This is a genomic window from Micromonospora sp. NPDC049048, from assembly GCF_043197615.1.
GTDB lineage: Bacteria > Actinomycetota > Actinomycetes > Mycobacteriales > Micromonosporaceae > Micromonospora.
In genome coordinates, this window is record NZ_JBICTM010000008.1 from 115,344 (window position 1) to 230,686 (window position 115,343).

99 protein-coding genes and 1 pseudogene (2 of these 100 cut by a window edge) are annotated in these 115,343 nt (G+C 71.5%); 61 read left to right on the forward strand and 39 right to left on the reverse strand.

Annotated elements, in window-relative coordinates; all coding sequences use genetic code 11:
* From ACGFIG_RS24275 to ACGFIG_RS24300, 6 genes are all read left to right on the forward strand, one after another.
* On the forward strand, window positions 1-220 hold the final stretch of the coding sequence (locus ACGFIG_RS24275) for an aldehyde dehydrogenase family protein (RefSeq protein WP_393006485.1). The gene continues 1,250 nt to the left of window position 1, outside the view; the window shows 220 of its 1,470 coding nt (coding positions 1,251-1,470); its start codon lies off the left edge, out of view; the stop codon is at window positions 218-220.
* Window positions 221-542: 322 nt separating this feature from the next.
* On the forward strand, window positions 543-1,625 hold the full coding sequence (locus tag ACGFIG_RS24280) for a BMP family protein (RefSeq protein WP_393006487.1): 1,083 nt from the start codon (window positions 543-545) through the stop codon (window positions 1,623-1,625).
* A gap of 31 nt (window positions 1,626-1,656) precedes the next feature.
* A complete protein-coding gene (locus ACGFIG_RS24285) occupies window positions 1,657-3,279 on the forward strand; it encodes an ABC transporter ATP-binding protein (RefSeq protein WP_393006489.1) in 1,623 nt (540 codons plus the stop codon).
* Window positions 3,279-4,550 carry an ABC transporter permease gene (locus tag ACGFIG_RS24290; protein WP_393006490.1) on the forward strand — a complete coding sequence of 424 codons (1,272 nt, stop codon included), beginning with the start codon at window positions 3,279-3,281 and terminating at the stop codon, window positions 4,548-4,550. The genes ACGFIG_RS24285 and ACGFIG_RS24290 overlap by 1 nt, the downstream gene beginning before the upstream one ends.
* The gene (locus ACGFIG_RS24295; RefSeq protein WP_393006492.1) at window positions 4,547-5,461 is read left to right on the forward strand and encodes an ABC transporter permease; all 915 of its coding nucleotides are present in this window, start codon (window positions 4,547-4,549) and stop codon (window positions 5,459-5,461) included. Before ACGFIG_RS24290 ends, ACGFIG_RS24295 begins: the two co-directional genes overlap by 4 nt.
* Before the next feature lie 151 nt (window positions 5,462-5,612).
* The gene (locus ACGFIG_RS24300) at window positions 5,613-6,374 is read left to right on the forward strand and encodes an IclR family transcriptional regulator (protein WP_393006494.1); all 762 of its coding nucleotides are present in this window, start codon (window positions 5,613-5,615) and stop codon (window positions 6,372-6,374) included.
* 36 nt (window positions 6,375-6,410) lie between these two features.
* Here the strand turns inward: ACGFIG_RS24300 and ACGFIG_RS24305 are convergent, their stop codons facing one another.
* Together ACGFIG_RS24305 and ACGFIG_RS24310 are read right to left on the reverse strand one after the other, a co-directional pair.
* On the reverse strand, window positions 6,411-7,205 hold the full coding sequence (locus ACGFIG_RS24305) for an IclR family transcriptional regulator (protein WP_393006496.1): 795 nt from the start codon (window positions 7,203-7,205) through the stop codon (window positions 6,411-6,413).
* Between the two features lie 49 nt (window positions 7,206-7,254).
* Entirely contained in the window at window positions 7,255-8,571 is a 1,317-nt protein-coding gene (locus ACGFIG_RS24310; protein ID WP_393006498.1) for a hypothetical protein, read from the reverse strand.
* A 179-nt stretch (window positions 8,572-8,750) separates the two neighbouring features.
* Between ACGFIG_RS24310 and fdxA the strand changes: the two genes are divergently transcribed.
* The 15 genes from fdxA (at window position 8,751) to ACGFIG_RS24385 (ending at window position 20,382) form a co-directional block, all read left to right on the forward strand.
* Window positions 8,751-9,062: a ferredoxin gene (gene fdxA / locus ACGFIG_RS24315; RefSeq protein ID WP_393006500.1), complete on the forward strand. Its 312-nt coding sequence runs from the start codon at window positions 8,751-8,753 to the stop codon at window positions 9,060-9,062.
* A complete protein-coding gene (locus tag ACGFIG_RS24320) occupies window positions 9,062-10,042 on the forward strand; it encodes an NAD(P)/FAD-dependent oxidoreductase (protein WP_393006502.1) in 981 nt (326 codons plus the stop codon). Before fdxA ends, ACGFIG_RS24320 begins: the two co-directional genes overlap by 1 nt.
* Window positions 10,039-10,959, forward strand: coding sequence for a fumarylacetoacetate hydrolase family protein (locus ACGFIG_RS24325; protein ID WP_393006504.1), 921 nt, complete (start codon window positions 10,039-10,041; stop codon window positions 10,957-10,959). The genes ACGFIG_RS24320 and ACGFIG_RS24325 overlap by 4 nt, the downstream gene beginning before the upstream one ends.
* 33 nt (window positions 10,960-10,992) lie before the next feature.
* Window positions 10,993-12,159, forward strand: coding sequence for an amidohydrolase (locus tag ACGFIG_RS24330; RefSeq protein ID WP_393006506.1), 1,167 nt, complete (start codon window positions 10,993-10,995; stop codon window positions 12,157-12,159).
* Window positions 12,160-12,166: 7 nt separating this feature from the next.
* Window positions 12,167-12,958: an HpcH/HpaI aldolase/citrate lyase family protein gene (locus ACGFIG_RS24335; RefSeq protein ID WP_393006508.1), complete on the forward strand. Its 792-nt coding sequence runs from the start codon at window positions 12,167-12,169 to the stop codon at window positions 12,956-12,958.
* Between the two features lie 20 nt (window positions 12,959-12,978).
* Window positions 12,979-13,353 carry an AraC family ligand binding domain-containing protein gene (locus ACGFIG_RS24340; protein WP_393006510.1) on the forward strand — a complete coding sequence of 125 codons (375 nt, stop codon included), beginning with the start codon at window positions 12,979-12,981 and terminating at the stop codon, window positions 13,351-13,353.
* A gap of 281 nt (window positions 13,354-13,634) precedes the next feature.
* Window positions 13,635-15,035, forward strand: coding sequence for a Rieske 2Fe-2S domain-containing protein (locus ACGFIG_RS24345; RefSeq protein ID WP_393006512.1), 1,401 nt, complete (start codon window positions 13,635-13,637; stop codon window positions 15,033-15,035).
* A 44-nt stretch (window positions 15,036-15,079) separates the two neighbouring features.
* Window positions 15,080-15,568 carry an aromatic-ring-hydroxylating dioxygenase subunit beta gene (locus ACGFIG_RS24350; RefSeq protein WP_393006514.1) on the forward strand — a complete coding sequence of 163 codons (489 nt, stop codon included), beginning with the start codon at window positions 15,080-15,082 and terminating at the stop codon, window positions 15,566-15,568.
* Window positions 15,569-15,585: 17 nt separating this feature from the next.
* Window positions 15,586-15,912, forward strand: a complete 327-nt coding sequence (locus ACGFIG_RS24355; protein WP_393006516.1) for a Dabb family protein — start codon at window positions 15,586-15,588, stop codon at window positions 15,910-15,912.
* Window positions 15,912-16,805 (forward strand): VOC family protein, encoded by an 894-nt coding sequence (locus ACGFIG_RS24360; RefSeq protein ID WP_393006518.1) that lies wholly within the window; start codon window positions 15,912-15,914, stop codon window positions 16,803-16,805. Before ACGFIG_RS24355 ends, ACGFIG_RS24360 begins: the two co-directional genes overlap by 1 nt.
* 358 nt (window positions 16,806-17,163) lie before the next feature.
* Window positions 17,164-17,922: a CoA transferase subunit A gene (locus ACGFIG_RS24365; protein WP_393006520.1), complete on the forward strand. Its 759-nt coding sequence runs from the start codon at window positions 17,164-17,166 to the stop codon at window positions 17,920-17,922.
* Window positions 17,923-18,004: 82 nt separating this feature from the next.
* The gene (locus ACGFIG_RS24370; RefSeq protein ID WP_393006522.1) at window positions 18,005-18,664 is read left to right on the forward strand and encodes a CoA transferase subunit B; all 660 of its coding nucleotides are present in this window, start codon (window positions 18,005-18,007) and stop codon (window positions 18,662-18,664) included.
* 43 nt (window positions 18,665-18,707) lie between these two features.
* Window positions 18,708-19,688: a helix-turn-helix domain-containing protein gene (locus tag ACGFIG_RS24375; protein ID WP_393006524.1), complete on the forward strand. Its 981-nt coding sequence runs from the start codon at window positions 18,708-18,710 to the stop codon at window positions 19,686-19,688.
* A 104-nt stretch (window positions 19,689-19,792) separates the two neighbouring features.
* A complete protein-coding gene (locus ACGFIG_RS24380) occupies window positions 19,793-19,978 on the forward strand; it encodes a hypothetical protein (protein WP_393006526.1) in 186 nt (61 codons plus the stop codon).
* A gap of 56 nt (window positions 19,979-20,034) precedes the next feature.
* Entirely contained in the window at window positions 20,035-20,382 is a 348-nt protein-coding gene (locus ACGFIG_RS24385; RefSeq protein WP_393006528.1) for a hypothetical protein, read from the forward strand.
* Window positions 20,383-20,559: 177 nt separating this feature from the next.
* On the opposite strand, the gene ACGFIG_RS24390 is transcribed toward ACGFIG_RS24385, so the two are convergent.
* Complete coding sequence (locus tag ACGFIG_RS24390) at window positions 20,560-20,982, reverse strand: DUF6069 family protein (protein ID WP_393006529.1); 423 nt, start codon at window positions 20,980-20,982, stop codon at window positions 20,560-20,562.
* A 130-nt stretch (window positions 20,983-21,112) separates the two neighbouring features.
* On the opposite strand from ACGFIG_RS24390, the gene ACGFIG_RS24395 reads away from it, so the two are divergent.
* Complete coding sequence (locus tag ACGFIG_RS24395) at window positions 21,113-22,282, forward strand: sensor histidine kinase (RefSeq protein ID WP_393006531.1); 1,170 nt, start codon at window positions 21,113-21,115, stop codon at window positions 22,280-22,282.
* Entirely contained in the window at window positions 22,270-22,932 is a 663-nt protein-coding gene (locus ACGFIG_RS24400) for a response regulator (protein WP_393006533.1), read from the forward strand. Before ACGFIG_RS24395 ends, ACGFIG_RS24400 begins: the two co-directional genes overlap by 13 nt.
* Window positions 22,933-23,068: 136 nt before the next feature.
* Here ACGFIG_RS24400 and ACGFIG_RS24405 read toward each other — a convergent pair whose 3' ends face one another.
* Together ACGFIG_RS24405 and eccB are read right to left on the reverse strand one after the other, a co-directional pair.
* Window positions 23,069-23,719 carry a LuxR C-terminal-related transcriptional regulator gene (locus ACGFIG_RS24405; protein WP_393006534.1) on the reverse strand — a complete coding sequence of 217 codons (651 nt, stop codon included), beginning with the start codon at window positions 23,717-23,719 and terminating at the stop codon, window positions 23,069-23,071.
* Window positions 23,716-25,155, reverse strand: a complete 1,440-nt coding sequence (eccB, locus tag ACGFIG_RS24410) for a type VII secretion protein EccB (RefSeq protein WP_393006536.1) — start codon at window positions 25,153-25,155, stop codon at window positions 23,716-23,718. Before eccB ends, ACGFIG_RS24405 begins: the two co-directional genes overlap by 4 nt.
* 98 nt (window positions 25,156-25,253) lie before the next feature.
* Here eccB and ACGFIG_RS24415 point away from each other — a divergent pair, with 98 nt between their 5' ends.
* Entirely contained in the window at window positions 25,254-26,360 is a 1,107-nt protein-coding gene (locus ACGFIG_RS24415; protein ID WP_393006538.1) for a type VII secretion protein EccE, read from the forward strand.
* Here the strand turns inward: ACGFIG_RS24415 and eccD are convergent.
* The 5 genes from eccD to ACGFIG_RS24440 are packed head-to-tail and all read right to left on the reverse strand — an operon-like array spanning window position 26,357 to window position 32,401.
* Window positions 26,357-27,730, reverse strand: a complete 1,374-nt coding sequence (gene eccD, locus ACGFIG_RS24420) for a type VII secretion integral membrane protein EccD (protein ID WP_393006540.1) — start codon at window positions 27,728-27,730, stop codon at window positions 26,357-26,359. The genes ACGFIG_RS24415 and eccD overlap by 4 nt on opposite strands.
* The gene (locus tag ACGFIG_RS24425; protein ID WP_393006542.1) at window positions 27,727-28,029 is read right to left on the reverse strand and encodes a YbaB/EbfC family nucleoid-associated protein; all 303 of its coding nucleotides are present in this window, start codon (window positions 28,027-28,029) and stop codon (window positions 27,727-27,729) included. Before ACGFIG_RS24425 ends, eccD begins: the two co-directional genes overlap by 4 nt.
* A gap of 55 nt (window positions 28,030-28,084) precedes the next feature.
* Window positions 28,085-30,493, reverse strand: a complete 2,409-nt coding sequence (locus ACGFIG_RS24430; protein ID WP_393006544.1) for a WXG100 family type VII secretion target — start codon at window positions 30,491-30,493, stop codon at window positions 28,085-28,087.
* 3 nt (window positions 30,494-30,496) lie between these two features.
* The gene (locus tag ACGFIG_RS24435) at window positions 30,497-31,603 is read right to left on the reverse strand and encodes a WXG100 family type VII secretion target (protein ID WP_393006546.1); all 1,107 of its coding nucleotides are present in this window, start codon (window positions 31,601-31,603) and stop codon (window positions 30,497-30,499) included.
* Window positions 31,604-31,636: 33 nt separating this feature from the next.
* The gene (locus ACGFIG_RS24440) at window positions 31,637-32,401 is read right to left on the reverse strand and encodes a WXG100 family type VII secretion target (RefSeq protein WP_393006548.1); all 765 of its coding nucleotides are present in this window, start codon (window positions 32,399-32,401) and stop codon (window positions 31,637-31,639) included.
* A 199-nt stretch (window positions 32,402-32,600) separates the two neighbouring features.
* Between ACGFIG_RS24440 and eccCa the strand changes: the two genes are divergently transcribed.
* The 7 genes from eccCa (at window position 32,601) to ACGFIG_RS24475 (ending at window position 40,892) form a co-directional block, all read left to right on the forward strand.
* On the forward strand, window positions 32,601-36,554 hold the full coding sequence (gene eccCa, locus ACGFIG_RS24445; protein ID WP_393006550.1) for a type VII secretion protein EccCa: 3,954 nt from the start codon (window positions 32,601-32,603) through the stop codon (window positions 36,552-36,554).
* A gap of 200 nt (window positions 36,555-36,754) precedes the next feature.
* On the forward strand, window positions 36,755-37,105 hold the full coding sequence (locus ACGFIG_RS24450; RefSeq protein ID WP_393006552.1) for a WXG100 family type VII secretion target: 351 nt from the start codon (window positions 36,755-36,757) through the stop codon (window positions 37,103-37,105).
* Window positions 37,106-37,133: 28 nt separating this feature from the next.
* Window positions 37,134-37,436, forward strand: a complete 303-nt coding sequence (locus tag ACGFIG_RS24455; RefSeq protein ID WP_393006554.1) for a WXG100 family type VII secretion target — start codon at window positions 37,134-37,136, stop codon at window positions 37,434-37,436.
* A 121-nt stretch (window positions 37,437-37,557) separates the two neighbouring features.
* On the forward strand, window positions 37,558-37,881 hold the full coding sequence (locus tag ACGFIG_RS24460; protein WP_393006556.1) for a hypothetical protein: 324 nt from the start codon (window positions 37,558-37,560) through the stop codon (window positions 37,879-37,881).
* 4 nt (window positions 37,882-37,885) lie between these two features.
* Window positions 37,886-39,181, forward strand: a complete 1,296-nt coding sequence (locus ACGFIG_RS24465) for a WXG100 family type VII secretion target (protein WP_393006558.1) — start codon at window positions 37,886-37,888, stop codon at window positions 39,179-39,181.
* Complete coding sequence (locus ACGFIG_RS24470; protein ID WP_393006560.1) at window positions 39,172-40,491, forward strand: alpha/beta hydrolase; 1,320 nt, start codon at window positions 39,172-39,174, stop codon at window positions 40,489-40,491. The genes ACGFIG_RS24465 and ACGFIG_RS24470 overlap by 10 nt, the downstream gene beginning before the upstream one ends.
* On the forward strand, window positions 40,488-40,892 hold the full coding sequence (locus ACGFIG_RS24475) for a hypothetical protein (RefSeq protein ID WP_393006562.1): 405 nt from the start codon (window positions 40,488-40,490) through the stop codon (window positions 40,890-40,892). The genes ACGFIG_RS24470 and ACGFIG_RS24475 overlap by 4 nt, the downstream gene beginning before the upstream one ends.
* 22 nt (window positions 40,893-40,914) lie before the next feature.
* Here ACGFIG_RS24475 and ACGFIG_RS24480 read toward each other — a convergent pair whose 3' ends face one another.
* The 3 genes from ACGFIG_RS24480 to ACGFIG_RS24490 form a co-directional block, all read right to left on the reverse strand.
* Entirely contained in the window at window positions 40,915-42,138 is a 1,224-nt protein-coding gene (locus ACGFIG_RS24480; RefSeq protein WP_393006564.1) for a S8 family serine peptidase, read from the reverse strand.
* On the reverse strand, window positions 42,135-43,400 hold the full coding sequence (locus ACGFIG_RS24485) for a sensor histidine kinase (protein WP_393006565.1): 1,266 nt from the start codon (window positions 43,398-43,400) through the stop codon (window positions 42,135-42,137). The genes ACGFIG_RS24480 and ACGFIG_RS24485 overlap by 4 nt, the downstream gene beginning before the upstream one ends.
* A 491-nt stretch (window positions 43,401-43,891) precedes the next feature.
* Window positions 43,892-44,581: a hypothetical protein gene (locus ACGFIG_RS24490; RefSeq protein WP_393006567.1), complete on the reverse strand. Its 690-nt coding sequence runs from the start codon at window positions 44,579-44,581 to the stop codon at window positions 43,892-43,894.
* 549 nt (window positions 44,582-45,130) lie between these two features.
* Between ACGFIG_RS24490 and ACGFIG_RS24495 the strand changes: the two genes are divergently transcribed.
* The 4 genes from ACGFIG_RS24495 to ACGFIG_RS24510 all read left to right on the forward strand — a co-directional run bounded on the left by ACGFIG_RS24495 (window position 45,131) and on the right by ACGFIG_RS24510 (window position 50,421).
* Window positions 45,131-47,473 (forward strand): hypothetical protein, encoded by a 2,343-nt coding sequence (locus tag ACGFIG_RS24495; protein ID WP_393006569.1) that lies wholly within the window; start codon window positions 45,131-45,133, stop codon window positions 47,471-47,473.
* 70 nt (window positions 47,474-47,543) lie between these two features.
* Window positions 47,544-48,287, forward strand: coding sequence for a hypothetical protein (locus ACGFIG_RS24500; RefSeq protein ID WP_393006571.1), 744 nt, complete (start codon window positions 47,544-47,546; stop codon window positions 48,285-48,287).
* A gap of 173 nt (window positions 48,288-48,460) precedes the next feature.
* Complete coding sequence (locus ACGFIG_RS24505) at window positions 48,461-48,802, forward strand: hypothetical protein (protein ID WP_393006573.1); 342 nt, start codon at window positions 48,461-48,463, stop codon at window positions 48,800-48,802.
* Window positions 48,803-48,804: 2 nt separating this feature from the next.
* The gene (locus ACGFIG_RS24510) at window positions 48,805-50,421 is read left to right on the forward strand and encodes a hypothetical protein (RefSeq protein WP_393006575.1); all 1,617 of its coding nucleotides are present in this window, start codon (window positions 48,805-48,807) and stop codon (window positions 50,419-50,421) included.
* A 105-nt stretch (window positions 50,422-50,526) separates the two neighbouring features.
* On the opposite strand, the gene ACGFIG_RS24515 is transcribed toward ACGFIG_RS24510, so the two are convergent.
* Both ACGFIG_RS24515 and ACGFIG_RS24520 read right to left on the reverse strand, forming a co-directional pair.
* The gene (locus ACGFIG_RS24515) at window positions 50,527-51,183 is read right to left on the reverse strand and encodes a molybdopterin cofactor-binding domain-containing protein (RefSeq protein ID WP_393006577.1); all 657 of its coding nucleotides are present in this window, start codon (window positions 51,181-51,183) and stop codon (window positions 50,527-50,529) included.
* A 245-nt stretch (window positions 51,184-51,428) separates the two neighbouring features.
* Window positions 51,429-52,646, reverse strand: coding sequence for an oxygenase MpaB family protein (locus ACGFIG_RS24520; protein ID WP_393006579.1), 1,218 nt, complete (start codon window positions 52,644-52,646; stop codon window positions 51,429-51,431).
* 308 nt (window positions 52,647-52,954) lie between these two features.
* Here ACGFIG_RS24520 and ACGFIG_RS24525 point away from each other — a divergent pair, with 308 nt between their 5' ends.
* Both ACGFIG_RS24525 and ACGFIG_RS24530 read left to right on the forward strand, forming a co-directional pair.
* Window positions 52,955-53,722 (forward strand): SDR family NAD(P)-dependent oxidoreductase, encoded by a 768-nt coding sequence (locus ACGFIG_RS24525; protein ID WP_393006581.1) that lies wholly within the window; start codon window positions 52,955-52,957, stop codon window positions 53,720-53,722.
* Window positions 53,723-54,013: 291 nt separating this feature from the next.
* Window positions 54,014-55,882: an AMP-dependent synthetase/ligase gene (locus ACGFIG_RS24530; protein ID WP_393006583.1), complete on the forward strand. Its 1,869-nt coding sequence runs from the start codon at window positions 54,014-54,016 to the stop codon at window positions 55,880-55,882.
* Here ACGFIG_RS24530 and ACGFIG_RS24535 read toward each other — a convergent pair.
* Window positions 55,790-56,761, reverse strand: coding sequence for an oxygenase MpaB family protein (locus ACGFIG_RS24535; protein WP_393006585.1), 972 nt, complete (start codon window positions 56,759-56,761; stop codon window positions 55,790-55,792). The genes ACGFIG_RS24530 and ACGFIG_RS24535 overlap by 93 nt on opposite strands.
* A 221-nt stretch (window positions 56,762-56,982) precedes the next feature.
* Between ACGFIG_RS24535 and ACGFIG_RS24540 the strand changes: the two genes are divergently transcribed.
* From ACGFIG_RS24540 to ACGFIG_RS24550, 3 genes are all read left to right on the forward strand, one after another.
* On the forward strand, window positions 56,983-57,453 hold the full coding sequence (locus ACGFIG_RS24540) for a DUF4334 domain-containing protein (protein ID WP_393006587.1): 471 nt from the start codon (window positions 56,983-56,985) through the stop codon (window positions 57,451-57,453).
* A gap of 25 nt (window positions 57,454-57,478) precedes the next feature.
* Window positions 57,479-58,573 carry an NAD(P)-dependent alcohol dehydrogenase gene (locus tag ACGFIG_RS24545; protein WP_393006588.1) on the forward strand — a complete coding sequence of 365 codons (1,095 nt, stop codon included), beginning with the start codon at window positions 57,479-57,481 and terminating at the stop codon, window positions 58,571-58,573.
* 269 nt (window positions 58,574-58,842) lie between these two features.
* A complete protein-coding gene (locus ACGFIG_RS24550; RefSeq protein ID WP_393006590.1) occupies window positions 58,843-60,060 on the forward strand; it encodes an oxygenase MpaB family protein in 1,218 nt (405 codons plus the stop codon).
* A 12-nt stretch (window positions 60,061-60,072) separates the two neighbouring features.
* Here ACGFIG_RS24550 and ACGFIG_RS24555 read toward each other — a convergent pair whose 3' ends face one another.
* Window positions 60,073-61,239: a TetR/AcrR family transcriptional regulator gene (locus ACGFIG_RS24555; protein WP_393006592.1), complete on the reverse strand. Its 1,167-nt coding sequence runs from the start codon at window positions 61,237-61,239 to the stop codon at window positions 60,073-60,075.
* Between the two features lie 148 nt (window positions 61,240-61,387).
* On the reverse strand, window positions 61,388-62,584 hold the full coding sequence (locus tag ACGFIG_RS24560; RefSeq protein WP_393006594.1) for a TetR/AcrR family transcriptional regulator: 1,197 nt from the start codon (window positions 62,582-62,584) through the stop codon (window positions 61,388-61,390).
* Window positions 62,585-62,768: 184 nt separating this feature from the next.
* Between ACGFIG_RS24560 and ACGFIG_RS24565 the strand changes: the two genes are divergently transcribed.
* Both ACGFIG_RS24565 and ACGFIG_RS24570 read left to right on the forward strand, forming a co-directional pair.
* Window positions 62,769-63,983: an acetyl-CoA C-acetyltransferase gene (locus ACGFIG_RS24565; protein ID WP_393006596.1), complete on the forward strand. Its 1,215-nt coding sequence runs from the start codon at window positions 62,769-62,771 to the stop codon at window positions 63,981-63,983.
* A 12-nt stretch (window positions 63,984-63,995) separates the two neighbouring features.
* A complete protein-coding gene (locus tag ACGFIG_RS24570) occupies window positions 63,996-66,143 on the forward strand; it encodes a 3-hydroxyacyl-CoA dehydrogenase NAD-binding domain-containing protein (RefSeq protein ID WP_393006598.1) in 2,148 nt (715 codons plus the stop codon).
* Window positions 66,144-66,148: 5 nt separating this feature from the next.
* On the opposite strand, the gene ACGFIG_RS24575 is transcribed toward ACGFIG_RS24570, so the two are convergent.
* From ACGFIG_RS24575 to ACGFIG_RS24600, 6 genes are all read right to left on the reverse strand, one after another.
* Window positions 66,149-68,095: a GMC family oxidoreductase N-terminal domain-containing protein gene (locus ACGFIG_RS24575; RefSeq protein ID WP_393006600.1), complete on the reverse strand. Its 1,947-nt coding sequence runs from the start codon at window positions 68,093-68,095 to the stop codon at window positions 66,149-66,151.
* A gap of 12 nt (window positions 68,096-68,107) precedes the next feature.
* On the reverse strand, window positions 68,108-68,848 hold the full coding sequence (locus tag ACGFIG_RS24580) for an ABC transporter ATP-binding protein (RefSeq protein WP_393006602.1): 741 nt from the start codon (window positions 68,846-68,848) through the stop codon (window positions 68,108-68,110).
* The gene (locus ACGFIG_RS24585; protein WP_393006604.1) at window positions 68,845-69,600 is read right to left on the reverse strand and encodes an ABC transporter ATP-binding protein; all 756 of its coding nucleotides are present in this window, start codon (window positions 69,598-69,600) and stop codon (window positions 68,845-68,847) included. Before ACGFIG_RS24585 ends, ACGFIG_RS24580 begins: the two co-directional genes overlap by 4 nt.
* Window positions 69,597-71,537, reverse strand: a complete 1,941-nt coding sequence (locus tag ACGFIG_RS24590) for an ABC transporter permease (protein WP_393006606.1) — start codon at window positions 71,535-71,537, stop codon at window positions 69,597-69,599. The genes ACGFIG_RS24585 and ACGFIG_RS24590 overlap by 4 nt, the downstream gene beginning before the upstream one ends.
* 75 nt (window positions 71,538-71,612) lie before the next feature.
* Window positions 71,613-72,803: an ABC transporter substrate-binding protein gene (locus tag ACGFIG_RS24595; RefSeq protein WP_393006608.1), complete on the reverse strand. Its 1,191-nt coding sequence runs from the start codon at window positions 72,801-72,803 to the stop codon at window positions 71,613-71,615.
* Between the two features lie 622 nt (window positions 72,804-73,425).
* Window positions 73,426-74,577 (reverse strand): acyl-CoA dehydrogenase family protein, encoded by a 1,152-nt coding sequence (locus tag ACGFIG_RS24600; RefSeq protein WP_393006610.1) that lies wholly within the window; start codon window positions 74,575-74,577, stop codon window positions 73,426-73,428.
* 77 nt (window positions 74,578-74,654) lie between these two features.
* Here ACGFIG_RS24600 and ACGFIG_RS24605 point away from each other — a divergent pair, with 77 nt between their 5' ends.
* Window positions 74,655-76,145 carry an aldehyde dehydrogenase family protein gene (locus ACGFIG_RS24605; protein ID WP_393006612.1) on the forward strand — a complete coding sequence of 497 codons (1,491 nt, stop codon included), beginning with the start codon at window positions 74,655-74,657 and terminating at the stop codon, window positions 76,143-76,145.
* A 1-nt stretch (window position 76,146) separates the two neighbouring features.
* Here the strand turns inward: ACGFIG_RS24605 and ACGFIG_RS24610 are convergent, their stop codons facing one another.
* Window positions 76,147-76,785 (reverse strand): GntR family transcriptional regulator, encoded by a 639-nt coding sequence (locus tag ACGFIG_RS24610; RefSeq protein WP_393006614.1) that lies wholly within the window; start codon window positions 76,783-76,785, stop codon window positions 76,147-76,149.
* Between the two features lie 86 nt (window positions 76,786-76,871).
* Here ACGFIG_RS24610 and ACGFIG_RS24615 point away from each other — a divergent pair, with 86 nt between their 5' ends.
* The 4 genes from ACGFIG_RS24615 to ACGFIG_RS24630 are packed head-to-tail and all read left to right on the forward strand — an operon-like array spanning window position 76,872 to window position 81,039.
* Complete coding sequence (locus tag ACGFIG_RS24615; RefSeq protein WP_393006616.1) at window positions 76,872-77,693, forward strand: enoyl-CoA hydratase-related protein; 822 nt, start codon at window positions 76,872-76,874, stop codon at window positions 77,691-77,693.
* Window positions 77,690-78,847 (forward strand): CaiB/BaiF CoA transferase family protein, encoded by a 1,158-nt coding sequence (locus ACGFIG_RS24620; protein WP_393006617.1) that lies wholly within the window; start codon window positions 77,690-77,692, stop codon window positions 78,845-78,847. The genes ACGFIG_RS24615 and ACGFIG_RS24620 overlap by 4 nt, the downstream gene beginning before the upstream one ends.
* Complete coding sequence (locus tag ACGFIG_RS24625; protein WP_393006619.1) at window positions 78,847-79,875, forward strand: LLM class F420-dependent oxidoreductase; 1,029 nt, start codon at window positions 78,847-78,849, stop codon at window positions 79,873-79,875. The genes ACGFIG_RS24620 and ACGFIG_RS24625 overlap by 1 nt, the downstream gene beginning before the upstream one ends.
* A gap of 27 nt (window positions 79,876-79,902) precedes the next feature.
* The gene (locus ACGFIG_RS24630; protein WP_393006621.1) at window positions 79,903-81,039 is read left to right on the forward strand and encodes an acyl-CoA dehydrogenase family protein; all 1,137 of its coding nucleotides are present in this window, start codon (window positions 79,903-79,905) and stop codon (window positions 81,037-81,039) included.
* Here the strand turns inward: ACGFIG_RS24630 and ACGFIG_RS24635 are convergent.
* On the reverse strand, window positions 81,025-81,774 hold the full coding sequence (locus ACGFIG_RS24635) for a TetR/AcrR family transcriptional regulator (RefSeq protein ID WP_393006623.1): 750 nt from the start codon (window positions 81,772-81,774) through the stop codon (window positions 81,025-81,027). The two genes, ACGFIG_RS24630 and ACGFIG_RS24635, sit on opposite strands and share 15 nt — an antisense overlap.
* Window positions 81,775-81,978: 204 nt before the next feature.
* Here ACGFIG_RS24635 and ACGFIG_RS24640 point away from each other — a divergent pair, with 204 nt between their 5' ends.
* The 3 genes from ACGFIG_RS24640 to ACGFIG_RS24650 all read left to right on the forward strand — a co-directional run bounded on the left by ACGFIG_RS24640 (window position 81,979) and on the right by ACGFIG_RS24650 (window position 85,510).
* Window positions 81,979-82,476, forward strand: a complete 498-nt coding sequence (locus ACGFIG_RS24640) for a DinB family protein (protein WP_393006625.1) — start codon at window positions 81,979-81,981, stop codon at window positions 82,474-82,476.
* A gap of 109 nt (window positions 82,477-82,585) precedes the next feature.
* Window positions 82,586-83,227: an SIMPL domain-containing protein gene (locus ACGFIG_RS24645; protein WP_393006627.1), complete on the forward strand. Its 642-nt coding sequence runs from the start codon at window positions 82,586-82,588 to the stop codon at window positions 83,225-83,227.
* A gap of 249 nt (window positions 83,228-83,476) precedes the next feature.
* Window positions 83,477-85,510 (forward strand): hypothetical protein, encoded by a 2,034-nt coding sequence (locus ACGFIG_RS24650; protein ID WP_393006628.1) that lies wholly within the window; start codon window positions 83,477-83,479, stop codon window positions 85,508-85,510.
* A 140-nt stretch (window positions 85,511-85,650) separates the two neighbouring features.
* Here the strand turns inward: ACGFIG_RS24650 and ACGFIG_RS24655 are convergent, their stop codons facing one another.
* Complete coding sequence (locus ACGFIG_RS24655; protein WP_393006843.1) at window positions 85,651-87,642, reverse strand: acyl-CoA dehydrogenase; 1,992 nt, start codon at window positions 87,640-87,642, stop codon at window positions 85,651-85,653.
* Window positions 87,643-87,789: 147 nt separating this feature from the next.
* Window positions 87,790-88,503, reverse strand: a complete 714-nt coding sequence (locus ACGFIG_RS24660) for a hypothetical protein (RefSeq protein ID WP_393006630.1) — start codon at window positions 88,501-88,503, stop codon at window positions 87,790-87,792.
* A gap of 388 nt (window positions 88,504-88,891) precedes the next feature.
* Here ACGFIG_RS24660 and ACGFIG_RS24665 point away from each other — a divergent pair, with 388 nt between their 5' ends.
* From ACGFIG_RS24665 to ACGFIG_RS24710, 10 genes are all read left to right on the forward strand, one after another.
* Complete coding sequence (locus tag ACGFIG_RS24665; protein ID WP_393006632.1) at window positions 88,892-90,427, forward strand: non-reducing end alpha-L-arabinofuranosidase family hydrolase; 1,536 nt, start codon at window positions 88,892-88,894, stop codon at window positions 90,425-90,427.
* Between the two features lie 307 nt (window positions 90,428-90,734).
* Window positions 90,735-92,414: a ribulokinase gene (gene araB / locus ACGFIG_RS24670; RefSeq protein WP_393006634.1), complete on the forward strand. Its 1,680-nt coding sequence runs from the start codon at window positions 90,735-90,737 to the stop codon at window positions 92,412-92,414.
* Window positions 92,411-93,118: an L-ribulose-5-phosphate 4-epimerase gene (locus tag ACGFIG_RS24675; RefSeq protein ID WP_393006636.1), complete on the forward strand. Its 708-nt coding sequence runs from the start codon at window positions 92,411-92,413 to the stop codon at window positions 93,116-93,118. The genes araB and ACGFIG_RS24675 overlap by 4 nt, the downstream gene beginning before the upstream one ends.
* Before the next feature lie 104 nt (window positions 93,119-93,222).
* The gene (locus ACGFIG_RS24680; RefSeq protein WP_393006638.1) at window positions 93,223-94,215 is read left to right on the forward strand and encodes an ABC transporter substrate-binding protein; all 993 of its coding nucleotides are present in this window, start codon (window positions 93,223-93,225) and stop codon (window positions 94,213-94,215) included.
* Between the two features lie 89 nt (window positions 94,216-94,304).
* Window positions 94,305-95,846: a sugar ABC transporter ATP-binding protein gene (locus tag ACGFIG_RS24685; RefSeq protein ID WP_393006640.1), complete on the forward strand. Its 1,542-nt coding sequence runs from the start codon at window positions 94,305-94,307 to the stop codon at window positions 95,844-95,846.
* Complete coding sequence (locus ACGFIG_RS24690; RefSeq protein WP_393006642.1) at window positions 95,843-96,910, forward strand: ABC transporter permease; 1,068 nt, start codon at window positions 95,843-95,845, stop codon at window positions 96,908-96,910. Before ACGFIG_RS24685 ends, ACGFIG_RS24690 begins: the two co-directional genes overlap by 4 nt.
* Entirely contained in the window at window positions 96,907-97,899 is a 993-nt protein-coding gene (yjfF, locus tag ACGFIG_RS24695) for a galactofuranose ABC transporter, permease protein YjfF (RefSeq protein ID WP_393006644.1), read from the forward strand. Before ACGFIG_RS24690 ends, yjfF begins: the two co-directional genes overlap by 4 nt.
* A gap of 23 nt (window positions 97,900-97,922) precedes the next feature.
* Complete coding sequence (gene araA / locus ACGFIG_RS24700; RefSeq protein ID WP_393006646.1) at window positions 97,923-99,425, forward strand: L-arabinose isomerase; 1,503 nt, start codon at window positions 97,923-97,925, stop codon at window positions 99,423-99,425.
* Between the two features lie 213 nt (window positions 99,426-99,638).
* Window positions 99,639-100,631, forward strand: coding sequence for a LacI family DNA-binding transcriptional regulator (locus ACGFIG_RS24705; RefSeq protein WP_393006845.1), 993 nt, complete (start codon window positions 99,639-99,641; stop codon window positions 100,629-100,631).
* A gap of 164 nt (window positions 100,632-100,795) precedes the next feature.
* A complete protein-coding gene (locus ACGFIG_RS24710) occupies window positions 100,796-101,689 on the forward strand; it encodes an SGNH/GDSL hydrolase family protein (protein ID WP_393006648.1) in 894 nt (297 codons plus the stop codon).
* A 196-nt stretch (window positions 101,690-101,885) separates the two neighbouring features.
* Here the strand turns inward: ACGFIG_RS24710 and ACGFIG_RS24715 are convergent, their stop codons facing one another.
* The 7 genes from ACGFIG_RS24715 to ACGFIG_RS24745 form a co-directional block, all read right to left on the reverse strand.
* Entirely contained in the window at window positions 101,886-103,196 is a 1,311-nt protein-coding gene (locus ACGFIG_RS24715; protein ID WP_393006650.1) for a phospholipase D-like domain-containing protein, read from the reverse strand.
* 70 nt (window positions 103,197-103,266) lie between these two features.
* The gene (gene rph, locus ACGFIG_RS24720) at window positions 103,267-105,882 is read right to left on the reverse strand and encodes a rifamycin-inactivating phosphotransferase (protein WP_393006652.1); all 2,616 of its coding nucleotides are present in this window, start codon (window positions 105,880-105,882) and stop codon (window positions 103,267-103,269) included.
* Between the two features lie 183 nt (window positions 105,883-106,065).
* Complete coding sequence (locus ACGFIG_RS24725; protein ID WP_393006654.1) at window positions 106,066-106,575, reverse strand: DUF6301 family protein; 510 nt, start codon at window positions 106,573-106,575, stop codon at window positions 106,066-106,068.
* Window positions 106,576-106,582: 7 nt separating this feature from the next.
* A complete protein-coding gene (locus tag ACGFIG_RS24730; RefSeq protein WP_393006656.1) occupies window positions 106,583-108,199 on the reverse strand; it encodes a hypothetical protein in 1,617 nt (538 codons plus the stop codon).
* Window positions 108,200-108,215: 16 nt separating this feature from the next.
* Window positions 108,216-108,509 carry a WXG100 family type VII secretion target gene (locus tag ACGFIG_RS24735; protein WP_393006658.1) on the reverse strand — a complete coding sequence of 98 codons (294 nt, stop codon included), beginning with the start codon at window positions 108,507-108,509 and terminating at the stop codon, window positions 108,216-108,218.
* Window positions 108,510-108,528: 19 nt separating this feature from the next.
* Window positions 108,529-108,783: a hypothetical protein gene (locus ACGFIG_RS24740; protein WP_393006660.1), complete on the reverse strand. Its 255-nt coding sequence runs from the start codon at window positions 108,781-108,783 to the stop codon at window positions 108,529-108,531.
* Between the two features lie 308 nt (window positions 108,784-109,091).
* Entirely contained in the window at window positions 109,092-109,784 is a 693-nt protein-coding gene (locus ACGFIG_RS24745; RefSeq protein ID WP_393006662.1) for a nitroreductase family protein, read from the reverse strand.
* 150 nt (window positions 109,785-109,934) lie between these two features.
* Here ACGFIG_RS24745 and ACGFIG_RS24750 point away from each other — a divergent pair, with 150 nt between their 5' ends.
* Window positions 109,935-110,375 carry a VOC family protein gene (locus ACGFIG_RS24750; RefSeq protein ID WP_393006664.1) on the forward strand — a complete coding sequence of 147 codons (441 nt, stop codon included), beginning with the start codon at window positions 109,935-109,937 and terminating at the stop codon, window positions 110,373-110,375.
* A 103-nt stretch (window positions 110,376-110,478) separates the two neighbouring features.
* Here the strand turns inward: ACGFIG_RS24750 and ACGFIG_RS24755 are convergent, their stop codons facing one another.
* The 4 genes and pseudogenes from ACGFIG_RS24755 to ACGFIG_RS24770 all read right to left on the reverse strand — a co-directional run.
* Window positions 110,479-112,005 carry a hypothetical protein gene (locus ACGFIG_RS24755; protein WP_393006666.1) on the reverse strand — a complete coding sequence of 509 codons (1,527 nt, stop codon included), beginning with the start codon at window positions 112,003-112,005 and terminating at the stop codon, window positions 110,479-110,481.
* A 785-nt stretch (window positions 112,006-112,790) separates the two neighbouring features.
* A pseudogene (locus ACGFIG_RS24760) lies at window positions 112,791-112,988 on the reverse strand (hypothetical protein); the annotation flags it as partial.
* 206 nt (window positions 112,989-113,194) lie between these two features.
* Window positions 113,195-114,172: a dTDP-glucose 4,6-dehydratase gene (gene rfbB, locus ACGFIG_RS24765; RefSeq protein WP_393006668.1), complete on the reverse strand. Its 978-nt coding sequence runs from the start codon at window positions 114,170-114,172 to the stop codon at window positions 113,195-113,197.
* Between the two features lie 247 nt (window positions 114,173-114,419).
* Window positions 114,420-115,343 carry the 3' portion of a nucleotide disphospho-sugar-binding domain-containing protein gene (locus ACGFIG_RS24770; RefSeq protein WP_393006670.1) on the reverse strand. The gene runs 438 nt beyond the window's last position, so 924 of the gene's 1,362 nt are visible here — the last part of the coding sequence; its start codon lies off the right edge, out of view; the stop codon is at window positions 114,420-114,422.

The following is a 115,343-nucleotide window of genomic DNA, read 5'->3' on the forward strand; positions in this document are numbered from 1 at the left end:
CATCTGGACCAGCGACGTGTCCCGCGCGCTGCGGGTGGCCGGGCAGGCCCGCAGCGGACAGGTGGCGGTGAACCAGTTCCACGACGTCGGGGTGATCGGCTTTCCCTTCAACATGCAGAAGGAGAGCGGCTTCAGCCGCGGCGGCGGATACGCGGCCCTGCGCGAGTACACCCAGGAGAAGGCGGTCGCGGTCCGCCTGCTCGATCGACCCTCGGCGTGACCGGCCGGGAGCGGTTCGCGTAACGCCTGGTGAGGCGTTGACAGAGCGCCGAGCCGCAGGCAAAGTACCTCGCTAATGCGAGACCGATCACAATCCAAGACGGCATATTGGACTGTAACCCAGGCGGGCGGGCCGGGCGGGTGACGGTGCGGACGGGCCCTGACGTCCTGCGCCTGCGCTGTCCGCCCGACCCCGGGTCCGGACCGGCGGAGGTCGTCGAGGTGCCCGCCGCCGCGCTCCACCACCTCGACCTGCTCCAGCGCCGCTCCGCCGTGCCCGCCGGTGTCGGCGCACCACCACCACCAAGGCGAAGGGACCCACCATGCTCACACGTATCGGACGAGGCCGGGCGGCGCTGGCCGCCACCGCCGCCGTCAGCCTTGCCCTGGTCGGTTGCGCCAGCAACGACGCGACCGCCCCGGGCGCCTCGGCGGGCCAGAGCACCACCACCGTGCTCGCCGGCCAGCCCGACGTCAACGGTGACGGCAAGGTCGTCATCGGCGTGCTCAGCCCCGGCGACATCAACGACAAGGGCTACTACGAGAGCTTCGTCGTCGGCGCGGAGACCTTCGCCAAGCAGAAGGGCTGGGAGATCATCAAGCGCGGCAAGGTGCCGCTCAGCGAGGCGCTCAACGCCGCCCGGGCCCTGTGCCAGCAGGGCGTGGACATGGTGGCGCTCGGGGCCTCCGAGCTCAAGGACGCCATCCCCGCCTCCGAGGAGCCGGTCTGCGCGAAGACCGCCTGGTACGTGCCGTCGTCGGAGAACATCGCGCAGACCCCCCGGGTGATGCTCTCCAACGACGATCCGAGTCACGCCGCGTTCGCCGGAGGCTACGCCGCCGGTCTGCTGATGAAGGAGCAGAACGCCACCAAGGCCGGGTTCGTCACCGGGCTCGAGGTCGACTTCGCCATCAACGCGGCCAAGGGGTTCAAGGCCGGCATCCGGATGGCCGTGCCCCAGGCCGACGTGGTCACCACCTACACCGGTGACTTCGACGACTCGGCCAAGGCCCGGGAGGCCGTGCAGGCGCAGATGAGCCAGGGCGCGAAGGTGATCTTCCCGTACCTGGGCGGGGCCACCGACGCCGCCACGAAGTTGGCCAACAGCCGGAACATGGTCACCCTCACCCCGGGCACGGACCGGTGCGCCTCGACCGACCCGCGCTTCGACATCTCGGTCATCTACGACCCGGGCGTGTACTTCACCAGCGCGCTGAACCTCTTCGCCGACGGTCAGCTCACCCTCGGCACCACGAAGAAGTGGCGGCTCGGCGTCGACCCGTACCCGGCGATCAAGTTCTGCGCCGACAAGGCGGAGCTGGCCAAGCAGATGGAGACGTTCGTCGCCGACATCGCCAGCGGAAAGATCAACATCGCGGCGGAAATCGACCGGCTCGGCTCCTGACCCGGCCACGACCTACGAGGTGCTACGGACTGTGGACGTTGACGACCAGGTGACGCCGGCACTCACCCTGCGCGGGGTCAGCAAGCGCTTCGGTCCGGTCGTCGCCTGCGACGCCGTGGATCTCGCCGTACGGCCCGGCGAGATCCACGGCCTGCTCGGCGAGAACGGGGCCGGGAAGTCGACCCTGATGAAGATCCTCCTCGGGCTGGTGCAGCGCGACGCCGGCACCATCCTGCGCGGCAGCGAACCGGTGGAGATCTCCACCCCGCAGGTCGCCGCCGATCTCGGTCTGGGCATGGTGCACCAGCACTTCAGCCTGATCGAGCCCCTCACCGTCTGGGAGAACGTCATCCTGGGCGATGCCGGGCGGGTCCACCGGGCCGCCGCCTGCGCGCAGGTGGCGGAGGTGGCCCGCCGGTACGGGCTGCCGATCGACCCGCACGCCCGGGTCTACCAACTCTCCGCCGGGGAACGGCAACGCGTCGAGCTGATCAAGTGCCTGCGCCGCGACCCGTCCGTGCTGATCCTGGACGAGCCGACCTCGGTGCTCACCCAGGCCGAGTCGGCCGAGCTGTTCACCGTGCTGCGCCGGGTGGTGCAGGCGGAGAACCGCGCGGTGATCCTGATCAGCCACAAGCTCGCGGAGATCATCTCGGCGACCGACCGGGTGACCGTGCTGCGCCGCGGCACCGTGGTGTTCCACGCGGCGACGGCGGAGACCACCCCGCAGCTGCTGGCCCGGCAGATGGTCGGCCGGGAGGTGTCGCTGCAGAGCGAGAGCGCCGCCCTGGGACTGCTGCCGGTGGCGACCCCCGCAGCCAGCCCCGCCCCCGCGGCCAGCCCCGCCCCCGCGGCCAGCCCCGCCCCCACGGACGCGACCGCGCCGGCGGAGACGACCGCGTCGGTGGCCGGACCGGCGGCGTTGCGGCTGCACGAGATCAGGGTGCTGGTCGGCGGCCTGCCGTTGCTTGACCGGCTCAGCCTCGACGTCGCCCCGGGCGAGATCGTCGGCCTGTACGGGGTGGAGGGCAACGGCCAGGCCACCCTGGGTGACCTGCTCTCCGGGCTGGTGGTTCCGGACTCCGGCACCGTGGAGGTCGGCGGCCGGCCGGTCGATCTGGCCCGCGCCGGCGCGCTGCAGGACGCCGGCCTGGGCATCGTGCCCGAGGACCGGCACCGCTCCGGGGTGGTGCTGGACATGAGCATCGCGGAGAACCTGGTGATGAAGTCCCTCGCCGGGGTCTGCACCCGGGGGGTGCTCAGCCGCCGGCGGATGAACAGGATCGCCCGCCGGCAGATGGCCGAGTTCAACGTCGTCGCGCCGTCGCCGGACACCCCGGTGCGCAGCCTCTCCGGCGGCAACCAGCAGCGGGTGGTCCTGGCCCGCGAGCTGTCGGCCGGCCCCAGGGTGCTGGTCGCCGCGCAGCCCACGCGCGGCCTGGACGTCGGCGCCATCGAAGACATGTACCTGCGGTTGCGGCGCGCTGCCGCGGAAGGGGTGGCGGTGTTGCTGATCTCCACCGAGCTGGAGGAGGTGATGGCCCTCGCCGACCGGATCGCGGTGATCTCCTCCGGCCGGATCGTCGGGGTGCTTGCCACCGCTGAGGCCACCGCCGAACGTCTCGGCATGCTGGTGGGCGGGGTGAGCCACTGATGGCCGTCACCGACGCCACCGGCCGGCGGCTGCTGCACCGGCTCAGTCCCGGGGTGGGCGGCTGGCAGGTCGGCGCGGCCACGGTGGTCACCGTGGCCATCTCCGTCGGCCTGTGCGCGCTGCTCATCGCGGCCACCGGTGGATCCCCGACCGCTGCCGGCAAGGCGCTCTACCAGGGCGGCATGGCCACCCAGTCGGCGTGGACGAACTCCCTGCTGTACGTCGCACCGCTGCTGCTGGTAGCGGTCGGGGCCTGTGTCAGCGCCCGCTCCGGATTCTTCAACATCGGCCAGGAGGGGCAGGTCCTCATCGGGGCGCTCGCCGGCGCCTGGGTCGGGCTGCGGTTGGCGCTTCCCGGGCCGCTGCTGCTCGTCCTGGTGCTGCTGGCGGCGCTGCTCGCCGCCGGCGCCTGGGCCGGGCTCAGCGCCCTGATGTACCGGTTCCGGGGAGTCAACGTCGTGGTCAGCACCCTGCTGATGACCTTCCTGGCCCAGCAGCTGGTGGCGTTCGTGGTCAACACCCCGTGGCTGTTGCAGGAGTCCCGGATGGGCAACGGGGTGATCTCGCCGCAGTCGAACCCGCTGCCCGCGAACGCCTGGCTCGGCTCGTTCGGCGAGTTCCCGAACCTTCAGGTCAACGCCGGGCTGATCCTGGCTGTCCTGGTCACCGTCGCGCTCGCGGTGGCGATGGTCCGCACCCGGTGGGGTTTCCGGCTGAAGATGCTCGGCCTCAACCCGGTGACCGCCCGGCACGCCGGTGTGCGGGTCGGCAGGCTCGGCGGCCTGGCCCTGGCCACCTCGGGCGCGCTGGCCGGCCTGGCCGGGGCGCTGCTGCTGACCAGCCCGGTCGGTACGCACCGGCTGCAACCCGGCATGTCGCTCAACATCGGCTGGGACGGCCTGCTGGTCGCCCTGGTCGCCCGGAACAACCCGCTGCTGTCCATCCCGGTCGCGCTGCTGTTCGGCGTCCTGCGGGCCGGCGGCGGCTTCCTCGCCTCGACCGGCGTGCCGTCCTTCCTGGTCGACGTGGTCAAGGCGCTGCTGGTGCTGGCCTTCGTGGCGCCGCCGGTGCTTGTCGCGGCGCTGCGTCGGCGCCGGGCGGGCACGGCGACGGGGACCAGCGCCACCACCCCGGTCGAGCCTCCCCGCGCAGCGTCCCCGACCGCCGGGGACGACGCCGCGGCCGGGCCGGACCGCGCGCAGGTCGCCGGCGTGGCCAGCGACCCCGGTCACGCGAGCAGCCAAGACGTCATGGAGGGCAGGCCGTCATGAGCGCCGCCGACAACATCGCCACCATCCTTTCCAGCGGGGCCCGGCTCACCGTTCCGTTGGCGTTCGCCGCCTGCGGCGAGTACGTCGCCCAGCGCGCCGGCACCCTGAACATCTCCGTCGAGGCGATGATGCTCGGGGCCGCGTTCGGGTCGGTCGCGGTGGCCAGCGCCACCGGCAGCGCCAGCGTCGGGCTGCTGGCCGGCGCTCTGGTCGGGATGGCGGTGGCGTTCGTGCACGCCAACCTCTCCCACCGGGCGCAGATGAACACGTTCGTGGTGGGCCTGGTGCTCAACGCCCTGGTGCTCGGCCTCACCAGCTACCTGATCACGATCAGCAGCTTCACCGGGCACCAGGTGTGGCAGGTCGACCTGCCGGTGCTGCGGGACGTCCCGGTTGTCGGGCCGCTGCTGTTCGTGCAGCGCTGGCCGGTGTACCTGCTGCTGGTGATGATCCCGCTGACGTGGTGGTTGCTGGAACGCAGCCGCTGGGGGCTGGAGTTGCGGGCGGTCGGGGAGAACCCGCAGTCGGCCGACGTGAGCGGGATCCGGGTCAACCACCGTCGCCGGCAGGCGCTGCTGTTCTGCGGGCTGCTCGCCGGGCTCGGCGGGGCGTACCTGGCCGTGGGGGAGGTGGGCTCGTTCAACCAGAACATGACCGCCGGCCGGGGCTATCTGGTGATCGCCGCCGTGATCTTCGGGGCGTGGCGGCTGCGCCGTACCCTGATCGGCTGCGCGGTGTTCGGCCTGGCCGACGCGATGCGGTTGGCGCTGCCGGCGCTGGGGATCACCGTCAACTCGCAGCTGTTGATCGCCGCGCCGTACCTGCTGGCCCTGCTGGCGATGCTCTTCTTCGCCACGAAGGACCAGGAGCCGAGGGCCCTGGCCAAGCCGTTCCACCGCGGCACGGTCTGACCGTTCCGCCGACGCCGGGTCCGGCGGCGCCGCCGTACCGCAGCACATTCCGGTACGGCGGCTCGCCGGTGCGCCCCGCCATGCTGTCGCCCTTCGACGTCGCGCTGGGTAGAGTTCGTGATCCGTGCGACAACAGGTGCGAGGTGACGCGATGGCGGGCAGGGGCGGAGCGGAGAACGGCGACGCGCCGGCGATCCAGACCGTGCAGCGGGCCGCGACCATCCTGCAGGCGTTCTCGGCTGAGCGGCCTCGGCTCACCCTGGCCGAACTCACCGCCGACCTGAGGATCAGCCGGGCGACCGCCCACCGGTACGCCCGGGCGTTGCGCGCGGCCAACCTGCTCCGGTTCGACCTGGCCACCACCACCTACACGCTGGGCCCGCAGATCCTCGCGATGGAGGCGGCGGCCCGGGCGGCCCTGCCGATCGTCACCGCCGCCGAGCCCTACCTGGACCGACTGACCGGGCTGACCAACCAGAGCACGGTGCTCAGCGTGTGGAACGGGGAGAGCCCGACGGTGGTGCGGTGCATGGACAACACCAACGGTGACGTGCGGCTGAGCGTCCGCACCGGAACGCCGCTGGACCTGACCCGCTCGGCGCAGGGCCGGGTGTTCTGCGCGTACCTGTCGCCGGCCGAGACGCCGACGGTGGCCCGGCAACTCCGCCTGTCGAAGGAGTTGCGCGCGGTGGTGGAGCAGGTCCGCCGGGACGGGTACGCGGTCAACTCTCCGGAGGATTTCGGGGTACGGGTGCTGGCGGCGCCGGTGTTCGAACGTACCCAGGTGGTGGCGGCACTGGCCGTGCTCGGCACCAGCGTGGCGTTGGCCGGCGCGGCCGAGGTCGCCGTGCTGCGCCAGCTGCGGCAGGTGGCCGGGGAGCTGTCCGAGGAACTCGGCGCGGTGGGCGACTGACCGGTCGCGGCGTCCGGCCCGCGCGTCCCGGGGCGGTTACGCCTGGGGCGGGTGGCCGTTGCCGTTGACGCTGCCCAGCTCGGCGGTGACGACCGTGGCGGTCCGTTGCAGGGCGGTGGCGAGCAGGCTGTCGGTGCCCTCGGGGACCGAGGTGGTGGTGCCGACGATGGCCATCGCGGCGATCAGGGTGTTGCTGCGGAAGATCGGTGCGGCGATGCTGCGGACCCCGTTGACCGAGGGGGTGTTCGCTGAGATACCGGTACGCTTGATCTTGGCGATCTCGCGGCGCAGTTCGGCGGAGGCGGCCAGATCGTCGGCGAGGCCGGGCACCTCGGCCTCGGGCAGGAAGGCGCAGAAGACCCGCCCCTGCGCCGACTCGGTGCGCGACAGCCGCGAGCCGGTGCGGACGCTGACCCTGATCACCCGGTCGGTGTTGTCGTCGGCGCGGACCACCACGGCGGTGTCGCCGTCCCAGACGCTGAGCACCACCGTCTCGTCGATCTCGCGGACCAGTTGCTGCATGTGCGGCCCGGCGATGCTGATGACCGGCATCGCCGCCCGGGCGGCGGAGGAGAGGGTGAGGATCTGCGGACCCAGGGAGTAGAGCCCCTCCCGCTCGTCGTAGCGCAGCAGGTTGCTCTCGCGCAGCGCCTTGGTGTAGCGGTGCGCGGTGGCCTTGCTGGTGCCGAGGCTGGCGGTCAGCTCGTTGAGGCTGAGTCGCGGGCGGGCCGCAGTGAACGTGTTGAGGATGACCGCCGCACGTTGCACGGTCTGGATCGCCGGAGCGCTCTGGTCCGAGGTCTTCTCCGACGGAGGGCTGCGATCCGCCATGGGGGTTCCTTCTTGCGTAAGCTGAGACAGCATCATGGCATATGGTACCTCACTCTGTCGATGGGGTGTGGTATCGCACCGCGATCCCCGCGTACGCACGGGCGAAGCGTAGTAGTTCGGTCACCGCGTACCGGTCCCGGCGCGGGTCCCGCGGGTCCCCACCCAGCGGTGCCGGGCCCAGCCGGACGGTGGGCACGCCCCGACCGCGTAGCACCACCCCGTCGGTGGAGCCGGTCCAGCCCTGGATCGGAGCCGGTGGCGCCCCGTGCACGGCCAGCCAGACCGCGTGCGCGTGCCGGCTGACCGGCGCGTCGTCCGGCGTGGCGGCGGCCTCGTGCACCGCCCAGCCGTCCACAGTGAGCCGGCAGTCGCCCAGCGGGGTGTGCCGCAGCGCGTCGGTGAGCAGGTCGCGCAGCGTGGCGGTGATCGCCGCCGGGTCGTCGCCGGGCACGGTGACCAGGTACAGGTGCAGATCGAGTTGGCCGGGCAGCAGATCGGGTTTCCCGGGCCGGCCGGCGCGGATCGAGCCGACGCCGACCTCGGCGCCGACCTGGTCGGTGCGCCCCGCCCGCTCGCGCAGGTGCTGGCGGCGAAACGCCTCCAGCGCCGCCAGCACCGGTCCGAGATGCAGGATCAGGCCACCCGGGGGCGCCGCGGTGTCCCGCGCCAACGCCGGGTGGTGGCGGGTGGCCAGCCGTACCCGTAGGAACATCGCCCCGGGCTCGGCGGTGAGAATGCCGGGCGGGCCGCTCTTGGCCACGACGGCGGCGGCCGGTGCCGGCCGGTGGTCGAGGTGGTGCGCGACGCCGCCGGGGACCGGGCCGGTGGGGTGGTTGCGGTGCGTGCCGGCGGCGGCGAGCAGCAGGGTCAGCCGGTGCGCCTGCCCGGCGGCCCGCAGGGCGTACGCGGCGGCGGTGAACCCGACCAGGGCGGCTGCCGCGGCGGCGCGGGCGACGCCCAGGCCGAAGCCGTCGACCACCTGCTCCGGGTCGGCGGGTGCGGGTCGCCGCAGCGCGGGGACCGGGTCGGGGCGGCCGGTGATCGGCTCGTCGAAGGCCGCCGCTCCGGTGAGCGAGGTGTCCAGGTGCGAGTAGAACAACAGCTCGGGGGGCCCGGAGCCGAGGGCGGAGCCGGCGACCAGGTTCGCGCTGTCGGGCAGCGCGTCGCTGACCGGCAGCGGCTCGACCTGCCAGGACAGCTCGGGCCAGCGGGCGGCCGCGTACGCGGCGAGGCGTTCGGCAGTGGCCCGCTCCCGCCCGTACGGGCTGGGCTCGGCGGCCAGCACCGCGAGGGTGTCCAGGATCGCGTCGCGGTCGATCGCGTCGTCGACGGCCCGAAGCAGTGCCGCCGGTGTCTCCCTGACCATGGCCACCCTTCCCGCCGGTTCCTCTAATTCAAGATGACATCTCGTATGTTGACATAGCCCGTCCGAGGTCTCTAGCGTGGCGTGACATCAGCGACACCGCTATTCATGCCGAACCCGCAGGTCTCGAAGGCGACCGGGCGGCAGGCGGTGCGACAAGCCACCGACACGCGGGAGGACCGATGGCCTACGTGGTCACCGACGAGTGTGTGGACGTGCAGGATCGGTCCTGCGTCGAGGAGTGTCCGGTCGACTGCATCTACGAGGGCGACCGGATGATGTACGTCAACCCCGACGAGTGCGTCGACTGCGGGCGCTGCGAACCTGTCTGCCCCGTCACCTCGATCTACCACTTCGACGACCTGCCCACCGACAAGGCGCACTTCGGCCCGATCAACGCCGAGTTCTTCCTCGAGATCGGCACCCCCGGCGGGGCGCGCAAGATCGGCCGGGTCGGCCGGGACCACCCGGCGATCACCGAGAGCGCCACCTGATGGCCGGGCAGATCGAGGTCGACCTCGCCGTCATCGGCGCCGGGCCTGCCGGCCTCTACGCGACCTACTACGCCGGGTTCCGGGGCATGAGCGTGGCGGTCATCGACTCGCTGCCCGAACCCGGCGGCCAGATCGCCGCCCTGTATCCGGAGAAGGACATCTTCGACATCGCCGGCCTGCCGGCGATCAAGGGCCAGCAGCTCGTCGACGCGCTGCTCACCCAGGCCGCCACCGCCAAACCGACGTATCTGCTCGGGGAGAGCGCCGTCGACCTGACCCCCGGCGACGACCACGCGCTGATCGGCACCGACGCCGGCAGCCAGGTCCGGGCCAAGGCGGTGCTGCTGACCGCGGGCATCGGCACCTTCACCCCCCGCGAACTGCCCGTCGGCAGCGAGTATCTCGGCCGGGGCCTGCGCTACTTCGTGCCCCGGCTGGAGGACCTCGCCGGCCAGGACGTCGTCGTGGTCGGCGGCGGCGACTCGGCCGTGGACTGGGCCCTGGCGCTGGAGCCGTACGCGTCCAGCGTCACCCTGGTGCACCGCCGCCCGCAGTTCCGCGCCCACGAGCGCAGCGTCACCATGCTGGAGCGCTCCAGCGTGCGCATCCGCACCCCGTACGAAGTCGTCGCGGTCACCGGCGAGCCGACCGTCACCTCGGTCACCATCGCCGAGGTCCGCGGCGAGGGCCGGGAGGAACTGCCCGCCCAGGCGGTGGTCGCCGCGCTCGGTTTCATCGCCGACCTGTCCGCGATGGAACGCTGGGGCCTGCGGATGCGCCGCCGGTACATCGAGGTGGACCGGTCGATGCGCACCAACCTGCCCCGCGTCTTCGCCGCCGGGGACATCACCGACTACGACGGCAAGGTACGGCTGATCTCCGTCGGGTTCGGGGAGGCCGCCAGCGCGGTCAACAACCTCGCGCCACTGGTCAACCCGGGACTGAGCACCGTTCCCGGGCACTCCTCGGACGCCGCGTGAGCGCCCCCGTCGCGGACGTCGCGCCGCGCCGCACCGCCGGCCCGCACCTGCTCGCCACCCGGCGCGGGATGGCCCGTCTCGCCGACGACGGCACCGCCGAGCTGCTCGACCTGCCGTACCCCGACGTGGCCGCGCTGTTGCGCGCCGGCGCCGGGCTGACCCCGGCCGCCGAGGCCCCGGCCCTGGACCGGCTGCCCCTGGACACGCTCGCCGGGGACCTCGTCGCACCGTTGGGCAGCACCCGCGCGATCTGGGGGGTGGGCCTGAACTACCACTGCAAGGCCCGGCTCACCGGGCGGGGTGTCCCCGAACAGCCGCTGCTCTATCTCAAGGCCGCCAGCGCCGGCTGCGGCCCGGACGCGGTGGTGCCGCTGCCCACCTCGGTCAGCGCCCAACCGGACTACGAGGGAGAGGTCGCCCTCGTCATCGGCACGCGCATGCACCACACCCCGCCCGAGCTGGCCTGGGCGCACGTCGCCGCGATCACCGCCGCCAACGACCTCACCGCGCGGGACGTGATGAAGGCGTTGGGGAACCCCACCCTCGCCAAGAGCTTCCCCGGCTTCGGCGCGCTGGGCGCCTCCGTGCTCGACCTGTCCGCCGTTCCCGACCGCGACGCCATCACGGTGCGGACCACGGTCAACGGCGAACTGCGTCAGGAGGCGAGCACCGCCGACCTGATCTTCCCGGTGCCGGAGCTGCTCGCCTGGATCTCCCGGCACGCGGTGCTGGAACCCGGTGACGTGGTACTGACGGGCACTCCGGCCGGCACCGGACAGGACCTCGGCCGCTTCCTCACCCCGGGTGACCTGGTCGAGGTCACCGTCGGTGGGGTGCTGCCGCTGCGTACCCGGTTCCGCGCCGAAACCCCCGACCCCGACACCGCGCCACCGACCGGCGTCCTTCCCGCGGCGTGATTCGCCGCCGATTCCGAGAGTGAGACCAACCTGATGACCGAGAACTCCCCCCGGTACGACCTGGTGCTGGCCGGCGGCGCGGTGTTCGACGGCGCCACCGGCGACAGCCGGACCGCCGACGTCGCGATCGTCGGTGACCGGGTCGCCCGGATCGCCCCCGGCCTGGCCGCCGCGGGCACTGAGGTGATCGACTGCACCGGCCGGTACGTGCTGCCCGGCCTGATCGAGGCGCACACGCACATCTTCGCCGAGGTGTCCAAGGTGGGCGCCCCGCCGGACGAGGCGCACCTGCGCCGGGGCGTCGTGGCCGCCTGCGACGCCGGCACCGTCGGCGCCTCCACGTTCGCCGCCTTCGAGAAGTACGTCGCAGCCCCGGCGCAGCTCCGACTGGTGAATTTCCTCAACGTCTCCGTGCTGGGTCTGATCGACTTCCGCTTCGGCGAGCTGATGAACCCGGGGACGCTGGTGCCGGAGGACGCCCTGGCTGTCGCCGCGGCCAACCCGCACCGGGTACGCGGCTTCAAGATCCGGCTCTCCGAGGACGTCGTCGGCCTGGAGTGGCGGCCACTGCTCAAGCGCTCCCTGGCGCTGGCCGCGGAGGCCGGGCTGCCGCTGATGGTGCACATCGGGGAGACCCCGGAGCCGCTGCCGGTCATCCTGAACGAGCTGCGGCCCGGCGACGTGGTGGCGCACTGCTACACCGGCAAGCCGTACGGCATCCTGCGTGACGGCACCGTCCTGCCCGAGGTGTACGCCGCCCGCGAGCGCGGGGTGCTGTTCGAGTCCGCGCACGGCAAGAGCAACCTCAGCTTCGCCGTCGCGAAGCCCGCCATCGAGCAGGGCTTCCTGCCCGACGTCATCACCTCCGACACCAGCGCCCGCAACTGGCGTGGCCCGGTGTTCGACCTGGTCACCAGCATCTCCAAGCTGCGCGCCCTGGGCATGACCATGGCGCAGATCGTGCCACGGGTGACCTCGGCGCCGGCCCGGCTGCTCGGGTTGGACGCCGAGGGCTACGGCAGCCTGGTCGAGGGCGGGCCCGCACACGTCACCGTGCTCGCCGACGCCGAGGAGGCGGTACTGCCGGACGCGGCCGGCAACAGCATGCCCGCCGTACGGCTGGAGCCGGAGGTGGTGCTGCGCGCCGGAGCGCGGATCGCCACCGTGCCGTGGCGCGGCCTGCCGGCGGATGGCGCGTGAGTCGACGATGACCGCGCGCGACCCGCTCGGGACGCACCGGGCCCGCCGCCGACTGCGCATGGCGCTGCGCGACGGCGGGCCACTGGTGGGCACCTTCCTCAAGCTGCCCGGCGCCGACCCGGTGGCGCTGGCCGCCCGGTCCGGGCTCGACTTCGTCGTGGTCGACCTGGAGCACTCCGCGCTCGACGAACGCACCGTCACCGGCCAGCTCCGGCTCGCCGCGACGTCAGGCCTGCCCGCGCTGGTACGGGTGCCGTCGGTGGATCCCGGGCAGGTCAACCGCCTGCTGGAGGCCGGCGCGGTCGGCGTGCAGCTCTCCACCGTCCGGGCCAGTGCCGAGACGCGGGCGCTCGCCGACGCCGTCCGGTACGCCCCGGTCGGCCGTCGCAGCATCAGCCTGGCCCACCCGGTCGCCGGGTACGGCGACGGCGGGCTCGACGCCTACCTGGCGGCCGAAGCGGCCGACCCGCCGCTGCTGGTCGCCCAGATCGAGACCGCCACCACCGACGACCCGCTGTCGCAGCTGCTGGCCGGCGTGGACGTCGCCTTCGTCGGCACCACCGACCTGACGGTGAGCCTGGGCCTGTCCGCCCGCGACGACCCGGCGCCGCTGCTGGCCCGCACCGGGGAGGTGGCCAGGGCGGCCGGCGCCGCCGGTGTTGCCCTGGGCGGGTGGGTGTCGCGGCACAGCCCCGAGGCCCTGGCCCGGTACGGCCTGACCGACGCCCGGTACCTGGTCGTCGGTTCCGACCTGCAGCTGCTCGGCGCCGGCCTGCGTGGCCTGGTCGGGCGGTCCTGAACCCGTGGAAGGGGACTGACATGCTCAATCCGCAGCTCTACCGCACATCGGTGAACTGGGACGACATCCCGGCCACCGACGTGCGCCCCGGCGTGCGCCGCAAGGTGTACGCGACCGACGAGGTGCTCTTCGCCTGGCACGAGCTGGCCGTCGGGATGGACCTCAACCCGCACCACCACGACGACTTCGACCAGCTGGTGCTGATCCTGGGCGGTCGGTGCAACTACTACGTCGACGACGTGGCGCACCCGATGGGGCCGGGGTCGATGCTGCTGGTGCCCCGGGGCGCCGTGCACTACATCGAGCCGACCGAGGGGCCGTGCATCAACGTGGACGTCTTCGCTCCGCCGCGGGCGGACTTCCTGCCGTACGCCTGGCGGCCAGGGCAGAGCTGACCGGGCGGCGGCCCGCTCGCCGGGCACCCGCGGACCGGTGGCGTGGGCACGGACGGCGCCCTGGTCGGCACGAGCCGGGTCGCGGCGGTGACGGTCGCTCCGGAGGGCGCGACGGTCGCCGTGCCGTGCCCGGTCGGGCGAAACATGCCGGCTAGGCGTGGCGTGATGAGCTACAGACGGTAACTGAACTGACATAAGACCTGCTCTTGACAGGTGACAGCCTGCAATAGGAGCATCAGAGCGCGAGATGCTGTCTCGCATAACGTAGAAGGCGGTGGGTGATGACGCAGCAGTCGCCGGTACGCCCGCACGGCGAGCCCGGTGCCGGTGCGATGATCGACGAGGACTGGAACGCACTGCGGTTCCGGGTGCACCGTTCGGCGTACCGAGACCCGGCGGTGTTCTCCGCGGAGGTCGCCACCATCTGGGGGCGCACCTGGCTCTACCTCGGTCACGATACGGAGATCCCCAATCCGGGCGACTTCAAGACCCGGACCCTGGGCGGACGACCGTTGATCTTCGTCCGGGACTCGGACGGGAAGGTGCGCGCGTTCCTCAACTCCTGCCCGCACCGGGGCACGGTGCTGTGCCGTCACAACGAGGGCAACGCCAAGTTCTTCCAGTGCTTCTACCACGCCTGGGCGTTCAGCAACTCCGGTGACCTCGCCGCGCTGCCGGGCGACGAGGCGTACCCCGACGACCCGGCCTTCCGGGCGTCGATGTCGCTGCGTGAGGTGCCCCGGCTGGACATCCACGAGGGCTTCGTCTTCGTCTCCTTCACCGCGAACGTGCCCGACCTGCTCACCCATCTCGGCCCGGCCGCGCACTACATGTCGCTGACCGCCAAGATCGGCGAGCAGGGCTTGACGACCCTGCCCGGCGTGCAGCTCTACAGCGTCAAGGGGAACTGGAAGCTGGGCGTGGAGAACGCCATGGACGGCTACCACTTCGCGCCGACCCACAACACCTTCGTCGGCTACCTGCGGGAGACCGGCTTCGCCGTCACCGACGACGACCAGTACGCCTACGACCTCGGCGGCGGCCACGGTCTGCTGGTGCTGACCGGGCACAACGGCCGCATCGGCATGGTGTGGGAGCCGCGCTTCGGCGACGAGGAGAAGGTCCGCACCGACGCCAAGCGCCGCGAGATGGAGGCCCGGCTCGGCCCCGAACTGGCGGCCGAGGTCGCCGACGCCAGCCGGATCCTCTACGTCTTCCCCAACCTGTTGCTGTTCGACCTGGAGGCGCTGACCATCCGCCAGCTCGAACCGGTCGCCGCCGACCGCACCGACGTGCGGGCCTGGCAGTTCGTTGAGGTCGGCGAGCCGGAGTCGGTGCGCGCGCTGCGGATCAAGACGATGGTCAGCTTCGTCGGCCCGGGCGGCCTGGCCACCCCGGACGACATCGAGGCGTACGAGGCGGTGCAGCGCGGCATCGTGGCCACCGCCGACGCGACCGACCCGGACCACGACTGGAGCGACATGTCCCGGGGCATGGCCAACGAGAAGCAGGGCAACCAGGGACGATCCATCGACGAGGGCGCCATGCGCAGTTTCTGGCGGCACTGGGCCGACCGGCTGAACATGCCCACCAGCGTCGTCGGCACACCCCCGGCCGGCCCGCCGAAGCCCGGGCCGAGCGCGCAGCTGTCCGGCGCCGGTGCGACGACGGAAGGGGCGTGAGCGCGATGTCGTCGACACCCGTCAGCCGCAGGGGAGTGGTCAGTGTGGGATCGCGTGAGGTGACCCGGGCGGAGGTGGAGGACTTCCTCTACCACGAGGCGCACCTGCTCGACACATGGCGCCTGGACGAGTGGTTCACCCTGTTCGAGGAGGGCGGCCGGCTGGAGGTGCCGACCACCGACTGGGCCGGCTGGGCCGCCGACACCGCCGGCTACTTCGTCTGCGACGACTACGAGCTGATCCAGGCCCGGGTCAAGCGGCTGAAGAGCCGCAAGGCGCACGCGGAGAACCCGCACTCGCGTACCCACCGGATGGTCTCCAACGTGGTCCTGCTGGAGGCCGGCGAGGAAACCATCTGGATCAACGCGAACTTCGTCATCCACCGCTACCGCGACGGCGGCGCCTACACCTACGTCGGCCGCTACGAGCACGTGCTCAAGGTCGATCCCGACGGGCTGCGGTTCCGGGCCCGCCGGGCGGTGCCGGTGATGGAGTCGATGGACCCGGGCGCGCGTCTGAGCTTCATCCTCTGACCCGGAAGGCACCTCCGATGATCACTCACATGCTGGTCTTCCGGTTCCGCGACGACCTGCCACCCGGCGCGGCCGAGTCGGTCCTGGCCGAGCTGGAGACCTTCCCCGACCGGTACCCGGCGATGCGCAACTGGCGTAGCGGGATCAACATCAGCAACCGGGACACCACCATGACCCACGGCTTCGTCGTGGAGTTCGACACCGAGCAGGAACTGCTCGCCTACCTCACCAGCGAGTCGCACGAGCGGTTCGTCCGGGAACGCTGGCGCCCCGTCATCGAACGCCAGGCAATCGTCACCCTCCCCGGGACCGGGGACGCGTCACGCACCGAGAGGAGTCGCTGATGTCCACCGAGGCCGCCACCCGCCGCCGTGGCCCGTACGGGATGGAGTACGCCCGAATCGAGGTGCCGGACCTGGCCGCCTCCATCGAGTTCCTCCAGTACCACGTCGGCCTGCAGTTGGAACAGCACGACGACGAGTACGCGTTCCTGCGCGCCGACATCGAGCACCACAGCATCGAGCTGGTGGCCGCTCCGCAGCGCGAGGTCTCCTGGACCACCGCGGTCGGGTTCAGCGTCGAGTCCGAGGCGGTGCTGGACGACCTGCGGGAGCGGGTGACCGCCGCCGGCCACGAGATCCTGGAGCTGGCCGACCGGGTCAAGGGGCTGGTGCAGGCCGGGTTCGCCGTGCGCGACCCCAACGGGCTGATCGTGGAGCTGTTCACCGAGTTCGTCGAGTACGCCGAGCCGCCACTGATCGAGCTGCGCCCGCTGGACCTGGTGCACCCGTTCCTCGCCACCGACAAGTACGAGGAGACCCTGGACTTCTACTCCAACGTGCTCGGGTTCCTCGTCTCGGACCACGTCGGCGACGTGACCGTCTTCCTGCGCTCCGAGGACCGCTACCACCACAGCCTCGCCCTGCAGCGCAACAAGGAGTTCTACGTCGCGCACCTGTGCTTCATGATGAAGAGCTTCGACCACGTGATGCGCGGCCGGGCCCGGGCCCAGTACAAGAAGGTGCCCATCGCCTCCGACCTGGTCAACCACTCGGCCTCGACGTCGATCGCCTTCTACATGCACGACGTGCGGCACGGCCCGCGCTACGAGCTGTGCGACCGGCACCGGGTGTTCACCCCCGAGGAACACGAGACGCACCGCGCCCGGCGGATGGCGGTGGACCCGCGCAACATCGACGTGTGGCGCCCGGCCGCCGACGACTGGGGACGCTTCTGAGCCGCGGTCCGTGGAGCGGCTCGTCCCCCCGGTAGGCGACGGCGTGGACATCCGTCGACGGATGTCGCCTGCCGTGCGGGGGCCCGTGCCTGGGCCGGTCGACGAGTTCCTGCCACGAGCACATCCACGTCGGGCGACCCGCCTCGACCGTCACGGCACCGCTCACCACAGAGCCGGACGCGGCACCACCCGCGTCCGGTGCGGCGGGAGGCCGCGCGGAGAAGGACCCACACGGCGGGTGTCGCGCCGCGCGGCCCACCCGGGCCGCCACGATCGAGGTCAGCCCGCTTGATCCTCAACCTCCGAGGGGCCTGTGGAGGCCCTGACCGATCACGGAAACAGCCCGACAGGAGTACCGGTGGACAAGGTCATCGCGAGTGCGGCCGAGGCGGTCGCGGACATCCCCAGTGGTTCCACGCTGGCAGTCGGTGGTTTCGGGTTGTGCGGAATTCCGTCGGTGCTCATCGAGGCCCTCCTCGACGTCGGCGTCACGGATCTGGAAGTGGTGTCGAACAACTGCGGTGTCGACGACTGGGGCCTGGGACGTCTGCTGAACGCGAAGCGGATCCGTCGGATGGTGTCCTCCTACGTGGGGGAGAACAAGGAGTTCGCCCGGCAGTACCTGTCCGGCGAACTCGAGGTCGAACTCAACCCGCAGGGCACGCTCGCCGAGCGGATGCGGGCGGGCGGGTCCGGGATCGCCGCGTTCTTCACCGCGACCGGTGGCGGCACCCAGATTTCCGAAGGCGGCCTTCCCTGGCGCTACGACAGCGAGGGCAACGTCGTCACCGCGTCGCCTGCCAAGGAGACCCGCGAGTTCGGTGGCCGTGAGTATGTGCTCGAGGAGGCGGTCGTCGCCGACTTCGGGCTGGTACGCGCCTGGAAAGGCGACCGGCACGGCAACCTCGTCTACAAGGACTCCGCACGTAACTTCAATCCGCTCGCCGCGATGTGTGGCCGCGTCACGATCGCCGAGGTCGAGCACCTGGTCGAGCCCGGCGACATCGACCCCAACGACGTGCACACCCCGGGCGTGTTCGTCCAGCGGGTCGTCGCCCTCACGCCCGAGCAGGCAGCCGACAAGCGCATCGAGAGGGTCACCGTCCGCTCCCGGTGAAGGAGGCGCCGGGCGGTGGCGCCCGTCGCCGTACCCACCGCGGGACCGGGCGTCCACAGCATCGAACAGGAAGGAAACGACCGTGGCATGGACTCGTGAGGAGATGGCCCAGCGGGCCGCCAGCGAGTTGACCGACGGCTCATACGTCAACCTCGGCATCGGCCTGCCGACGCTCGTCCCGAACTACGTCCCCGATGACGTCGAGCTCGTCCTGCAGTCGGAGAACGGACTGCTCGGTGTCGGCGCCTACCCGTACGAGGGCGAGGAAGACCCCGACCTCATCAACGCGGGCAAGGAGACAGTGACCTTGCGCAAGGGGGCGTCGGTCTTCGACTCATCCATGAGCTTCGGCATGATCCGTGGCGGCAAGATCGACGCCGCCATCCTCGGCGCCATGCAGGTCTCGGCAACCGGCGACATCGCCAACTGGATGATCCCGGGCAAGATGATCAAAGGCATGGGCGGCGCCATGGATCTGGTCCACGGCGCCAAGCGTGTCATCGTCCTGATGGAGCACACCGCGAAGGACGGCTCGTACAAGATCGTGAACGAGTGCTCCCTGCCCTACACCGGCCGCGCGGTGGTCCAGGAGATCATCACCGATCTGTGCGTCCTCCAGGTCACCCCGGACGGTCTCGTCCTCACCGAGCTGGCCCCCGGCGTCAGCCTCGACGAGGTACGCGACAAGACCGAACCTGAGTTCGCGGTCGCCCTGAGGCGCCAGGACGACGCCGAGGTCTGATTAATCGGATGGGCCCGTCGGTGCTGGTCACTATGGTTGGTCGATGGACGTTGTCAGCACCGCCGACGTCTCGCCGGGCGACCGGTTCGCCTTCTGGCGCGAGGTCAGCGCGAAGCTCTGGGTGCCGTACGACCTGGCCCGGGAACGGCAGGCGGAGACCGGCTTCGAGGCACGGGTCGGCATCAGCGAGTTCGGCCCGGTGCAGGCGACCCTGATGACGACGACGGCGCACTCGGTGCGCCGTACGCCCCGGCTGATCCGCCAGGCCGACCCGGAAGTGTTCAAGGTCAGCTGCATGGTCAGTGGCAACGGCAGGCTGACCCAGGACGGCAGGTGCGCGGAGTTCGGCGCCGGGGACCTCGTGCTCTACGACACCTCGCGTCCGTACGTGGCCGAACTCCGGCCGGACGATGCGACGAGCCGGATGCTGCTCCTGCGTTTCCCACGGGCGCTGCTGCCGTTTCCTCCCCGGGACCTGCGTGAACTGAGCGCCGTCTGCATTCCCGGCGCCCGCGGCGTCGGCGCGTTGTCGTCGCGTTTCCTGCTGCAACTCGCCGACCAGTTGGACGCACTGACCCCGGCCGAGACCGCGCGTCTGGCCACCCTTACGCTCGACGTGCTGATCACGGCGTTGGCCGACGCGCTGGACGCCCGGACGGTCGTCCCCGCGGACACGTGCCGACGGGCGCTGACCGCCCGCATCCACGCCTTCATCCGCGACCATCTCGGTGACCCGGACCTGACTCCGAGCGCGATCGCCGCGGCGCACCACATCTCCGTGCGCTACCTTCACAAGCTGTTCCAGCAGGAGGAGCACACCGTTGCCGGCTGGATCCGCGAACGGCGCCTCGAGCGGTGCCGATGCGACCTCGCCGAACCCCGGCTCGCCGCCCGCACGGTCAACGCGATCGCCGCCCGGTGGGGATTCGCCAGCGCCGCGCATTTCAGCCATGCGTTCCGCGCCCGGTACGGCCAATCGCCCACCGAGTTCCGCCAGCAGCTCCCGAGCGTGCACGGAGACTGAACACCTGTGCACCCAGCCGCAACGGCAGATGTGGATGCGGCGGGCAGTCTCGTCTCAGGAAGTCGGCTTGTCCGAAGCGACAGCACTGGGAAGGGAATCGAATTGTGCGCTCGTGGGCGAAGAAGCTCCACCGGGCCACCGCCGTGGCCCTGGTCCTTGCCATCCTGCCGATCATGTCCGGCCCGGCGCAGGCCGCCGACGTGGCCCGCAACCAGAAGAACCAGAGGCTGACCGCCACGCCGTACAGCGGGAATCCGATCGCACTGGCCAGTCTCGATCCCCGCTTCTGATGCCGCGTCCACCGGCACGGCTGAACATGTCCGTCACCTCACCAAGGGAGATCCGCATGAGAACCGTACGAATCTCGATCGCCGCCGTCATGCTGGGCAGCGCCGCCGTGCTGGCGGTCGCCGCGCCGGCCCAAGCGTCCTGCCCGCAGGGAATCGCGAGCTTCGAGCCGCAGGTCAACGGCACGTTCGCGGGGACCGGCATCAACATCCGCACGGGGCCCGGCTCCGACTGCACCTCACTCGGCCATGGCCAGCCCGGTCAGACCGCGACGTTCCGCTGCTGGCGGACCGGGCACGACGGCGCCCGCTGGACCTACCTGCACAACCGCGCGACCGGCGTGTCGGGCTGGTCCCGCAGCGACCTGCTCTCGGGCGGAGGCGCCACGGTCTCCTGCGGCATCTGAGCGGCAGCGGCGCCCAGGGCGGTCCAAGCCCCGACGCGTCGCGCCCCGGGCCCGTGGCATCGAGACCCGAGCGATCCGTCGACGGACGACGGTGGGCCGGCGCCGCTGCCGAGGACGGCGGGCGGCTCCGTCCTGATCGGTCGATCAGCCGCCACCGGGCGGTGAGTAGTGTCGGCGTCATCGGCAGCCCCGCCGACGGGGCAGCCCGATGATCAGGGCGGCGCCGACGGTCAGGTGCATGCCGAGCAGCACCAGCCGGCTGCTGCCCACGCCGCTGCCCAGCGGGCCGGCCAGCGAGAGCACCAGCACGATCAGCGCGATGACCTGGAACGTCCGGGCGGGCCGGCGGACCGTACGCTCCAGCAGCGCGAGCAGGCCCCAGGCGGCCAGGCCGGCGACCAGCGCGGCCACCACGACGGCAGCCGGGCCGATGTGCCGCGTCGCCTCACCCTCGCGGACGGTGAGATCGATGCCGGCCCAGGGATCGTTGAGGACCCACAGGAGAAGGGCGCCGGCTGCGCCCGCGGCGACGGTGAGCGCGCGGCCCGTGCGCCGCGTGGTGGTCCAGGTCGTGTCGGTCCGTCGCATGTCGTTCGTCATGCCGATGAGCGTCGCGGTCCGCACCGGGTGGACACATCGGTCCGCGAGCGGCGCCGGTCCTTCCTGGGAGAACGCGACCACCAACTTTGGCAGGTGTCGGGGCCGGGTGCCCGCCGGTTAGCCTCGCCGCGTGCACCGCTTCCCGCTCGGGTCGGAGGACTGCGACCGCCGCCCCGGTCTCGCCACCACCGCCGTGCTGCTGGGCGTGTCCGGCGTGCTGACCGCGGCGACGATCCTGGGCTGGTGGAGCGGCCGCTCGCCCGGCCCGCTGCTCGCGCTCGACCTCGCGGCCGGCGCGCTGAGCTGGCTGCTGACGCCGCTGATGTGGTGGCGGCCGGTCGCCAGCACGGCCGTGCTCACCGTGCTGGCCGCGGTGTCGCCGGCCGCCACCCCACCGGCCACGATCGGCGCGCTCCAGGTGGCGCGCCGCCGGCGCGCCGCGGTCGCGGTCGCGGTGGCGGCGGCCGGGGTCGCCGCGCACGCGGTCCAGGGCGTCTGGCGGTCCAACGGCGGCATGTCGTACGGCTGGTGGCTGGCGCTGGTCACCATCGGCTACGGTGCGCTGCTCGGCTGGGGCGCGTGGGCGCAGGCCCGCGAAGCGCTGATCCGCTCGCTGCACGAGCGGGCCCGCCGCGCCGAGGCGGAGCAGGGCCGCCGGGTGGCCGAGGCGCGCATGCTGGAACGCCGCAGGATCGCCCGGGAGATGCACGACGTCCTCGCCCACCGCCTGTCGCTGCTGGCGACGTTCGCCGGCGCGATGGAGTACCGCCCGGACTCCTCACCCGAGCGGTTGTCCCAGGCCGCGGGGGTCGTCCGGGACGGGGTGCACCAGGCGCTCGAGGAGCTGCGTGAGGTGATCTCGCTTCTGCGCGACGACGAACCGCCGGACGGCGAGAACAGCCGCCCGCAGCCGGTGCTGGCCGACGTCCCGCGCCTGGTCGACGAGTCCCGCGACGCCGGCGCCGAGGTGCTGCTGCGCGAGGCGGTGGACGAGCCGGGCGAGGCGCCCCCGTCGGTGGCCCGCACCGCGTACCGGGTGGTCCAGGAGGGCCTGACCAACGCCCGCAGACACGCCGCGGGCCAGCCGGTCCGGGTAGCCCTGCGGGGCGGGCCCGGCGCCGGCCTGGAGATCGACGTCCGCAACGCGCTGGCGGCGGAGCGCACGACGCCGCCCGGCTGGTCCGGGGGCGCCGGGCTGGTCGGGCTCACCGAGCGGGTGCACCTGGCCGGCGGGCGGCTCGACCACCAGGTGGTCGACGGGGAGTTCCGGCTGCACGCGTCAATACCATGGCCGGCATGACCCCGCCGGTGCGCGTGCTCGTCGTCGACGACGACGCGCTGGTCCGCGCCGGACTGACCATGATGCTCGACGGTGCCGAGGGCATCGCGGTGGTCGGCGAGGCCGCTGACGGCGACCAGGTGCCGGCCGCCACCGACGCGCACGCCCCCGACGTCGTGCTGATGGACCTGCGCATGCCCCGGGTCGACGGCATCACCGCCATCCGCCGCCTACGGGCGCGCCCGCGGCCGCCCGAGATCATCGTGCTGACCACGTTCGACACCGACGAGAACATCCTGTCCGCGCTGCGCGCCGGGGCCAGCGGCTTCCTGCTCAAGGACACCCCACCGGCCCGGATCGTCGACGCGGTACGGCAGGTCGCGGCCGGCGAGCCGATCCTGTCGCCACGGGTCACCCGCCGGCTCATGGCCCGGGTCGCCGTCCAGGCCGGCGCGTACGCCCGGGCGAAGGCCGCCCTCGCGGTGCTCAGCCCGCGCGAGCGCGACGTCGTGGTGGCGATCGGTCAGGGGCGCAACAACGCCGATATAGCCGCCGCGCTCGGCATGACCCTGGCCACCGTGAAGACCCACGTGTCGCACATCCTGACCAAGCTCGACCTCTGCAACCGCACCCAGATAGCGCTCCTCGCCCACGACGCCGAACTCTCCTGACCGCTGGGCTCGGCGACCTCCTCGCCACGGGCCTGGCGAAGCCGCACGCCCGCGGGACGCCGGTCAGCGGCCCACCCGCGGGGTGCGCGGATTCCGCCCGTCGAACGGCGGCCGGCGGTGCGGCTGAGCGAGGCCGTCAGCGGTTCTGCGCCGGTGCGGCGATGCCCTCCTCGATCGCCAGTCGGGTCAACTCCGGCCGCCGGCGGCGTCCCGTCTTCTCCCGGATCCGGTCCAGGTGGGAGCGGACCGTACGGACACTGATCGCCAGCGCCTCCGCGATGTCCTGGTCCCGTTCACCGGCGGCCAGCAGCGACAGCACCTGACGCTCCCGGTCGGACAGCGGGACCCGGTACAACGGCTGTCGGCCACGGGACGAGTCCAGCAGGATCGAGGCCAGCGTCGGCGACACGTAGGTGTTGCCCGCGGCGATCTCCCGTACCGCCCGGAGGATCTCGTCGGCGTCGGCGTCCTTGGTCAGGTACCCGCGGGCCCCGGCGGCGATCGCGCCGAGCACGTCGGACTGGTCCCCGTGCGCCGACACGACCAGCACCCGGTGCCCCATGCCGGTGACCGCGACCACCGCCGCCGCGTCGCGTACGCCCGGCAGCCTCAGGTCGAGGATCACCACCCCGCCCCCGGGCTGCTGGTACGCCGCGAACTCCTCCACCGACCTGGCGGTGGTGCTGACCAGGATGTCCGGCGCGTCGCCGAGGGCGCGGACCAGCGCGGCCCGGTAGAGGGGGTGATCCTCCACCACCGACACCTCGATCGTCGTCCCCCCGGTCACCGCGTCCCCTCCGTGCCGGCGGCCGGCCGGACCGTGACCGGGGCGGGCCGCTGGGCGGCGGCCGGCTCCAGCACCGGCCCGGTCGGGAACAGGGCCAGCACGCTCGGCGGCACCGCCGTGGGCTGGACCGTCCCGTAACCGAGTGCCTTCAGCGCGTCCCCGTCCGGTATCGGATACCGCACCCCCTGGTCGGTGAGGAGGAAGACGGTGCCGAGCGCGGCCTGCGGTGCCGGCCGCTCGCGCAACACGGCGGCCCGGCCGGCCGGCACGAACACCGCGTCGGCCCGGGATCCGCCACCGGCCGCGATCGGCGCCGCGCCGGCCGGCACACCCGTCGAGGCACCCAACCTGATCACCGCCCGGTCACCGTCCAGCGTCGCGCACACCGCGACCCCTTCGCCGGAGACCGCCAACGGCGGGGCGAGCCGGGCCGGATAGTCGCCGGCCGGCCCGGTCACCGGCTGCGACTGCGCCACGTCGGCCGCGGTCACCCCGATCTCGCGCGCCGCGCCGCCCGGGTACGCCGCCCGGTTGGCCGGGTTGCCGAGCACCAGCGCCGCCTCGGTCTGCCCGATCGCCAGCAGCCCGTCGGCGCGGACCAGGTAGTAGCGGGGCTCGGTGCCCACGTTCGTGGCGGCGAGCACCTGGCCGACCCGCGTCGGTTGGTCACCGACCCGGGGCCCGGCGGAGCCCACCCCGGCCACCGTGATCAGCCGCAGGTCCGGACCGGGGGTCACCGCGTTCAACCAGGCCGTGCTGACCGGCAGCGGTCGTACCGCGTCGTAGCCGAGGGCCACCGCGGTGGCCGGGTCGGCGATCCGGTGCCGGCGCCCGGCCACCAACGCGTGCTCGGCGCCGTCCGGGCTGGCGACCAGCAGCGCCGTCGCCGCGCCCACCTCGGTACCGACAGGCGGCACCCCGGCCAGCGCCGTGGTGACCGGCGGGGTACCGGCCGGCCGTCCCTCGGCGCTGCGCGCGCAGACGGTGAACGGCGCGGTCAGCAGCCGGTCCCGCGCCGGCAACGACGACGGCGCGCCCGGGATCCCGAGCGGTACGCCACGCGGCGCACCCGCCAGGGACTTGCTCGACACCCGGCTGGTCGCGGTGCCGTCACCGCCGGCGAGCAGCCGCGCCGAGGCGTAGTTGAGCATGGGATGCAGCAACCCGTCGGTGCCCATCACGTACGCCGCGCCGGTGTCCTTCTCGATGACCACCTGGCCGGGCTTGCGCCAGTCGTTGTTCGCGCCCGGCCGCAGGAACCCGTACACCCCGAAGCCGGCGGTCACCAGCAGGGCCGCCGCGGCGCCGAGCGCACACCCGATGACCAGGCGGCGGCTCGGCGACACCGGATGGTTGGCGTCGCCCACCTGGAGCGCCGAGACGAGGCGGCGGCGCAGGAACTGGTACGCCTGTAGTTGGTCCCGCTGTGTCCACATCAGTTCATCCCCGCCATGGTGCGGTGCACGCCCGGTGCACTAGAACTACGGATGCAAGGTACGGATCGACGACGAGTTCGACCCCGGGGAGCCACGCCATGCCACCAGCCGCACCCGCCACCGCGCTGCTGTTCAGGTCCGTACGGCCTGGTGGCGGGCCGTCGATGCCCGTACCGCCGGTGGGGCAGCGCAGGTGGCGCGGACTCGGCGTCGGCCGCCTGGTGCTCTGGCAGACGGCGGCGCTGGGCGCGGTGGCCGCCGGCGGCCCGTACGACGCGGTCGGCGGCACGGCCACCGCGGCGGCGGCGCTCGTGGTACTCGGTACCGGGGTGCGGTGGCGCGGCCGGTGGCTGTCCGACTGGGTGGCGGTCCGGCACCGCTTCCGGCGTCGTTCGCGACGCCCGTTGCCGGCGTTGCCCACGCTGCGGATCCGCACCGACGCCGACCGGGCGGGCAACCGGGTCGGGCTCGCCGGCGACGGCAACTCGTGGACCGCGCTGCTGCGCGCCGAACCCGACGGCGACCTCGACGACCTGCTGCGCCGGCTGGTGGCCCGCTACGACGACCCCGACCTGCCGCTGGCCGGCGCGCAACTGGTCGACTGGCACTCCCCGGGCACCGGCAACGCGGCCCGGTGGATCGCCATCCGGCTCGACCCCGCGACGGCCACCCGGGCGGTGCTGGCCCGGGGCGGCGGCCAGCCCGGCGCGGTACGTGCCGCCGGCGCCGCCGCGCTGCGACTCGCCGCCGAGCTGCACGCCGCCGGGCACCAGGTCACCGCGCTCGACGGCGGTCAACTGCGCGACGCGTGGGCCACCGTGCTCGGCGTCGACCCACGACGCGGGGGCGATCCGGGCACCGAGACCTGGCACCACTGGTCGCTGGGCATGCTGCACCAGGTCTGCTACCGGCCACGCCGGGCTGTCCGGAACCTGGCCGGGGCCGCGGCGCTGCTCCGCCGGCACGCCGCCGCACCGGCCCTGGTCAGCGCCGTGTCGGTGCGGTGGGACCGGCAGCGGGGCGGCGGTACCCGCAGCACGGCGCTGATCCGGGTCGCGGTGCCCGCAGGCCCGGCCCGGGAGGCGGTCGCCGACAAGGCCCGGCAGGCCACCGCCGGGCTCGGCGGGAACCTGGTGCCACTGGACGGGGCACATGCCGAGGCGGCGTGGGAGACGCTGCCGCTGGCAGGCCTGCCGGTGGGTTAGCCGCCCCATGCGCGTACCGCGCCGTAGATGTCGAGCACCGCGCCCGCCACCGGCACCAGACCGACCAGCGCCAGGAACTCGACCACGTCGAGCAGCCGGCCCCAGTACGGCGACGGTGTGTTGGCCGCCGCCCGGACCGCGTACGTCGCGCAGACCACTCCGGTCACCAGGAGCAGCGCGGCGAGGAACAGCCGCGTCCCGGGGCCGCCGGCCAGGCCCGCCCGGGCCGTCAGGCCCAGCACCGACCCGGCGCCGGCGACCAGCAGCGCCGCCCGCTGGCCGAGGCCGACGTAGGCACGGGCGCGCAGCAGCAGGCCGGTGCCGGCCAGCCCGGCCAGCGCCCACGCCCAGCGCCCGCCGGTCAGCAGGAGTATCCCGGCGCAGCAGGCCACGATGACCGCCAGGCCACACAACAGACCGGTCAGGACCCGCTCGGCCGCCTCGGTGTCACCGACCACCTCGGGCCCGAGGGTGGGCCGCTCGTCCCGGCGGAACGACTCCACGTCGGTCGGCACGCCCGGTAGCGGCAGCCGGCCGAGCCGCAGCGCGAGCATCGGCAGCGCCGGGCTGGCCATCACGGCCGCGCAGCAGGTGACCGCCGCGACCGAGGCGGGCGAGGCGGCGGTGAGCAGGTCGGCGAGCGCGCCGAGAGTGCCGACCGCGGCGGCCACCGCGGCGGCGGCGAACCGCTGTTCGGCCACCACCACGGCGGCCAGCGCCGTGTAGAGGGTGGCCGCCGCGCCAGCCAGGGCCAGCCGGCCCGCGGACAGCCCCATCGCCGCGCCCGGACCGGCGGTCACCGACAGCCCGCCGATCAGCGTGGCCGGCACGCCACCGGCGGCCACCGCCGCGCCGAGCCCCCGATCGCCGTACGCCCGCGACAACGCCCCGCCGGCGACCAGCAGCACCACGGCCAGGGTGCCGGCGAGCAGCGCGGTGGTCAGCGCGGGCAGCCCGCTGTACCCGACCGCGACCGCGACCGCGGTGAAGGCCAGCGCGGCGACGGCACCGCCGACCCTCCGCGACACCGCCGCCCGCCACACGCCGGGCCGGTCCGCGGCGGCACTCGCGATGGCATCCACCACGTCGTCGAAGAGCATCGGGGTGGCCCGCCGGTCGACCGTGCCCAGGTAGAGCACTTCGCCGTCGCGTACGCCGGCGCCGCTGACCGTGACCGCGCCGTCGAGCGGTGGGCCACCGAAACGGCGCAGCTCCCAGCCGATCCCGCCGGCCCGGTCGGCGTTCGTGGCGAGGAGCCGGACCAGTTGCGGAAGCAACTCCGCGACGGTGCTCTGCACCGGCAGCGACACGTCGAGCCGGGCATGTGGCGCCACCACGGTGACGCGCCGGGGAGCGAGCGCAGTGGTCACTGCTGGGCCTCGCCGAGCAGCGGGGCGTACCTCGCCTCGCTGACCGAGGCGAGTTTGGCCAAGCCGTCGTTCACCGCCTCGAGCACGAGTTGGCCGAGGGCCTCGGCGTCGTAGCGGCGCAGCACCTGCGGGTCGATGGTCACGTCCGTGAACCGGCCGTCGCCCTTGAGCTTCACGGTCACGTCGCCGTTGCCGGCGTACCCGGTCACCTCCAGGGCCGCCACCGAGCGCTGGATGTCCTCGATCCGCTGCTGCTGCTCGCGCACCTGGGCGAGCAGATCCTCGATCGCCGGTTCCATCTGTCGTTTCCCCTCCGGTCTCCGCCGCCCGCCGGCGCCGCATCCGCCACCCGGGCTACGGCCGCCGCCCCTGTACGTCGAACAGGATCGACTCACGAGTATGCGTGGCGACGTTCCCGAGGTACACATACTGCGCGGCGGAAGTGTAGGCGTCGATGTAGTCGGCCCGTCCCGGGTCGGTCCGGGCCCACCGTACGGCCTCCTCGGCGGCAGCGCCGTGCAGCGTCCCGACCGGCACGGTCGGCGCCGATCCGCCGGTGCGCAGCTCGTAACTGGCGAGGTCGGCGGCCGCCGTGTAGCCGGCGCCGTTGCCGGTCAACTGTGGATGGTGGAACACGTCGGCGGGCAGGCTCTGCGGCAGCACCGGAGCAGGCGCCTGCATGGCACCGGTGACGACGTTGGCCGTCTGCCCGAACGCGAACCCGGCGAACGAGCCGACCTCCGGCAGCTTGCCGACCCCGAACCCGACCACGTCCTTGACCGCGTTGGCGATCGCCACCTGCCGGGCGTACGCCTCCTGCGCGGTCCGGGTGGCCTGCTCGGCGTCCTGCACGTTGGCGTACCAGATGGCGTTGGCGGCCGCGGCGTTGGTCAGACCGTCCACGTTGCCGGCGTACCGTCCGGCCTGCTCCATCGGGATCGTCCCGGTGTCGGCCTGCCGCAGCAGGTACTCCTGGTACAGGTCGGCGGCCGCGTTGATCTCGTCGCGGCCGTCCTGGGTGACCTGGCCGAGCATCAGCATGTGCCGGGCGTCGGTGCTGCCCAGCCGCTGCGCCGCCGGGTTGGTGTCCAGGCCGTCGAGCGGCTGGGCGTACAGGTCCATGTTCGGCGCGGTGGCCCGGGCGATCGCCTCGGCGAAGTGGGGGTTCTCCCGCATCGCGGCCAGCGTCTGCGGCAGCGACGCCGGCTCGGTGACCGTCTGGGCGAGGTTCACGTACGCGCCGCGGGCCAGGTCGTGTCGCGCGGGATCGGCGCTCGCGGCACCGATCCAGTCGACGACCCGGCCCGCGGTGGCGCCGTCGTCGGCCCACGCGAAGCCGGCCAACCGGCGCAGCGTCTCGCCGTCGCCGGCCAGTGCCGCGTCGGCGACGTGGTTGCGGGTGGACACGTCGAGCAGCGAGGTCAACGTCGCGTCCACCCGCGGCTTGTCCCAGAGCACCGCGTCGTTGGTCGACACGTAGTACCCGGGCTGGCCGGGGTTGTGCCGGGAGAGGTCGTCGAGCCGCTGGGTGACGTCGGCCATCTCGCCGACCCGGCGGGTCACCGCGGCGGAGTAGTCGGCCCCGGCGACGAGGTTCCGGTCGGCCGCGCCGGTCAGCTGGGACAGCGCCTCCCACTGCGCGTAGCGGGGCACGTCGAGCCGGTTGGTGTAGACCGTCTCGCCGAGCACCCCGGTCAGCGGCGCGCGGCCCGGCGTCGACGGCATCTCGTGGGTGAAGCCGAACGAGTTGGTGCCGATGTTGGTCTCGGTGGCGGCCCGGGTGTGCACGAGGTCGCGGACCGCGGCGGGCAGGTCGGCCGGGTCCCGCGACAGGATCAGGATGCCGTTGCCGACGGTCCGCAGCATCTCCTGCCGGTCGGCGGCGGCGAAACCGGGAGCGGTCTCCCCGAACAGGCCGAACAGGCTGGTCTGGTAGCGGTGCTCGGTGGCGTTGAGGTAGGCCGGCAGGTCGAACACCTGGTCGCCGAGCGCGCCGTGGAACGCGGTGAGGAAGGCCTTGTCCGCGGCCGACGGCGGCTGCGCGGCGCGTGCCCGGTCGGTGACCACCGCGAGTTGCGCCATGGCCTGCCGGAACTGCGCCGGCGCGACGTCCCCGGCGAGCGCGGCCCGCACCGTCTCCCCGGCGGTACGCCCGTCGGCGCCGGCCGCGGCGGTCGACCCGGCGGTACCCGCGGGGGACGACCCGCCGAGTTCGGCGGCGACCTGCGCCAACACGACGCCGAGCCGCTCGTGGACGCCGCGCATCGCGGTCACCGCCTGCTCCCCGACGGTGCGGGCCTGCTGGATCAGCACGCCGATCTGGCTGATCGGCACCGCGCGGGCGGCGGCCACCAGGAGCTGGGCGTTCGCCCGGAAGCGGGCGATGACCACGTCGCCGGTGCCGGCCGCCGCCTGCAACCCGCCGGCCGCGCGCTCCAGCGCCGCCGCGTGCCGGCGCAGCCGCGCCTCGGTGCCGTCGAGCCCCGTGGTGACCCGGCAGGAGGCGGAGCCGAACGCGTCGTACGCGGAGCCGTGCCAGTGCGCCCCGAGCCCGCAGCGGCGGCGGTCCAGGTCGCTGGAGACGCCCGCCGTCCGGTCGGCGACGGCGAGATAGGCCTGGGCGGTGGCCCGGAGCCCGGCCGGGTCGCCGGTGACCTGCCGGCGGTACTCGGCGAGCACCGTGGCGTACCGCTCGAGCAGCCAGGACAGTACGCCGGACAGGTCCATGGTGCTGCGGGCCAGGACGGGGAGGACGCCGGTCACCGGTCAGTCCACCTTGACCGAGCCGTCGGCACCGACGCTGATGTCGGCGTCGACGGTCTGTCCACCCGAGCTGGCGGTGACCTCGATGTCGAACGCGCGCCCGGTGTCGACGGGCACCTCGACCGTCACCGACAGGTCGCCCTTGGTGGCGGTGACCGTCACGTCGCCGTCGCCACCGGAGCCGCCTGGCGCGGGTACGGGCACGCCAACCGGCGCGGCCGGTGGGATCGGCAGGGTCTGCACCGGGCCGGTGGGCGTCGTCGTCACCGGCGCCGCACCGGAGAGCGAGGACTGTCCGGGTTGGACCGCGACCCACTGGTCGGTGCCGAGCGCCGACGGCGTGTAGCTGCTCATCGACCCGCCGGCCGGATAGCCCGCGCCGGTGAACGACGGCATGCCGTAGCCCCCGGTGCCGTAGCCGCCGCCCAGGGCGGCCTGCCCCGCGCCGGTGGCGACGCTGGCCATCGGTGGCGGCGCGAGCACCGGATTGCCCGCGCTCCCGGCCGGCAGCGCCGGAGCGGGCGTCGCACCGCCGTCGTTGTTCTTCGAGAACAGCTGCTCGACCTGGTCGACGATGCCGGCCAGGCCGGTCAGGATCTGGCCGAGGTTGGTCACCCCGATGGCGGTGAGGATGCCGCCGATGCCGGTGAGGAAGGCCTTGAGGATGCCGGTGGTGCTGACCGCGAGCGCCCGTCCGGCCGCTTGGGTGTACGGGTTGGACATCAGCGCGGCGACCGTCGGGTTGACCGCGCCGACCACCGCCCGGTACGCCGTCTGCGCGGTGGTCAGCTGCGCGGCGGCACCCTCCAGTTCGCGGATGCCGGCGTACACGGTCTCGATGATCTTCTGGAAACTGGCGAAGGAGCTGTTCAGCTTCTGCACCACGGATTCGCTGGCCGACCCGGCGGACCAGACCTCACGGAGCTGCTCGCGGGCCCGCTCCAGGTCGGCGAGGAGGGTGACCAGCCGGGCCACCCGCGCGGTCATGGCGGCGGCATGGGCGAGGATGGCCGCCGGGTCGCCGCCCACGATCGAGGGCAGCGCGACGGTGCCGGGCCCGCGCCCGCCGGCGGCGGCGTCCAGCGCACCCGAGTTGGGGATGTCAAGCACGGCGCACCTCTCTCGGCGTCACGTCGTCGGGATTCACCACAGCGCTGTCGCGTCCGTCATCGGCCGGTAGACGCGCACGCGCCCGAACTCGGCCGCCGAGCCGACCGCGCCGTGGTTGTAGAGCTGGCCGTTCGCGCCGGCGACACCGATCACCGGGCCGCCGTCACCGGTGAACGGCTGCACGACGACCACGTCGCCGGGGTGCACCAGGCCGGAGACGTCCCGCCCGCTGCCCGAGTACACCGCCAGCAGACCGACCCGTTCCTGGTTGGCGGGGCTGCGGTCGAGCCAGTCGGCGAAGTCCCGCGCGTCGCGGAAGGTCACCTCGGTCAGCGGGCGGGCGGAAAGCTCGCCGAGACCGGCCCGGCCCAGGTAGTCCAGCACGTTGCCGACCGACCCGGGCTCACCCGCCGCGCCCGCGCTGTCGTTGGCCGCGTAGCCGGCGAGCGCGGCACCGGGTTCCGTGCCGGGCGACGGACCGGCGCCGGCTGGCGATCCGCCGAGCGCGGCGGCGACCGCCCGGTCGGCGTCGTCGTAGTCGTTGGCGCTGCGGTGCACCAGGTCGTTGACCTCCTGCAACAGCTGAAGCAGCGTCCGCATGGTGCCGACGACCTGCCCCTGCATCGCGACGTTCGCCGAGGCGACCGGCGAGCCGAGCTTCGCGAACGACGTCGGCGCGACGGTCAACCGCTCCAGCTCCACCACCGTGCTGTACGCCTGGAGCAGGATGCCGACGACGTTGCCGACCACTCCGCGTACGGCGTCCGGCCGCACGTTGTAAGACGAGCCTGTCGTCATCGTTGGCACCTTCCCGCCAGATCGCCCGGCCCGTGCCACGCCGGGCCGGGCAGCTCCACCGCCTGAGGCGGCTTCCGGATGGTTGCGGGTCATCGTAGGTTGGTGCGCGCGAGCCCTTAAACGGCAAAACTACCCACGACCTGCCCCGTCAAAGTGACCACGGGTTACCGAGCCCATCGGGCCGAGGAGGCACCGCCGGATGTCTGTCGACACCTTCCGTCGTCGCCGGGCCATGCTGCCCGAACCACCGCGCGGTGAGATCATGCTGCAGGCTCCGCCCGCCCTGCCCCGCGGCGGCGGCCAGGGCGGCATGCAGCTGATGTTCATGCTGCCGATGATGCTCGGCATGGGGGCCATGTCGTTCGTCTACATCGGCCGGTCCGGCGGGGCGATGACCTGGATCTTCGGCGCGCTGTACATCAGCGCCATGGTCGGCATGCTGGTGATGAGCCTGTCCCGCGGCGGCGCCTCGAAGAAGGCCCAGATCAACGACGAGCGACGCGACTACCTGCGCTATCTCAGCGGGCTGCGGGGGCAGGTCCGTGAGGTGGCGGTCCGCCAGCGGGAGGCGGCCCTGGCGGCGCTGCCCGACCCGGCCGACCTGTGGTCGTTCGCCGGCACGGAGCGGCTCTGGGAGCGGGCGCGCACCGATCAGGACTTCGGCCGGGTACGGGTCGGCACCGGGCCGCAGCGGCTGGCCACGGCGCTGCGCGCGCCGCAGACCGCCCCGCTGGAGGACCTCGACCCGGTGTCGTCCACCTCGCTGCGGCACTTCATCCGCACCTACGCCACCGTCGGAGAGCTGCCGGTCGCGGTGTCGCTGCGCTCGTTCCAACGGGTCACCCTGACCGGCGACCGCCCCGAGATCCTGGACCTGGCCCGAGCCCTGCTGGCCCACCTGGCGACCTTCCACTCCCCGGACGACCTGCGCGTCGCCGCCTGCGTCGGACCGGACCGGCAGGACGGCTGGGACTGGCTGAAGTGGCTGCCCCACGCCGTGCACCGGGGCCGGGCCGACGCCAGCGGACCGACCCGACTGGCCGCCCCCAACCTCACCGAGCTGGCCGCGCTGCTCACCGACGACCCGGCCGCCCCGGCGACCCGCGGCCCGTTCAGGCCCGGGGCCCGACCCGAGGCGCCGCACCTGCTGATCCTCCTCGACGGCGGTGGCACGCTGCCCGACGCCGGCCTGGACCCACCCGGCGGGCTGGCCGGCACCACCGTCCTCGAGATCGGCGGCGGCCCCGGCGGCGGCGCACACGGTCTCGACCTGATGATCTCCGAGGGGCGCCTCGGCATGCGCACCCAGGACGGTGTCGCGCTGGTCGGCGTACCGGACCGGCTCAGCGTCGCCGGTGCCGAGGTGGTCGCCCGGCAGCTCACCGCGCTGCACACCGGCACACCGGCGGCCAGCGAACAGCCGATGTCCACCACCTTCGGCCTGGCCGACCTGCTCGGCATCGGCGACCCGCGCCGGCTGGACCCGGCGGTCACCTGGCGGCCCCGGTCGGCCCGGGACAGGCTGCGCATCCCGATCGGCGTGGACCCCGACGGGCGCCCGGTCGACCTGGACCTCAAGGAGTCGGCCGAGGGCGGCATGGGCCCACACGGGCTGGTCATCGGCGCCACCGGCTCCGGCAAGAGCGAGCTGCTGCGGACCCTGGTCACCGGTCTCGCCGCCACGCACTCCTCGGAGACGCTCAATCTCGCACTCATCGACTTCAAGGGCGGCGCCACCTTCGCCGGCATGACCGACCTGCCGCACACCTGCGCCGTGATCACCAACCTCGCGGCCGACCTGACGCTGGTCGACCGGATGGCCGACGCGCTCCGGGGCGAGCTGGTCCGCCGCCAGGAGCTGCTGCGCGCCGCCGGCAACTACGCCTCGGTACGCGACTACGAGCGGGCCCGGGTCGAGGGCGCCGCGCTGCAACCGTTGCCCTCACTGCTGGTGATCATCGACGAGTTCAGCGAGCTGCTGTCCAGCCGGCCCGAGTTCATCGACCTGTTCGTGATGATCGGCCGGCTCGGGCGCAGCCTCGGCGTGCACCTGATGCTCGCCTCGCAACGGTTGGAGGAGGGCCGGCTGCGCGGCCTGGACAGCCACCTCAGCTACCGGATCGGGCTGCGCACGTTCTCCGCCGCCGAGAGCCGGGCGGTGCTCGGGGTGTCCGACGCGTACGAACTGCCGTCGGTGCCCGGCTCGGCGTACCTGAAGTGGGACACCACCACCCTGCAACGGTTCAAGGCCGCGTACGTCTCCGGCGAGCTGCCACCCGAGCAGACGGCGGCCGTGCCCGAGGAGATCCCGTACGAGCGACGGGTCCTGCCGTTCGGGCTCGCCCCACTGACGGTGGCCGACCCGGTGAACGCGCCGGCCCCGGCGGCCGACGCCGGCACCACGTCGCCCAACGGTGGGACGGTGCTGAGCGCGATGATCGGCCGGCTGCTCGGCAAGGGACCCGCCGCGCACCAGATCTGGCTGCCGCCGCTGGCCGAACCGCCCACCCTCGACCAACTGCTGCCGCCGCTGGGCATCGACCCGCGGCGCGGCCTGAGCCCGGTCGGGTGGGCCGGCAACGGCCAGCTCACGGTGCCCTTGGGCATCGTGGACAAACCGTACGAGCAGCGCCGGGACCTGCTCTGGACCCAACTGTCCGGGGCGGCCGGGCACGCGCTCGTGCTCGGCGCACCGCAGAGCGGCAAGAGCACCCTGCTGCGTACCCTGGTGACCGCGCTGGCGCTCACCCACACCCCGACCGAGGTGCAGTTCTTCCTGCTCGACTTCGGTGGCGGCGGCCTGGCCAGCCTGTCCGGCCTGCCCCACGTCAGCGGCTACGCCAACCGGATGGACACCGAGCGGGTCCGCCGGATCATCGCCGAGCTGACCGGCCTGCTGGCCGAGCGGGAGCGGTCGTTCGCCGCGCACGGCATCGACTCGATCGCCGACTTCCGCCGCCGGCCCCCGCCCAGCCCGGACGGGCGGAACTTCGGCGACGTCTTCCTGGTCGTCGACGGCTGGATGACCCTACGCCAGGAGTTCGAGCCGCTGGACGAGTCGGTCACCACCCTCGCCGGCCGAGGTCTCGGGTTCGGCCTGCACGTCGTCCTGTCGGCCAACCGGGCGATGGAGATCCGACCGGCGCTGCGCGACCTGATCGGCACCCACGTCGAGCTGCGCCTCGGCGACGCGGCCGACTCGGCGTACGACCGGCGGGCCGCGGCCAGCGTGCCGAAGGGCGTACCGGGACGCGGGCTGACCGCCGACAAGCTGCACTTTCTCGGCGGGCTGCCCCGCATCGACGGCCACACCTCGGTCGCCGACCTGCCGGACGGCGCCAGTGACCTGGTCAAGCAGGTGGACGCGAGCTGGCACGGCCCGCGCGCTCCCCAGGTGCGGCTGCTGCCCCGGCTGGTGCCGGCCGCCGAACTGCCCGGCCCCGTCCCCGGCGACCGGCGGATCCCGATCGGCCTGGCGGAGGCGGACCTGGGCCCCGCCCACCTGGACTTCGACGCCGATCCGCACTTCATCGCCTTCGGCGACGTGGAGTCCGGCAAGAGCGGCCTGCTGCGGGTGATCGCCCGACAGATCGCGGCCCGCTACCCGGTGGCCGACGCCGCCGTCATCATCGCCGACTACCGGCGCGGCCTGGTGGACGCGCTCAGCGGCGAGCACCTGCTCGGCTACGCCGGCAGCGAGCCGGTGCTCACAAAGCTCGTCACCGAGGCCGCCGAGGGGCTGCGGCGGCGGCTGCCCGGCCCGGAGCTGACCGCCGCCCAACTGCGCGACCGGAGCTGGTGGACCGGCCCGGAGCTGTTCATCCTCGTCGACGACTACGACCTGGTCGTGTCACCCAGCCACAACCCGCTCGCGCCCCTGCTGGAGTTCCTGCCCCAGGCCAAGGACGTCGGCCTGCACCTGGTGGTCACCCGCCGTTCCGGTGGCGCCAGCCGCAGCCTGTTCGAGCCGGTCGTGCAGCGGCTACGTGACCTGGGCACGCCCGGTCTGCTGCTGTCCGGGTCCCGGGACGAGGGCGCGTTGCTGGCCGACGTCAAGCCCAGCAAGCAGCCGCCCGGCCGCGGACAGCTGGTGGACCGGCGCACCGGGGTCTCGCTGGTGCAGGTCGCCTGGGCCGGGACCGAGCCCACCTGATCCGGGTCCCGGACACCGCTGGTCCGGCCGGCCGGCGCGCGGCGCCGGTCGGCCGGCCAACCGGGGCCGTGTGGGTAATAGTGCCGTGTCCGTGACGGGTACTTGTGCCGTACTAACGATGGGTGACGACTGAATAGCATCCCCAGCGTGTACGGCGCCGCGAGTCGGCGCGCGACTCCGCCAAGAGGAGGTGACCCGACGTGGCCAGTCCCGGATACCAGAGCGATGCCGCCGCGATGACGCGAGCGGTCAGCGGGTTCGACGAAGCCGCCACCAACGCGGCTCGGACCATGTCCGAGCTGGAGAGCGAGCTCGTGTCGGTACTGAGCCGGTACGCCGGTAACCAGGCCACCGCGTTCTGGCAGCTGCAAGGCCGGCTGCAGGAGAGCATGCGGATCGCCTCACGAGAACTGCAGACCATGTCCGGTCTGGTGAACGAGAGCTTCCGCAACTACAACACCGGTGACGTGGCGGCCGCCGACTCCCTGCGGGGCCTCACCGGCGCCGTGGGCGAGGGCAGCGCCGTGCTCAGCCGGCTGGCCGGTGCCTAGACCCTCTGCCCGGAAGGGGTGATGTGAGATGTCCGCCGATGTGATCAACGTCGAATTCGCCGCGCTGCGTGCCGCCGCCGACTCGTTGCAGGTCAAGGCCCGGGCGCTGAACAGCCACATGGACCAGCTGCAGAGCAGCCTGGCCCCGATCAAGCAGACCTGGTACGCCTCCGGCAGCACCGCCGGCCAGTCCGCGGAGCAGTCCGAGACGCGGCTGCGGGCGGCACTGGCCGACATCATCGCGGTGATCGGTCAGTTCTCCGGCAAGGTGCACGAGGCGCACGACACCCAGTTGGCGTTGGAGAACCGGAACACCAGCTTCTTCGCCTGAGCCGGGCGATCGGCGGCGTGCGGTGCGGGCGGACAGCCCCCACGGCACGCCGCCGCCCCACTTGCCGCCGCCCGCTGGCGGCGTTGTTCTCAGCCGAGCTCCGAGACAGGAGAGCGCGACGATGTCCCAGGAGGAGTCGTTCCGGGTCCACCTCGAATCGCTGCTGGCGTTCGCCCGCGAGTTGGAAGACCAACTGGAGGCGATGCGCAGGCCGACGGACGGCCTCGGACAGTTGCGTATCCGGCCGGTGCTGCTCGGCGAGTTCGGTGAGGCGGTGTCGCTGGCCGATCGGCACCGGGCCGCCGCCGAGCAGATGCACGAACTGCTGCACACCGTGCGGGAGGCGATCGCCTTCGCCAACGACGTGACCCGCATGATCGCGGACGGGTACGCCGACCACGACTTCGGCGTCGCCACGTCGTTCCGGGCCCACGGAAGGGACTGACACGATGCCGCGTCGACGCGGTCGGGCGCGTACCGACTTCAGCCAGTACAGCCATCAGCAACTCGCGCAGATGCTGCACGCCGGCAAACCGGAATCGGTGGTCGAGGCGGCGGAGGGCTGGGCAGCCGCCGGCACCGCGCTGCACGAGCGCGCCGGCGACATCGAACGCCAGCTCCGCGAGTTCGAGCAGTGGTGGGACGGCGGCGCCGCCCGGCAGTACCAGACGATGATCAACGATCTGACCTCGGGTATCCGGCAGGTCGCCAACACCGCGTACTCGGTGCGGGACCTGGCCCACTCGTCCGCCGACGCGCTCCGTGCGGCCCAGAAGGCGATGCCCGCGCCCGTCGCGGTACCCGACGTCGCTCCCTCCGTCATCGCCGCCGCGACGACGCCGTTGGTCGTGCCCGCGGACACGCCACCCGTCATGGTCGACGCGCTCCGCCAGCAGCAGGCCGAGGCGGCCACCGAGGTCCGGGCCCAGCAGCAGGCGCAGGCCGCCTCGAACGCGGCACACCAGCAGGCGGTGCAGGTGATGGCCACCCTCGCCGCCGACTACGTCACGAACGAGGACGCGATGCCGGTCACCCCGCGCGCCGCGTCCAGACCCACCACCGGCACGCCCATCGAGGAACCACCGCCGGTCGCGCCCGCCCTGCCGCTGGTTCCGCAGCCCGGTGGCGAGGCGCCGTCCGTACCGGTCGAGACGCCTCCGACCGGGACTCCGGCCGAGCCGGGCCAGGCGCCGCCGGCGGCCCAACCCCGGCCGCTGTTCGGCACGATGTTCACCGCCGGGCTGGCTGCTGCCGCCGCCGCGCTCGGCGGGCGGTTCGCCACCGTGCCACCCGGGCTGGGCGCCAAACCGAAGACCGAGAACAAGGGTACGGAGCACAAGGGTGGCGCCCCGGTGGCGACGGCCGACGGCGGGGGTGCCGGCACCGGCGCCCGGATGTCCGCTGGCGGCGTGGGTGGCGGCGGGGGCGGAGGCGGCGCGGGCGTCGACCTGTCGCCGGTGGCGAACCAGTCCCTGGCTGGTCAGGCCGGCGGTCCGGCGGCGAGCGGGCTCGCCGGAGTCGCGGGAACCGCCGCCGGGATGGCCGCGGCGAAGGGCATGGCCGGCGGCTTCATGCCCGCGATGCCCTTCGCCCCGATGGGCGCGGGCGAGGGGGCCGGCGGCCGGCGCATCCCGCCCTGGCTCGTCGAGACCGAGGACGTGTGGGGCGAGCAGTCGGTGGTGACGCCGGCGGTCATCGGCGAGGAGCCCGAGCCGGGTCAGCCGGGCGGCCGGTCATGGAGGTGACCGCCGCCGGATTCCGCGCCGTTCCGAGCGCCCTGGACACCGCGGCGAGCGAACTCACCGGAAACGCCGAGCGGTTGAACACCATCCGCGGGCAGCTCGCCACACCGGCCATCGACGGCAGCGCGTTCGGGTTGGTGCCGCAGTCCCAACGGGTCATGCAGGCGCATGGAAGCAGTCTGCAACTCAGCACCGTCGAGTTGGAGTCGGCGGCGACGCAGACCCGGCGGCTGGCCACCGGGGTGACCGCCGCGGTGACGAACTACCGGCGGGGTGACAACCAGGCGAGCCAGGCATTCCGGCAGCTGCTGGGCGGCCAGGCCGGTGGCACCACGCTGGCCGCCGCCGGGGCCGCCGCGCCCGCCGGCACCGCCCCGTTCGGCGCCCGGATCGCGGCCAACCGGGCGGCGGTCACCGCCGAGCTGGCCGTCGAACGGCAGCGCCTCGCCGGCTATCAGGCCCAGCTCACCGGGGACCGGTCCGACGACCACCGGCTGAGCCAGACCATCGCCAAGTCGCAGGCGCGCATCGACCTGTACGAGAGCGTCATCGCCGAGAATCGCAAGATCCTCTCGTTCGACCCGTCCGGTGACGGATCGATGGTGGAGCTGGTCGGCGACATCGACGCCGGCACCCGCAACGTCGCGGTCTTCGTCCCCGGCACCACCTCCGAGCTGGCCAACTTCGAGCGCTACCACGACGGCGCGCTCGGCTTCGTCGACGCGGCCCCTCGCCGGGACCTGGCCATGGTCGTCTGGATGGACGGTGACCTGCCGTCCAACCTGTTCCCGCAGGCGCCGTCGGCCCGCTTCGCCGACGAACTCGGGCCCAGACTCGCCGACTTCTCCGGCCAACTGCGCGCCGAGATCGCCGGCTCCGCCGCAGCGGGCAACGACGTGCAGATCACCTACGCCGGCCACTCGTACGGCGGTGCGGTGGTCGGGACCGCCGAGCAGCACGGGCTGGACGCCGACCGGATCCTGCACATCGAGTCGGCGGGCATGGGCCACCGCGTGGACGGGCCGGAGGACCTGCGTCCGGTCCAGCCCGACGTGCAGCGCTACTCGATGACCGCGCCGGGGGATCCCATCACCTGGGTCCGGGACATCAGCATCGGCAACTGGGGGCACGGGGCCGACCCGGACGAGTTCCCGGGAGTGGTTCGGCTGGAGACCGGCAACTACGCCGACGGCCGACCACTGCAGGGCGGCGCCGCGCACTCCGGCGTGCTCACCTACCACAGTGACGCCTGGTGGAACATCTACCAGGTGTTCACCGGTGGTCCGCTCGTCACGGTACCGTCGGCGCCGTGACCGAGCCGATCGACTTCGCGCCCCTGGCCGCCGTGGCCGGGCCGTTGCGGGCTGTGCTGGACGACATCGCCGCGCGGTTCGGCGCCGACGTCCGGATCAGCCGCGACGAACAGCTCGACTGCGACCCGTTCCGGCCGGCCGGCGTGCCGAGCGAGTCGGTGCGCTGGGAGTACAACCTGCGGGTCCCCGCCCGGCCCGGTGCCGTCGAGATCCTGCTGACCGAGGTGGTGCCCCAGCTGGGCGCGGACGGGTGGCGGACCACCGACCGCAGCGGCGACGCCGAGGTGGCCTACCAGTTCCAGCGGGACGGGGCGAATCTCGGCGTACACATCTCCCGGGACGGCACGGGCGACGTGGTGGTGGGCGGATCGAGCCGTTGCGTGCCGACCGGGGCGCGCTGACGCGGCGGGCCACTGTGGCCGGTCAGCCGCCGGGACGCCAACCGCGGGCCCGGCCTCGACGGGTCACCGCCGTACCGATCCCGAGCAGCAGCGCCGCCACGAGCCCGGCCAACGCCAGCGGCAGCACCCACGGGTCCACCTGCGGGCCGGGATCCGCACGGGCTGCGGCGACGGGCCGGGCGCTCGCGTCCACGGCTCCCGGCGGATCCTCGACACCCTCGGCGGCCACCGCCCGGTACGGGTCCACCATCCCCCAGCCGAGCTGCGGGTGGTGCCCGTCGAACGCCGTGCGGTGCGCCGTCGATTCGATCCGCCGCACGACCTCGACGGTCCTGAGCTCCGGCCGGTACGACCGCAGCAGCGCGACCGTGCCCGCCACGTACGCCGCCGCGTAGGCCGGATCGTCGACGGTGGGGGAGTGGCCCAGCCGGCCGTCGGCTCCGGCAGAGAGGCTCAGCAGTTGTCTGCCGGGGGCGGCCACCCCGATGTGGTCCCCGGACTCGGTGGAGGCCACGGCGCCGTCCGGGCCGAACGCGCCGACCGCCAGCACTCCGGGCAGCGCGGTCGGGTAGCTGGTCGCCCCCCTGGTCCGCGCGCCCGAGGAGGCCGGGGAGACCACCACGATGTCGGCCGCGATCGCCCGCGCCGTGGCAGCGCGCAACCGGGCGGTGTTGCGGGCCGCCGGTAGCACCACGTAGATCACCTGGGCCCGCGCGGTGACCGCGAAGTCGATGGCGGCGGCGAGCCGGTCGGGGTCGACGTCCTCGTCGCCCTGCCTGGTGGTCTGGGTGTAGCGGACCGGGAGCACGGTGACGCCGGGAGCCAGACCGGCGAAGGTCGTCTCGTCGTGCGGCCGGGCGGCGATCAGGCCGGCGGCGAACGTGCCTCGACCGTCACAGTCGTCCGTGGCGCCGGCACCGCCGCGCAGGACGTCCCGGCCCTTCTCCACCTGACCAGGGCGGAACTGTGCGTTACGGGCGTCGACGCCGGTGCCGAGCACCGCGACCCGTACCCCGGAACCCGTGCTCAGCGGCCATACCCGGCGCGGCCCGAGCAGGTCCGTCGCCCACGGGGTGCCGGCCGTGTGCACCCCCACCGGTCTGGCGCAGCCGGCCGGCGCGGCCGATACCGGCGGCGTGACGCCGACCGCGCAGACGAGGCCCGCCAACGCGCAGAGAACGAGCCACGAGCCGCCCGGCCGGGCCGCCGCGCCGACGTCACGCCCGGGGCGGCCCGGCCGGATCATGCGGGCACCCGCAGGGTCACCCGGGTACCCCTGCCGGGCCAGGACTCCACGGTGGCCTTGCCGCCGATCTCGTACAGTCGGGCCACGATCGACTCCCGGATGCCGAACCCGGGCCGGCCGAGGACGTCGAAGCCACAGCCGTGGTCACGGACCACCACGACCAGGGCGCTGCTCTCCTCGTCGGCGCGGACCACCGCGTCACCGGTCCCGGCGTGTTTGGCCACGTTACCCAGCGCCTCCCGCACCCCACCGAGGACCGCGTCCCGGTACGGCCCCGACATCCGGCTGCCGGCGCCGGCGGCCACCACCAGCTCCACCCGCAGCCCACGCCCCGCGAGCTCCTCGACCAGTCCGGCCAACCCGCTGGCGAGCGGGTTGTCGTTGCCGCCGCCGGGCTCATCGAGTGCCTGACGCAGCCGGGCGGCCTGGGCCCGGGCGGTGGCCCGCACCTCGGCGAGCTGGGCCGCCGGCGAGGTCGCATCCGCCGCGCTGTGCAGGGCGATCGCCTCCATGGTCTGCAACACCGTGTCGTGCAGCGACCGCAGCCACCGGATCCGCTCGGCCTCCCGACCAGCGCGTATCCCGTACGACATGGTCAGGTGCAGGCTCAGCCCACAGGCCACCAGCGTGGCCAACGTGACCACCACCGCCAGCCCGAGCCACCCGACCCGGCCGGCGAGGGCCGCGCTGTCGGCGGCGGCGCCGAACGCGCCCATCGCCAGCTGGGCGGGCACCGACAGCAGCACCGCGAGCATGCCACCAACCAGGCCGTACGTGCCGGTCACCAGGACCACGACACCCGCCAGGTACGCCCAGAACACGTCGGTGTGCGGCGCCACCGCGCTCGCCCCCACATTCACCCCGTACGCCACGGCGAGGTCGACCAGCACGGCCCCGCGCAGCCGTTCGAGGTCCACCGTCGACCGCCGGTAGACCGCGACGAGCGCCGCGACGTTGGCTGCCAGCAGCAGGGCCGTGACGGGCAGCAGCGCCACCAGCGCCACCGGATCGCCACGCACCACGAGCAGGCCCAGGGCGAGGGGCAGGACGCACACCCGGTACGCCAGGGCACCGAGCAGCAGACAACGCGACGTCTGCCGGCGCAGTACGGCGCCGACGGTGCCGTCGACCGGACCGAGCCCCTGCGCGCCGACCTCGGGAATCGACAGTGGACGGCGCCTCAGTGCCACGACGCCCGCGACGGCCGCGCGGGTCAGCAGCGCGAACATCACGCCGGGCGCGGCAGCGCCGTCGAGTGCCACGGACCCTCCCGCGCTGCGCCGACCAGTGCCCACGCGTCAGCTCCTTGCCCACATCACGGACCGCGCGTAGCGACTGGCCCACACGAGGATCGTGCCAGTTTTCCCGACTTCTGACCTTCGGGGCAAGAGCCGACGGCCCATCGATAGAGGTCCACGCAAATCGATCGTGTCGAGCGCGTGGGTACGGCGTTCCGGCCGGCAACTGTCCGAACAGGCCCTCGCCGGAGTCGCCGCCCAGCAGATCCGAATCGATGTCCACCGTAGCGGGTGGACGTGGCACTGGCGGTCGCGATCAGGGCCGGTAGGCCGAGGGGCTACGCACACCCTCGCTGACCCTGAGGTCAGAAGGTTCGTACTCGGTACTGCCGGATCCGGGCAACACCGGCGAGCGGATGCGCATTGGCGCCAGGGCGAGGGGGCCCGGCGTACGCCGGGCCCCCTCGTGAGCGGCCGGCCGCGCTGAGGTGGCGGCCGTACCTCCCCCCGATGGTTCAGTAGTGGACGCGAGCCCGGATCGCGCGGTGGTCGGAGTAGCTCAGGTCGGCGTTGTCGCTGCCGGTGTACTTCTTGTCGGCCGCGTCGCCCTCGTTGAAGGTGATGGTGTGCTCGGCGCCCATCGGCGCCACGCCGTTCGGACGCTTCGCGAACAGATAGTCGATCCGCCGGCTACCGCTACCGATCGTCCAGTGTTCGTCGAGGGCACAGGTGCGGATTGCCGCCTGGGTGCTGTGCCGCTCGGAGCAGTCGTTGTACGCCGCGTCCGCGTAGCCGTGGGTGCCTCGCATCGCGTTGTACCAGCCGGTCCAGTCCCCGCCGGCACGGTCAGGGGCGTTGGCGTCACCGCCGGCGATGTACAGCGACCCACTGTGGGTGGCCATCTTCTGGGCCGTCAGCTTCGCGTTCGCACCGGCGCAGCCCGGCACACCGTTCGCAGGTTCGGGCACGTCGTGCTTGACGGTCGGCCAGTGGATCGAGCCGACGACCACGTCCTTGTTGGCGATCTGATCGCGCATCTGGAGCACGAGGTTTTTCGAACGGGCCTGCGTGTTCCATACACAGGCGCCGTCGACCTTCTTGTACGCCTGGAAGACGGTTCGGGCGCTCTTGATGTCGAACCGTCCTTCCCGGTAGATGAACGCGTTGCTCTGTTTCGCCTCCTCGTTGCCGCACGGAGAGTTCATCCGGGTGCCTGGCCGCGCTGTTCACCGAATGGACCAAGGGGTTCCTGGTAACCCGCGCGTCAGGAGAAACTGCTCGACGCCATCGACGCGGCTCTTGCGTCCCTTCGCAGGTGATCCGACGCCGATCGACGAGTCGGCAACTTGGGTCCTGACGAAAGCCGCCGTCAGGTTGGCCTTGACGGTACGCGTTGCCGGCACCGCACCACGGCACGGCTCGCGTACCTGATCAATGGAGCGCCGCCTCCGAGGTGACGCGGCTCGGCCGTTGTGGGCGGCTGCCAGGGCGTTCGGGACGTGACGAGCGGCCGATCCGTCAGCGGCCAGCGGCCAGCGGCCAGCGTACGACTGTCACCTGTCCGACATCGGTGTTCATCGATCACTACTCGTTGGTAGCTTGACGAGGTTCGTCGATACGGGGACGGCGACCAGGCTGATCAGGGCACTCGCGTGCCGTGTGACGGCGGTCGCGGTGGCGTCCGGCAGCATCGCGTCCACCACCCCCTTCGGCGGATCCGACCATCGGAGCAACGCGGAACACGGGGAGGGCACATGCACCACCGCAAGTCACCGCGTCATCGCACGACGGCCTGGTTCGCCAGCGCCGTCGCCGCACTGATCATCGCCGCCGGGGCGCCGGCCGCCGCCGCGCCGACGCCCCCGGCCCACGCCGGCGCGGAGTGCGCGCCGACCCGCTCGGAGTGGCTGCGCTGCGTGACGGTCACGGCGGCGCTCAACCGGGCACCGGCAGTCGGGCAGAGCGCCCGGCTCACCGTCACCGTCGACACCCAGGTGGCGATCGACGGCCTGCGGGTACGGATCGCGCTGCCGTCGGCCCTGACGCCGGCCGCGCCCCCGGCCGGCTTCACCTCGGCCCGGACCGCCTCGCGCGTACCGTCCGACGCCGGCCAGGTCACCACTCTCAGCACCACCGTCGACGCGGTGCCCGGCCGGGCCCTGCGCTACCGGATCGAGCTGACCGCCGCCGAGGCCGCCGCCACGGTGGTGCGGGTGCAGGCCACGTCCGCCGGCGGGCCGGTCCTCGGCAGCGACGAGGTCCACGTGCCGGTCACGATCGGCGCCACGCCGCGGGAGTCCCGACTGGGCAAGGCCGACGGGGACGCCGCGGCCGCGCAGACCCCGGCCGGCACCCCGGCCGCCCCGGCCAACCCGGCGGTGCCCTACCGCCCGGCCGGCACCGCCGGGCTGCCCACGCCGCACAGCGACGACGTCCGGTCGCCCGGACCGGCGCCCGCCCAGGTCACCTGCGTCACGGGCAGCTTCGACTACAGCGACAACAACGGCGCCTGGCACCCGTCGAAGAACCTCCAGTACCAGGTGTGGGACGACGACAACTTCGGCGACGACCTGCTGGCCACCGGCCTCACCGACGCCAACGGCGCCTACCGGGCCTGCTTCGACAACGACGACGGAATCGGCGGCGGCGGCCAGGACGTGTACGTCCGCGCGGTCACCGAGGGCACGCAGTACAAGGTGGAGGACTCCGACGACGACGCGTACGCGTTCCGGAGCACCACCCGCGACGACCTGGGCGACGGCCGCACGTACGACTACGGGCGGCTGCACATCGCGGACCCGACGCTGATGCCAGCGTTCCACGCGTACGACACCGCGGACGACGCGCTGTCGTGGACGCCCGGCGACTGCTGGGACATGCGCGACGAGAGCTGCCAGAACATCGACATCGAGTGGGAGCCCGGCTCGACCGACGGCACCTACTACGACACCGGCGACGACGAGGTACGGCTGCTCGCCGCCGACCCGGGCACCCCGTGGGTGGTGATCCACGAGCTCGGCCACGGCGTCATGGACGACGTCTACGAGGACAACTACCCGCAGATCGGCGCGGAGTGCAGCCCGCACTACGTCACCCGTCGCTCCGGCCCGGCCTGCGCCTGGTCCGAGGGCTTCGCCGACTGGTTCGGCGCCGCCGTGCTGAACCAGCCCGACCTGCCCGGCCGGGGCAACATCGACACCGCGACGTGGGGCACCAACGGCTGGGACGACGGCGACCAGGTCGAGGGGCGCGTCGCCGGCGCGATCTGGGACCTGATCGACGCCGGGACCGAGGGCACCGACGCCTACAGCGACTCGCTGACGGACGTCTGGAACACGTTCCTGGACCACCGGGTGACCAGCTTCGCCGCCTACTGGGCGGCACGCGGCCGGGACGGCCACGAGGTCGGCGACCCGGCGCTGGGATCGCTGTTCCAGAACACGATCGACTACGGGTTCCGCCGGGGGCTGACCGACGGCGCCGAGGTCAGCGCCACGACACCGCCGAACGACCAGAACTTCCGGTACGACACGCGCCACGAGGCGTGGTCGGTCGTGGCGGTACGCCCACCGGCGGGCGCCGACGACGACCTGACGCTCTTCGACGACCGGGCGCAGACCCAGCGGCTGGAGGACAGCCTGCTCGGCGCCGACACGACCGACTTCGTCGCCGTCGACTCGAACGCCGGCCGGCGTCCGCTCGGCGACTACTACCCCCGGGTGCACCGGGTCACCGGCACCGGGGCGTACACCATCGAGCTGGCCGACGGCGGGCAGACGCTGGTGGACACCGCGAAGCGGCAGATGGGCGCGGGTGACGTGGTCGCGGTCTGGAACTCCTGTCTGACCGCCGGCCAGCAGGTGACCTTCACCGTCACGCCCGGCGACCCGGGACAGGACGCCGAGCTGTTCGTGGTGTCGTCGACGGCCGGCGCGCCGGCCACGTACGTGCGCGACCGGGCGAGCGCGGCGGCCTCGACGGGAGCCGGGGCCGGCCAGCCGGAGTCGGTCGGGTACACGGCACCGGCCGACGGCTGCGTCGGCGTGATCGTCGTCAACCGCGCGGGCAGCGGCGTCTACACGCTGACCCGTTCCTGATCGGCGTAGCTCCGGCGGGTGCCCGTGGGGGCACCCGCCGGAACCCGCACGTCACGGGGAGCGTCTTACGGTGATGACCCGACGCCTGCTGCTCGGCACGGTGCTCCTGCTCGCCGCCTGCGGTGACGGGCCGGCGCCCCGGCCGCCGAGCGACGCGCGGACCGTCATCGCCGAGGTCGACCGGCGTGGTGGTCCCGCCGTCGCCGCCGGGCAGTGGGCGCTGCCGGCGCTCACGCTCTACGGCGACGGCACCGCCGTCACCCGGGGAGACGACCGGGGCGCACTGCTGACCGGCCGGCGCCGGACGCTCTCGGCGGCACAGGTCGACGCGCTGTTCCGGCGGGCGACCGAGACGGGCCTCCTCGCCGACCGTGACCACCCGCGGCGGGTCACCGACGCGGTCACGCTCACCGTGCGGCTGACCACGACCGACGGCACGTACGAGACGTCGGTGACGCAGCCGTCGCCCGGCGAGGCCGGCGACCGGGGCGCCGTGATCGCGTTCGCCGACGCGGCGGCGAACGCGGGCGTCGACGCCGGGGAGTACCTGCCGCAGCGGGTCGCGGTGCTGGTGGTGGCCGACACGGAGGACGACTCCGACGTGCGGCCCTGGCCGCTGGACGTGCCGCCGTCCGCGATGGACGGCGCACCCCGGCGGCCGTGCCGGGTCGTCGACGGCGCGGCCCTGGCGGCGCTGCGGGCCGAGGCCGGCGCGGCCCGCCCCGAGACCCGCTGGCAGGCCGACACCCAACGCGTACGCCTGGTGCTCCGGCCGCTGCTGCCGCACGAACGCGACTGCGCGGACCTCGACTGAGGAGGCGGCCATGGGGCACCGCGACGGTGGGACCACCCCCGCCACCACGCCGGGTTGTCGAAGACGGGCCAGCAGTGATCGGCGTACTATCCCGGCGGCCCCACGTGCGCTAGCGTGCCACCGTGGAGCCAGTCCAAACGCGACACTCGGGCACCCCGGAGCACGATGCCGGCGTGCGCCCAGACGGGATCGCACCCCGCCCGATGCCGGAGGTCGGTGGCGCTGTCACGCTGAGCTCGGCGGAGCTGCGCAAGGCCATCTCCCAGGCGAACGACGCCACCATCGAGCTCACCGGCACGCGCAGCGCCTGGGCCGGCGCCACCGATGAGCCTCGGCAGGCGCTCGGCCTCCGCGAGGCGACCCAGACCTACCTCGACATGCAGGACGCCTGGTTCGACGAACTCGGCGTCTACATCGAGGTGCTCTCGCTGGTGCACGACGGCCTGGAACGCGCCGCCGACTCCTACGAGGACAGCGAGTACGTGGCGGCGCAGGCCCTCGCTCGGGAGCTGTAGCCGTGGCGTCGCGGGAGCAGATCGGCGACATCATCAACGGCATCGAGAACGAGTACGCCGATCTCGCGCGCGACAGGGAGGACGCGAGCGTCAGACGCAGGGCGTTGCAGACGAGCATCGTCTCTGTCCTGCACCTGATCGGGTCTCCGCCGCCGGGCCGCCCCGCGGACCTGCGCACGCTCGCGCAGTCCTTCAGGAAGCTCGGCACGCGGGTCGAGGAGATCGCCGCCGACGTCGAAGGGCTGGCGCGGAAGCGACTGCCCGAACTCTGGGAGAGTTCGGCCGGCCTGTCGGCCCGCGAGGTCGTCAGCGTGACGAGCAAGCTCATGGACCGGACCCAACCGGCGATGCGGCTGGCGGCGCGTGCGCTGACCGAGCACGCCGAACGCGTCGAGAAGCTCAACGCCCGGCACCGGGAGCACTACGCCGGGCTCACCGACGTGTTCCACGACGCGGCGAGGGCCACAAGCCGGGCCGAACTCGACCGGCTGACGACCCGCGCCCTCGACCTGTACGCGGACTGCCGGCAGGTCTACCAGCGCAGTCTGGCGGCTGCCGACGACCTCGTCGAGGAACTCAAGGCGGTGCAGAAGCGCGCCGTCGCGCAGCGGTTCGAGGACATGGGCGCGGCGAACGCGGTGATGCTGGCGACGGCGACCCGGGGCGGCAAGTTCAAGACGATCCTCACCGAGGCCGAGGCCAGGAAGGCGGCCGAGCTGCGGCAGAAGCTGTCTCCGGAGGAGCGCGCCCGCCTCGGCGCCCTGCTGTCCGAGGCGCCCACGCCGGAACACCAGGCCTATCTGCTCAAGGCGTTCGCGGCCGGTCACAGCCTGGACGCGGTGGGGAGGTTCGCCGAGCAGATCAAGGACAAGAGCCCGACCTGGCTGAGCAGCCAACCGAACCTGATCCGCCCGGCCGGCAACCAGAACTCCGGGAACCCGAACGATCCGAACGCCACCAACCAGAACGCCGACGACCAGAACGCGAACAGTCAGAACGCCAACGACCAGGGCCAGCAGGCTCCGCAGGCCGGGCAGAACCCGCCCGGATCGCCGGGCTCGTCGAACTCCCAGCCGGGCAGCTCGGACCCGTCGGCGGGGGACCCGAACAGCACCGGCGACAACCAGACTGGCGACCCGGGCGACAACGGCACCGGTCAGAACGGCAACAGCACCGGTGCCGGTGGCAACCCTTCGGAGCAGCCGCGACAGCCGACCGGCGAGATCAGCGCCCGGGCCAACCCGTACTGGGCGGGCATGGCCGGCGAGACTCCCGAGGGCATGGCCGAGGGGCTCAACGCCCACGCCGCCGAGCTCGGCACCACGTACGAGTCGCGCGAGGTCGACCGCGGCTCGGTACGCGACGCGCTGAAGGATTCGGTCAGCGCGGTCGACAAGGGGCACGGCGTCCCGGTGCGCATCGGCGACGCGCAGTCCCAGCAGTGGTTGCTGCTGATCGGGCGCGACGGGGACGAACTCATCTTCGACAACCCGGACGGGAAGGTCGTGCGGGTCAAGGAGGACGACTTCCTCAACGGTTGCCTGGGCGAGGACAAGAAGGCGGTCGTCTCCAGTGTGGTGCTGCCGAAGGGCACCGCTACGACGGCCGCGCCGGCGTAGGCGGGCGGTTCACCCGCCAGTTCCGCAGGCCGGGATCCCGTCCGGAACCGGCGTCGTCGGCTCGCCGGCAGTGGCACGGAGGTCCGTCGTACGTCTCGCGCCCGGTCACCGCCTCGCGCGCGACCCGGTCGCGGGATGGCCGATGACGGCGAGGCTCTCCCGCTGGGGGAGTTCCACCGCCACGGCGACCGTGCTCCTGCTGGCGGCCTTCGTGGCGAGGGCACCGATGGCGAGGCTCCGGCCGGAGCCGTCGGTGACGAGGCCGGCGTTCAGCCGCAGGTCGGCGACGGGCGAGCCGAACGCGGTCGCCGCGGCCTCCAGCAACCGCTGGCGGGCCACGGCCGCGGCGACCCGGATGGGGGTGTGAGTCGAGACGGTCGTGTTCGATCCGCCGGTGACCTGGTTGAACATCAGATCCGGCCGGGCGTCGGTCAGCGTGACGTGGACGCGCGTCCGGGGCACGGACATCTCCTCGGCGATCAGCATGGCGATCGTGGCGGTGGTGCCCTGTGCCACCCTGGCCCGGGGCAACGTGAACGACACGCTCCCGTCCTGGCTGACCTCGACCGAGATCAGTCTCGACGCCGGCAGCGCCGCCGCGGTCATGATGTCGTTGAGGCCGAGCAGCCCCGCCAGGTCCGACGGCGGTAGCGGTAGCTGGGCCGCTGCCGGGCAAGCCGCCGCCAGTTCGGCCGCCGTCACGAGGATCGGGGCAGCCAGCACGTACCCGAGGTACCGTCGCCGGGGGATGGGTTCGACCATGGTGGCTCACTCGGGGCGTTTCGTCGTGAGGATTTCGATCGTCGTCGCCGGCGTGCCGGGAGTTGCCGATTCCCCGCCCGTCGACAGGACCCTGCGCCTGTGCAAATCAGTCATGCCTCGACTCCTCACCGCGTCACTGTCAACGGGCATGCTGTCTCGCAAACGGAGTTGCGGTTTGTCGGCGGTGCGCCGGAAAAGCCATGGACGCGGGACCGGCCCGCGCCCGTAGCCTGTGACGCTCGCGATCAGAAATCGCGGTTGCCGAGTGGGATCTCGATGTTGATCGACTGCCCCTCGGACAGGAAGAGCAGAGCCAACTTGCGCAGGAACTCGTCGAAGAGCCAGTAGCACTCCGGGGCGAGGGGGAGCGGGAGCAGCGCTTCCCGGACGGCGATGAACGGCCCCCAGGACGTGCGCAGCAGCGTGTCCCAGAGCAGGTCGCGGGGGATCTGGAGCCAGTTGGCGATCTGGTTGCCGAGCATGAACCGCGTGAACGAGCCGAGGATGGGCTTGCTCAGGAGGCCGGCGTCGATCTCCTTACCGAGGCCGAGCAGGATGTCCGCCAGCGCGTTGCCCTCGCGGGTCGGGGCCAGGATCGGGTCGAGGACCTCGCTGGCCTGGGCGTTGGCCTCACTCCACGACGCCGGGATGTACTCGTCCTTGATGCCGAGCATGTGGCCGGCCACCTGCCACAGGTGGAGGAAGGCCGTCGACTCGTTGGCGGGGATCGGGACGTTCCAGTCGTCCAGCTTCCGCATGACGGTGGTCGGCAGGCTGTGCCAGGTGACCATCAGGTCCCGCTGACTGATCGGGATGTCCTCGGGCGCGACCTCCGTCCAGTCCGGAGACTGCGGCAGGAGGTGGCGCACGCCGGCGTGCGCCAGCCGGGTCTTCACGGCGGTCACGATCATCGAACCGCTGGGCTGGTAGGCGTTCGCGGTCCCGATGTCGTACCCCAGCTTGGCGGTCTTGGAGATGCGGTCCTTCATGTCCGCGCCGCCCTTGGAGTAGTAGACGGCGCGGGCCTCCTTCGGGATGACCGTGCTCATCATGCCGCTGGCCAGGCCGTACAGCACGCCGAGGTAGAGCCCCCGCTTCTCGTTGAACTGCACCGCGGTGGCCAACTTGCCGTGGTCGACCCACGACGGCAGCGTGCGGGCGCGCTCGATGAACTGGTGCACATCCGCCGGCAGCCCGTCCGGCAACGGCTGACCGTTCTTGGTCCAGGTCCGGAGCAGCCTGTTGACCAGGGGCACGTCACCCCGGTCGAGCAGCGAGGCGACCAACGGGTCCGCCTCCTCGTCCCACACCCATCGCGGGTCGACGCCCGCGCCGGCGCCCGCCACCGAGCCCTTGGGGGACCAGGTCCACTGGGCGTGCGCCGGCGTGGCGGCGCTCAACGCGCCCAGCGCGCCCAACGCCCCACCGGCCTTCAACATCCTGCGCCTGCTGACAGGTTCCACGTTTCACTTCTCCTCAAGGTCGAGGCCGCTGATACGATGAAACGAATATTGCGCCCGTGTATCAAATGAGAGCACACTGTGTCGGTGATCACAAGGCTCGCTGTGACAACGGTCTATGTTTCGTCCGAGCTGGACCAACGGGCGCCGCAGTCGATCTGTTTCTGCGGTCCCGCAGGGGTGAGCAAAAGGGATCGGATGTAGCAGCATGGCTGGGCGGCGGCGCTCGTGGAGATGAGCCTGCGAGTCGCCGCCGGGCACCGGATCGCGGCGCTGGGTCCGCGACGAGACCTCCCGGAGGGGAATCCGACATGACCATGGTCAAGGGACTGCTTCAGGGCAAGGTCGCCTGGGTGACGGGCGCCGGCCAGGGGGTGGGGGCGGCGATCGCCGAAGGGCTGGCGGAGGCCGGCGCGTCCGTGATCCTTCAGTCGCGTCGGATGGAGGCGCTGCGCGCGGTGCGGGACAAGATCGTGGCCAACGGGGGTGCGGCGGACGTGGTCGCCGGTGACGTGACCGACGAGTCCGTCGCCGATGCCGTCGTGGCGTTGGCCCGGCAGCGCTGGGGCCGTCTCGACATCCTGGTGAACAACGCCGGGATCAGCCCGGCGCTGCACCGCAGCGAGCAGTTGAGCGTCGCGGACTGGCAGCAGGTGATCGACACGAACCTGTCCGGGGTGTTCATCTGCGCCCGCGCCGCCGGCGCGATCATGATCGAACAGGGCGCGGGCAGCATCGTCAACATGTCCTCGGTCCACGGTCAGGTCGGCTTTCCGCGACTGGCCGCCTACAGCGCGAGCAAGGGCGGAGTCGAGCAGCTCACCCGGACGCTGGCGCTGGAGTGGGCGGCTGCCGGCGTACGCGTGAACGCGGTGGCGCCCGGTTACCTGGAGACGCCGATGACGGAGGGGTTGCGTAGCCACGACCAGTGGTCGAAGCGGCTGCGTGAGCGGATCCCGATGGGCCGGTTCGGTCTGCCGCGCGAGGTCGTCGGCGCTGTCGCCTTCCTGGCGTCGGACGCCGCCAGTTACGTCACCGGCAGCGTCCTGCACGTGGATGGCGGCTGGACGGCCCAGTGACAGGTCGGGAGCCGCGGGCGGAGCCCGCGTCCCGTCGCGCTCCCGGTTCGCCCGCAGCGACGTCGCGGTCACCGTCGGCCATCCTGCGGGACGGGCCTGACTGGTTAGTCTGCGTTCGTCCGCCGATCACGCCGGTAACCCGGACGAGCACGTGCTCTCAATCGCTCCTTCCCAGGAAGTTAACCCTCGTTTACAGTGCTGTCATAAGGCTGCGGCGCCCTTGACGGCACCACGGTGAGGGTTCGCCGGCCTCCACATCACCAGGCCCGGTCACGGTTGAAGGAGTAACCCATGGACCCTGCCGACGCCCTTGCCGACCGGTGCGCCAAGACGGCTGCCGATCTGACTGTTCCCGCCCTCCTACACCGCAACGCCACCGAGTTCGCCGACCTACCGGCGCTGACCACGTTCAACCGCGACGACACCCGCACGTGGGCCGAGCTTCGCGACGAGGTCGCCGAGCTGTCCGGCGGCCTGGCCGAGATCGGCCTGGAACCGGGCCGCCACATGCTGATCATGATGTCGAGCCGGCCGGAACACTGGCTGGTCGACCTCGCCGCCGTCCATCTGGGCGCGGTGCCCTCCACGATCTATCCGACGCTGAGCGCCGAACAGATGCGCTACCTGGCGCTGCACAGCAACGCCCAGGTGCTTGTGCTGGAAGGGCCCGCCGCGCTGGCCCGCTGGCGTCCGATCCTGCCGGAGCTGCCCGACCTGCGCCGGATCGTGCTGGTCGACGAGGCCGAACCCGGCGACACGGGCCCGACGACGGTGCCGCTGTCGCAGGTGCGCGCCCTCGGCCGGGCCGCGCACCAGGCCGACCCGGACGCCTTCGAGCGGCGCTGGCGCGAGGTCCGACCCGAGCAGCCGGTGACCCTGCTGTACACCTCGGGGACGACCGGTGAGCCGAAGGGCGTCGTGCTCAGCCACCACAACGTGATCTATCAGGCCGTGTCCCTCGAGGCCAACGTGTCGGTTCCCAACCACGCGCCGTCGGTGGCCTACCTGCCGCTGGCCCACATCGCCGAGCGGTTCCTGGGCATCTACAACCCCATCTACCGCGCCGGTCACGTGACCATCTGCCCCGACCCCACCCAGCTCATCGCGACCCTGCGCGCGGTCGGTCCCCCCTCGTTCTTCGGCGTACCGCGGATCTGGGAGAAGATGGCCGCGGGCGTCCAGGCCCATCTGGCCGCCGCGGAGCCGGCGGTGCGGGACGCCTTCAACGCCGCGAGCGCCGTCGCCCTGGAGGCGTACGAGCTGCGCGCGGCGGGTCAGTCGGTGCCCGAGGAGTTGGCGGCGCGGTTGGCGCAGGCCGAAGCCACCGTACTGCGACCGCTGCAGTCCACGCTGGGCATGCAGAACATGGTCTGGGCCGGCAGCGGCGCGGCCCCGATCCCGGTCGACGTCCTGCGGTTCCTCGCCGGGCTCGGCATCGACGTGCTGGAGGTGTGGGGCCTGACCGAGACCACCGGCACCGCCACCATCAACACCCCGGAACTCTTCCGCACCGGGACCGTCGGCCGGCCCCACATCGGGATGGAGGTCCGCCTGGCCGACGACGGTGAGATCCTCGTTCGGGGGCCGCTGGTCTGCTCCGGGTACCTGCGCGGCGACGGTGGCGTCGAGCCGGTCACCGACGCGGACGGTTGGCTGGCCACCGGCGACGTCGGCACGCTCGACGAAGACGGCTTCCTCACCGTCACCGACCGCAAGAAGGAACTCATCATCACCTCGAGCGGCAAGAACATCTCGCCGGCGCACATCGAGGGGCTGCTCCGGGCGCACCCGCTGATCGGTCAGGCGGTCGCGATCGGTGACCGGCGACCGTACGTCACGGCGTTGATCGTGCTGGACGACGAGGTCGCGCCCCAGTGGGCGCGGGCGCACGGCATCAGCGAGGCACAGCTGCCCGGTCTGGCCTCGGAGCCGCTGCTGCTCGCCGAGATCCAGGCCGCCGTCGAGGCTGCCAACGCCAAGCTCGCCCGGCCCGAGCAGGTCAAGACCTTCCAGGTGCTGCCGTCGAGCTGGACGCCGGAGTCGGGCGAGCTGACCCCCACCCTGAAGCTACGGCGTCGGGTCATCGTCGACCGGTACGGCGACAGCATCGACGCCCTCTACGGGTCGACGGGTGCGGCGGTCGGGTCCGCCACGGGTTAGTGCCGGGTCGAGGTCGGGCGGCGGTGGCGGCGCACCGAGATCGGTGAGCTGGTATCCGTGTGGATAGCCGGGGTAGGTGCGGTTGCGTGGCGCGTGGGTCAACCGACTCGTGCGGCGCGGGGGCAGCATCCGCACCACCCCGGCCCGGGCGCGCAGACCACCCGTGACCACGGTGGACAGCCAGCGCGGTGCGGCCGGCAACCCGAAGGCGGCGCGCAGCTCGGCGGGCAGCAGTGCGACCACGCCGAGCCGCGCGCCGCGGCGCAACGGCCTCGGATACCACGAGCCGAACAGGTCCAGGGTGTGTTCGGCGATCCGCTGGTTGGTCGGGGCGTAGCGGAAGGTGGTGTGCTCGTACTCACGCTTGAAGTCCCAGAACGCGTCGAAGTCGTCCGGCACGTCGCGGATGCCCATCCGCGTACCGACCGCCCGGTAGTAGTGGAACGCGGCCAACCGCTCGTGCTCGTGCAGCCGGCGCCAGCCGAACCGGTCCAGCCACTCGATCGGCTCGTACACGAACGTGGACAACACGTAGCGCATGTCGTCGTTGGAGATCACGTACCGGTGGTGCGCCCGGTTGATGACCTTCAGCGCCTGCCTGCCGCGCGGCGAGTCGTATCCGTGCTCCGCCATCTCCGCCATGAGCAGGGCCGTGTCGTCGTACCGCTGCTGCGCCCGGAGCCGGAACTCGCCGGTCGCGTCGAGCAGGGCGGAGATGCTCGGCACGCAGTACGTGCGCAGCAACGCGAGCTCCAGCGCCCGCTGGTAGTCGAAGGGAAACTCGTATCCGATCGAGATCCGGTAGATTTCGTGATGGTCGCGTACGGGGTCGAGGGCCTCGATACGACGCAACCAGCGGTATCGACCGCCATCAGCCATCGCCACCACCTCGCAAGCAGATTCGGCGACCGTCCGCCTCGTGTCAAGGCAGGACGAGGCGCCCCGGCCGACGTCGCCTGCCGATCGCGCATCGACAGGCGTCATCCGTACCCTCGCCGCCGCGGGCTCTTCGCGGTCGTGCGATGTCCCGACGACCGCTGTCTCTCCTGCCAGCCGCGACCGACGTTCCGACCCATGCCACACGGCGAGAGGAAGCCATGATGGACGCCACCAGGGCCCGAGCCCGCTTCTCCGAGCTGCGCGGGGAGGACGGCCTGGTCTCCGCCGCCGAACTCGACGAGATCTGGGCGGCGTTGGACACGGTTCGCCCCGAGGAGATTCTCGGCGAGTGGAAGGGCAGTGAGTTCGTCACGGGACACCCCCTCAACGGGCAGCTCGACCGGGCGGGGTGGTATGGCAAGACCTTCGTCACCGTCCAGGACGCCAAGCCGTTGATCTGCCGGAACGACAAGGGCGAGCTGTACTCCAACACGGTGCTCGGCAAGGGCGAGGCGAGCCTGTGGACCGTCGAGTTCCGTGGCGAGTCGACCGCGACGATGGTTTACGACGGACAGCCGGTCTTCGACCACTTCAAGCGGGTCGACGAGCACACCCTCATGGGGATCATGAACGGCAAGCGATTCGCCGCCGAGGGCCCGTTCTTCTACTTCGTTCTCGAGCGCGTCGCCTGAGTCAGGTCGCACGGAGGAGTTCGTCATGCGGATCCGGGCAGCCGTCACCGACACCCCGGGCGGGCCGTTCGTCATCCAGGCCGTGGACCTCGAAGCACCACGGCCGCACGAGGTGCTGGTCAGGATCGCCGCGGCAGGCCTGTGCCACACCGACCTCAGCATGCAGGCGATCTGGCCCCGGCGGCTCACTCCCATGGTCTTCGGCCACGAGGGGGCCGGTGTGGTCGAGGCGGTCGGCGTGGCGGTCACCAGTCTCGCGCCGGGCGACCACGTCTGCCTGACCTTCAACAGCTGCGGATCGTGTGAGCAGTGCGCGGCCGGCCAGCCGGCCTACTGCGACTCCCAGCGGAGCCTGAACACCTCCGGCGGCCGTGGCGACGGCAGCACGCCGTTGTCGCGCGACGGCGCCCCCGTGCACGGCGGCTTCTTCGGCCAGTCCAGCTTCGCCACGTACGCGCTCGCGCATGAGCGCAACACGATCCGGGTGCCCGCCGACCTGCCGGCCGTCGTCGCCGCGCCGTTGGGCTGCGGTGTGCAGACGGGGGCGGGCACGGTGATCAACCGGCTGCGCCCCGAGCCGGGGAACTCCCTGGTCGTCATCGGTGCCGGCGGGGTCGGGCTCAGCGCGTTGATGGCGGCGGTCGTCCTGGGCTGCGACCCGGTCATCGTCATCGAACCGGTCGCCTCGCGGCGCGCCCTGGCTGTCGAGCTCGGCGCGAAGGCAGCCCTGGATCCGAAGGCAGCCGACGACCTGGTCGCCACCGTGCGTGACCTCACCGGCGGCGGCGTACACCACGTCGTGGACACCACCAGCCGACCGGAGCTGCTCGGGCTGGCCGTCGCAGCCCTGCGTCCCCGGGGCGACCTGGCCCTTGTCGGCATCGGGTCGACGGTCTCATTCGACGTCATGAGCCTGCTCACCAAGGGGGTCCGGGTGCACGGCGTGATCGAGGGCGACGCGGACCCGGCGCGCCTCATCCCCGAGCTGGTCGATCTTCACCAGCGCGGGCTCTTCCCGCTGGACCGGCTGATCGCCACCTTCCCCTTCGAGGACATCGGTGACGCGGTGGCCGGCATGCGTGCCGGCACCGCGATCAAGCCTGTCCTCACCTTCGGCTGACGGGCAGAGCCGGATCGGCCGGCCATCCGCGTGGATCACGTCCGCCGCAGCCAGCCGCCCCTGTCGACCTGCTCCGGGCCGCCGGGCGGCACCCTCCTCCCGGGACTCGGGTGGAGGTGATCTCGTATCGAAGATGACCTCTTGCCGGCAGAGTCAAGCTCCTCTATGTTAATAGAAAATCACACGCCCGGATAACTCGAAACCTGCCTGTATCGCCTCTACGGGCCGGTGTTCAGGGCGATGTCCGGCCGACCGGGAAGTGGTGCTGAATGGAAAATCTCAGCAGAAGAGGCATCTTGACCCTCGGTGCTGCGCTGGGTCTGGTAGCCGTGACGGAGACGCCCAAGGCGTGGGCGTGGTCGTCCGCCAACTCGATCGCCGGGACCAACTCGGTCACCGACCCGTGGGACGTCTGGGACGACGACACCGACCCGCTCCTCGTCTCGCTGCTCGACAACGGCCAGATCCCGGCGGTCAACAACGCCTTCAAGTCGTACATCAAGAACGGCGACGCGATCCCCGCCGGGCTGCCCCCCGCGCTCACCAACTACCTGCGTATGCACAACAAGCTTCCGGCCTGGGCCGACCAGGCCAAGCTGGACCGCGCCGCCGCCTTCAACAAGCGCATGAGCCTGTACCTGTTCGTGCTCTACGGCCTGGGCAGCGGAATCATGAGCACGGTGATCCCGCGGGAAGCCCGCAACGTCTACTGGTCCGAGGGCGGCGCCGACATGAAGTCGCGCGCGGCCAAGACCTTCACGTACGGCTACGACCTGAACGCGCCCGATGCCTTCAAGCCGTCAGGCATGTTCATCACCACCTCCACCAAGACCCGCCTGACGCACGCCGCGGTGCGGCACCTGTTGCCGCAGTCGGCTGCGTGGCGGGGGGTCACGGACCACCCGATTCCGATCAGCAACGGCGACATCCTGATCACCTTCCACAGCCTGGGCACCTACGTGCACCGCAAGCTGACGGAGTGGCGCCGCTTCGGCCTTCGGATCTCGGCCGCGGAGGAGGAGGCCTTCCTGCACATGTGGCAGGTCGCGCTGTACCTGCTGGGCGTGCGGCAGGAGTTCATCCCGGCTACCTGGGCCGCCGCGTACGAGCAGTCGGAGTACGCGCTGACGCCGCTGCTCGCGCCGACGCGGGAGGGCATCGACCTGGCCGACATCCTGTTGAACCTGACCTCGTCGGCCGACCTGGGCATCACCAAGGGGTTCCAGCGCGAGTTCTCGCGCTACGTGCTCAGCGACGAGATCGGCAACTGGCTGAGGCTGCCGCGTGACTTCGTCTCGCGGGGCGTGATCGAGACCGCGTGGCCGACGTTCGTCATGTTCCGCGAGGGGTTGTCGCCGGTCATGCCGGGCACCTTCTCCATGTTCGACAAGTTCATCCGTGGCCTGGCGATGCTGTTCCTCAACAACGGCACCTCGGCGAGCCACACCCCCATCACCATCCCGACCCACAACCGCCCCGGCGCCTGACCGGCGCTCCGTTCAGCAGGTCAGGGCGCCGGTCACCAGAGCGGTGACGGCGTTCCGATGGCCGGGCGTGTCCTGCCAGCGCAGGGCGCGCCCGGCCTCGACCACCACGCCGAACCCCGCGTGGACCAGCAGCCGGGCCTGTCGCGGGTCCAACTCCGGACGGACCGTCCGCAACTGCTGCTCCCAGAGGGCGATGTGCTCACGCTGCGCGACGATCAAGGGGCGCCGCAAGTCGGCCGGAAGGCTGGCGACCTCGGCTTCGGCGACACTGTTGAGGGCGTTGTGCTCGAAGCAATAGGCCACGTACGTCGCCGCCAGCGCGACCAGGGCCTGCCGCGGATCGGTCGCCTGATGAAGGCTCCGGTCCACCGCCTGGGCCAGCAGTCCCGCCGCCTGCAGGCAGGCGGCCACCAGGATGTCGACCTTGCCGGGGTAGTGCCGGTAGAGCGCGGACGGGGCGAGCCCCACCGCCTGCGCGATCTGTACGTTCGTGACGTTGGCGAATCCGTCCCGCGCGAACAACGGGACGGCCGCCGCCAGGATCTCCGCGCGCCGAGTGCGCGGCACGGGCTGGGCGGGCAGTTCGACCAGGCCCGGGGTGTTCGTGACCACCGCCGCCGGATCGGTGGCGACCACGCGCATGGCGGATGCCAGCAGCAGATCCTCGATCCGGCGTTGGGCGATCGAGGTGTGGTGCATCGTGACGGACCCGATCACCCCGAGGGCCGCCACGGTCCGCAGGAGCTCGTCGGGCAGCGGGTACTCGCGCCGCACCATCTCGCTCACCCGCCCCACCACGTGGGCGAACTTCGTCCGGAGCAGCCGGCGGTCCTCGCGCTCGAGGTAGCGGGCCTCCCAGCGGTAGAGGCCACCCGACGCCCGGTGGGAGACCGTCACCCGGGTGAGGGCGACGAGCACGTCCCGCAGGGCCGCCTCGGGCGGCCACTCGTCGACGACCTCGACGAGCTTGTCGACGATGACGTTCGCGCACTCGGCGAACAGCGCGTACTTGTTCGGGAAGTGCCGGTACAACGCCGCCGCGCTGATCCCCACGACCGCGGCGATCTCCTCCATGGAGGCCCCGTGGTAGCCGCGCTCGCTGAACACCTGGCCGGCCGCTTCGACGATGATCTGCTTGCGGTTGCGAGGTCGGGTGGCCGAGGTCGGCCCGGAGGTCACCAGATGACTCGATCAGACGTGGGCGGGCGCAGGACCATGAGTATTAGTCAATCACAGCACCATCGCAGCCCTCGACGTCACCACCAGGTCACGCACGGTCGATGCCGAAGGCTTCCGGCAGCGGGAGGCGCGGGCGGTCGACCGCCGGTCAGGCCTGTAGCACCGCGAGGGCGAGACGGGCCGTCTGGGCGTCGTAGCCCTCGGTGCGGTCGAAGCGGCCGAGCCGGCCGATGTCGGTGACCACGTTGAGCGCGGCGTGCACGAGCACACGTGCGTCGGCGCCGGGAAGGTCCGGTCGGACCGTACCGACGAGTCGCACCCATTCCTCGACGTGCGCGCGCTGCGCCCCGCGCAGCTGGTGGCGGTCCTCGTCGGGCAGGTTGTTGTTCTCGGCCAGGTAGACCGCGACGAGGTCGCTCTGACCGAACGCGAAGGCGACGTAGGCCTGCACGACCCGGCGCAGGGCGTCGGCCGGGTCGCTCGCCTCGGCGATCGCCGCCGTCGTGGCGCCGGCGAGGCGGTCGGTGGCGCGGTAGTAGGCGGCAGCGAGCAGGTCGGCCTTGCTGGGGAAGTAGCGGTACACGCTGGAGGCCTGCATGCCGGCCGCGCGCCCGATGTCCTCGACGGCGACAGCATGGTAGCCGTGGTGGTGGAACAGGCGGATCGCCTCGCTCAGCAGCAGTTCGCGGCGCGACGCCGGGCGCACCGGCGCGGTGCCGGGCGTCGCGCGCCGCGGTGGCGGCAACTGGGGCGCGTCGGCCCGCAGCAGGGTCCAGGCGACCCGGGTGAGCAGCTTCTCGGTGTCGGTGCCGGTTGCCGCCGCACGGTAGGTGGTCACGCTGCCGAAGGCGCTGAGCGCCGCGTTCACCAGCAGCTCCGCCTGCCCGGCGGTCAGTTCGGGCCGCAGCTCGCGCAGGGGCCCGGCGAGGCGGCCGACCAGCGTGGCCAGGGTCGCGGCGAACTCCCGCCGATGCTCGGGGGTGAGGTAGCGGCCCTCCCACTGGTACAGCCCGGCGACGCGCCGTTTGTTCACGGAGATTCCGGCGATCGTGCCCAGCAGTTCGTCGATGACTGCCTCGGTGGTGCCCGCCTGCGGCTCGGCGGTCGCGGCGAGCAGGGCGCCGACGACCTCCCGGGTGGCGTGCACGAGGATCGCGTACTTGTTCGGGAAGTGCCGGTAGACGGCCGGGCCGCTGATGCCGACGACGGCGGCGATCTCGTCGACGGAGACCCGGTGGTAGCCCCGCTCGCAGAACAGCTCGGCACCGGCCAGCGCAATGCGGTCCTTGCGGTCTTTCGGCCGCTTCGTCGCTACGGGGCCCACACCGCTCGCTGCTGGTCGCACCCCTACACGTTAGCGCCCCCTCGCGATGACGCCTCGGTGGCCGTCGGTCTTTCCGCTCGCCGTGCGCGGGGGAGGCCGATGGCGGCCAGCGTGCTTCGTGCGTGGGAGCTCCTTGACAAGCGGCTGCGAACTCAACGAAAGTTAGGCGGAATTCGCATTGGGGTGAGTGGCGAGGAGCTTGGCCATGACGACCGAGGTGTTCATCTACGACGCGCTGCGCACACCACGCGGCCGGGGGAAGCCGAACGGATCGCTGTACGGGGTTAAGCCGGTTTCGCTCGTCGCCGGTCTGATCGAGGAGACCCTGCGGCGGATGCCCGGCCTGGATCCGGCGCTGATCGACGACATCGTGCTCGGGGTGGTGTCCCCGCTGGGCGACCAGGGCGCCGACATCGCCAAGACGGCCGCCATCGCCGCGGGCCTGCCCGACACGGTGGCCGGCGTCCAGCTCAACCGCTTCTGCGCCTCGGGCCTGGAGGCGGTGAACATCGCGGCGCAGAAGGTGCGTTCGGGCTGGGAGGACCTGGTCCTGGCCGGCGGCGTCGAATCGATGTCCCGGGTCCCGATGGGCTCCGACGGCGGAGCGTGGGCGCTGGATCCGGAGACCAACTTCACCACCAACTTCGTGCCGCAGGGCGTCAGCGCGGACCTCATCGCGACCCTCGACGGCTACGACCGCGACGTGGTCGACGGCTACGCGCTGCAGTCGCAGGCCCGGGCCGCGAAGGCGTGGGCCAACGGCTACTTCAACCGCTCGGTCGTACCGGTGCGGGACCGCAACGGACTGGTGGTGCTCGATCGCGACGAGCACATCCGTCCGGACTCGACCGCCGAGGGCCTCGCCGCGCTCCGTCCCTCCTTCGCCGGCATCGGGGAGAAGGCCGGCTTCGACGCGGTGGCGCTCCAGAAGTACCACTGGGTCGAGCGCATCAACCACGTGCACACGGCGGGCAACTCGTCCGGCATCGTCGACGGCGCCTCCCTGATGGTCCTCGGCAGCGAGGCGGTCGGCACGGCGGCCGGCCTCACCCCGCGGGCGCGTGTCGTCGCCACCGCACTCAGCGGCGCCGATCCGACGATCATGCTCACCGGCCCGGCCCCGGCCGCCCGCAAGGCGCTGGCCAAGGCCGGCCTCCGCGTCGAGGACCTCGACCTGGTGGAGATCAACGAGGCCTTCGCGGCCGTGGTCCTGCACTTCGTCGCCGACATGGGCCTGAGCATGGACGTCGTCAACGTCAACGGCGGTGCGATCGCGATGGGGCACCCGCTGGGAGCCACCGGAGCCATGATCCTCGGCACCCTCGTCGACGAACTGGAGCGGCGCGGTGGTCGCTACGGGCTCGCCACGCTCTGCGTCGGCGGCGGCATGGGCATCGCGACCGTCATCGAACGAATCTGAGGAGTCAGACGAATGGTCAACACGATCCGGTGGGAACACGGCGACGACGGCGTCGTCCTGCTCACCCTCGACCATCCCGGGCGTTCGGCGAACGTGATGAACGACGAGTTCACCGCGAGCTTCATGGCGACCGTGGACCGGCTCGAGGCCGAGCGCGACCAGATCGCCGGCGTGATCGTCACCTCGGCCAAGAAGACGTTCTTCGCCGGTGGCGACCTGGAATCCCTGCTGCGGCTGGCGCCCGCCGACGCCGAGGCGTCCGAGGCCGACACCCGCGCGCTCAAGAACGCCGTGCGCCGGTTGGAGACACTCGGTCGTCCGGTCGTGGCCGCCATCAACGGGTCGGCCCTCGGCGGCGGGCTGGAACTCGCCCTGGGTTGCCACCACCGCATCGTGGTCGACGACCCGGCCATCGAGATCGGCTTCCCCGAGGTCACTCTCGGCCTGCTGCCGGGCTGCGGTGGTGTCGTGCGCAGTGTCCGGCTGCTGGGCGTGATCGACGCGCTGACCAACTGGCTGCTGCGCGGCCAGCGGCGCCGACCGCAGGACGCACTCGCGCACGGGCTGGTCGACGAGCTCGCCGCCGACGCGGCGGGCCTGATCGACGCCGCCCGCGCCTGGATCGCCGCGAACCCCGACGCGACGCAGCCCTACGACCGCAAGGGCTACCGGATCCCGGGCGGAACCCCGGCCACCCCGGCGCTCGCCGCCCAGCTGCCGGCCATGCCCGCCACCCTGCGCAAGCAGCTCAAGGGTGCGCCCTATCCCGCGCCGGTCAGCATCCTCGCCGCCGCCGTCGAGGGTGCGCAGGTCGACCTGGACACCGCCTTCACGATCGAGGGGCGGTACTTCATCGAGCTGGCCACCGGCCAGATCTCCAAGAACATGATCAAGGCGCTCTTCTTCGACGTGCAGACCGCCAACTCGCGGGAGGTCGGTGAGGGGCATCCGCCGCTGCGGCGGGTGGCGGTGATCGGCGCGGGCATGATGGGCGCCGCCATCGCCTACGTGTGCGCCCGGGCGGGGATGCAGGTGGTGCTCAAGGACGTGACCCTCGACGGCGCGCTGCGCGGCAAGGCCTACTCGGTGGGCCTGCTCGACAAGGCCGTCGCCCGGGGCACGACCACCCCGGACGACCGCGATGCGATCCTGGCCCGGATCCAGGCGACCGAGGAGCTCGCCGACCTGGCCGGCGTCGACCTCGCCATCGAGGCGGTCTTCGAGGACCCCGCGCTCAAGCACAAGGTGTACGGCGAGATCGAGCAGGTCGCGCCGGACGCGCTCATCGCCTCCAACACGTCCACCCTGCCCATCACCGTGCTCGCCGAGGGCGTCAGCAAGCCGGAGGAGTTCGTCGGGCTGCACTTCTTCTCGCCGGTGGACAAGATGCCGCTGGTCGAGGTGATCCGCGGCGAGCGGACCAACGAGGCCACGGTGCAGCGGGCCCTGGCCGTCGTACGCCGGCTCCGCAAGACGCCCATCGTCGTCAACGACAGCCGCGGCTTCTTCACCAGCCGGGTCATCGGGACGTTCACCAACGAGGGCGTGGCGATGCTGGCCGAGGGGATCCCGGCTGCCACGATCGAGCAGGCCAGTAGCCAGGCCGGATACCCCGCGCCGGTCCTCGCGCTGATGGACGAGCTGACCCTCACCCTGCCCCGCAAGATCCGGCAGGAGACGGCCGCGGCGACGGTCGCCGCCGGCGGCACCTGGGAGCCGCACGCCGCCGACGCCGTCATCGACCGGATGATCGACGAGTACGGCCGGCCCGGACGCTCGGGCGGCGCCGGGTTCTACGACTACCGCGACGGCAAGCGGGTCGGGCTCTGGCCGGGCCTGCGGGACAACTTCGGCGGTACGAACCTCGACACGCCCTTCGAGGACCTCAAGGAGCGGATGCTCTTCATCGAGGCGATCGAGTCCGTGCGGTGCCTCGAGGAGGGCGTGCTGACCTCGGTGGTCGACGCCAACGTCGGCTCGATCCTGGGCATCGGCTACCCGAGCTGGACCGGCGGTGTGTTGCAGTACATCAACCAGTACGAGGGCGGGCTGCCGGGCTTCGTCGCCCGCGCGCGGGTGCTCGCGGAGCGCTACGGCGACCGGTTCAGCCCGCCCCAGCTACTGCTGACCAAGGCCGATCGGGGCGAGCGGTTCGAATAGGTCGGTCAGAGTCCGGCGGCGAGTCGTTGGGCGTTCATGTACGCGATGGCCTCCACGGAGATCATCGGGTTGACGCCCAACGACGCCGGGAAGGTGGACGCGTCGGCGAGGACCAGGTTCGGGACCTCCCACGTGGTGCCGTCGGGCCCGGCGACCGACGTCGCCGGGCTGCCGCCCATGCGGGCCGCGCCCATGATGTGCAGGGCGGCCATGGCGATCTGGCCGGGTGCGGTCCCCAAGGTGTCCGTGTGCCGGATGAAGTCGTCGATGGAGCCCTGTCCGCGTTCCCAGATCCTGCCGCGCTGGTGCCCGGAGAACAGCTTGCGGGCGCCGGCCGCCTCGACGATACGGGCGGCGCCCTCGATACCGGCCCGCATGTGGGCGGCGTCGTACGCCGAGAGGCGGTAGTGCACCACCGGCTCGCCGTCGCTGCCGACCTTGACCTGTCCACTGTCGCGGTCGCGGGTGATGATGCCGACCCCGCTGAGGTTCGGCAGCGACCGCATCTGGTCCAGGTGGGCCTGGGCGCCCCTCCAGCTCATGAACGACACGGCGGTGGCGGGGTTGGTGGCGGCCGTCTCGTAGATGACGCCGTAGCCGCGACCGTCGAGATCGGCGTGTTCGGTGGAGTACCGGGTCTGCATCCCGCCCTCCCAGGGCCGGACCTCCTCGTCGAACACGCCCCAGACGCCGGTGGCCGGGTGCAGGTGCAGGTGCCGGCCGATGTTCGGGTTGGTGAGGCCGGAGCGGCGCAGCAGGGCCGGCGTCTGCACGCTGCCGGCCGCGGCGACCACGGCGCGGGCGCGGATGGTCACCGGGTTACCGTCGGCCGTGTGGCCGGCGACGCCGGTCGCCCTGCCGGCCTTGACGGTGACGGTGCGCACGTCGACGCCGACGACGAGCCGTGCGCCTGAGGCCTGGGCGTCGACGAGCCAGGTCTTGGTCGCGGACCGCTTGGCGCCGATGCGGCAGCCCAGGCCGCACCGCCCGCACTCGATCCCGGTGTCGCAGCCGTCGACGTTGCGGGGCATCTCGTCGACGTGCCAGCCGAGCTTGGCCAGTCCGCGCTCCATGAGCGCGTCCCGGGACGAGATCCGGCCGTGGTCGCGATTGACGCCGAGCCGGGACCACACCGCGTCGAGGCAGGTGTCGTACTCGTCCGTGGCGAACTGCGGCACGCCGAGCGCGGCCCACTCCTCGCGTACGCGTGGCGGGGTGCGAAACGACGTGGTGTAGTTGACGACGGTGCCGCCACCGAGGCACTGGCCCTGGAGGATGCTCAGCTGGCCCTCGGCGGTGGCCGCCGGGCCCGGGGCGTAGAGCCGCGACAGTCCGGACAGTTCCCCGCCGTCGAAGTCCCGATCGTCGTAGTACCCGCCCTTCTCCACGACGATCACGTCCAGGCCACGGCCGGCGAGGACGGCCGCGGCGGTACCGCCGCCGGCACCCGACCCCACGATGACGACGTCGCAGTCCAGGCTGGTCGCCTCGGTCGGGCGGAGCGGAGCGAGGACGGGCTCGGGGGCGTCGGTCCTGGTGCCGAGCGGACCGGGGTAGCCGATGGCCTGCCACACCGGCGATCGACCGGTCGGCCCGGGTGCCATGTAGTAGGACAGGGTGGCGGCGCCCTTGAGGGCCTGGAAGAGCGCCCGCTTGCGGGTGACGCCGGAGTTGGCCAGGGCGAGCAGCATCTGCTCGCGGCGCTGCTGGGTCTGTCGGGAGAAGCGCCGTGCGCCTCCGCCGAGGACCAGCCGGGTGGCGGGGGACTCCCACAGGTCCAGCAGCCGGAGGAACTGCTTGACCTCGGCGGCGCGAGGGTTGTGCAGGACCAGCGCGGCCATGATCTCGACGGCGCCGAGTTGACTGGCCGGCGGCAGGTCGGCCCCGTCGCCTGGTGCGAACGTGTCGCAGATGCTCGCCAGGGCAGCGCGCTGTTTGGCAGATAGTTCCATGGTTCTTCCGTTTCAGAGCGGTGGGTGGGTTTCCGAGTGGCCGGCGTCAGGCGTGGGGGCGGTACCGAAGTAGGCCTCGGCGACGCTGCGCCGGTCGGCGCGGAGCTCGGCGGCGGATCCGGTGAGCACGACTCGGCCGTGGTGCAGCACCATCGCCCGGTCGGCGATGGACAGGGCGAGATCGATGTGCTGCTCGACGAGGACGATGCCGACACCGAGCCGGTCGGCCAGTGCACGGATGCCGGGCAGCAGGGCCTGGACGGCGATCGGGGCCAGACCCATGCTCATCTCGTCGATGAGCAGGACCCGTGGCCGGCAGACCAGTGCCTTGGCGATGGCGAGCATCTGCTGCTCACCGCCGGACAGCTGACCGCACCGACGCGACATCAGTGGTTTCAGGGCGGGGAAGAGGTCGAGGGCATGCCCGAGGTTGGCGCGCCACCCTCGGGCGAGGGCGAGATTCTCGCGTACCGACAGGTTGTGGAACACCCCTCGGGTGTCAGGCACCAGGATCAGGCCCGCGCGGGCGTTCTGCTCCAGCCGTCCACGCAGCGGCCGGCCGAATGCGGTGACGGTACCGTCCATCGGCCGGATGACCCCGGCAGCGGTCAGCAGCGCCGTGGTCTTTCCCGCGCCGTTGGGGCCGAGCAGGGCGAGGACCTCGCCCTCGCCGACGTGGAGGTCGAGCTCCCGGACGGCGGGGACACCGGCGTAGCCGGCCGTGACGCGGTGCAGACTCAGGACATCGCTCACGGCACGAGCTCCGATCCGAGATACGCGGTACGCACGGCCGGGTCGGACAGCACGGCACCCGGTGTTCCGGAGGCGATGACGGCCCCGTAGTCCAGGACGTACACGCGATCGCAGATGTCGGCGACGAGGTTCATGTCGTGCTCGATGAGCAGCACCGCCCGGCCCGATGCGGCGATGGCACGGACGTGGCCGCCGAACTCGGTGCTCTCGTCGGTGTCCAGCCCGGCCGCCGGTTCGTCGAGCAGGAGGACGCGAGTGGCGCCGGCGAGGGCTCGGGCGACACCGACGACCTTCTGCCGGCCGAGGCTCAGCTCGTCAGGACGGTGATCGGCGATCGCGTGCAGGCCGAACATCTCCATCACGCCGTCGACGTCGTGGGCCGGCTGGCGACGACCGACAAGGTCACTCCAGAGGTTGTGCAGGGGTCCCCGGCCGGACGCGATCGCGATGTTCTGGCGCACGGTCAGGTCGGTGAAGAGTTCTCCCGCCTGCCAGGTCCGGGCCAGGCCGGTACGGCGGCGCTCATGGGGCGCGAGCCGGTCGATCCGTCGTCCGGCCACGCTGATCGTGCCCTGGGCCGGGGTGAATCCGGTGACGGCGTCGACGAAGGTGGTCTTGCCGGCGCCGTTGGGGCCGATCAGCCCGACGACCTCGTTCTCGTTGACCTGGATGCTGATGTCGTTGTTGGCCACCACGCCGCCGTAGCGGACGGTCAGGCCGGTCGTGGTGAGCAGCGGCTGGGTCTCACTCACGAGGTGACCTCCCGGCGGGTGTGTCCGCGCAGCAGGCCGGTGGCGCCGCCGGCGATACCCGCCGGATTGAGTACGGCGGTCACGACCAGGGCGCAGGCGGCGATGAGGGTGTAGTACCGGCCGAGGCCGAGCGTGCCGTTGAGCAGCGTGTAGAGCACGCCGAGGGGGGCGACGAGTCCGGCGATGAGCGCACCGCTGATCCGGGTGATCCCGCCGACGTAGGCCATGCACAGGACGCTGAGTCCCACGATTATGTTGAACGACTCGACCGACAGCTGTGAGCGGCTGTAGCCGATGAGGCATCCGCCGACACCGGCGAGGAACGCGGAGAGCGCGAAGCCGGTCAGTTTGACGCGGGCCACGTTGATGCCGGCGCTTGCCGCGGCCCGCTCGTTGGACCGGACGGCCAGGAACGACTGGCCGGTGGCGCCGGCCAGGATCCGGGCGACGGCCAGAGTCAGCACACCGACGATGACGATCACCGTGGTCGCGAACGCGGAGGTCGTCAGGTCGGTACCGCGGCGTACCGCCAGATCCCAGCCGAACAGGGTGGGGTCCGCGATGAGGTTGCCCTCGAACGGGGTCAGCGCCGGGTTGGCGAAGACGAGTTGCTGCAGGGCGACGGCACCGGCCAGGGTCACGACCGCGAGCTGCGCCCCGCGAACCCGCAGCGCCGGCAGGCCGACGACCACACCGACGAGCGTGGCGGCGCCGGCCGAGACCACGATCGACAGCGGGAACGGTATGTGCCAGGACATCGTCGCGCGGGACAGCAGGAAGCCGGCGGTACCGGCGAAGGCCATCGCGGCGAGCGAGATCTGACCCAGATAGCCGGTGAGCACGACCAGCGAAAGCGCGATGAGCGCCATGATGATCGAGGTGACGACGCCGAACCGCCAGCTGCCCGACGTCAGGCCGACGGCCAGGGCCGCCGCCCCGGCCAGCGCCACGGCGGCCGGCAACGGCCGTCGGGGCAGCTCCACCGCCGGCATGCGTACCGTGCCCAACGCGCCCCGTGCGGGGATGTGCCGCCCCAGGACGACCAACGCGACGATCACGAGCAGGAACGGCACCACGTCGCCGAGGCCAGCCTGGGCCCAGACCGGCCAACCATCGAAGCTGCTCAACAACAGCAGCACCGACTGGAGGACGCCGATACCCACACCGGCCAGGCACGCGATGATGACCGAGGTCAGGCGGGCCAGCAGGGCGGCGGCGAGCCCCGGCAGGACATAGAACATGTAGCCGATCGGGTCGAGGCCGAGCGTCGGGGCGGCAAGGACCGCCACCAGGGACGTCGCCGCACCGGTGAGCAGCCACATGACGCTGGCCAGCCGGTCGGGCGACAACCCGGTCAGTCTGGCGGCCAGCTCGTCTTCGGCTCCGGCCCGGGTCGCCACGCCCAACCTGGTGAACCGGAAGTAGACCGAGAGGACCACCGCCACCGTCAGGGCCGCGACCAGCAGTAGCAGGTCACTGACGTTGACCACGGTGCCGCCCACGGACAACGTCCGGTCCGTGAGCAGGGCGGGCGCGAGCACGCCGTCGGTCGAGAAGCGCAGCGGAACCAGCGCAGCGATCGCCAGCATCAGCCCGACCGATGCGACCACCTGTGACAACGGTGGAGCGGTGCGCAGCGGCCGGAACACCAGCCAGTGCGCGGCGAACGCCAGCCCGGCCGCGCTGAGTACGCCGAGCGCGACAGCGGGCCAGGCCGGCAGCGGCTGCGAGCTGAGCTGCACCGAGCCGACGGGAAACACGAGCGTGCCGCTCTGCCGCAGCTCGGCCACCACCCACACCGCCCAGAGGGCCAGGGAGCCCTGCGCGAAGTTGAGGACCCCGGTGGCGGCGTACAGGGACACGATGGACGCGGCGATCACGGCGTACACCGCACCGCCGGCGAAGCCGAGCGTGACGAACAACAGGAGTTGATCCATGGTCGATTCCTTGTGCTGGCCCGGATGTGGACGGTGGGCGACGGCGTGCGGCACGCGCACGCCGTCGCCGGGGGCTTACACCGCGCCGGGGATGACGCTCATGACCTGGGGGATGGGCGTGATCCAGGTGTCGGTGACGGGCTTGATCGAACCGTCGGGCTGGACCACGAACAGCAGTAGCTGGGTGGTGCAGTTGGGCGAGGTGGCGCTGCCGCAGGTGACTTTGGGGCCGAGGAAGCTCGGGAAGTCCTTGAGCGCCTTGAGTGTCTTGAGGACACCGGGGCCGGTCAGGTCGGCGTCGGTGGCCGTGGACATCGCGTTCGCGAAGTTCATGAAGAGCGCGAACTCCCCGAACGCGTAGTACCCGGCGGTGCCGCCGGACACGGCGGAGATGTACTTCTCGGCAAGTGCCAGATCGCGCTGGGCCTCCGGGGGCGCGTACCGGGCGGCGGCGGGCAGCCAGTTCGACGAGTACAGAGCGCCGCCGGCAGCCTGCTGCGGGGCACCCTTGACGTAGTCGGTGCACGCGGCGGTGAAGATCTCGCCCTGGTACCGCAACTGTCGCAATGCCTGGACCAGGGCGGTGCAGACGGCCTCGCTCGGCGCGGCGACCAGGCCACCCACATCCGGGTTGTTCCGGGCGATCGTGGAGGCCACGGCGGTGAAGTTGGGGTTCGTGGGGGAGAAGTAGATGCCCTTGGCGTCGATTTCGAGCGCCTTGGCCACCACCGGAAGGAGATTGTCGATGGTCTGGTGCGACGACGGGGTGTCGACGAGGGCCAGCGTCACCGACTTCTTACCTTCGGTCTTGAACGCCTGCAGGGCGCCGATGAGGAAGGCGGCCTGCGGCGCGGCGAAGAACACGCGGTTCTCCGCCTTGGCGCCGGTCACGGAGTCGAACGGAATCATGCCGACGAGCGGGATCTGTGCGGCGGTCAGGGTCGGCAGGGCCGCGCTCGACGACAGGTTGTAGCCGTCCATGACGGCGACCACCTTCTTCTCGACGAACATGTTGGCACACGACTGTGCCCGCTCAGGCGTCGTGTCGGTGTCGCACGAGACGACCTCGATCGGGTGGCCGTTGATGCCGCCGAACTCACCGTTGATGTAGGACACCGCCGCCTTGGCCCCGGTGTCGGCGCCCGGCTGGGGGACCGGTCCGCCGGACGGGTTGAGGAAGCCCACGACGATCGGTGGCTTGGACAGCGTCGAGGTCGTGCTCTGGGCGCTCGGGGCGTCCGAAGCGCAGCCGGTCGCGGCCACCATGGCGGCGACGAGAATGTGGAAGCCCGGATGACGGCAGGGGCTCTATGCATGGAACCTCATTTCGACGCGATGGTCGGTGCCGTCAACGGTTCGAGGCGCCGACCGAACGACTCTCCGTGATGCGACGGGCCGGTCCTGTGGCGTTACGTCAGACATTGCCGCTGGTGACCGGCGGTGTCGGTGAATGCCAGGGACGGCGCACCGCCGGACCGGTGCGTGACCGGACCGGCGGTACCAGCGGTGACATGCGATCGGCCCGCGACCGATAGCGCGGGCGTCCTGGTTCGTGCTTACGGCACTGTAAATCACACGTAACTTCTTGGGAAGGGTCGCGGACCTCGCCTGACAGTCGGATTTCCCGCGCACTTCGAGCTTTGTGTGGCCTGTGGGACCTGGGCGTCGGCTGGACGGCGGCGATGCCGGGTGGCCTGAATCTGACCAATGTCTGCGAATCATGCCTAACAAAACACCCCGGCCTGTGAGTGTTCGGCACACTCGCAGGCCGGGGTGTACACCGTTGGTGACGCGTTCACCGACGGCATGTCACTGGGGGCCGGTGGCGATGGCGGGATCCCGCGTCCGACCGGCGGCGGGCGCTGCTCAGGTTGGTCGTGGACGAGCCTTACTGCAACTGGTCGGACAACCCGTAGGTCTTCGCGATGATCTCGCGTTGGATCTCGCTGGTGCCGCCGTAGACGGTGGACACGATCGAGGACCGGACCAGGCGCTCCATGTCGAACTCGGTCGCGTACCCGTAGCCGCCCATCATCTGCATCGCGTCCAGGGCGACGCGGCGGGCGACCTCGGTGGCCTTGAGTTTGGCCATCGAACTCTCCCGGGGCAGCACCGTGTCCGGGGACCGGTCGACCTTGGCGGCGGTGTCGTAGATCAGCAGCCGGGCACACTCGATCTCGGTGGCCAGGTCGGCCAGGCGGTGCCGGATCACCTGGAACGACCCGATAGGCCGGCGGAACTGGCGTCGGTTCTTGACGTAGTCCACGACGTCGTCGAACGCGCGCTGGGCGGTGCCGAGCATGACGCTGGCGAGGATCAGCCGCTCCATGTTGAGCCCGGCCATCAGCTGCCGCCAGCCGTGGTCGATCTGGCCGACCACCGCGTCGGCGGGCAGTACGCAGTCGGCGAAGTAGAGGTCGTTGACCTCGCGCCCGCCCATGGTGTCGATGCCGGAGATGGTCAGCCCCGGCGCCGTGGCGGGGACCAGGAACATGGTCAGGCCGTCGTGGTCGCCGGCCCGGCCCGAGGTGCGGGCGACCAGCAGGATGTGCTCGGCGAGATGGGCGTTGGAACACCAGGTCTTCTGGCCGTTGATGACGAACCCGTCGCCCCGGCGCTCGGCGCGGCAGCTCAGGTTGGCCACGTCCGAGCCGGCCTCGGGTTCCGACATCGCGACGGCCTCGATGACGCCCCGGGCCACCCCGCTCAGGATGAGCTTCTTCTGCTCCGGTGAGCCGAACCGCTCGTAGGTGGCGGCGACGATGATCGACGTGGTGAAGCCGCTGATCGGCGCCATCGCCTTCCCGGTCGCCTCCAGGAAGAGGCACAGCTCCACCATGCCCGCGCCACCGCCGTCGAACTCCTCCGGCAGCGACAGGCCCAGCCAGCCGAGGTCGGCCATCTTGCGGTACAGGTCCGGGCTGTGGGTCTCCCGTCCGCCGTCGGTGAGTCTCTGCCGCTGTTCACGGGTGCCGACCTCGCGGCGGCAGAAGTCCTGCACGGCCGTGACAAGGGATCGTTGCTCGTCGCTCCACTCCACAGCTGTACCTCCAGCGTCACAAAGGGATTGACAGCAAGGCTAGACTATCGAATATCAAATGTCAGGAGGCTGTGCCGATGACGTCCCTCGTTGAGCACCCTCGCCGGCTCCGCGTCGTCGACCCGATGACCGGCGAGTCCCGCACCGAATACGACATCGCCGACGAAGCCGCGGTGTGCACCGCCGTCGAGCAGGCGCGCGATGCCGCAGGCTGGTGGTCCGGCCTGGACGCTCGGCAACGCCGGCGCCATCTGCTCGCCTACAAGGCGCTCGTCGCGAGCCGCATCGAGGAGCTGGCCGCCCTCATCCGCAGCGAGACCGGCAAGTCGGTCGCGGGGGCCCAGCTGGAGGTCATGCTCGCCGTCGAGCACCTGGACTGGGCCGCCCGGCACGCCCACCGGGTGCTGAAGCGGCGGTCGGTGTCCTCCGGCATGCTCGCGTTCAACCAGGCCAGCTCGGTGGAGTACGTGCCGTACGGCGTCGTCGGCGTGATCGGGCCGTGGAACTACCCCGTCTACACGCCGATGGGGGCGATCTCGCACGCGCTGGCCGCCGGCAACGCGGTGGTGTTCAAGCCCAGCGAGTTCACCCCTGGCGTCGGCGTGTGGCTGGCGGAGCGCTGGAGTGAGCTGCTTCCCGACCGGCCGGTGCTGCAGGTCGTCACCGGTGACGGCACGACCGGGGCGGCGCTGTGCCGCGCGGGGGCCGACAAGATCGCGTTCACCGGATCGGCCGCGACCGGGCGTGCGGTCATGGCCGCCTGCGCCGAGAGCCTGACCCCCGTCGTGATCGAGGGTGGAGGCAAGGACGCGCTCATCGTCACGGCCGACGCCGACCTCGACGCGGCTGCCCAGGCGGCCGTGTTCGGTGGCTTCGGCAACGCCGGGCAGACGTGCGCCGGAGTCGAGCGCGTCTACGTCGAGCAGGCCGTCTACGAGCCGTTCGTGGCCAAGCTGACCGAGCTGGTGCGGCAGGTCCGGCCGGGTGCCGAGCCGGATGCGCCGTACGGGCCGATGACGACGCCGGCCCAGTCCGGAATCGTGCTGAGCCACATCACCGACGCGCTCGAACGGGGCGCCCGGGCGATCGTCGGTGACGCGAGTTCGGTGCGGCCTCCGTTCGTCGACCCGGTCGTGCTGGCCGACGTCCCCGAGGACAGCGCGGCGGTCACCGACGAGACGTTCGGTCCGGTGCTGGTGGTCAACCCGGTGGCCGACGCCGACGAGGCGCTGCGCCGGACGAACGCGACCAGCTACGGGCTCTCCGGCTCGATCTTCACGCGTAGTCGCCACCGCGGGATGGCGCTCGCCGCACGGCTGCGGGCCGGCGCGGTCTCGGTCAACTCGGTGCTCGGGTACGCCGGGGTGCCGTCACTGCCTTTCGGTGGCGTCGGTGACTCGGGCTTCGGGCGGGTCCACGGCGCGGACGGTCTGCGCGAGTTCAGCCGGCCACGGTCGGTCACGTGGCAGCGCTTCCGGGCACCGATCGATGTGATGACGTTGCAGCCGACCGCTTCCGCCATGCGGACCTCGCTGTCGATGTTCAAGTGGCGTCATGGTCGCCGGTGACCTACTCGCTCCACAGCCCCAGACCATCGAGATGCTTGACCAGGCGCTCGGCGCCGTCGGTGAAGTGGCGGGCCATGACCGGTCGGACGGTCTCGGGATCGTGGGCCTCGAGCGCGCTGATCAGGGCCTCGTGATCGGCGATCATCCCCGCCCGCCACTCCGGGTTGGCCGCGTAGAACCGCGACGGTGTGTAGCGCGTCGCGGTCCGCAGCAGCCAGGACAGCTTGCGCGCGTCGGTCAGCCGGTTGATGCTGCGGTGGAACTCGAACTCGAGCTGCTCGACCTTGCTGATCTGCCTGGCCTGGGCGGCCCGGCGCAGCCGCTCGTGCTGCTGGCGCAGGTCGTCGAGCTGGGCCGGCGTGATGCTGACGGCGACCCGGGCGGCGAGCTCACCGGCGATGTCGCCCTGCAGGCTGAACACGTCCAGGATGTCCTGCCGGGACAGCGGCGCGACCACGTGGCCGCGGCGCGGCTGCAGCTCGACCATGTCCTCCGCGCGCAGCATGAGCAGGGCCTCGCGGACCGGCGTGATGCTCAGCCCGGTCTCCTGGGCGACCTCCTCGAGCCGGATCCGTTCGCCGGGGCGCAGCTGGCCGGACATGATCCGGTCGCGCAGCAGGATCGCCACCGTCTCTGACAACTGAGGATGAGAAACGTCTCGAACCTTGCTTCGCTCCGCCACACGGGTAAGACTATCAAATGTCAAATGTTGCAAGGGATGCGCGGATGAGCTCGTCGATGCTTGAGGCCGAACCGGCCGGTTGTGGTTTGCGGGCCGCCACCAGCGCCGGCGTCCGCACGATCTGGTTCGACCGGCCCGAGCAGCGGAACGCGATGACGCTGGACATGTTCCGTGACTACTACGCGGCGCTGCTGGCCGCCGACGCGGATCCGCAGGTGCGGGCGATCGTGGTGACCGGCACCGGCGACTGGTTCTGCGTGGGCGCCGACCCGGAGGCGCTGCAGGCGCTGCTCGACGAGCGTCACCGCGACCGGCTGGTGGACGAGTTCGGCTTCGAGCCACATCTGCCGATGACGCTGGGAACGCCGATCATCGCGGCGATCAACGGCGGGGCCGCCGGCCTCGGCCTGGTCCACGCACTGTATGCCGACGTGCGGTTCCTGTCGGCGCAGGCGCGCGTGGCCGCCGCGTTCAGCCGGCTCGGCCTCATCGCCGAGTACGGCAGCGCCTGGCTGTTGCCCCGGCTGGTCGGCGTGGGCAACGCGCTGGATCTGCTGGTGTCCGGCCGCAAGATCGACGCGGCGGAGGCGCTCCGGATCGGACTGGTGCAACGGGTGCTCCCACGCGACGAGGTGCTGGCCGAGGCGCAAGCCTATGCCGAGGATCTCGCCGCGCACTGCTCGCCGGCGTCCATGGCGGTGATCCGACGGCAGGTGTGGTCGGGCCTGGAGACCGGGGCGGCCGAGGCGGCCGCCGACGCCGGCCGGCTCATGACCGAATCCCTCGCCGGGGCCGACTTCGGTGAGGCCCTCGCCAGCCAGGTCCAGGGGCGTGCTCCCCGCTTCGCGGCGCGGGCCGGCGCATGAGCGGCCCGCTGGCCGGCGTCCGGGTCGTGGAGCTCGCCGGGATCGGGCCGGGCCCGTTCGCGGCGATGCTCTTGGCCGACCTGGGGGCCGACGTCGTCCGAATCGACCGACCGGAGCCGGGCGCGCTGGCCGCCGGCGACCCGAGGCGGGACCTGCTCAACCGGGGCAAGCGGTCGGTCGTCGTGGACCTCAAGCATCCCGACGGGGCCGAGGCCGTCCTCGCACTGGTCGACCGGGCCGCGATCGTGATCGAGGGCTGGCGTCCCGGGGTGGCCGAGCGGCTCGGCATCGGGCCGCAGGCCGCGCTGGAGCGCAACCCGGCTCTCGTCTACGGGCGGATGACCGGATGGGGACAGCAAGGGCCACTGGCCCACGCCGCCGGCCACGACATCGGCTACATCGCCGTCGCCGGGGCGCTCCACCCGATCGGCCGTTCGGGCGGGCCGCCGCAGATCCCGCTCAACCTCGTCGGTGACTTCGGTGGTGGCTCGCTCTATCTCGTCGTCGGCTGTCTGGCGGCGCTGCACGTGGCCCGGAGCACCGGCCGTGGGCAGGTGGTCGACGCCGCCATCGTCGACGGCACGGCCCACCTCACCACGCTGTTCGCCGGTCTCCTCGCGGGCGGCGCCTGGCAACCCGAGCGCGGCCGCAACCTGCTCGACGGCGGGGCGCCGTTCTACGACGTCTACGCCACCGCCGATGGCGGGCACATGGCGGTGGGCGCACTGGAACCCCAGTTCTACGCCGAGCTGCTGCGGCTGCTCGGGCTGGCCGACGCGGACCTGCCGGCCCAGCACGACGTCGCCGGATGGCCGGTGCTGCGCGCGCGCTTCGCGGAGGTCTTCGCCCAGCGCACCCGCGACGAATGGACCGGGCTGTTCGAGGGCACCGACGCCTGCGTGGCGCCGGTGCTGTCGCTCGCCGAGGCGCAGCACCATCCGCACCTGGTGGCGCGCGCTACCTTCGAGGAGCACTTCGGAGTTCGACAGCCCGCCGTGGCGCCCCGCCTGTCGCAGACACCGGGTCAGATCGGCGGCAGCCCGCCGGTGCCGGGCGCGGACACCGAGACCGTGCTCACCGAGTGGGGTCTCGGCGCACATCTACCGCAGTGGCTGGGCAACGGCGCCGTCAGCCAGACACGAGGAGAGCGTTGATGCGTATCGCGACACCGCTGGCCTATGCCACGGACCCCAGGAGCGGCGCCGACGCCGTGGCCGCCTGGGAGGATGACGGTCTCGACGTGGTCTGGGTGTCGGAGGCCTACGGCTTCGACGCGCCGACCATCATGGGCTACCTCGCCGCGAAGACGACCCGGCTGCAGATCGGCTCCGCCATCCTGCCCATCTACTCCCGTACCCCGGCACTGCTGGCGCAGACCGCGGCCGGCCTGGACGCGATCTCGGGCGGCCGGGCCATCCTCGGCCTGGGCGCGTCGGGGCCGCAGGTGATCGAGGGATGGCACGGCATCGCCTACGACCGGCCGCTTGCCCGGACCCGCGAGGTGATCCGGATCTGCCGGCAGGTGTGGCGACGCGAGACGCTGGTCAACGACGGCATCTACCCGCTGCCGCTGCCGGCCGGGGAGGGCACCGGCCTCGGCAAACCGCTGAAGATCCTCACCCACCCGGTACGCGACCGGATCCCGATCTACGTGGCGAGCCTGGGCGACAAGAACGTGCAGATGACCGCCGAACACGCCGACGGGTGGCTGCCGTTCCTCTACGACCCCGAGCGCGCGGCCGATGTCTGGGGCGGCGCGTTGGCGGCCGGCCAGGCCAGACGGTCCGACGATCTCGGACCGCTCGAGGTCGTGGCCGGCGGCCCGCTGGCCATCGGCCCGGACGTGACCGGCCTGCGTGACCTCGCCCGGCCGCTGATCGCCCTGTACGTCGGCGGCATGGGCGCCAAGGGCCGCAACTTCTACCACGACCTGCTGTCCCGCTACGGCTACGCGGCGGAGGCGGACCGCATCCAGGACCTCTACCTGGCCGGCCGCAAGACGGAGGCCGCCGCCGCCGTGCCGGCGGAACTGCTGGAGCGCACCAGCCTGATCGGGCCGGAGAGCTACGTGCGAGACCGGGTCCAGGCCTACCGCGACGCCGGTGTCACGATTCTCAACGTCACGCCGTTGGGTTCCGATCCGCGGCGCCTCATCGCCGCAGTGAAGGACATGGCCCAGTAGGGCCTGTGCAGCAAGGAGCTGACGCACATGGGGAACCGCAGCATCCTCTCCGCCGACCACCTCGCGTTCGCCGAAATGGTGCGCGCCTTCATCGACAAGGAGATCACACCGCACCACGACCGCTGGGAGGACGACGGCATCGTCGACCGCGGCGTGTGGCGGGCCGCCGGTGCCGCCGGCCTGCTGGGATTCTTCGTCGACGAGCGGTACGGCGGCGGCGGGGTGACGGACTGGCGCTTCAACGCCGTCCTCACCGAGGAGATGGCCCGGGCGGGCGCGAGCGGCCCGGCGTTCGGCCTGCACAACGACATCATCGGGCCGTACCTCACCGATCTGACCAACGACGAGCAGAAACAGCGGTGGCTGCCGGGGTTCTGCTCCGGTGAGCTCATCACCGCGATCGCCATGTCCGAACCCGGCGCCGGCAGCGACCTGCAGGGCATCACGACCACCGCGGTACGCGACGGCGACAGCTGGGTCCTCAACGGGCAGAAGACCTTCATCAGCAACGGCATCCTGGCCGACCTGGTCATCGTCGTGGCCCGTACCGACCCGAGCGCGGGGCACCGGGGGATCAGTCTGCTGGTGGTCGAGCGCGACATGCCCGGCTTCGAGCGGGGCCGCAACCTCGACAAGATCGGGCAGAAGGCGCAGGACACCGCCGAACTGTTCTTCGCCGACGTCCGGGTGCCCGCGGCCAACCTCCTCGGGGTGGAGGGCCAGGGCTTCGCCTACCTGATGCGCAACCTTCCCTTCGAGCGGCTGTCGATCGCCGTCGCGGCGCTCGCCGGCGCCGAGGCGGTGTTCGAGCAGACCCTCGCCTACTGCAAGCAGCGCCAGGCGTTCGGCCGCCCCATCGGCAACTTCCAGCACAACCGGTTCGTGCTGGCCGAACTCGCCACCGAACTGCGCCTCGGCCGTGTCTTCGTCGACCAGTGCCTGGTCGAGCCCACCCTCACGGCGGAGACGGCGGCGATGGCGAAGTGGTGGTGCACCGAGTTGCAGCACCGCACCGTCGATCGTTGCCTGCAGTTGCACGGCGGCTACGGCTACATGCGCGAGTACCCGGTGGCCAAGGCGTACCTGGACGCCCGCGTCCAGACGATCTACGGCGGCACCACGGAGATCATGAAGGAGGTGATCGGTCGGTCACTCGGCTTGTGAACCGTATTCCAGCATGGGCACGAGGAACCGCCGGGCCACGGCGCGCAGCTGTTCGGCGTCGTCGATGTCCACGACCTGACTGGGGGTGATCAGGAACGAGCAGGACAGCCGCGTCATCAGTTCGGCCACCACCTCGACGTCGGCCGTGTCGGAGATGTTGCCGGCGCGTTGCTCGCGGCGGAGCTGGCCGGCGACGAACCGTTGCACCGTGGCCAGCGTCCGCCCGCCGTCGCTGATCATCGAGGGGATGAGCACGTCCGGCTCGCCGGCCATCAGCCCGCCGATCAGCGGGTTGCGGCGGAAGGCCTGCAAGGCGCTGACGAAGCCCAGGACCACCCGGTCGCCGACGGTCGAAGCCTGCTGGATCTCGAGGAGGAACTGGTCGAAGTAGCGGCGGAACTCGCGACGGACCACCTGTTCGACCAGCCTGTCCTTGCTGGCGAACCGGCGGTACGCCGTGATCCGGGAGACCCCGGCCCGCCGGGCCACGTCCTCCATGGTCGACCGCCGGATGCCCATGCGGCAGAACTGCTCGTAGGCGGCGTCGAGAATCCGCGCGGCGACCTCGTCGTTGTCGTCGGCGCGTTCCAACGCGTCGGTGAAGGCGCGCTCGAGCAGTGACTCCGAACCGGACGCGGCGCCCAGTGCGGACAGCAGCGGCTCTACGGTGTGCCCGTCGTGACCTGCCTCGGACAGACCGGGGGATGACGCGTTCGCGGAATCGGTCCGGGCCATGGTTGCCCTCTCGTGAGATACGGTGACGCGATTTTTGCATCACGGTACCAATCACGAGCTCGGAACTTCGAACACTGCGGAGCCTGTCCGCCGTGGCGGGCGCCGGTGTGCTGGCTCCTCGACGTGCTCGGGACGGGCCGGGTTGGCGGGGAGGTGGCGCTGCGTGGCGTCACTCCCGGGCAACTGTCTGCGATGCTGTCGTCCATGCCTTCCTATCCGCCCACCTTCGCCGACCAGGTCGTCGCACAGCCACCCCGTGCCCAGTTCGAGGCGTTCCTCGACGAGCACCGCCGCGCGCTCAACGGCTGCCTGGACGGGCTGACCGAGGAACAGGCGCGCCGATCGTTGGTGGCGTCCCGGACGACGCTGCTGGGTCTCGTGAAGCACGCGACCTTCGTCGAGAGGGTCTGGTTCGACGAAGCCGTCACCTGCCGGTCGCGAGCTGAGATCGGCATCCCCGCGACGCCGGACGAGTCGTTCATCCTCGATGACGACGACACGATCGCCACCGTCCAGCGCGCACACCGCGAAGCCTGCGAAGCAGCACGCCGGGCGACGTCATCCCTGGGTCTGGACGACATCCTGCGCGGGAACAGACGCGGCCCACTTCCGCTGCGATGGGTGTATCTCCACGTGCTGCGCGAGCTAGCCCAGCACTGTGGGCACGCGGACATTCTCCGGGAGCAGCTCCTCAACGAGTAGTGCGCGACTCGGTGGGGCTCTCCGGGCGTCGGTGCCGGGCGACCGGCGTCGGGGTCTGCGGGTTGATCGGGGACAACCCTCGGCAGGAGACGCTCGTAAGATCATCGTCATGCAGCTGATCGAACGGCCGTGGGGTGTCACCGCGTACGGCGCGGCGAGCGTGAAGTCCATGCCGGACATGGTCCGGGCGAGGTTCCGGGTCGTCCGGGTGGAACAGACGCCGTCAGACGCATTCGCCACGGCGGCTGAGGCGGTGGGCGCGGTGCGTCAGGCGCTGCGGAACCACGGCGTCGCCGACAGCGCCGTGGAGCGGTCACGGCTGGACCTCAAGAGTTCGTGGAGCGGCTACGGCTCGGAACGGGTGTTCCTCGGCTACCAGTGCCAGGCGTCGTTCGCCATGGAGTCGCGCCGTCTGGATGTCGTTCAGCAACTGCTCGACGACGTTGTGGCCGCTGGTGCGAACGAGATCGAGGCGGTTGACTTCGACGTCACGACGAAGGCCGAGATGCGTGCGGAAGCTCGGCGTCAGGCGGTAGGGGCTGCTCGACGGAAGGCCGAGTTGTACGCCGACGCGGCCGGTGTCCGGCTCGGTGCTGTCGTGCACATCGACGACGTCGATCCAGAAGACGTGGGACACGAACGTTACCGTGGCCACGGTTCGGGCGGCCAGGCTTCCGCCCAGGATCTCGCACCCGGGCACGTGGTGGTCTCGGCTGCGGTGATCCTCGGTTTCTCGATCACCCACGACTGACACCGCGTCGAGAGCGCACCGGATGCGCCACCGCCACCGTCGGGTGTGACACCGGCGGGATGGTGTCCGGGTCGGCCTGGCGTCGTCTTCGCGATGCGGTCCTGCTGCGCGGCGGTGCTCCGGTGGGCGCCGAACGACGTGCGGGACCCCTTGCCGAGATCCAGTCACGAGCGTAGGAAGAACACCACGCTGCAACCACCACCGCCGGCTTCCGCAGCGCGTGACCGTCCAGTGTCGAAGGAGACGCGCGTGACCACACCCAGACGGCTTCGTCTCGTCATGTCCGCGCTGGTGACCGCAGGTGCCGTCCTGCTCGGCGCGGGCGCCGCCGCGGCGCCGCCCGCGACCGCCGTACCGGCCGGACAGGGCAGCTGCGACCCGATCGATCCGAAGGCCTGCCTGCTGCCGTTCCCGAACGACTTCTTCACCGTGCCGGACCGGACCAGCCGGACCGGCAAGCGGGTGCGGTTCGCGGCCTCCGCGATGCCCGCCAACGCGACGGGTACTCCGATCGACCCGACGGAGTGGAACCGGCAGGACGGGTTCAGCCCCGGCTCGCCGATCCTGGTGCGCGTGCCCGGCCTCGACGTCGCCGCGACCGGGATCGCGCCGGTCACCGACATCGGTCGCTCGCTGGCACCGGACGCGCCGATCGTGCTGCTCGACGCCCGCACCGGCAAGCGCACGCCGTACTGGGCCGAGCTTGACGCGCGCGCAGCCGACCAGCCGGACCGGCAGGTGCTGATCGTCCGGCCGGCGGTGGCGTTGACCGAGGGCACCCGGTACGTCGTCGGCCTGCGCGGCATGCGTGACGCCGACGGGGCGCTGATCCCGGCGCCGAAGGCGTTCACGTCGTACGTGACCGGCGCCGGCCTCGACCGTCGGGACCCTCGTGTCCCGCAGGTGAAGCGGATCCTCGCCGACCTGACCCGGGCGGGCGTCAAGCGGCACAGCCTCTACCTCGCCTGGGACTTCACCGTGGCCAGCCGGCAGAGCCTGACCGGGCGGACGCTGGCGATCCGTGACAGCGCGTTCGCCGCCCTCGGCCGGGCCGCGCCGTCGTTCACCGTCACCCAGGTGACCGACTACCCGCCGGAGCAGGAGCCGCTGATCGCCCGGCAGGTGACCGGCACCGTCGAGGTGCCGTCGTACCTGACCGGCGACGGGCTGCCCGGCTCCCGGCTGCACTACGGCCCGCTCGACGGCGGCGGGACAGCACCGACGCCGGACGCCCTGCCCACGCCGTCCGGCGCGACGGTGGCGGCGGACTTCGTCTGCAACATCCCGCGCAGCGCCTCCGCCGCGAGGCCGGCGCACCTCTCGCTCTACGGCCACGGTCTGCTCGGCCGGCCGACCGAGATCAACGCCGCCAACGTCAGGACGATGTCGCACACGTACGACTTCACCTTCTGCGCGACCAGCTGGATCGGCATGGCCGCCGGCGACCTCTCCTACGTGGCCGGCGCCTTCACCGACCTCCGGGCCTTCCCCGCCGTGGTCGACCGGTTGCAGCAGAGCTACCTGAACTTCCTCTTCCTGGGCCGCACGATGATCCATCCGGGCGGGTTCGCCGCCCATCCGGCGTTCCGCGACGCGACCGGACGACCGCTGATCAACGTTGCCGGCGGGCTGCACTACGACGGCAACAGCCAGGGCGGCATCAACGGCGGCGCGCTCACCGCCATCGCCCAGGACTGGACCCGGTCGGTGCTGGGCGTGCCGGCGATGAACTACTCCACGCTGCTGCAACGCAGCGTGGCCTTCACCCCGTTCCAGGCGACCCTGGACCGCTGGTACCGGGACAAGGCGGACCAGCAGCTCATTCTCGCGCTGCTGCAGATGCTGTGGGACCGCTCCGAGGCCAACGGGTACGCCCGGCACATGACCGACCGGCCGCTGCCGGGCACCCCGGCACACCAGGTGCTGATGCACGTGGCCTTCGGTGACCAGCAGGTTTCCCCCGCCGCGGCGGAGGTCCAGGCGCGCACCATCGGCGCCCGCCTGCACACCCCCGCCCTCGCCGACGGCTGGTCACCGGACGTAAGGCCGTACTGGGGCATCGCGCCGATCCGCAGCTATCCGTACACCGGCTCGGCGATGGTGGTCTGGAACAGCGGCGCGGCGTACGCGCCACCGCCGACGAACCTCGCCCCAACCGGGCCGGAGTACGGCGAGGACTCGCACGAGTTCCCGCGCGCCCAGGCCGCGGCCCAGCGGCAGAAGGCGGTCTTCCTGCTCACCGGCAAGGTCATCGACGTCTGCGACCGGAAGCCCTGCGCGTGACGCGGTAACCGGTAGCGCGCGGTTTCCCGGTCGTGCGCGGGCGTTCCGGGAGCACGACGCCGACGGCGGTGCCGATGATCATGAACGCCAGCCGGACCCCTCCGGCTGGCCGCTGCCCTGCGGGCCGCTGTCGTCAGGACCTAGGCGGGAACCCGCTGCGGGTCACCGGCGGCGTCGTGGGCGGCCATGCTCTCCTGCCGCTGGGGCTCCTCGCGCAGGATGGCGCAGTGCAGCCACGCGTCCGGGATGGCGAAGCCGTCCACGAGCGTCCGCATGTGCGGGCGCAGCTCCTTGAGCAGGCTGTTCACCACGCCGGTGATCGCCTTCGAGCGGGCCGGCGTGAGACGGCCGTGCTCCAGGAACCAGCCCTTGTGGGCCTCGATGACGCTGAGCGCGTACAGGTCACAGACCTGGGAGAGCAGCTCCTGGACCGCCGGGTCCGCAGTGTCCTCGATGCCGGCGACGAACGCCTCCAGGGTGACCCGGTCGATGTGCGCGGCGGCCACGGCGAGGACGTGGTCCTGCACGTCGTTGAAGATGTCGAAGGGACGGTCCTTCTTCGTGGCCGCGCCGCCGCGCAGGCGACGGACCGCGCCGTCGAGGAGGTGCCGCTCCCGGTCCTCGAAGAGCTTGAGCTGCCAGCCGCGGTCGGTGACGGCGACCTCGTCGTCGCGGCCGGGCACGGCGCTGATCAGGCGCTCGATGAGCGACCGCGCGGCGGTGCGCTCGAGCACCATCTCGCGGACCTGTTCGGCGACGAAGGAGGCGCGCCCCCAGCCGTCCAACGAGCCGAACTCGTCCCGGTAGCCGGTGAGCAGCCCCTTGGCCACCAGTTGCAGCAGCACCGTGTTGTCGCCCTCGAACGTGGTGAAGACGTCGGTGTCGGCCTTGAGGCTGGGCAGCCGGTTCTCGGACAGGTAGCCGGCGCCGCCGCAGGCCTCGCGGCAGGTCTGGATGGTGCGGGTCGCGTGCCAGGTCTGCGCGGCCTTGAGGCCGGCGGCCCGGGACTCCAGCTCCCGCTGCCGGTGCTCGTCGACCGGCCCGTCGCCGCTCTGCACCTGACTGAGCGCGGCGACCAGCTCGGCCTGGGCGAAGGTCAGCGCGTACGTGGTGGCCAGCGCGGGCAGCAGCTTGCGCTGGTGGGCCAGGTAGTCGTTGAGCAGCACCTCCCGCGCCGCGTCGGGAGTGCCGAACTGGCGGCGGATGTCGCCGTAGCGCACCGCGATGGCCAGCGCCGACTTGGTGGCCGCCGACGCGGCACCGCCCACGCTCACCCGGCCACGGACCAGGGTGCCGAGCATGGTGAAGAACCGCCGCGAGTCGTTCTCGATCGGGCTGGAGTACGTCCCGTCCTCCGCCACGTCGCCGTACCGGTCCAGCAGCATGTCCCGGGGCACCCGCACGTGGTCGAAGCTGAGCCGCCCGTTGTCGACGCCGAGCAGCCCGGCCTTGGCCCCGGCGTCGCCGATGGTCGCGCCGGGCAGCGGGGCGCCCTGCGCGTCGCGGATCGGCACCAGCCACGCGTGTACGCCGTGCCGCCGTCCGCCGGTGATCAGCTGCGCGAAGACCACCGCCATCCGCCCGTCCCGGGCCGCGTTGCCGATGTAGTCCTTGCGGGCCGCCTCGTGCGGGGTGTGCAGGTCGAAGGTCTGCGTCTGCGGGTCGTACGTGCAGGTCGTGCGCAGCTGCTGGACGTCGGAGCCGTGGCCGGTCTCGGTCATCGCGAAGCAGCCGAAGATCCGGCCGGAGATGATGTCCCGCAGGTAGGCGTCGTGGTGCCGTCGGGTGCCGAGGGCCGCGACCGCGCCGCCGAACAGGCCCCACTGCACACCTGCCTTGACCATCAGCGACAGGTCGACCTGGGCCAGCATCTCGGTGGCGACGATCGACGCGCCGACGTCGGATCCGCCGCCGTACTCGGTGGGGAAGCCCGAGGCGATCCCCAGCTCGACGGGGAGCTCGTGGAGCAGCCGGGTGATCCGCTCACGTGCCTGGTCACCGCTCTCGCCGTACACCGGGAGGAAGCGCGCGTCGAGGTGCTCCCGGTGCGCCTTGCGGACCTCGGCCCACGGCCCGTCGAGCGTCTCCTGCAGGCGGGCGAGGTCGATGCGGCCGGACGCGTGCTCGGGCATGGTCACCCCTCGAATAGCGGACATATACGCACAGTCTGTACCCGATCAAGGGTACCGGCTGGACGGAGCCCAGGCACCGGTCGCCGGCAGGACAAGGTCACATCTCACGTCGACGACCACGCCGATCCCTGTCCCGCCGCGCCGCCGTCAGGCCAGGAGGCGCTCGCGCATCGTCGCGCCCAGGTTGATCGCGCCCACCGGCCGGGGACCGGTCGGATCGTGCACGGCGAAGCTGTTGTTGCGGCGCATCAGCTCACGGACTGGAGGCGGCAGCCGGGGTGGGTCGTCCATCGCCGCGAGGACCTGCGCGGCGCTCGAGATCAGTCGGTCGGCCAGGGCCGCGGCGTCGGTGTCGAGCCGCACCCGGCCGTACTCCCAGCCGGCCGTGGTCAGGTCGAGCACCTCGAACACGCGGGTCACCAGCGGGTTCGGGTCGGTCACCCGGTCGAGCCGGGGCGCCTGGCTGCCGACCACCGTGACGGCGGCGGCCACCTGGGCGTACGGGTGGAAGCCGCACGGCAACGCGAACAGCGGCCACCGCAGGGCCTGGCCGGCCTCCACCCACAGCGGCCGGTAGTTGCGGCGGTTCACCAGGAGCCGCCGGCCGGTCCGTCGGTGGATGTCCTGGGCCTGGGCCTGCAGGTCCGCGTGGGCCTCGTCGGCGACCTGGCTCACGATCCGGGCCGCCACCACCAGCCCGTCGTCGCTGTCGAGCGTCGCGGCGATCGCCTGGACCTGCTCGCCGAACGGGACCCGCGCGTGGGTGCCGTAACGCTGCCGGACGTCCCGTAGCAGCGCTTCCTGTCGTCCCGCGTCGAGTTGGACCCGCCCGCCGCCCAGTAGCCGCTGCAGCCAACGCATGTCGCCTCGTTTCAGCAGAGCCGTCCCGGACCGCGGCAATGCTAGTGCGTCGGAGGTGGCACGCACGGCAGGGGTGGCCGGTCGGCACGGCGCACCCGTGTGCCCGGCTGGCGACGGTGTCGCGGCCCACCCGGTGTCGCGGCCCGCCACCGGCGCTGACGGCACGGCCCGTTACGACTTGACGAACGACATGTTATCGCTCACAGTCGATGGCTGAGGGCGTCGGCAGTGGCTCACCGGGCGAGCCGTGCTGATCCGCCTCGGTTCGGGATCCGCCAGGGCGTGCACGTGACGTGTCGGCGCTTGATTCTGCGCGCAAGGGGCCTGGCCGCCCGTCGTGTCGCGCTCATCTCCGTACGCCATGAGGTTCTGTCATCTAGGGAGGATCATGTCCGCCGTTCGTAGAGTTCTGTCGATCGCGCCGCCGTCGCGGCGGCGCGGGTGGTTGCTGCGGATCGTCGCCGCCGGCATGACCGTGCTGGTCGGTGGCGCCGTCGCGGCGGTCGTGTCGTCGCCACCCGCCGCCGCGGCCACGGTCGACACCAGTGCCTGGTACGTGTTGCTCAACCGCAACAGCGGCAAGGCGCTGGACGTGTACAACCTGGCCACGAATGACGGCGCCCGCATCGTGCAGTGGGCGCGCAACAACGGCAACCAGCAGCAGTGGCAGTTCGTGGACTCCGGCGGTGGCTACTACCGGCTGCGCTCGCGACTGTCGGGCAAGGTGCTGGACGTCTACAACTTCTCGACCGCCAACGGCGGCAGCATCGTGCAGTGGACCGACAACAACACGACCAACCAGCAGTTCCGGCTGGCCGACTCCGCCGGTGGCTACGTCCGCCTGGTCAACCGCAACAGCAACAAGGTGGTGGAGGTGCAGGGCGCCTCGACCGCCGACGGCGGCAGCGTCGTGCAGTACGACGACTGGAACGGCAACAACCAGCAGTGGCAACTCGTCCGCGTCGACGGCGGTACCGACCCCACCACGCCGCCGCCCACGACGCCGCCCCCCGGCACGTGCGCCCTGCCGTCGACGTACCGCTGGTCGTCGACGGGTGCGCTGGCGCAGCCGAGGGCGGGATGGGTGTCGCTGAAGGACTTCACCCACGCCCCCTACAACGGTCGGCAACTGGTCTACGCGACCACCCACGACACCGGGACGACGTGGGGCTCGATGAACTTCGGCCTCTTCACGAACTGGTCCGACATGGCCTCGGCCAGCCAGAACCAGATGCCGTTCGCCGCCGTCGCGCCCTCGCTGTTCTACTTCGCCCCGAGGAACATCTGGGTCCTGGCCTACCAGTGGGGCGGACCCGCCTTCTCCTACCGCACGTCGAGCGATCCCACCAACGTCAACAGCTGGTCGGCGCCGCAGACGCTCTTCTCCGGAAGCATCTCCGACTCGGGCACCGGCCCGATCGACCAGGCCGTCATCGGTGACAGCACGAACATGTACCTGTTCTTCGCCGGGGACAACGGCAGGATCTACCGGGCCAGCATGCCCATCGGCAACTTCCCGGGCAGCTTCGGCTCCACCTCGACGGTGATCATGAGCGACACGACGAACAACCTGTTCGAGGGCGTCCAGGTCTACAAGCTCCAGGGCCAGGAGCGGTACCTGATGCTCGTCGAGGCGATCGGCGCGCAGGGCCGCTACTTCCGCTCCTTCACGGCCACCAGCCTGGGCGGTACGTGGACGCCCCAGGCCGCCACCGAGGGCAACCCGTTCGCCGGCAAGGCCAACAGCGGCGCCACCTGGACCAACGACATCAGCCACGGCGAGTTGATCCGCAGCAACGCCGACCAGACCATGACCGTCGATCCCTGCAACCTGCGGTTGCTCTACCAGGGTCGTTCCCCCAACTCCGGCGGCGACTACGGTCTCCTGCCGTACCGGCCGGGTCTGCTGACCCTGCAGCGGTGACGGCGTGACGCGGTTCGGCCCGACCGTCGCCGTCGGCTCCTGACCTCCGCGCGAGAAACGGCGGGGCGCCGACGAGCAGCGAGCGAATCGCGATCAGGATCATGCGAAGGGGCGGGCCCGGCACTGTGCCGGGCCCGCCCCGAAGCGTGCGGGGCGCGAGGCGCCGGGCTGCGCAGCCCGACGCCGGCGTCCCCGGTCCGGCCCGAACGCGGCGATTGTCCCTCCATTTCGGAGCTGTTGCCGGCTGATGTCTTGACGGCATTCGATGTGAGCGTTAACACTGAAGCGTCGTCGCGCGGAGGTGGTCATGGGCGGGTGGGACGGTACGGGCGATCGCTACGTGGTCGGAATCGACTACGGCACGCTCTCCGGGCGGGCCCTGGTGGTCCGGGTCCGCGACGGCGCCGAAGTCGGAACCGCGGTGCACGAGTACCGCCACGGCGTGCTCGACGCGGTGCTCCCCGACGGCGGCCCCGCACTGCCCCCCGACTGGGCCCTGCAGGATCCGCAGGACTACCGCGACGTCCTGCGCCACGCGGTCCCCGCCGCCCTGGCCGACGCCGGCGTCGACCCGGCACGGGTCATCGGCGTCGGCACCGACTTCACCGCCTGCACCGTGCTGCCGACGCTCGCCGACGGCACCCCCCTGTGCGAGGTCCCCGAGCTGCGCCACCGGCCGCACGCCTGGGTCAAGTTGTGGAAGCACCACGCCGCCCAGCCGCACGCCGACCGCATCAACGCCCTGGCCCACGAGCGGCACGAGCCGTGGATCGGCCGCTACGGCGGCAGGATCTCCGCCGAGTGGCAGTTCGCCAAGGGCCTGCAGATCCTCGACGAGGATCCGGAGGTCTACCACCGCGCCGAGCGCTTCATCGAGGCCGCCGACTGGATCGTCTGGCAGCTGTGCGGCGAGGAGACCCGCAACGTCTGCACCGCCGGATACAAGGGCATCCGGCAGGACGGCCGATACCCGTCGACCGACTACCTGAGCGCCCTGCACCCGCACTTCGCCGACTTCCTGACCAAGCTGGACGGCCCGCTGCTCCCGCTGGGCGGGCGGGCCGGCACCCTCAGCGCCCGCGCCGCCGCCTGGACCGGGCTGCCCGAAGGCATCGCGGTCGCGGTCGGCAACGTCGACGCCCACGTCACCGCCGCAGCCGCCCAGGCCCTGCGGCCCGGTCGACTGGTGGCGATCATGGGCACCTCCACCTGCCACGTCGTCAACGGTACCCACCCGGCCGAGGTGCCGGGGATGTGCGGTGTCGTCGACGGCGGCATCAGCGCGGGCGCGTGGGGCTACGAGGCCGGGCAGAGCGGCGTCGGCGACATCTTCGGCTGGTTCGTCAGGCACGCCGCCCCGGCCGGGATCGCGTCGCACGAGCGGTTGACCGAACTGGCCGCCGACCAACCGGTCGGGGCACACGGCCTCGTCGCGTTGGACTGGTGGAACGGCAACCGGTCACCGCTGGTCAACCACGACCTCAGCGGGCTGGTCGTCGGCCTGACCCTGGCCACCCGGCCGCAGGACGTCTACCGGGCGCTGCTCGAGTCCACGGCGTTCGGCACCCGGATGATCATCGAGGCGTTCGTCGAGGCCGGGATACCGGTCACCGACCTGGTCGTCGCCGGTGGCCTCGCCTCGAACCGGCTGCTCATGCAGATCTACGCCGACGTCACCAACCGCCCGCTCGGCATCATCGGCTCCAGCCAGGGTCCGGCGCTCGGCTCGGCGATCCACGCGGCCGTCACCGCCGGGGCGTACCCGGACGTCCACCGGGCCGCCGAGGCGATGGGCCGGGTGCACGAGGGCGTGTACCAGCCGCACCCGGACGACGCGCGGGCGTACGACGCCCTCTACGCCGAGTACCGCACGTTGCACGACCACTTCGGCCGCGGCGGCAACGACGTCATGCTCCGCCTGCGGGCGATCAGGAACACGGCCCTGGAAGCGGCACGGACCGACCCGGTTCTGGAGGTGCTCGGATGAACACCGACGTGGCGCGGCAGGTGAGCGCCCTGCGGGAGACGGTGGCCCACCTGCACGGCGAGTTGACCCGGTACGCGCTGGTGGCCTGGACCGCCGGCAACGTCTCGGCGCGGGTCCCGGGCCAGGACCTCATGGTGATCAAACCCAGCGGAGTCGACTACGACGCCCTGACGGCGGACACCATGGTCGTCTGCGACCTGAACGGGACCGTGGTCGACGGGGGCGGGACACCGTCCAGCGACACGGCCGCGCACGCCTATGTCTACCGGGCCATGCCGCAGGTCGGCGGCGTCGTGCACACGCACAGCAGCTACGCCACCGCCTGGGCCGCGCGGGGTGAGGCCATCCCGTGCTGGCTGACCGCGCAGGCCGACGAGTTCGGCGGAGAGATCCCCGTGGGTCCGTTCGCGCTGATCGGTGGGGACGACATCGGCAAAGGGATCGTCAGCACCCTGTCCGGGCATCGCTCGCCCGCGGTGCTCATGCGCAACCACGGGGTCTTCACGATCGGCAGGGACGCCCGGGCCGCGGTCAAGGCCGCGGTGATGTGCGAGGACGTCGCCCGCACCGCGCACCTGGCCCGGGCACTCGGGCAGCCGCTGCCGATGGCGCAGGCCGACGTCAGCTCGCTGTACGACCGCTACCAGAACGTCTACGGCCAACGCCCGACCACCGGGTCACCGGGAGCGCCACGAGGTTCCTGACCGGCGGCACCCGCCCGGCAAGGCCCTGCTCGACGCCCCTGACCACCACACCGGGACACGCACGCCCAGGCAGGTGTCCGGATCACCCCACCCGAGGAGAACCGATGAGAACCAGGAGAACGATACGCACCCTCGTCGCAGTCGTCGCCACCGTGCTGCTCACGGGCAGCGCGGCGGCCTGCGGCAACAGCGACACGGGCGGTGGCTCCGCCGACGACGGCACGCTCACGCTGGGCTTCTCGCAGGTCGGCGCGGAGAGCGGCTGGCGGACGGCGAACACCACCTCGATCAAGGAGGCCGCCACGGCGGCCGGGATCGAGCTGAAGTTCGACGACGCGCAGCAGAAGCAGGAGAACCAGATCAAGGCGATCCGCAACTTCATCCAGCAGAAGGTGGACGTCATCGCCTTCTCGCCGGTGGTCGAGTCCGGTTGGGACACCGTGCTCAAGGAGGCCAAGGACGCCGGCATCCCCGTGATCCTCACCGACCGCGCCGTCGACTCGGCCGACAAGTCCCTCTACAAGACCTTCCTCGGGTCGGACTTCGTCAAGGAGGGCCGCCTCGCCGGCGAGTGGCTGGTGGCGCAGACCAAGGGCGCCAGTGGCCCGGTGCACATCGTCGAGCTGCAGGGGACGACCGGATCGGCGCCGGCCAACGACCGCAAGGAGGGCTTCGCCGAGGCGATCGCCGCCAACCCGAACCTGAAGATCGTCGCCTCGCAGTCGGGGGACTTCAAGCGGTCCGACGGCAAGCAGGTCATGGAGCAGTTCCTCAAGGCCAACCCGAAGATCGACGTGCTCTTCGCGCACAACGACGACATGGGTCTGGGCGCGCTGGAGGCGATCACGGCGGCCGGCAAGGTGCCCGGCAAGGACATCACCATCATCACCATCGACGCGGTGAAGGACGGCATGCAGGCCCTCGCGGACGGCAAGTTCAACTTCATCGCCGAGTGCAGCCCGCTGCTCGGCCCCCAGCTGATGGACCTGGCGAAGAAGGTCCACGCCGGCGAGGAGGTGCCCGCCCGGATCGAGACCGAGGAGACCACCTTCACCCAGGAGCAGGCCAGGGAGGCACTGCCCAACCGCAAGTACTGACCGGTGCCGGGGCCGCCGCCCGGCGGCGGCGACCCCGGCTCGTCGCTGGCCCTTCTCGTCACGCCACCATCCAGAAGAGGTCCGATCAGATGACGGGTAGCCGTCCGGTCCTGACCATGACCGGGATCAGCAAGACCTTCCCCGGGGTACGCGCGCTGCACGACGTCGACTTCCGGCTCTTCCCCGGCGAGGTCCACGCCCTGATGGGCGAGAACGGCGCCGGCAAGTCGACCCTGATCAAGGTGTTGACCGGCGTGCACGCCATCGACGAGGGCACCGTCGTGCTCGACGGCGAACCGGTCGCCTTCAGCGGCCCGATGCAGGCGTCGGCCCACGGTGTGAGCACCGTCTACCAGGAGGTCAATCTCTGCGCCAACCTGTCCGTGGCGGAGAACATCTTCATCGGCCGGGAGCCCCGCCGGTTCGGCGCGATCCGCTGGGGCGAGACGCGCCGGCGGGCGCGGGAACTGCTGGCCCGGCTGGACCTCGACATCGACGTCACCGCGCAGCTCGGGACGTACTCCCTGGCGGTGCAGCAGATGGTGGCCATCGCCCGGGCGATCGACGTACGCGCCCGCGTGCTGATCCTGGACGAGCCGACGTCCAGTCTGGACGCCGGTGAGGTCGCCCAGCTGTTCCGGATCATGCGGCAGCTGCGCGACGAGGGCATCGCCATCCTGTTCGTGACGCACTTCCTCGACCAGGTCTACGACATCGCCGACCGCATCACGGTGCTGCGCAACGGCGCCCTGGTGGGGGAGTACCGGACCGAGGAACTGCCCCAGCTGAGCCTCGTCGAGAAGATGATCGGCAGGGAGCTCGACGTCCTGGAGCGCCTCGACGAACAGCAGCGGCGGCCCACTGCCGTCTCCTCCGACGCGGTGCCGCTGGTGGACGCGTCGGCGCTGGGCCGCAGGGGCGCCGTCGCCCCCTTCAGCCTGCGGATCCACGCCGGTGAGGTGGTCGGACTCGCCGGCCTGCTCGGCTCCGGCCGCACCGAGGTGGCGCGTCTGCTGTTCGGTGCCGACCGCGCCGACCACGGCAGGGTCGCCATCGACGGCGGCGGGACGCAGCTGCGCCACCCCGGCCAGGCCATCGACCGCGGCGTCGGGTTCTGCTCGGAGAACCGCCGTACGGAAGGCGTCATCCCCGAGCTGTCGGTGCGGGAGAACATGATCCTCGCGATGCAGGCGGCCCGTGGTTGGCTGCGCCCGATTCCCCGCCGCCGGCAGGACGAGCTGGTCGAGAGGTACGTCCGGGCGCTCAGCATCCGGCCCGCGAACCCGGATCTGCCGGTGCGCAACCTCTCCGGCGGCAACCAGCAGAAGGTGCTCCTGGCCCGCTGGCTCATCACCGAACCGCGGCTGCTGATCCTCGACGAGCCCACCCGCGGGATCGACGTCGGCGCGAAGGCCGAGATCCAGAAACTGGTGGTCCAGCTCTCCGACGACGGCATGGCGGTGCTGTTCATCTCCGCCGAGCTGGAGGAGGTGCTACGGCTGAGCCACCGCGTCGCCGTGATGCGCGACCGGACGATGGTCGCCCAGCTCGACAACGACGACACCCTCGACGCCGACCGCGTCATGCGGGCCATCGCCCGTCACACCAGCGGCGAGGAGGTGTCCCGGTGAACGCCGTCGCCGACCGCCTCCGTCCGCTGACCGGCCACCGCCTGTTCTGGCCGGTGCTCGTGCTGGTGGTCATGATCCTGGCCAACGCGGTCTACCGGCCCGGCTTTCTCTCCGTCGAGGTGAAGAACGGGCAGCTCTACGGCACCCTGGTCGACATCCTCCGGCTGAGCGCACCGCTGATGCTGGTCGCGCTGGGCATGACCCTCGTCATCGCCACGGGCGGCATCGACCTCTCCGTCGGCTCGATCTGTGCCATCGCCGGCGCCGTCGCCTGCCTGCACATCAGCGCGGCGCCCGACCAGAACAGCCCGTCGACCGTGTTCACGGCACTGGCGCTGGCCTTCGGCGCCGCGCTCGCGCTCGGCGCCTGGAACGGGGTCCTGGTCGCCGTCATCGGCATCCAGCCCATCATCGCCACGCTGATCCTCATGGTGGCCGGTCGGGGTGTCGCGCAGTTGGTCACGGAGGGGCAGATCCTGACGATCAACTCCGGGCCGTACCGGGCGATCGGGCTCGGACATTTCCTGACCCTGCCGCTGGCCATCCTCATCGCACTCGGGGTGGCCCTGCTCGTCGCCGCCCTGACCCGTCGTACCGCGCTCGGTCTGATCGTCGAGTCGGTCGGGGGCAACGCCGAGGCGAGCCGGCTGGCCGGCATCCGATCCGGTCGCGTGGTCTTCCTCGTGTACGTGGTCAGCGCCGCCTGCGCCGCGATCGCCGGGTTCATGATGACGGCGAACGTGTCCAGCGCCGACGGCAACGCCGCCGGGCTCTGGGTGGAACTCGACGCGATCCTCGCGGTGGTCATCGGCGGCACCTCACTCGCCGGCGGCCGGTTCTTCCTCGGCGGCACCATCCTCGGTGCGCTGATCATCCAGACCCTCACCACCACGGTCTACGCCATGAACGTCTCGCCGCAGACGGCCCTGCTGTTCAAGGCCGTCGTCGTCATCGCCGTCTGCCTCATCCAGTCACCGGCGTTCCGGGCCAGGTTCCGCCGCCGTGGCGGGAGAAGGCCGGGGTCCGCGGTGCCGCGCCGGGAGAAGGAGCAGGTGCCGGCATGAGCAGCACGCCACTGACCACCGTGCGCACCTGGCGGCCCGGTGTGCCCCGGCGGCACGTCCCGGTCCTGGCCACGCTCGCCCTGCTGCTGGTCATGTACGGCGTCGGCGTGTCCCAGTACCGCGCGTTCTCCAACGTCCAGGTCGTCTTCAACGTCTTCATCGACAACGGGTTCCTGCTGGTCGTCGCGGTGGGCATGACCTTCGTGATCCTCACCGGCGGCATCGACCTGTCGGTCGGCTCCGTCGTCGCGATGACCGCCATGGTGTCGGCGTCGCTGCTGCGGGCCGGGCTGCCGGCGGCACTCGTGCTGGTCGTCGCGCTGCTGATCGGCCCGATCCTCGGGTTCCTGATGGGCTGCGCCATCCACTTCTTCGAGATCCAACCGTTCATCGCCACCCTCGCCGGGATGTTCTTCGCCCGGGGCATGTGCACGTTCATCAGCGACGCGTCCATCCCCATCACCGACGGGTTCTGGACGGCGGTGTCGCAGGAGCGCATCGGCGATCCCCGCGGCAACTTCGTGTCGATCAGCGTGCTGATCGCGTTCGCGGTGGTACTCGTCGCCGCGTACGTGCTCACGTACACCCGCTTCGGCCGCAACGTGTACGCGATCGGCGGCAACCCGCAGTCGGCGTTGCTGATGGGCCTGCCGGTGGGGCGCACCCGGATCGCCGTCTACACCGTCAGCGGGTTGTGCTCGGCCGTCGGCGGCATCCTGCTGTCGTTCTACACGCTCTCCGGCGCGCCGCTGATCGCCGTCGGCATGGAGCTGGACGTGATCGCGGCCGTCGTCATCGGCGGCACCGTGCTCACCGGCGGGTCCGGCTACGTCTTCGGCACCGTGCTCGGGGTGCTGGTGCTCGGCGTGATCCAGACCCTGATCACCTTCGACGGGAGCCTCAACTCCTGGTGGACGAGGATCGTGATCGGTGGCCTGCTCTTCGCCTTCATCCTCCTCCAGCGCCTCGTCGGCATCCGCCTCAAGTGACCGCCCTCTCGGAAGGCAACCGCATGGCAACGCACCCCGAACCCGAGGTCTGGTTCCTCACCGGCAGCCAGGGCCTGTACGGCGAGGACACCCTCCGGCAGGTAGCCGAGCAGTCCCGGCAGATCGCCGCGCGGCTCGACGAGTCGCCGGACATCCCCGTCCGGGTGGTCTGGAAGCCGGTCCTGACCTCCAGCACCGCCATCCTCGACGCGTGCCGGGACGCCGCCGTGCGGGGTGCGGTCGGGGTGATCGCCTGGATGCACACCTTCTCGCCGGCCAAGATGTGGATCGCCGGGCTGGACGCCCTGCAGACGCCGCTGCTGCACCTGCACACCCAGGCCAACGTCCTGCTGCCCTGGGACGAGATCGACATGGACTTCATGAACCTGAACCAGGCCGCGCACGGCGACCGCGAGTTCGGCTTCATCCAGACGCGCCTCGGCGTCGCCCGCAAGACCGTCGCCGGGCACGTCAGCGATCCCCGGGTGACCGTCCGGATCGGCGCCTGGGCCCGGGCCGCGCTGGGCTACTCGGCGATGCGGTCGCTGCGGCTGGCGCGCTTCGGGGACAACATGCGCGACGTGGCGGTGACCGAGGGTGACAAGGTCGAGGCGGAGCTGCGTTTCGGCGTCTCGGTCAACACCTACGGCGTCAACGACCTCGTGGCGGTCGTCGACCAGGTGGCCGACGCGCGGATCGACGACCTCGTCAAGGAGTACGACGACACCTTCCGGGTCGACCCGCAGCTGCGGCCCGGCGGGGCGCGGCACTCGTCGCTGCGCTACGCCGCACGTCTGGAGCTGGGCCTGCGCGCCTTCCTGGACGAGGGCGGCTTCCGGGCCTTCACCACGAACTTCGAGGACCTGGGCGGGCTGCGCCAGCTGCCGGGCATCGCCGTGCAGCGACTCATGGCCGACGGTTACGGCTTCGGCGGGGAGGGCGACTGGAAGACCTCCGTGCTGGTCCACGCGCTCAAGTCGATGGCGGTCGGGGTCGACGGTGGCACGTCCTTCATGGAGGACTACACCTACGACCTCACGCCGGGGGACGAACTGGTGCTCGGCGCCCACATGCTCGAGGTGTGCCCGACGATCGCCGGCGACACCCCGAAGGTCGAGATCCACCCGTTGAGCATCGGCGGGCGTGAGGACCCGGTCCGGTTGGTGTTCGACGCCGCGCCCGGTCCGGCGGTCGTGCTGGGCCTGGCGGACATGGGGGAGCGCTTCCGCCTGGTGGCCAACGAGGTCGACGTGGTGGCGCCGCCGCGTCCGCTGCGCCGGCTGCCGGTCGCGCGGGCCGTGTGGCGGCCCCGCCCGCACCTGGCCGGCTCGGCGGAGGCCTGGATCACCGCCGGCGCCCCGCACCACACCGTGCTGTCCCAGGCCGTGGGCGTGGCGGAGCTGCACGACCTGGCGGAGATGACCCGGACCGAGCTGCTCGTCATCGACGCGCACACCGACCCGCGCCGCCTCGCCGACGAGATCCGGTGGAACCAGGCCTACTACCGGCTCGCCCGGGGGTTCTGACCGGCGGGCGCGTACGTCGGCTCAGCCGCACCCTGGCCGGCGGGAGCGCTGGCGTAGACTGTCGACGTTCCAACCTCGGTCACCCGGCACACGTCGCCGTGGCGGATGGGAGGGCGGATTCAGCACCACGTGGTCCGCTCCCGCCGATTCGACGTGCGCGATCACCGACGGGGCCGGTGGGGAGGAGTGAGGTAGCCCGTGCGCAGTCCAGCGATGACGGACGTGGCCCGCCTCGCCGGCGTCTCGCACCAGACGGTGTCCCGGGTCCTCAACGGGCACCCCAACGTGCGCGAGCAGACCCGGCTCCGCGTCCAGGCGGCGATCGCCGAGCTGGGTTACCGACCCAACCGGGCCGCGCGGGCACTGGTGACCGGCCGGTCCCAGGTGATCGGTGTGGTCGCGCAGAACACCACCCTCTACGGCCCGGCGTCGTTGCTGGCCGCACTGGAACAGGCGGCCGCCGAGGCGGGCTTCGCGGTCAGCGTCGGCAGCGTCAGCGACCTGGACCACCGCTCCATCTCGGCGGCGGTGGAGCGGCATCTGGCGCACCGGGTCGCCGGCGTCGTCGTGATCGCGCCGGTGGAGTCGGCCGGGGAGGCCCTCGAACGACTTCCCCAGGACGTGCCCCTGGTCACCGTCGACGGTGACCCGGGCCGATCGATCCCGCTGGTGACGGTCGACCAGGTCGCCGGCGCCCGGGCCGCCACGCAGCACCTCCTCGACGCGGGGCACCGCACGGTCTGGCACGTCTCCGGCCCGCCGGACTGGTTCGACAGCGCTGGCCGCATCGAGGGCTGGCGGGAGGCTCTGCAACTGGCGGGCGCCGAGGTGCCGCCGTTGGTCCCGGCGGACTGGTCCGCGGCGGCGGGCTACCGGTGCGGGCAGATGCTCGCCCGGATGCCGGAGGTCACGGCGGTCTTCACCGCCAACGACCACCTGGCGCTGGGCGTGCTGCGGGCGTTGCACGAGCACGGCCGACGGGTGCCCGCCGACATCAGCGTGGTCGGCTTCGACGACGTGCCGGAGGCCGCGTACTTCATCCCGCCGCTGACCACCGTGCGGCCCGACTTCGCCGCGGTCGCCCGGGCGAGCCTGGACATGCTGCTCGCCCAGATCGAGTCGCCGAACGCCGCCGGCCCGTTGCGGCAGACCGTCGCGCCGAGCCTGGTCGCCCGCGACAGCGTCGCAGCCCCGCCGCGCCGCTGACGGGCACCGCTTTGCGTGCCCGAGCGCGGCCGGCGCGGCCCGTCCACCTGCGCCCGTGGGGCCGTGCGCGGTGATCGTCGTCATGCCGGCGACAATCATCGATATTGACGTTCGGCGACGGCGCGGACAGAATCACGGCACCCACCATGATCCCTGGAGATGCCATGACCCGTCCCCGCCTGCCATTCCTCCGGGCGGCCAGCCGGCTGGCCGCGTTCACCGCGGCCACCGCCGGTGTGCTGCTGGCCCTCGCCGCACCGGCCAACGCGGCCCTGCCCACCGGTCGCTACGTCGCGCTGGGTGACTCGTTCACCTCCGGCCCGCTGATCCCCACGCAGGTCGACCTCAACTGCATGCGCTCCAACCGCAACTACCCGTCGCTGGTCGCCACCGCCGCCCGCTCGTCGTCGTTCGCCGACGTGAGCTGCTCCGGCGCCACCACCGACGACATCCTGTACGGCGGCGACGGCGCGCTGGGCATCTCGCTGCCGCCGCAGCTCAACGCGGTCACCTCGAACACGGCGCTGGTCACCGTGCAGATCGGCGGGAACGACATCGGCTTCGCCGGCATCATCACCGACTGCGCGGAGGCGAGCCTGCGGAGTCCGCTCGGGTCACCGTGCAAGAACCAGTACACCGCCGGAGGCGTCGACCAGTTGCAGGCCAGGATCGCCGCCACCGCACCGAAGGTGAACGCCGTGCTGCAGGGGGTCCGCCGGGCCGCCCCGAACGCCCGGGTCGTGGTGCTCGGGTACCCGGCGATCCTGCCGGACAGCGGTAACGGCTGCTGGCCGGTGGTGCCGATCGCCTACCAGGACGTGCCGTACCTGCGTGGCATCCAGAAGTCCCTGAACACGATGCTCGCCAACACCGCGGCGGCGAACAACGCCACCTACGCCGACGTCTACGCCCCGTCGGTCGGCTACGACACCTGCAAGAGCAGCGGCACCCGGTGGGTCGAGGGGCTGATCCCGCAGAACGCCGCCGCCCCCTTCCACCCCAACGCCAGGGGTGAGCAGGGCATGGCCAACGCGCTGGTGGCCAAGCTGAACAGCTGACCCGCCGTCACGGGCGGGGGAGAGGCTCGCCTCCGCGCCGGGGCCCGGGCGACGGCCACGAGGGCTGTGCCCGGGCTCCGCACCGGCCGGGGTCGCGACGTCGAGAGATGTCGCCGGCCCACGGGACCGAAGCCCTGCTCCGCCCAACCCGGGCAGAGCAGGGCCGGCTCGGCCGGCGTCAGGCTCAGGGCACCGTTCAGCGGACGGCTCCGCCCCGGGCCCGGCAGATGTCCCGGACGTGCCAGAAGTCGTTCAGGTAGTCGTCGTGCATGCCGCGTCCCATGATCCGCAGCAGCGTCTCGTCAGCCTGCCGCAGGGCCGAGACGGCGTAGTTGTGACTGCCGGTGAAGACCCGCGGCACGATGTCGTCGTCGTACGCGCCGTCGATCAGCATGTACTTGTTGTGGGTCCGGATGTCCAGCCCCGGGCCGACGTTGAAGTTGCACCTGGTGAGCTGGATGTTGCTGCCCAGCGCGTTGAGCACCGCGGTGTTCGCCTCGGTGTAGACGACGTCGACCCAGCAGCCCGCGTTGCGCAGCGCGGTGAGCCGCTTGGCCACCTCGGGTCGGTTGAACGAGTACATGTTGACCCGGATGTCGGTCTGCCGGCGGGTGCCCGCGTCGTCGTAGGTGCACGACGCCACCGAGTTCAGGATGCTGACCACGGTGTCGGTGGCGGGATCGGAGACCGGCTGGCCGGACCGCTCCCGGCGGGGGAAGAAGTGCGCCTTGTAGGTGCTGCCTGTCGGTGTCACCCAGTAGTAGTCGTTGTCGCCGGTCGAGCTGTACCGGTGCGAGCGTAGGTCCGCGAAGTACGTCCGGTAGGCGTTGAATGTCGTGGCGTCGCTGAACGTCACCCCGTTGTTGTACGCCTCGTTCGCGTCCCACCACGTCAGGTTCGCCGAGCCCTGGAACACCACGTTGGACACGGTCGCCCCGGTGTCGAGCACGATCTTCGAGGCGGTCAGGAACTTGTTGTGGTTGTAGGCGGTGACCGTCGAGTCGGTGTACTGGATCGCCCTCGTGCCGATGCAGCCGCGGTCCTGGCTCGGGAACCGGTCCGCGCAGTGCACGATGTACGAGCCGGCGGTGTCCGTCGAGCCGAGGACCGGTTGCAGTCGCTGGAACGGGCGCCCGGTGGCCGAGGCCTGGTCGACGATGATCTTCACCCGGACGCCCCGTTGGTGCGCCCGGATGAGGCGACCGGGGATGTCCGGGGTGGTGGCCGAATCGGTGACATCCGAGAACGAGAAGTGGAACCACGACATCTGGATCTCCTCGCCGGTCGGGACCCGGTCGATGATCCGGGCCAGCTGCGTGAAGATCGCGTTCTGCTCGGCGGCCGAGCCGAGCGGGCGGCTGAACACCGGTTTGTTCATGACGGGGTCGGGCTCGGCGGCGCTGGCCGGCGCGGGGAGCAGGGCGGGGACGCCGCTGGCGGCGAGGACGGTCACGAAGACCAGTGCCGAACGGGTCGCGAGTGGTGAAATAAATCGACGAATAGACATGTACGGATGGTGTCACCGCTCGCGCCCGACCGGCTACCCCGCGCCGGCGCGCCCTCCGGTCGGTTGCCGGTCAGGACAGGATCTCGACGTACCCGTTGGCCGCGTGTACGCGGATCCGCTGCCCGTCCCGGATCAGCCTGGTCGCGTGCTCCACCCCGACGAGGGCCGGCAAGCCGTACTCCCGGGCGACCACCGCCCCGTGGGTCATGAGGCCGCCGACCTCGGTCACCAGCCCGGCGATCGCGACGAACAGGGGTGACCAGCTCGGATCGGTGTAGGCGGTGACCAGGATGTCGCCCGGTTCGAGATCGGCCCGGGCCAGGTCCAGGACGACACGGGCCCGCCCCTCGACGATCCCGCCGGAGACCGGGAGGCCGACCAGCGCGCCCGCCGGCACGCCGTCGCGGCGGTACGCGCCGTTGATGCCCTCACCCTCGGACGTGAGCACCCGGGGCGGCGTGAGCGTCCGGTACGACCGGAACTCCTCCTTCCGCCGGCGGATGAGCTGATCGTCCACCTCGTGCGTACGCACGACGTCGTGCAGTTCCTGGAAGGTGAGGTAGAAGATGTCCTCCTGCTCCGGAAGCACGCCGGCCCGCACGAGGTGCTCGGCCTCTCTCAGCAGGGCCTGCTTGTAGGTGAGGTAGCGGCTGACGATGGCGTACTTCGGATACTCCCGGTACCCGATGAAGGTGCGGACCCGGTCGATCATCCGCTTCGTCTCCAGCGCCTTCCGCTCGCCGTCGGGCTGGGCCCGCAGGCGCTCCAGAACCTCCTGTTCCTTCATCTCCGCCTGCCGGCGCCCCTGCTCGAAGCGCCGCTCGCGGGCGCCCGGCGCGAAGTTCCTGACGTTGTCGAGGATGAGGGGCACGAGCGTGGTCGGGCGTTCGCTCCAGCGTGGCCTGGTGATGTCGATCTCCCCGACGCAGCGCATGCCGTACCTGTCGAGGTAGGCCTGGATGGCGTCGCGCGCTTCCGGGCCGCCGGGCAACGCGGCCAGTTCGTCCAGGAAGCCCTCGTCGTCGGCCTCCTGCAGGAAGGCGACCACCTCCGGGTGCGGACGGATGACGTCGGCGACGTCCAGGAGCGCCAGCCCCATCTCCGACGTGACGTTGTGGGGAGCGGACAGCGTGAGCGTGTCGGCCACGTTCTTCTCGCCCAGCCATGCCTCCAGTTGCTCGTTGAGCCACCACGAGGCATCCATGGCCGCCATCAGCACCTGCATGCTGCGCGGATCGGTCAGCAGTCGCTTGTGTTCCTCGAAGGCCGCCAGGAGGAAGTCGAACAGCGCCGGCCCGGACTTCGTCCCGATGTCGCGCCGCAGGGTGGCGTTGGCGGCCTGGCTTAGTTCGATGAGGTCGGTGACGATGGCCGGGTCGGTCTCGATCGGGGCGGGCGCGTCGCCTGCGGGCGGCCCTGCCGGAGGACCCTGGTCGGGCAGCGGCGAAATGAGGTCGCCACGGTCGACGATGGTCTCCAGCGCGTCCCTCACCAGCGGATCGGACCTTCCCGCGAGCTGGAACAGGGCGGCGCGGCCCGAAGGCGACGCCAGGGCCCGGGTGACGTCGACGAAGAGCCTCCCACCGGCGTCGTGCATGGGCGCGAGGGCCGTCAGCTTCCACACCGAGAGCCCCAGCGGCTTCATGGCGTCGGTCATCATCTGCTGATGCCCCACGGAGAGGTAGACGTGGTTCTCCCCGTCGCGGGCCTCGGGGACGGGGAACAGCGTGGTGATCGGCCGGCTCTGCACGATCTGGAAGTCGTCGTCGACGAGGCACCACTCGATGTCCTGCGGGTGGCCGAAGTGGGCTTCGATCCGCCGGCCCAGCCGTACCAGCCGCACGACCTGTGCATCCGTCAGCGCCGGCTGGTCCTGCCGCGCCGGGTCGACCGCCCGTTCCACCGTCCCGCCGCCCGGTCGGGCGTGGACGGCGAGCGCTTTGCCGGCGATCGCCCGGTGGACGATCTCATCGCCCCGCACCCGGTAGGCGTCCGCGTTCACCAGCCCGGAGACCAGAGCCTCGCCGAGACCGAAGCTGGCCTCCACCGAGGCGACCTTCCGGTGGGACGTCACGGGGTCGGCCGTGAACAGGACCCCGGCCGCCTGCGGGAAGACCATCTTCTGTACGACAACGGCCATGCGGACCGTGCGATGGTCGATGCCGTTGCGTTGCCGGTAGGCCACGGCCCGCTCCGTGAACAGCGAGGCCCAGCATCGGCTGACGTGCTCGAGCACCGCCGCCTGCCCCAGGACGTTGAGGTACGTGTCCTGCTGGCCCGCGAAGGAGGCCGTCGGCAGGTCCTCCGCCGTGGCGCTGGACCGGACGGCGTACGCGGCCCGCTCACCGAGTTCGGTGAGAGCCCGTACGATCGCCGCCGCCACGTCGTCGGGCAGGACGACCGCCTCGATGCTCCGGCGGATCTCCGCACTGAGGGTCCGTACCGTCTCCCGGTCGTCCGGGGCCACCTGCGACAGCTGGGCGAGCCGATCGTCGATCGACGGCACGTCGGCCAGGATCCGCCGGTAGGCGTCCGTCGTCACGCAGAAGCCGGCCGGTACCCGGACGCCGTCGATCCGTGACAACGCCCCCAGGTGCGCGCCCTTGCCGCCGACGATCGCGACATGCCCGTCGTCGACCTCCCGGAGGTCTGACACGTACCGGTTGCTCGACAACGACACACGCATGCCGTACCCCATTTCTTTCCACCGTTCCCGGGCCCGGCCGACGATTCTGCGGCAGGACCCCGGTCTTGCGGCAAGCCCCGGGGTGCGATATACGTTTAAGTGGGACCACAGCCGCTGTTTTTCCGCCGCGAACTGAAACAGTTCTCACAAAGCGTGACGCGCGCTGTCGCACCTCGCCAGTCGTCAGGCGAGGTCCTTGATGACCTGGTCCCACTCGTCCTGGTACTCGTTGGAGGCCCACACCACGGCCACGGCGAACTCGGCGTGCCGGATCTGGATGGTCGACTCGGGGCCACGCCAGTGTGCCGCCGGCGATTCGCCCGACGTACGCCCCGTCGGCGGGCCAAGGACATCGGTGGCGGCGTCGACGGCGTCGGTGAAGGTGTCGTACAGGAAGACCTGCGACTCGACCGGCGGGTCTTCGATGGTCTCCGTCAGCCAGATCATGATGTCGTCGACATGGCCGGCGTCGAAGGTCAGGACGATCTGCTTGTCGCCGACCTCGAATCCGCCGTCGGCAACCGCGCCGAGACCGTCGATGGTCTCCCGGACGTCCCAGTGCATCCGCTCGGCCAGAGCCGGCACCTCGCTGACCGACCAACTCCACGAGGCCGATCCGAGCCGGGTGAACAGCAGTCGGAGTGACGCCATGTCCAGCCGCCGCCAGGTCACTATTCCTCCACCTTCCGGCATCGGTGAATCACCTTACCAAGCGGATCGAACCGCGACGCAGCTTGTCCGGATCGATGACGAATTCCCTGACGGTGATCTCGCAGTCGTCGTTTGTGCGTACCAGCAGATAGCGGATCGAGCCGCGGCCTCCATTTGTGATGGCGGACTGAATCTCGGACCAGAGTTCCGGGTTCTCCCGGAGGACGGGACCCAGCTTGCTGTCCTGTTCGAGTTGTTTACGCAGATAGAGCGCGCTTCCCTGCTCGACCGTCACCTCTGGGCTGTTCGGCTTCCGTGGGTCGGGCGCCTGCGCCTGGCCCAGTCCCGCCCTGCCACCCTTCTCCTCGATCGCGATGAAGGAACCCCGGCGATAGAGCGTGCGGTCGAGGTTGCCCGCGGTGCCCCGCTCGTAGGTCGCGCCCGTCAGAGGCCTCGCGTCGGAGAAGTCCCGCGCCACCACCACGGACCCCCCGGCCGACCCGAGCCGTTCGCTGGTCTGATTGACCCGCCGCTGCAGCCTGAGGAACCGTCGGCCCTCTGTCGCCAACCGCACGTATTCCTGGTTACTGAGGTGGGGCCGCGCCCTCGCCAGGAGAGCGGTGAGCTTGTCCGCGCTGAACCTGTGCATCGCCAGGCCGGCCCCGAGTCTGGTGACGACCGGTGCGATCTCCCGGTCCCACGCCAGATCGCGGAGACGTTTGTATGTCTTGGACATCTTGGCGAGCTTCCGTACGGCGGCCTCCTGCAGGCTGTTTCCGGACGCCGTGAGGCGGTACAGATGGCCCGACACGGCGCGTTCGGACAACTCACCCCGCGGGGGCTTGTTGTCGTCGTGTACGTACTGCTTCGAGTCGCGGAGTCTTCCGTCGTCCGTCCGCCACGCACCCATCCGGTCTTTGATGAAGTGGTTCTTGTCGTCGGGTCCGGCAAAAAGCCGCCGTCTGTACAGCCGGTCCCTCTGTCCGGTCCGCCGGAGGTCGCGCCGTTCGTAGCGCGGGAGTCGGTGATCCCAGGCGTCGGGCAGGCTCTCCACCTGCGGGATCGCCAGCTGGATCAGCTCGACGCACCGCCTCTCGGCCAGGGAGTACTGCTCCAGCACCCTCCGGATCGAATTGCTGGAGTGCTGTCGCTGTAGTTCCCAGTGCTGCGCCTGGGTTCCGATCCGCCAGGCCACCTGCCGTGCCACGGGGTCACGGTTGATCGTCAGCGCCAGCGCGAACTCCGGGTCGAGGCCGCGCCAGACGGGCCTGCCGGGGGGCACCGGCCCGATCAACACGCAGAACTGCGCCAGCAGGGAGCGGTACTGCATGTCCGCCTGCACCGCCCGGGACAGGATGCTCCGGGTGGTAGCCCTGGTCTGGTCGGTCAGGGTCTCGAAGTCATGCAGGATGTCGGCGCATGCGGCATAGGCCGAAGCGATCTTGGCGGCCTCTCCCGGCAGCTCGGACAGGCCCTGCCGGAACACGACGGCGAAGTCCCCTCTCAGCCGCATGCGGTGGCTGCCCGCGGAGACGGCTTGCAGCCGGTTCGCGAGCCGGCGGGCGTAGGCGGTTCGCCGACGCAGCTGCGCGACCATCGTCCGCAGTTCGCCCGGCGAGCCGGGGACGGGGTCGGTGGGCAGGTCGATGGCCTCCCAGACGTTCATGGGTCGGGGACAAGCGTCAGCCGATGCCGCCCGCGAGTCGGTTGTCGAGGTCCTGGTACTCGCGGATCGTGTCGTTGAGGAAGGCCGCCATCCCCTCGAGTCCGTCGATCATGTTCTGCGCGCCGGTCGACCACTGCTGGTAGGAGTCCTGGAAACGTGAGGAGGCGAGTTGGGTGCGGAACTCGCTGGTGACGAGCTGGTCGATCATCGACTTCATGGTCTGGAGCCGCTGAGTCATCTCGGTCTGGCCGGTCCGCAACTGGCCCGCCGCGCGCTGCAGGCCGTCATATCCGATATTGACGTCGACCACGTGTCGTCCCTTCTCCCCATCACTGTTCGGGAGTCGCCAGGTCCGCCTGGATCCGGTCCAACTCCAACTGACCGTCAACGAGGTGGTCGAACCACCGCGCGACGAGGTCCACCGACTCGTGCACGGTGGCGTGTGCCGCCGCCATCCCGCTGACGAAGCCGTGCAGCGCGTCCACGACCGGCTTCGGTTCGACCATCGGTACTCCGTCCGGCTGTTGCCGGGCGGCCGCCAACTCCGCCCGGACGCTGGCGAGTTCCCGCCGGGTCTGATCCACGGCGGCACGATCGAAACCAAACCCCGATGCCATGGTCTGATCAACCTTCCGGCACCTGCACGTGGCCAACGCGGTGATCGCGCTGGGAAACTCATGTCAGGAACCTTTTGATGGACCTTCGTCGACCTCTGAGAACCCTCGACGATACTGGCACCGCAGGAACATGTAAATCGATTCGTGGACCGGTGCGGGGAGGAGCGCCAGGGCGGCTGATTGCGTAACTCACCCGCGGCTGCTGGCGGATCCGGTATCGGTTCGTCGACGTACGCGGCCGGGGGCGGGACGCGTCTGATCACCGGACCGGTTCGTCAGGACGGCGGTGCACTCGGGGCGCGGCTCGGGTCGAAGCCGTCGAGGTGCAGCGCGTGGTCGACCGAGCGGCGCATCGCGGGCCGGAACCTCTCACCCTGGGTGTAGGCGACCGGCAGCAGGCCCACCTGGCGTACCGCGTCCACCGGGATGTCGAGAACCTGTGCGACCTCCGCCTCGAACATCAGGTGCAGGGTGGTCCAGGCCGTGCCGAGGCCACGCGAACGGGCCGCCAGGCAGAAGCTCCACACGGCCGGGATCACGGAACCGAACATGGCGGCCGACATCAGGCGTTCCATCGGACCTGGATCCCACGTGCTCACGCACGGCACCACGAGCATCGGCACCTCGTGCAGGTGCTCGGCGAGATACTCGACCGACGCCATCACGCGCTGCTGGGCGGCGTCGCGCGCCGCGTCCTCCTTGGTGATCTTGTCGGCGGCGAAGGGGAGGTCACGGTAGATGGCGAATGCCTTGCGGTAGATCTCGGCGATCGCCATCCGTTTCACCGGGTCGGAGACGACCACGAAGCACCACGGCTCCAGGTTGGACCCGCTCGGCGCCTGCAGTGCCAGGTCCACGCACTCACGCACCACGTCGAGGGGGACCGGGCGATCGAGGTCGAGTCGCCGACGGACGGCCCGGGTGGTGCTGAGAAGTTCGTCGGTCGAGAGGCCCAGGGTGGCTGGCATGTCTCGAAGAGTAGTGATTCGGCTGGGGCGTGATCTTCTTTGAGCTTGCGGCATCTGGCCGGCCTTCCCGGCCCGTGCCGCCCTCGGACAGCATCCGGCTAAAGGGGCGTTCCCGGATGACTACGAGCCTCTGGCCCTATACTCCGAGATATGACGATTCAGCGGATGGATCACGTCGGCATCGTCGTCGACGACCTGGAGGCTGCTGCTGCGTTCTTCGTCGAACTTGGTATGGAAATGGAGGGCCAGGGGCCGGTCGAGGGTCGCTGGGTGGACCGGGTCGTCGGGCTCGACGACGTGCGGGTCGAGATCGCGATGATGCGGACCCCGGACGGCCATGGTCGGCTTGAACTGACGAAGTTCGACGCCCCGACGGCGTTCAGCGCTGAGCCGAAGGTCGCACCGCCCAACACCCTGGGTATCCGTCGCATCATGTTCGCCGTCGACGACATCGAGGACGTCCTCACCCGGCTGCGCAGTCACGGCGCCGAGCTCCTCGGCGAGGTGGCGCAGTACGAGGACAGCTACCGGCTCTGTTACGTCCGTGGCCCGGAGGGAATCATCATCGCACTGGCCGAGCAGCTCGGCTGAGCCTGCCGGCGGTCGTTCGCCAGGAGACGATCCGCGCGGTCCAGCTGTCACCGGTGTCGGGCGGGGACACCTGGTCCCCGCCCGACACGGCCATCTTTCGCGTCTAACGCAGCACGCTGTCGCTGACCACGAACAGCAGGCCATGTGGCCGGGCCTCGCCCACCGAGCCGTGCGGCCATTTCTGGCGGTTGAAGTTGAGGCACTCGGCGCCGTTCACCTCGTCCCGGAACGAGGTGTCCATCGACACCTCACCGCTTGCACTGAAGTCGTACATGCAGATCCGGTGGTCGCCATCGAGCAGCGGGGAGACGAAATAGTTGGCCGACGCTATCCGGCTCAGCCCGCCGTTCTCACGGTAGATGCCGTCCCGGCCGCGGGTGAAGTTGTCCATGGCCCCCCAGTGCGGGCCGACGCCGGCGAACGTGGAAACGGTGTCACGGACCGGCATCACCCCGGTCAGCGCCGGGCAGTCAGACTCGTGCCCGCCAGCGGTCACTTCCTCGATCTCGTCGATCTTGCACTTCGGATTGTTGCCGGAGGCCAGCAGCTTCTGGATGTCCAGCACGTACACCATCCCGGTCTGTGCGTCCCGGGGCAGGCGCCAGTCGGCACCCATCACCGTGTGCACCAGGAACCGGTCGTCCGGGGTGACCCAGAGCCAACTGCCGCCACTGTTGGACCCGCTGAGCAGGCCGGACGTGTCGAACTTCCGATACGCCGTGCTGTCGTCGAAGACCTCGCGCCACTCCGGGTCCGGCTTGGTGATGTCCGGCGTGTAGTAGACGGCCCCACCCGCCATGGTCGACGCGAACGCGCCGCGGTGCCGAGGCTGGTGGGTGACCGCGGGCTCCATCACCATTCGGGGCTCGGCGAACGCGGGTTCATCCACCCGCGGGCCGTCGGGCAGCCGGGAAACCGACTTCAGTTTCGGCCGGTTGCGGTTGGTGATGTCGAAGATCCGCACCGTGTCGCGCAACCAGAGCGGATCGATCTCCGGGGTCGGCGGATTGAGATTGTTCTTGATCTCGGTGTAGTCGGTCACCACCATCCGGTTGAGATCCTCCCGCACCGCGATGCCGTGCGGGTTAGCGCACGTCGCCTTCTCAAGGGCCGGGTAGTTGTGACACTTGGTCGGATCCTCGCCGTACGGCAGTGCGGTCGCGATCTCCGATATGGTCCTGCCGTCCTTGCCGATCCGGACTATCTCTCCCGGAGAGCCCGCGTAGCCGTTACCGACCCGCACCTGGCCGTCGGAGTAGGTGCAGGGCCCGGGGACGTTCGGGCCGCCCATGTAGCTGGCGTAGGCGGTGCCGTCACTGAGCACCGCGAAGGCGTCCGGCGCCGAACCGCACGGAGTGTCGGCCGGCAGGTTGACTCCGGTAATCCTCAGCACCGGCAGTCGGCTCGCGTCGAGCACGAAAACCGTGTCCGAGAAGATGCCGCCGGCGTAGATCCGCTGGCCTTTGTGCCAGACGTACTGCATGTGGTGCGGTTCGTTCTGCCGCTGCGGGCCGAATGTCGCCGTGTTGACCACGCGACCGTAGCTGCGGGAGCCCTTGGTGGCGTCGATGACCGCGAGGAAGTCCTTGGCGTCGGGATTGGCGGCATCCACCGCACCGGACCAGGCCAACAACCACTTCCGCGGGCCGCCACGGAACGCGTCGACGGTCAGGTGGTTGGTGACGGTGTAGATCGTCCCGTCGGATCCCCGCACCCCGGAGGACTGCTCCGAGATCGCGTTCGCCGGGCCCGGCGGACCGAGCAGCGTGGCGACCATCGACCCGAGCATCACGAGGGCACCGATCCGCCTGGCGCGTCTCCTGAACGGAGTTCGGGCGGGCCCGGCCCCCTCCACGGCGGTGCCATCGCGCCTGCCGCCCGCTCTGGTCGAGCGACCGGCACCGAATCTGTAGATTGTCACGGGCTTCGTCCTATCGTGAGTGCTGATGGCGACTACTGCCTGGTCGCTGCGGCAACAGCGGCGGTCAGGACCATTTCCGAATCAGGGCGCGTCGCCGCTACGCATCGTGCCGCGATTCTCACCAAGCGTGGTCATCGTGCGCAGGCTCCTCCTCGGCCGATCACCGTCGGCGGCATACGGGCTTTCTGTCAGAGACTTCCTGAGAATGCTCGTATCCCCGAGGAACGGCCGCATCTCTGAGATTGCGGAGAATTCGCGGACAGCGGCGGTTATCGCCAACTAGCCGGACGATTCGCGCGTGAACCGGTGTCCTTTCCGCCGGCCGTGATCATTCCTGCAATTCTTGGCTACGCAGCTGGCGTCGACCGGCCGATCCGCATCGTCGGCCTGTTGTCCGCATCGTCGGACTGTCGAGATGACGAGCCCGAGTCGGCTGGCGTCGTGGCGGGTCAGGCCACAAGCAGACGGAGACCGAGTTCCGCCGTGTCGAGATCGACCGCGTCGGCCAGCTCGGTCAGCGAAGGCCGGCCGACCACGAGGCTCGCGACCTCGGGCAGGTAGTCGCGGGTGAGCCAGAACCGCCGAAGCCAACGCGCATCGCCCAGCGCTGCCCAGACCTGCGCGGCGATCCGCGGCTCGGTCCGCCGCGTCACCGTGTAGGCGGCACCGATGGTGTCGTACAACTGCGCGCCGGACATGTCGCTGCCTCTCTGGCCGGCACGCACCCCGCACCGCGCCGGTGGCCGGGTGTCACTGCCCCTGATGCTCCGTCACCGGGGCGCCACTCCACCACATCGACGGGCCCTTCATCGAGATGCTGCCGTCCGTGAGGCGCCGCTCGCCGCCGTGCTCGCCCCGGCGGCACGGTGCTCGCCCGGTCCCGGGTTCGCCGCCGTGCTCACACCGCGGGGTCGCGGCGCAGCGGCTGCCACCACTGCGGGTTGTCGCGGTACCAGGCGACCGTCGCGGCCAGGCCTTCGGCAAACGCGACCCGGGGCGTGTAGCCGAGGGCGCGCAGCTTCGCGTCGTTGATCGAATACCGCCGGTCGTGACCCGGGCGGTCGGGCACCGCGCGGATGCGCTCCGGGCCGGCACCGCAGATCTCCAGCAGCAGGTGTGTCAGCTGGCGGTTGGTCAACTCCTGCCCGCCGCCGATGTTGTAGACCTCACCCGGCTGTCCCTGCTCGAGCACCAGGTGGATGCCCCTGCAGTGGTCGTCCACGTGCAGCCAGTCGCGCACGTTCAGGCCGTCGCCGTACAGCGGAACCGTCTCTCCCCGCAGGAGATTGGTCACGAACAGCGGAACGATCTTCTCAGGGTGCTGGTAGGGGCCGTAGTTGTTGCTGCACCGGGTCACTCTGACGTCCAGGCCGTAGGTGCGGGCGAACGCCCGGGCCAGCAGGTCGGCGCCCGCCTTCGCCGACGCGTAGGGGGAGTTGGGCAGCAGCGGGCTCTCCTCCGTCCACGAGCCGGAGTCGATCGAACCGTAGACCTCGTCGGTCGAGACGTGGACCACCCGCGGCACGCACGCGTCCATCGCCGCCTGCAGCACCCCGGCGGTGCCGACCACGTTCGTCTGCACGAAGGCGTCCGCGCTGGTGATCGACCGGTCGACGTGCGTCTCGGCGGCGAAGTTGACCACGGCGTCGTGGCCCGGCATCAGCTCCGCGAGCAGCCGGGCGTCGCAGATGTCGCCGTGGACGAAGGTGAACCCGGGATGGTCGCGCACCGGGGCGAGATTCTCCAGGTTGCCCGCGTACGTGAGTTTGTCGAGCGCGGTGACCTGTACGCCGGAGTCTCCGTAGGCGCCGGAGAGGAGATTCCGGACGTAGTTCGAGCCGATGAAACCGGCCGCCCCGGTGATGAGCAAGCGCATTCTTACCCTCCTCAAGATGCCGGACCGGGACTGCGCCGGCCGGGACGCAACGGCAGGCGTGCGCCGCGCGGACTCCCGTCGGCCCGCTGCGAGGCGAAGGCCGCAAGGAGGGTCAACCGTACGGCGACCGTACGCCTCGTTCCCCGGCTGGACGGCGGCGGTCGCGTGTCGCGCGGACCGCCGCCGCCGAGCCGGTGTGTCTCCCGCCGTACGAGGGCCCTGCCCGAGGGCACGTCGGCGTGGTGGGTCAGTGCGCCGCGGATTCCGGTTGCCGGTGCCGGGCGACCATCCGCTCCAGGATAGGAACGAATTCGGCCGGACTGGGCGTGGCCAGCAGGTCGTTGTGCATCCGCGCGACGCCCTGCCGGAACGAGGGCTCGGTCAGCACCCGCATGATCTGCTCGCGCATCTCGTCGACGGACGGCTTGCTGACGTCAATGATCAACCCCGCGCCGGTTTCCGTGAGGTACCTGGACAGGGCGGGCCCCAGGCTGTACCGGGAGCGGCCCATCCGACCTCCCAGGGCGGTCGCCGAGATCTCGTTGCCGACGAAGTCGAGCACGAGTTGCGGCACGCAGTTCGCCACCGCGGGCATGACGGTGCCCATACCGCCGTGGTGGATCAGCAGCGAACAGGTCGGCATCAGCTGGTTGAGCGGGACGAAGTCGAACACCCGGACGTTGTCCGGGATCTTGGACACCGCCCCCAGCTGGGTCTTGTTCAGCGTGGCGATGACCTCGACGTCCAACGTGGACAGGGCTTCCAGCAGGGCCGGGATGTGGGCCCAGCCGCCCTCCATGAACAGTCGTTCGGACAGGCCGAGCGAGACGGCCACCCGCGGGCGCGCCGGAACCGGGTACATCCAGTCCGGCATGACCTCCTGCCGCGCATGCGGGATCCACCGCATCGACAACGTCTGCGCCGACACCTCCGGCCCCACCGCCGCCGGCTGCTGATTGACGGTCCACTGCCCGAACAGCAGCTCGTCGTCGATCTCGACGCCGTACCGGTCGGCCAGCGGCCGTACGGTCTCGACCAGCGGGTTCTCCACCGACGGGCCACCGGGCCTGCTGGTTACCTCGGTGAACCTGTCGATGCTGCGGCAGAACACGTCGGGTGCGGTCCACCAGCGCGCCTGGACGGCGCCGCTGGCCCGGGCCGCGACCGCCGC

Coding starts and splice junctions, on each gene's coding strand:
- ACGFIG_RS24280 (WP_393006487.1), top strand. CDS start 543: ATGCTCACACGTATCGGACGAGGCCGGGCGGCGCTGGCCGCCACCGCC.
- ACGFIG_RS24290 (WP_393006490.1), top strand. CDS start 3,279: ATGGCCGTCACCGACGCCACCGGCCGGCGGCTGCTGCACCGGCTCAGT.
- ACGFIG_RS24295 (WP_393006492.1), top strand. CDS start 4,547: ATGAGCGCCGCCGACAACATCGCCACCATCCTTTCCAGCGGGGCCCGG.
- ACGFIG_RS24300 (WP_393006494.1), top strand. CDS start 5,613: ATGGCGGGCAGGGGCGGAGCGGAGAACGGCGACGCGCCGGCGATCCAG.
- ACGFIG_RS24305 (WP_393006496.1), bottom strand. CDS start 7,205: ATGGCGGATCGCAGCCCTCCGTCGGAGAAGACCTCGGACCAGAGCGCT.
- ACGFIG_RS24310 (WP_393006498.1), bottom strand. CDS start 8,571: ATGGTCAGGGAGACACCGGCGGCACTGCTTCGGGCCGTCGACGACGCG.
- fdxA (WP_393006500.1), top strand. CDS start 8,751: ATGGCCTACGTGGTCACCGACGAGTGTGTGGACGTGCAGGATCGGTCC.
- ACGFIG_RS24320 (WP_393006502.1), top strand. CDS start 9,062: ATGGCCGGGCAGATCGAGGTCGACCTCGCCGTCATCGGCGCCGGGCCT.
- ACGFIG_RS24330 (WP_393006506.1), top strand. CDS start 10,993: ATGACCGAGAACTCCCCCCGGTACGACCTGGTGCTGGCCGGCGGCGCG.
- ACGFIG_RS24335 (WP_393006508.1), top strand. CDS start 12,167: ATGACCGCGCGCGACCCGCTCGGGACGCACCGGGCCCGCCGCCGACTG.
- ACGFIG_RS24340 (WP_393006510.1), top strand. CDS start 12,979: ATGCTCAATCCGCAGCTCTACCGCACATCGGTGAACTGGGACGACATC.
- ACGFIG_RS24345 (WP_393006512.1), top strand. CDS start 13,635: ATGACGCAGCAGTCGCCGGTACGCCCGCACGGCGAGCCCGGTGCCGGT.
- ACGFIG_RS24355 (WP_393006516.1), top strand. CDS start 15,586: ATGATCACTCACATGCTGGTCTTCCGGTTCCGCGACGACCTGCCACCC.
- ACGFIG_RS24360 (WP_393006518.1), top strand. CDS start 15,912: ATGTCCACCGAGGCCGCCACCCGCCGCCGTGGCCCGTACGGGATGGAG.
- ACGFIG_RS24375 (WP_393006524.1), top strand. CDS start 18,708: ATGGACGTTGTCAGCACCGCCGACGTCTCGCCGGGCGACCGGTTCGCC.
- ACGFIG_RS24385 (WP_393006528.1), top strand. CDS start 20,035: ATGAGAACCGTACGAATCTCGATCGCCGCCGTCATGCTGGGCAGCGCC.
- ACGFIG_RS24390 (WP_393006529.1), bottom strand. CDS start 20,982: ATGACGAACGACATGCGACGGACCGACACGACCTGGACCACCACGCGG.
- ACGFIG_RS24400 (WP_393006533.1), top strand. CDS start 22,270: ATGGCCGGCATGACCCCGCCGGTGCGCGTGCTCGTCGTCGACGACGAC.
- eccB (WP_393006536.1), bottom strand. CDS start 25,155: ATGTGGACACAGCGGGACCAACTACAGGCGTACCAGTTCCTGCGCCGC.
- ACGFIG_RS24415 (WP_393006538.1), top strand. CDS start 25,254: ATGCCACCAGCCGCACCCGCCACCGCGCTGCTGTTCAGGTCCGTACGG.
- ACGFIG_RS24425 (WP_393006542.1), bottom strand. CDS start 28,029: ATGGAACCGGCGATCGAGGATCTGCTCGCCCAGGTGCGCGAGCAGCAG.
- ACGFIG_RS24440 (WP_393006548.1), bottom strand. CDS start 32,401: ATGACGACAGGCTCGTCTTACAACGTGCGGCCGGACGCCGTACGCGGA.
- eccCa (WP_393006550.1), top strand. CDS start 32,601: ATGTCTGTCGACACCTTCCGTCGTCGCCGGGCCATGCTGCCCGAACCA.
- ACGFIG_RS24455 (WP_393006554.1), top strand. CDS start 37,134: ATGTCCGCCGATGTGATCAACGTCGAATTCGCCGCGCTGCGTGCCGCC.
- ACGFIG_RS24460 (WP_393006556.1), top strand. CDS start 37,558: ATGTCCCAGGAGGAGTCGTTCCGGGTCCACCTCGAATCGCTGCTGGCG.
- ACGFIG_RS24465 (WP_393006558.1), top strand. CDS start 37,886: ATGCCGCGTCGACGCGGTCGGGCGCGTACCGACTTCAGCCAGTACAGC.
- ACGFIG_RS24470 (WP_393006560.1), top strand. CDS start 39,172: ATGGAGGTGACCGCCGCCGGATTCCGCGCCGTTCCGAGCGCCCTGGAC.
- ACGFIG_RS24480 (WP_393006564.1), bottom strand. CDS start 42,138: ATGATCCGGCCGGGCCGCCCCGGGCGTGACGTCGGCGCGGCGGCCCGG.
- ACGFIG_RS24490 (WP_393006567.1), bottom strand. CDS start 44,581: ATGAACTCTCCGTGCGGCAACGAGGAGGCGAAACAGAGCAACGCGTTC.
- ACGFIG_RS24495 (WP_393006569.1), top strand. CDS start 45,131: ATGCACCACCGCAAGTCACCGCGTCATCGCACGACGGCCTGGTTCGCC.
- ACGFIG_RS24515 (WP_393006577.1), bottom strand. CDS start 51,183: ATGGTCGAACCCATCCCCCGGCGACGGTACCTCGGGTACGTGCTGGCT.
- ACGFIG_RS24525 (WP_393006581.1), top strand. CDS start 52,955: ATGACCATGGTCAAGGGACTGCTTCAGGGCAAGGTCGCCTGGGTGACG.
- ACGFIG_RS24530 (WP_393006583.1), top strand. CDS start 54,014: ATGGACCCTGCCGACGCCCTTGCCGACCGGTGCGCCAAGACGGCTGCC.
- ACGFIG_RS24535 (WP_393006585.1), bottom strand. CDS start 56,761: ATGGCTGATGGCGGTCGATACCGCTGGTTGCGTCGTATCGAGGCCCTC.
- ACGFIG_RS24540 (WP_393006587.1), top strand. CDS start 56,983: ATGGACGCCACCAGGGCCCGAGCCCGCTTCTCCGAGCTGCGCGGGGAG.
- ACGFIG_RS24545 (WP_393006588.1), top strand. CDS start 57,479: ATGCGGATCCGGGCAGCCGTCACCGACACCCCGGGCGGGCCGTTCGTC.
- ACGFIG_RS24550 (WP_393006590.1), top strand. CDS start 58,843: ATGGAAAATCTCAGCAGAAGAGGCATCTTGACCCTCGGTGCTGCGCTG.
- ACGFIG_RS24565 (WP_393006596.1), top strand. CDS start 62,769: ATGACGACCGAGGTGTTCATCTACGACGCGCTGCGCACACCACGCGGC.
- ACGFIG_RS24570 (WP_393006598.1), top strand. CDS start 63,996: ATGGTCAACACGATCCGGTGGGAACACGGCGACGACGGCGTCGTCCTG.
- ACGFIG_RS24575 (WP_393006600.1), bottom strand. CDS start 68,095: ATGGAACTATCTGCCAAACAGCGCGCTGCCCTGGCGAGCATCTGCGAC.
- ACGFIG_RS24590 (WP_393006606.1), bottom strand. CDS start 71,537: ATGGATCAACTCCTGTTGTTCGTCACGCTCGGCTTCGCCGGCGGTGCG.
- ACGFIG_RS24595 (WP_393006608.1), bottom strand. CDS start 72,803: ATGGTGGCCGCGACCGGCTGCGCTTCGGACGCCCCGAGCGCCCAGAGC.
- ACGFIG_RS24605 (WP_393006612.1), top strand. CDS start 74,655: ATGACGTCCCTCGTTGAGCACCCTCGCCGGCTCCGCGTCGTCGACCCG.
- ACGFIG_RS24615 (WP_393006616.1), top strand. CDS start 76,872: ATGAGCTCGTCGATGCTTGAGGCCGAACCGGCCGGTTGTGGTTTGCGG.
- ACGFIG_RS24620 (WP_393006617.1), top strand. CDS start 77,690: ATGAGCGGCCCGCTGGCCGGCGTCCGGGTCGTGGAGCTCGCCGGGATC.
- ACGFIG_RS24625 (WP_393006619.1), top strand. CDS start 78,847: ATGCGTATCGCGACACCGCTGGCCTATGCCACGGACCCCAGGAGCGGC.
- ACGFIG_RS24630 (WP_393006621.1), top strand. CDS start 79,903: ATGGGGAACCGCAGCATCCTCTCCGCCGACCACCTCGCGTTCGCCGAA.
- ACGFIG_RS24635 (WP_393006623.1), bottom strand. CDS start 81,774: ATGGCCCGGACCGATTCCGCGAACGCGTCATCCCCCGGTCTGTCCGAG.
- ACGFIG_RS24640 (WP_393006625.1), top strand. CDS start 81,979: ATGCCTTCCTATCCGCCCACCTTCGCCGACCAGGTCGTCGCACAGCCA.
- ACGFIG_RS24645 (WP_393006627.1), top strand. CDS start 82,586: ATGCAGCTGATCGAACGGCCGTGGGGTGTCACCGCGTACGGCGCGGCG.
- ACGFIG_RS24655 (WP_393006843.1), bottom strand. CDS start 87,642: ATGCCCGAGCACGCGTCCGGCCGCATCGACCTCGCCCGCCTGCAGGAG.
- ACGFIG_RS24660 (WP_393006630.1), bottom strand. CDS start 88,503: ATGCGTTGGCTGCAGCGGCTACTGGGCGGCGGGCGGGTCCAACTCGAC.
- ACGFIG_RS24665 (WP_393006632.1), top strand. CDS start 88,892: ATGTCCGCCGTTCGTAGAGTTCTGTCGATCGCGCCGCCGTCGCGGCGG.
- araB (WP_393006634.1), top strand. CDS start 90,735: ATGGGCGGGTGGGACGGTACGGGCGATCGCTACGTGGTCGGAATCGAC.
- ACGFIG_RS24675 (WP_393006636.1), top strand. CDS start 92,411: ATGAACACCGACGTGGCGCGGCAGGTGAGCGCCCTGCGGGAGACGGTG.
- ACGFIG_RS24680 (WP_393006638.1), top strand. CDS start 93,223: ATGAGAACCAGGAGAACGATACGCACCCTCGTCGCAGTCGTCGCCACC.
- ACGFIG_RS24685 (WP_393006640.1), top strand. CDS start 94,305: ATGACGGGTAGCCGTCCGGTCCTGACCATGACCGGGATCAGCAAGACC.
- yjfF (WP_393006644.1), top strand. CDS start 96,907: ATGAGCAGCACGCCACTGACCACCGTGCGCACCTGGCGGCCCGGTGTG.
- araA (WP_393006646.1), top strand. CDS start 97,923: ATGGCAACGCACCCCGAACCCGAGGTCTGGTTCCTCACCGGCAGCCAG.
- ACGFIG_RS24705 (WP_393006845.1), top strand. CDS start 99,639: ATGACGGACGTGGCCCGCCTCGCCGGCGTCTCGCACCAGACGGTGTCC.
- ACGFIG_RS24710 (WP_393006648.1), top strand. CDS start 100,796: ATGACCCGTCCCCGCCTGCCATTCCTCCGGGCGGCCAGCCGGCTGGCC.
- ACGFIG_RS24715 (WP_393006650.1), bottom strand. CDS start 103,196: ATGTCTATTCGTCGATTTATTTCACCACTCGCGACCCGTTCGGCACTG.
- rph (WP_393006652.1), bottom strand. CDS start 105,882: ATGCGTGTGTCGTTGTCGAGCAACCGGTACGTGTCAGACCTCCGGGAG.
- ACGFIG_RS24725 (WP_393006654.1), bottom strand. CDS start 106,575: ATGCCGGAAGGTGGAGGAATAGTGACCTGGCGGCGGCTGGACATGGCG.
- ACGFIG_RS24730 (WP_393006656.1), bottom strand. CDS start 108,199: ATGAACGTCTGGGAGGCCATCGACCTGCCCACCGACCCCGTCCCCGGC.
- ACGFIG_RS24745 (WP_393006662.1), bottom strand. CDS start 109,784: ATGCCAGCCACCCTGGGCCTCTCGACCGACGAACTTCTCAGCACCACC.
- ACGFIG_RS24750 (WP_393006664.1), top strand. CDS start 109,935: ATGACGATTCAGCGGATGGATCACGTCGGCATCGTCGTCGACGACCTG.
- rfbB (WP_393006668.1), bottom strand. CDS start 114,172: ATGCGCTTGCTCATCACCGGGGCGGCCGGTTTCATCGGCTCGAACTAC.